We start from the raw sequence: 115,343 nt of genomic DNA on the forward strand, positions 1-115,343 counted from the left end.
TTGGAGGGATGTTTCCGGTAATGAAGTGGACATCCTCATTGAAAGGGGACAGCAACTCTTGGCCATAGAGGTGAAATCAGGTAAAACCATTCATCCCGATTTTTTTAAATCTTTGGATCAATTTAAAAAGATCAAACCGGATGTAAAGGGATTTTTAGTATATGGGGGAAAGGAAAGCCAAACTAGGAGTCAGGCCAAGGTTGTAGGTTTTCATGATTTGACATCGATTTGAACGTAAGCCTCACATTCATTCCTTTTTAACAAAGCCCTCCTCGGGCCTTAAGCTTGGAGAGTCCTTCCTGGGGAAATCTAAAGGGACAGGATAGCTGATATCCCTGGTGGCCAACCATTCGGTAACCCTGATAACAGTGGTTTGATATCCTACACATCTATAGGCCGGGGGATAGGTTTCCCCTTCCCAAAGATGTCCCAAACTGGAGTTGTACACCCTTCCTTTACCGTAAATTACCACCCATTCCACAGGCCAGTTCTTCTGGGTTCCGGTGCTGTCATAGGCATAGGACAGGATTTCTATATTCTTTGCAGGACCACGTGGGTAATAATACACTTCCGTGTTCACGGTTTGCCACTTATCTGGAAAACCATAATTAATAGGGTGCCTATTGTAAAGTTCAACCACTGCGTTAAACCGGTCTCCATGCCCTGTCCCCTTACCTTCCCCAGGTGGATGGACGATGATGCTTTCATCGGACCCGATTTCTAATGCAGTCCCTGCCGAGGAGGACCGCCATCCCAATCCGATCATCTCATCATAGGCCTTCCAATGTGAGAAAGCGTTGTTGGCGGAATGAAGCACGTACAAGCCTCCACCGTCGGCCACATAATTCTCAAGGGCTATCTCTGCCTCCCTTGGCCACTTTAAGCTGAGGTTATTGATATTATTGGTGTTTTGAATGATTACCGGATAGTTGTTAAACTCCGGGAGCCAAGACAATCTTTCCAGGCTGTCGGTAGGTACCGTACTTACTTCTACTTTAAACATCCCACTTTCCTCCAGGATCCATTTGGTCACCTCAGTGGTCTGTTCCCAGTCATGATTGCTGAACCCGTCCACTATCAAAACAGGGATTTTATCCCCGTTTTGTGCAGATGCAGCAAGTGAATAAATTAAAAACATCAGGACTATCAATAACCTCTTCAAGTTACCTGCCCAGTCCAGTTGCTCTTTAAAAATTTTAATTCTTCTACTCATAAGGCCTTTAAGGTTGTTAAAGCTATTATTGGAAAGATAATGAAAACCTTTGTATAATTCAGGATCAATTCTGTTTTGAAAAATGGTTTTTAACAAAAATGGTGCACTACTCGTACCTGGCATACCAATCCTTTTGCTTGGATATGGTTACAAAACTGTCATAATTCCCATTTTTGCTTAGAGCTAATCGGATTTACATCTTTACCTAATGGCTAATGCCGTTTCTTGCTTCACAGAAGATTTGTATAGTCATAACTTTCTCGTTATTTTTTACTTATGAATTGGTTTCCCTAGGTTAAATAAAGGTTTAAAATAATTCTACTATGAAAGTTTCACTGTTATTGGCGTTTCTTCTTGGTACTCAATTGGTGTATGGCCAGCGGCTGATGGAGCGGAATACCATGATTGTGCCCCTGGCGGATTCCACCAACTACGATCCTGGTACGGGCATTTCCTTTGCACACTCCCTAAGCGGATGGGCTGGGTTCGGAAACTACCTGGCCAGTTCGGATGAGAGCCACGAATGGGTTCATGAGTTGGGTGCAACTGTGGAGCTTATGCGATTTAGCAATAGGGCCACTTTGGGGATCACCACATCCATTGAGTTTATAGCTGACCCCTTTAACAATATCAACTTTAACCCAAGGTCGATCTGGTGGAGTGAAGGGCTTTTTTACATGCGAAAGACTGGGAAGGGCTTTTGGAGGGCAGGATATTACCACCGATGCAAGCACGATATCGATAATTTATCCCTGGGTGAGGAGCGAAGGTTGATTTTTGGGAGCCTTCACGGAGAGTATTTTGTGCCGGTAAGAAGTGATGAAGAAAGTGAATTTTGGTATGCAATAGGGACTGAATTATATACCATAAGACAAGATGACCGGGTTCCTTTAAACCCTGCGACGGAAAGTTTGAACCACATGAACCTTCTTGCGTCTTTCTCATTGAAATTTCATTTTTTTAAAAGGTTCTCCAACCCTAAAGTCGGTTGGTTTGCCAACGGTTTTTTGCAACCCAACCTTTACAGCGGAAATGAAGGTTTTGCAGACCGCTTTTCTAATATTGATCGGGTAAATGCCTCCTTTGGGCTGAGTGCAGGACTGGCACTGATGGGGAATGGGCAGATCCGCATTGGGTTTAACTATGAATATCATCCGGACACGACAATCCCCATACAACCGGTAAGCAGCCATTTATTCAGTTTTGGTATCCGGGGATTGAGTATGAGTCAGGTTAAGTAGGGAATGGAGAATGGAGAATGGAAAATGGAAAATTGAAAATGGAAAATTGACCTTTGACACAAAATCATCCATTACTAATTTTTCCAATACACCCCTTGGTTTTTTTCTTTGCTTTCAGGGAGGTGGCAATGGAATAAATATGATAAATGTGTTGCTCAATATCGATTGGAAGTGAACAGAAATTACCTAACAAGCATTTTACTTGTCTATCGGTCATTATTTTAACGATTAAATTACTTTCCTCAAACTTTTAAATTTTCGCTGTTTTTCATAACTTTAGAGATATTGGAGACATAAAAGTGAGCAACCATGCCGGATAACCACAATATCAATCGCAGAAAATTTATTTCAGTAGGTGCAACCTTGGGGTTGGGCATTCCTCTGTTGGGCAAAGCCAATTCAAGTGATGCAATGGCCCCAAAACGTAGAAAAAATGTCAAACTAGAATGGCGAAACAAACAAGCAGGCATGGCCTATCGGCAATTGGGGGATACCGGAATGATGATTTCTGAAATCGTGAACGGAGGAGACCCTGTGAGGTTTAATAACCTACGCGCCACTGAAATAGCGATGGAGCGCGGACTGAACTACCTGGATATGGCGTCCGGCTATGGCAATGGTGAATGCGAGGAAAGCTACGGCCGGATCCTTGACAGCAATGCCAAACGCGAAAAGGTCTTTTTGACCACCAAAGTCAGCGGCTTCGCCAATGTGAGAAACAACCTGTACCGGGAAATCTATGATGGTCTACCCAGCGGCAAACAGGAACATTATCAAAAGAAAGCAAAGGAAATGCGCGAAGCCCGCAAAGTGGATAAACCCGGATATTTTTTTACCTATTGGCCGGGACAGCCCGACTCATTCGACGGCACCTATCTGAGCAACGCTATGGCGAGTGATTATGCACACAAGGTAGATGGAAGCCCAAAGTTTAAGGAATTTATATTAAATAGCATTGAAGGTAGCCTTAGGCGCGTGGGAACCGACTACTTTGATATTTTAATGTGCCCTCACGGTGCCGGCTCATCGGAGGAAGTGGAGATAGAAGATACCTTCACTACTTTCGAGCAACTCAAAAAAGACGGAAAAGTCCGGTTCCTGGGTGTTTCTACACATAACGATCCGGCTGGGGTATTAAGAGCGGCAAGGGAAACCGGCCAATACGAAGTGGCCATGGTAGCCTACAATGTCCTTAATGGCGGATACATGGAAAGAGAGATAGAATTGGCAAGTGAAAGCGGCATGGGAATAATTGCCATGAAGGCCGCCATGGCTGTGGCCACCCATCACGAAGCATTGCAGCCCATACCGGAATGGCGCATTCAGAAAGTGGATAGAATTGTGCCCGGCAACATGAAGCCTGCCCTAAAAGCCTATTTGTGGGCCTTGCAAAACCCAAACATTTCAGCAGTGATTTCCAATCTCTGGGATGAGCAGTATGTGAATGAAAATCTCTCCATAGCTGGCAAAAAGGTGGAATTGCAACCGGGTTGATTGATAAATAGGTGATTAAATTTACACACTGAATTTTTATTAGAATACGTTAGGGCTTAACCAATTTGTATTTCATCAGCTGATATGAATTTTGCCTAGAAAGTGAAAACGTCACCTTTCTATCAGTTCCAACCTGCGTCGTGAAATCTGGACCCTCCCCCAATATGGGGATAAACTCATAGTTCCCCACTTCCAGCCAAGGAAGTGCTATCTCGGCTTCCTCCCTATCGTTTTCTTCCCGGAAGATCAAAATATACCCTTCTTTACTTCCTGGATTCACTGAATGAAACCCTGTCCAGGATCGCCCAGAGGGCTCTTCACCGATAGGGAAAATATAACCTGCATGGAATTCGGCCTGTATGTCCCTATAATTGCTGATTACTTCCCCCACCTGCATGGCCTCCTCCGGCAGGCCTGTTGCCTCAAACCATGCCAAAGGCTGTCCGGCCATGGAAGTGGCAAAAACGTACTCAAAATCATAGTTATGAGGAGCAAATGGGTCACCCATGGGGAACTTATCCTTATTCCTCCATTTGTTTAGGAACTCCACTTGTAGCAGTTCTGGAGGAAAATACCTTGCAAGCATCCAGACGTTACGCAGGGTTCTGTAAGGATAATAATTTCCCCAATCGGTGTAGCGGTTTTCCAAAAACAGGTTTCCCGCATACCTGGTCAGAAAATATCCCCCCCGAATACCTGCAGTCAGGTCAAGGTTGAAAAACACCTTATTATTTGTTTCCTCCAATACCCTGTCAAAAAACCGGTGCAAGTTTTCTTCCGCTTTTTTTGTGGGAATCTGGACTCCGTCGATTTTAAAATATTGAATACCCGTGCTGTTATGCAGGCTGATGATAATTTCCGCATCATCCTCCCAGGCAGCAAAGTCATTGGCCATAGAAGGATTAAACCACAACCCCAACCGTATCCCGTAATCACCTGCCTTTTCAATCACTTTATCCAGGCCGTTTGGAAACCGCACCTCATTGGGTTTCCAGTCTTCCGGAAGCCACCTATCCCATAATACGCCTTCACTGCTGGCGGAATTTTTGGATAAGCCCTGTTGCCACCCATCATCCAACTGGAAATGACTGATGCCCAATTCCCTGGCCCTATCCAGCTCTGCAAGGACAAAATTCTCACTGATTTTCCCGTCCTGCCCCCTATCTCCCCAAGTGTTCATCATTACCATCTCATATTGCTCCGGGTCATAATTAATCGAGTTTTTCAAGTACTCCCTCAAGGTCCATATGACTGGCTGATCTCCCTGGGCAAGGCCTATGGTTAAAGGATATCCCCTCACCCATTCCACTCCCTCCGAGGTGGCGGGAAAACCGGAAAAAGGAATCCCAATCTTGGTTTTGGAAAGGGAATAATCAAATCCAGGGTAGTTGATTTGGCTTTCCCCGTTAGGCCCTTCCTTCAAAAGGAAAAATTCGGACCCATGGATCACATCCCTTGCTAGCAATAGATTCCCCTGAAGTTGTTGTGCAGCCCCATAGGGCAATAGCTGCTGCTCATGGACCAAATTGTCATTTGCATCTGTGACATCCTTAAAACGGACTACCGTGAAGTCCCAGTGTGGATAATTTAATCCGAATTGCTGCAAGTAAGGCTCCTTGCCTGGAGTATTTTGTGTAAAAAAACTTTCTGTGCCATCTAGTTTTTGCTCATTGGGGTCCTTCCCTTTGCCCAAATCCCCATATTTCAAATAAATCTCCATGGTAATGGCCGAAGTCTCCGGGAACACCTTAAAAACACGGAGTACATTTACTCCGGCATCATGCTCATTTTCTACCTCCACCCTAAGATGAGCAGGAGAGTGGATATTTTGCTCCACAGCTGCTATATGAAAGGTCTTGTTGGTATTAAATGGGGCACCTGTCGCCTCAAAGCCAGGTTCATTTGCCTGGAATACCACCCTTTTATCTCCGTTTCTATCGACAATGGAATAAGGGATGAAATCTCCCCCATTCCAAAGCATAGAGTAGCTTATCTTGGAATTCTGAACCACCAAGGTGTCATTGCGGAGCCAGGCACTACAGTCCATATAGGATTGTTGGGAAAACGCAAAAGAAAGAGAAAAAAAAGAAACAATTACAAGAGAACAGGTAAGAGATAGGGGCTTCATATTTCTATCGATTCATTTAACTTATTAAAATGATTCCATCCAAATATACCAAGGGAGGAGGATAGATACCAATCCAATTAAAAAACAACTAAATTTTCCCTTGGGTTGACTTAAAAAAATGCTTCATTTTTTTAAGTCAACCCAAGTTCCAAAAACCATTTCCCGAAACTTTCCCAAAAAGTGAACTGGTGAAATGTAAATACTGAAATATGAAAAAACAGCAGGATTACAAAAACAGTAATGAATACATCTTTTCGCCTATTGGATCTCCAATCCCAAATCACCAAGCCAATCAGCATCAGATCTGCTAGCAAAAACCCATAAAATGGCACAATTGGATCACCTGCTATTTTCGGGGCATATTGCACCAAAGGCCGAAGGTAATTGTAAATGATCCTATCGGTAATCGGTGTAAATAAAGGAAAAATCGTGCAGACCATATAGCGGGCATGCGTAGGTCGGTCTTTCCTGAAATAAATCCCCAATCCGTAAATAAGGATCAAGGCAACCGTGGCATTGGCCATCAAGGCAAGGTTAGTTAAGACAGCAGTATTGAGCTCCCCATTTACACTCAAGCTGGCATGGATCAACAGAAATGTGGAAAGAATCAGAACCGGGAAAATCAGAAAGGAACCTCTGCCCACCCATCTATGGGTTTTGTATTTCCGCAATCTGATCAAAAATGCCTGTGCAATCAGCATTAGGCACCACAGTGTCATACTGATCCCATGGAAATGTTCATAAAAGGTAACGTCCCTCTCAGGAAATGAATAATAGCTTTTCCAAAACCCGAACACAGCCACAGCGAAAAAAAGAATCAACCAGAAAGCGCTTTTATTAAATAGAAATTTATTCATCCCTAAATATACTTTTCCCTATAAAGACAAAAAATGATTTAAAAAATAAAATAAGGCTTTGTTTAAATTTTTGGTCCGGCAAAATTTTAGACATTTTAGGAAGATTTTAACCGTTTGCTTCATCATCAGTACAGCTAAGGAAGTCCGTTTTGCAAATAATACAGTTCGTATATTGACTAAAAATGTTGTATAGCAGTTGATTTAAATTTAGGTATTCCTTCTTATCTTTAGTACCTAAATCCATCTTCCATGAAAAAGTATCTTGGTATAGGTTCAATCATATTGGTAATTGCATTATCCATCTTTTTCTGGTGGAGGTATTATTTTGTTTTTGCTGAAGGGGTAAAGGCAGGGAACCTCAATTATTTCGAGAAAAAAGGGTTTATGTTCAAAACCTGGGAGGGCCGCCTGGTTCAGGATGGGTTCCAAAGCCCCTCCGCAGGAGCACTGCAAAGTAACGAATTTCGCTTTAGTGCTCTAGGTGACTCTGTGGCCCTTATGCTGGAAAGGTCCGGAGGGCAATTTGTTGAGCTAAGATATAAAGAATATCTCAACCCCATCCCATGGAGGGGAGCAAGCAAATATGTGGTGACAGAGGTACTGGAAATCGGAGAAGCTAGGGGCAAATCCATGCCTTTACAATAGCCCCACCAAATAGCTTTGGTGGCTATCGATATGATGACAATAATGCCTTTCAGGAAGGCATTAAGATGGTATGCGCTTTTTAATTGGAAGGAAAGATTTTGTTCAAAATAAGTAAAGTATTTGTAAAAGTTTTATTACATAGTTCAGAGGTATCCGCGGAGAGGTATTTAAACGGGATTTGAAACTAAGGCACTCTTCTGACGAACCCATTAAAATATTGAAGGAATTAGGGGCAGGAATGTTTAATTGCCGATTTTGGATCGATACAATTCCCTATTGGAGGGCAGTAGTTGGTACAGGTCCTTCCGCTTGTGGGACTTGATTCTTCCCTCAATTATTCCACTTTATTTTTTTTCACCATGTTTTGGATGGCCTTCTAGCTTTACTGCGGATTATATAGCCTTAGGTGCATAAAAGTAACCCTCCTGTTCTTTAAGCCAAGAGGGTTTTTTTGTAATGTCCATGAAAGAATTTTTCCCGAGGAGAAAGCAGTTTATCTTAATGCCAACTAGGCCGGACTAATACCTAAAAAACTCCATCTTTTTTTGCATTATTAACCGAGTATTGCCCCACCTTGCTACCTTGCTTGGTTCCTTCCACAGCATCAAAGCGATAATGTATCCCACCATATATCCTTGAGACAGCCGCTTCCTCTGCCCAGGCTTGGAATTGGTGGGCATCTTCAGGAAAGAAATAGGACAATACCTCTGCACCTGCTGCTGAGAAAGTGCTATGGCCAGAAGTATAAGCGGGAAAATTCGGCGTACCCAATATGGTCTTAAAGCCTTGAATAGTCTCCACCGGCCTGGGGTAATGATAATAATATTTAGTGTCCCAACAAGCCACACCTGCGTCCATGATGGCGGTGTTCATGTACGCAAACACCTTGGCAGTCCGGAGGGGGTTCAGCTTGTTTTTTACTATGGACAACTTGGCAAATTTATTCCAGTGGCCCGGTGGGGTATATGACCCAAGCCCATCTTCCCACCAATTTGCAATCCTTCTTTGTTCCCCCGTCATGTTTCTGGCATATTGCCTCAGCTCCCTTGCATCCTCTTCAAATTGTGGTGATCCCGGAGCGGGTGGAGGACTTGCCCTTACCTCTTCCACATTGGGAACATGCCACATTCTCACTTTACCGAATAGCGGGGTCAAACCAACGGGCCTTATTGGACTTTCCATATTATTCCACTTCCATCCAAACCTATCAAAAGCCACATTGGCAATAGAGTCTGATAGGGCCATTGGGGTCTGCGCCCTATTCATTCCGTCAGAGGCCGCTCGTTGTCTGGCTACATCCACCACCTCTTTTGCCACTATGATGCCTGCATCTATGTCACTTCTTACATTTATACCCGCATGTTCCAAGCTTCTAAGGTGCTCAAGGTACCTCTCCTCCAGATAGGCTTGTTCCAATGGAAACATGGTTTTAAGAATTTCTTTGGACACATATGCCACACTTGCACCATCCGAAGGGTAGGATGGCAATTGGCTTTTGGGGTAAGCAGGCTGAATAGAGCTGTCCACTTGGTAAGGAGCAGGCCGGTTAAATTGAAACTTATAATGCCAAACCACCACAAGGGCATCAAACTGAGCAGCGCTCAAGTAAGCCAGCATTCTACTGGTGTAAGGAGGGTGGGCGAAGGGAAACGGGGGAGGCCCTTCCGGGCTTGCAGGGTTTGGCAAAGTGTAGGAGCCATCTGCATTAGGACCTGGGATCAGGTTATATTTTGCCGCAATTTCCAGGGCTAATTCATTCCATCTCAGCACAGGGTTATTCGTCCAATACTCCACCGCATCCTTTTCATCAGCCGAGATAGAAGACATCTTTTCTTTCAATTCCCCTAATTCCGTGACATAGGAACCCGCCGAGATGGGTTCAGGCTCATTGATGCTGATTTGGGTAGGTTCTCCAACCAATAAGGTGTTCCATGACCCACCATCCTCATCTAGACTGGAAAGTTCATATTTCTCAAATTCAAAATAATTGGGTGTGTCTTCCATGCAGGAAACCCCTAAACCCAGAGCCAAAATCACAGAGAGAAGGGAAATATATTGAGATTTCATAGGGAGTTTAGATTAATAAATTTTTAATTGATAAGTAAGACCCATTCCCAAAACAGAAGCCATGCCAACATTTCTGCCGCTCACCACTTGGTTAAAGTAGGCCAGTGCCCCCAACCCCTTATCAGCTTTGATATAGTATTGAGCCCAAACCCCAATTTGGCTGACTTCCATTTTATTGGTGGGCTGTGGCCGGTTATAAGACCTGATGTCATCGCCACTCAGGCAGTTGAGGCTCATGTAGGTGGCCTCAAGCCTAAGCCTATTCTCCAAAGCCCAATAACCTATGGCAGCATGGAAATTAAAGGCGTTGGGAACATTCATAAAGGAAGAATAAACGCTACCGTTCTGATAGTAATAATCCCTTTCAATTTGTGTCTGCCCCCGCCACAGGTAAGCACCTGCAACGCGGAAAATCAAGCCGTTGTCCATTTTATATCCCCCAATGGCCCTTAAGCCTAGTTCCGGTGCGCCTGCACCAATGCTAAATGGCATATAATCGGAAAGATAGCGTCCCACAGGGCGGGCAAAGTGCGCATTGGTCAAAAACAAGACTCTACCTTTTCCTACCTGCCTTTTCAACCAATCCACCTTCACCGACATATTTATATCTTGAAAACCCGATTGCCCAACCTGGGTACCCCCTGATGGTTCAGTACTGATGTAGGGCAAGCTGGTGATTATGTTGATTTTTTCGGTAAGGCCAAATGCAACCATGGGCATTACCATTTGCCTGGTGAGTGTGCCAATGTTCGCATTTCTCCTTAAGTAACCACCTTCCCAATATTGATCCCATTTCCCTACTTCGTAGATACCCGCCATGCATATTTCACCTTTCGGCATCATGATTTCGTCGAAGGGCAACTGTGCATGCGAACAAACTATATTTTGGAAATAAACAAAAGCCAGTAAAAGAACTGACCCGTAAAGCTTTTTCATTTTTCTATTATTTAATGGTCTAAATTTTCCAACACCAAATGGATGGACTTACTACAGGGTTATGAAGACAAACATTACCCTAGGCAGGCAATTCACTGGACACTACCATTGATATATTACTTTTAATCATATAATTTATTGATTATACACTAATTTTTAAACCTACCACGCTGCGTACGTTGCGAGTTCGTTGCGCCCCCCTGAAAAAACTCAGGGCTGGGCTGCGAGAAAACCAATGTCATGAGGAAAATTTTCTCAAGCTCATCATACTAAATTCCTAAATTTATAAATAACTCCGGATTTTCAAATAAATAAAAAAGTATTTTTTTTACTCTAGCTAGTAGGTACACAAAGCTCATCAAGAACAACTTTCCCAAAAAGTGAATTGGTGAAGATTAAATACAGAAATATGGAAAAGAAATTTATTCATCCCTATAAATACCTACCAATGGAACGTCAAAAAATGATTAGAAAACAAAATGGAGGTAGGGTGGCTTATAAGCTATTCTTAGTGGTCTAGTCTTTACATCACTAAAATTTGGGGACCACTTTCCAAACGGATGGGACAATAAGGTTTTACAACTATTCAATTTCCCAAAAAAACTCCTCCAGATCCAGCACAAAGCCCTTGATCACCTTTGATTCCACCACATCCCCGGAGGTGAAAAGTTTGGAGGGATCATATTTACCGTTAATTAGGGTGTAAATAAGCAAATCCTGGGTTTCCGCATGGATAATCCAATACTCCCGGACCCCTTTCGACTCATAAAGCTCGAACTTATGCTTCAATTCGGTTTTACTATTGCCGGGAGAAAGGATTTCCACGATCAAGTCCGGGGCTCCGATACAACCTCGGTCATCCAGTTTTTCCGGATCGCAAATCACGCAGATGTCTGGCTGAACCACATCGTGAATTTTCTTGTCTTCTTTGGATTTTTCAGGTAGTCGGACATCAAACGGTGCGCAATAAACTTCACATTTTTTACCTTTCAGAAACCCTGCCAATCTAAAAGACAATTCAACGGATACTTTCTGGTGAATCCTTTTCGGTGCGGCCGCAGCCTTTTTAAAAACCTTTCCTTTGATCAATTCGACCACTTCCTCCATCTGCCAGGTCAGGTAGTCGGCATAGGAATAGTTGCCATACTCCAAATCCGGCTCATTCACTGTATCGGGTTTTTTAACTTCCATCGTTTAAATATACTGATTTTCAGCGTTTCTAGCATTCTATTTTAAAATAGGACAACTAAGTAAGCTTGAGCTGATTCATTTCAGAAATTTAAGAACAAATAAATAGGTTATGGGATATACAAAATGTAGGTATGTACCAAAAAAATTCGCAAGTGTATTTGAATACCATACCCGCCGGATGTTCCTTAGCTGGCAGAAAACAAGTCTATGCCAGTTGAATAGCATAATCGCGCTTAAAGACTATTCAATATCCCCAAAAAACTCCTCCAAATCCAGCTTAAACCCAGAGATCACCTTCGACTCCACCACATGGCCGGCAGTAAATAAAATGGAAGGGACATATTTACCATTGGTAAGGGTATAGATGAGCAAATCCTGAGTTTCTGCATGGATAATCCAATATTCCCGGACACCGTTCGACTCATAGAGCTCGAACTTATGCTTCAATTCGGTTTTACTATTGCCGGGAGAAAGGATTTCCACGATCAAGTCCGGAGCTCCAATACAGCCTCTGTCATCCAGTTTTTCCGGATCACAAATCACGCAGATATCCGGCTGTACCACGTTGTATATTTTTCTGTCCTCTTTTGAGGTGGTAGGAAAACGTACATCAAAGGGGGCATCGTAAACTTGACAGGGTTTGTTCTCTAAAAAAACATACAGCCTAGTCAGAAGTTTTGCCGAAATACGCTGGTGAATGCGTTTAGGAGCAGCTGCGGCTTTTTTAAAAACCTTCCCTTTGATCAGTTCTACCACTTCCTCCATCTGCCAGGTCAGGTAGTCGGCATAAGAATAATTGCCGAACTCCAAATCCGGTTCGTTAACAGTGTTTTTTTTCCCGGCATCCATGGTTTATGGAAATAAAATTTATTGTTTATCAGCTTTCAACTCAAACTCCCTTCTTGTCGAATTCTCTGCGGTAGGAAAATCATGGGGAATGGGTACGGTAACCTCACCTGTGGCAGCCCATTCTGTCCCTCTTAGAAATGAGGTGATAAACCCGACACTTTCAATGGAGTAATCATCATGTCCCAGCGTGGTGTGGAATACCCGGCCTTTACCATAGTCAACCACCATCAGCATTGGTTCATGACGGTCGGTAGGTGCCTTGCCCGACACATCCTTTCCAGTGGCCAATACGGTCATATTTTCTGCAGGCCCCCGCAACTGGGCGTAGCATTCGTCCTTGGTAGTTAGCCATTCCTCTGGCATCCCTTCTGTAATGGGATGGTCTTTTACGCGCACTGTAATGGGAAAAATGTGTGCCGGCCCATGGGAGCCACAGGTTCCCGGAGAGGGATCACGGACCAGTTCACCTTCATTGGTATAGTATACATAAGGCCCATCTTTTTCATCTCGGTCACCCCAGCCTCCCAGTCCTATCATTTTATTGTATTCCAGCCAATCGGGAAATGAGTTGTTTGCGGCATGCACGGACACGAAGCCTCCACCGGAGTACATATATTCTTCCAATGCCTTTTGGGTTTTTTCCGGCCAATTGGCCGCTTGCCAGCCAAAGTTTGAAATCACCACATCATAATTCTTGAATTCAGGGGTGAAGCCCGGATCATGTTGAGGTTTTTCCAAATCCTCGGTTTCCCCAACCCCAGCCAAAGGAAGATACTCCTTTTCCCGGTCTCCTTTCCAGGTAACCTTGGTTCTGTAAATATCTACCTGAAAAAGCCCTGTTTCATCCAGGTACTGCTTCATCATAATGGTAGATTTGGGCCAAACCTCATGATTGTTTTGCCCGTCCACAATTAAAGCTTTTATAGGGGCATTTCGTTCCGGTTCCTTTTGAGCTTGGGTTTCTTTACCGGTTTCTAGCTTATCCTTCCAACCTGTTTTAGTGCTGGAGGCCATGCTAACAGTTAATGCTAGGAAATAAATTACGATATAGGGAAGAATTTTCATGTGTTTAAATTTTCTTTTCAGCGGCCACATGGATTCTCGCCATGATAATCATCCCTCCGTGCGTCGCTTGCGTCATGCTCGATTTCATATTATTATCTCTTAATTTCTTTGGCAACCAATTTACTATTATTCTGGTAACTTGAAAAGTCAATTCTTCCCATGGGGTCATTTCGCTCACTTTGCTGCTGGAGTAATAGGTCCATCATTTCCTTCTTCACAGGTTCATAAGCAGGATCCTCTGAGCGGTCCCTCAATTCATGTGGATCCTTTTCCATATCAAATAGCAGCAGTTTATTGAGTTTTGGATACACTATCAGTTTGTGTTTATCCGTCCTCACCATACGCTGCAGATCCAGATAACAACTGTAAATCGCCGGATAGGCACTTTCCGCACCCTCCCGTATATAGGGCATCAGGCTGTTGAACACGGTATGATCCGGTTTTTTAACCCCGGCCAGGTCCAACATCGTTGCACTTACATCCTGCAAATACACCTGCTGAGCAAACCTTTTACCTTTGGGGATACCCGGGCCACTTATCAGCAATGGGGGCCGGACACTGTGGTCAAACATATTCTGTTTGCCCATCAACCCGTGATGCCCTACCGCCAGGCCGTGATCGGAGGTGAAAATAATATAGGTGTTGTCCATTTTCCCAGAGGCTTCCAGGGCATCCAGGATTTTTCCAACCTGGTCATCCATGTGGGTGATAATGGCATAATATTCCTGTATGTTCTTCCGAACCGCATAGGCGGTGCGCGGAAAGGGAGCCAGGGCCTCGTCCCTCAGTTTCTCACTCAAGCCAATGCTGTCTTTGTAGGGGTACATGTCCATATGGCTAGGTGGCAAGGCAATGCTTTCCACGGGATACATATCCACAAATTCTTTGGGGGACTGCCTGGGGTCATGGGGGGCATTGAAAGCCAGGTACATCATAAATGGATTACTGCTGTCCTTGGCCTGCTCCATAAAGGCCAGGGCATCATCGGCCAGCACCTCCGACCAGTGCTTCCCCCCTTTCCAGAACCCCTCAAACTTTTTGTCCCAGGGCTGCCAGGTGGTGTCTGACCTACTCTTTGGTCGGTCATAGCCTTCCGGGGTCTGATTGGGCATCCCCGGCCTTACATGTACCACATGTCGGAAGATGCTTTCCGCATCTGCTTTTACATGCCACTTTCCGGTCATGTAGGTATCGTATCCTGCCTTTTCAAGCAACTGGGGCCAAAACTGTTTTTGGTCAGCCCTATTTTGGAAATCGTCTTCTTGTTGGTGGGCATCCCAGACGGACAGCCCGCTGATCATCATGGCACGGCTGGCCACACAGACCGCCCCGTTCCAGGCACCCATATTGTAGGCGTGGGTGAAAGTGGCCCCTTCCTTAACCAATCTGTCTAAATTGGGCGTTTTTACCTCAGGATGGCCTAGTGCCCCGATCAAATCGTAACGCTGGTCGTCAGAAAAGATAAAGAGAAAGTTGGGTTTTTCGGGGTTATTTGTTTGGCTATAAAGACCGGTGGAAGTCAAAAGCAATGTGCCAATCAGTACTACTAGTTTGGAAGTCATGGGATATTGTTTAGATCGAATTTGTTATTTTGGCAATCACTACCGTTGTTGCTTTCCTGTTAGAAAGTTAACCATTTTTTCAATTGCAGGGAAAAATCATTGACTGTTTCGGGGTATTCGGGGGAAATATTGATTTTTCTCCTGGTTCCACCAACCCTGCAATAGCTAGGTATTTGCCTCATCCGGCACCTCATTCACAAAAGGGAGCAGCCTGTTCATTATGGGTCAAAAGGCTAGTTTAATGGGTTTAAACACTATTCGATATCCCCAAAAAATTCCTCCAAATCCAGTTTAAACCCTTTAAGCACATGTGACTCCGCCACATCTCCGGAGGTAAGCAGCAGTGATGGGGCATATTTTCCATGGGTAAGGCGATAGATGAGCAAATCTTGAGTTTCAGCATGAATGATCCAATACTCCTGAACTCCGTTAAATTCATAAAGCTCGAACTTATGCTTCAATTCGGTTTTACTATTCCCTGGAGATAGAATTTCTACAATCAAGTCTGGGGCTCCGATGGAGCCTCGTTCATCCAGTTTTGCTGGGTCGCAAACCACGCAAATATCCGGCTGAACCACGTCATGGATTTTATGATCTGCTTTAGAAGCTTTCGGGAAGCGCACATCAAAAGGGGCAAAATAAACCTGGCATTTTTGACCTTTCAGAAAATTACCCAATCTGAGAAAAATCTCTCCCGATACTTTTTGATGAATCCTTTTGGGTGCAGCCGCAGCTTTTTTAAAAATTTTCCCTTTGATCAATTCGACCACCTCCTCCATCTGCCATTTCAGGTAGTCGGCATAGGAATAATTTCCGTATTCCAAATCCGGTTCATTGACTGTATCTGGCTTTTTGACTTCCACAATTTAAATATACTGATTTTGGGACTTTTAAGATAAAATGAAATTGCTATTTATGTAAAAATGCGGCGTTTTACCAGATAATTGTTAAATTATCAGTCTGGAATTCTGTTGAAATACCATGGCTTCAAGAAGAAAATTCATCAAAAACACCATTACAGGAAGCGGGGCACTGGCTGTTTCCTTGTTTCCCTCATTTTATATTCAGCCTGCAAAACCCAAACTTTCGGAAGAGATCTTGGGCCATGGGGACTTTCGCTACAGGCTGGAACCGGGCTGGGGTGATTTGGATCCCAACAGGTATCCGGTAAACAACTGTCACGAAATGGTCAGTGATAAATTGGGCAGGCTGTTTATGCTTACCGATCATCCCCGCAACAATATCCTTATCTATGATCCTTCCGGCAAACTTATGGATAATTGGACCCTATCCTTGCCGGGGGCGCATGGACTGAGCATTGCCGAAGAGGGCGATACTGAATTCCTGTACATCACCGATCCCGGTCTAGGAAGGGTTATAAAAAGCACATTGAAAGGAAAGATCGTTATGGAATTGAAGCACCCTTCGGAAATAGGTGCCTATGATGAGAAAGCCGCATACAGGCCTACCGAAACTGCCATTGGACCAAACGGGGATATTTATGTGGCAGATGGGTACGGCTCCCAGTTCATCCTGCAATATGATACCCAGGGGAATTTTATCCGGAAATTTGGCGGGGACAGTTTTCTGCAACCGGACAAATTCAAACAGGCGCACGGGGTTGCCCTGGACAATAGGGATCCCCAAAATCCAACGTTGTTATGTTCGGCACGGATTAAAAATTCATTTAAGCGATTCAGTTTGGACGGGACCTATCTAGAAGATTACTATTTGCCCGGTGCATTTATCAGCAGGCCTGTCATGGATGGTGATAATGTATATTCCGGCGTTTGTTTCGGCATGGAGGAAGGGAATTACAACATGCATCTCAACAAAGGTTTCGTCACCATCCTGGACAAAGATCACAAAGTGGTCTCCAACCCGGGAGGCAAAGAACCCATTTATAAGGAGGGGGAATTGCAACTGATGCTACAGGACAAACCGATTTTCAAACATTGCCATGATGTCTGCTTGGACAGGGACAAAAACCTCTATGTCTGCCAATGGAACGCGGGAAATGTTTATCCCTACAAATTGCATAGGGTGTAAATCTGCCCACCCAATACCCAGTAATGTTCGCATTAAATTGGATAAAATGAATAAAACCTCAAGTGAAAATCACCAAATAAAAATGTTGGGAATAAAGGTATTCCGAATCAGTTCCTTACCTCCTTGAGCATTGATGAAATTTTACCCAATTACCAATTGTTGGTCAAACACAGAAAAAATAATAAAGCAGTGTTTGATTCAAAGGAGTATAGTTTCCTTGAATCACATGATTCATCCCATTTTTAAAAAGAGCTAACTTCTATCGCATTGGCGGCAACTCTGTTGGCTTTCCGTTTAAGGTATTAAAGAAATCGGCTTTCATCGCTTCCGCATCGATTTCTCTAATGATGTAAACATCCGTTGACGACTCGACCTTCTGCCAACGATATTCCTGATCAGGACCTTGGACGGAAGAAGGCTCCACCGAGGTAAGCCAGTCTAACCCAAGGTGCTTACCGACAACCATGGAGACCACCGCCACGTCATAAAGTGCCTTTTTGGGTTGAGTGGACCAAATATTCGAAATTGCTACAAGATAATCGCCCAACTTATTTTTGGGATAAAGGCCTAAATCTGTGCGTTTGTCAAGAGCGAGACTGGCACCGGTGGGGTTCTCAAGAAGGATCCAGAACTCGATGCCGCTCTGACCTGTTACATAGACCGACCAGGGGTCGTTCTCCCCATTGAAGCTCCTGACGTTGACCTGTTCCGGCCCACCCCCCAGCCAGATGATTTTGATTCGGCTTTTCAAGTCCAATCCCTCTTCACGCGCAAGAAGAATCGCGTTGGCGATGTTGGTGCAAGGTCCGACAGGGAGTACCCATACAGGATTGTCGGGCGATGCACCACGAGCTGCTGCCAAAATAGCTTCGCTGGCTTCGCTTTTGACCGGACGGGTGTCCTGCCAGTTGCCACTGGAAGGGGCCTGCAATGGCGCTTTTGACCCGTGGAACACCTGAGGCATTAAGTTTTCGGTCCTATGCATCAAGAGATCACTTTGGCGGCTGAGGGCTAGGATATGGATAATCTCGCCATAGTTCATCTGCTCCTGTGCATCTCCACCACGATCAGTGCGGTGGGGACCGTGATGGACGCTGTTGATACCTAGCACATCCATGTTACTGAAAAGGCCGTAGCCAATGTAATGTTGGTCATCGATTTCATTGCGGGCGTCAGTGTCGAGTAGGACCTGTGGCAGGTGCAGTGTTTCCGGCGTGTGTACCCGAACGATGGCCGAGGATAGCTCCTTGAATGTGTCGCCCTCCTTTGATCCCATAACAATGCGGTAAAACCCAGGTTCTTGGTACGTGTGAGAGACCGATTTACCGTAAGCTGTAGTCCCGTCCCCCAGCTCCCAGTGAGGATTGCTTGGATTACCATTGAGTTTGAACGTTACAGGCTTTCCAGTAAGTACTGGACCCTCGAGCGGAACTATCACCTCTACAGGGGCATTGCTCACCCACGACTTTGAAGCATAGCCATTTCCGTGGAGTGCATTAGCATAGACGGAGTCCTGCCCGATCACCAGTGCTGTGAAAGTCTCATTGGTGGTTAGGCCTTGCGCGGCAGCGAAGCCCGCAGGAAGGCCAAAGATGAGGCCGAAAGCCAGCATGACTGTGGCCTTCCGACGAAAAAACCGACCTGGATATTGCAGGGCAATTCTCCTCAAAACACGGCCCACCGTTAAATCGCCAGGATGGGTGGTAAGGATACCCTCGATCATTTCATCTAAGAAAATCTCTGCTTTATTCATTATTTTTTTCATCGCCGTTTAGTTTTGATGAAATTTAATTCTATGTAATTACAAGAGGAGAAAGCACCAAAATAAAGAGGTAAACATAGCGAAAAACAGTTTTTTAACGCTTTTTGGCGCCTTTCTGTATTCTTTCCTTTTAAACTCGAATGGGAAAGGCTATGGCCATTCCTGTAAGGTAAAGGACCAGATCAAGCAGTAACTGCTAAAGTTAAAGCCTACCGCTTGGAGATTTAATTTGTCCTAATCGGAAAACATCATTCCACTAGGGAACGTGTTTGCATCGACTGCCACCAAGAAAAATTAAGTTGTGCTCCGTAAGAAATTTTGAGAGGTTTTCATTTCAATTTATTTTGAGTTTACAATGAGTGGAATGATAATGATCAAGGCCATTCACCAAGGACTTGTTTTTTTATCAGTAAATTAGTGTATTCTGATTAAAATTTAATTGAATATTAAAAAAAATAACCGAGAACTTTTGAAAGTTCCCGGTTTAATTCCAGAGTTAATTATATTAACTATATTAATTTAATAACCCAGATTCTGAGACATGTTTGCATTATCGATAACTTCTCCATCAGGCAGAGGGAAATTGATATTGAATGAACGCCACTCAGCATCATTGCGTTCTGAGCTCCAATCCCAATTGGTAAGGTCTACTTCTCCCGCCATGTGGCGTCTTCTGAGATCATAATAGCGGTGCCCTTCCTCAATTGCTAGTTCAAGCCTTCTTTCTAAAAAAAGCCATTCCAGTACTTGGTTTCTATCTGCACTTATGGGACGATCTGCAGGGATAACAGCAGGAATACCATCCAGGGTGGAATTTCTCGCCCTTTCCCTTATTTGATTAATAATTTCCAAAGCATCACTAAGACTGCCCCCTGACCGGGTAATTGCCTCAGCTTTTATCAAAAGAATATCCGCATATCTGAGGATTCTTGGATTATTTCGGCTTGATCCATTGGCCCCGCCTGGGTCGTTTGTCCAGTTGCCATCCCTGATATATTTGCGTACGTTGAGCCTTAAGCCAGGCGTCGGATCGAAAATATACTCTGTCCTTGGGTCTCCGGATTCGTAGGCGTTTTTTAAGGATTCAGTCGCCGTGTATATTGCGTTTCCTATCCAAGAAGGCCTATTCGCAAACATTCCCCAATAAGCCCCCGTATCACCAACCACGGCAAAACTGTCATTATCAAGAGATGTATTATTAAGGCCAGATTGTTGGTTTGCCTGAAACTCAAATAATGATTCAGCATTGTTTTCCATGGCTGCATCAAAATTATCACCATAATTTGGCATCAATTCCATCCCGCTCATTGCGTCCACATTTTGTATAGCGGCAGTAAAATCCGCTTCGCTTCCGGTGACTGTGCCTCTGAAGACAAGGGCTTTCGCTCTCAAACCTAAGGCGGAATTCCGGGTCACCCTTCCCCGAAATTCAGGATTCCAGCTCGAAGGTAAAAGTTGGGCTGCCTCTTCCAAATCGACAATGACCTGATCAAGGAGTTCAGTGCCTGAAGAATTAGGAGGATAGGCATTTTCCAAAGCCACAATCCGCTCATTCACTAAAGGGGCAGTGCCATATACGTTCCACAATCTAAAATTCATCCAAGCCCTGAGAAACAATGCTTCTCCTTTGTGGAAATCTCTTAATTCAGGTTGACTTTCATATGCGAAATCACCATTCTCCTCGATTTTTTGAAGCACTACATTGGCCCTAGCAATTAGCTGGTAAGCAAATCGATAGAAATTATTGAGTGTAGCCAAGCTGCCTTGGAGACCTTGGAAAAATTCATATTCGTGGCCTTGCCTTGTGGTAAGGTCATCACTCGGAGCGAGCCAAATACTCTGAATCCAGTTGTTTTGTCCGCCTCTAAAGGTATAGAAAAAACCTACCTTCTGATAAATCCCCAAAACCGCCTGATTCATTTGCGTTTCATTGTTAAAGAAACTAGCTTCAGTATCACCTATTGGATCCAGATCGATATTATCTTCATTACATCCTGATGCCGCAAATACCAACAGCAACATCACAGTGAATATTTTCTTTATATTTTTCATTTCTTAAAACGTTGAAAATTAAAAACCAAGATTAACACCGAATATAAAAGAAGTGGGTGTTGTATCATTTTCAGGGTCAAGACCAGGAAATGGTGAGAAAACAAACATATTCTGCCCCATTAGATACGTCCTTAAATTACTCAACCCCAAGCGTTGCAACGCATTCCCCTGGAATGTGTAACCAACCTGAAAATTTTGAAATCTGAAGAAAGACCTGCTAACCACGTGTCTGTCTGACAGCCTGTTATTTCCGGAAGGGTCGTTATGTATGGCTCTAGGAATCGTATTAGACGGATTGGAGGGTGTCCAGCGATCCATAATATCCACCAAAAAGTTACCTCCCCCAGCTCCTACACTATTCCGGTCCGAGGTAAAGAAGCCCTGAACATCTCCGGTACCTCTGAAATCAATGGAGAAATCAAAGTTTCTATAATTAGCTCCTGTATTTATCCCATAAAAATAGCCTGGGATGGTCTTGCCCAAATACGTTTGGTCAAAAGAGTTAATTACACCGTCAGGATTGGGGCTAAACAATGCCTGCTCCCCATCTTCTGCCGTTGGAGGTCCCTGTATGTCCACAAAACGTACATCTCCAGGCGATTTAAGAACCATTCTGCCCGGATCGTCATACTGACTTGTCCAAGCATTTACTTCCTCCTCATTCTGGAATATACCATCTGTCATATAACCCCACAAAAAATTGAGCGGGCGATCGTTTTCAATTCTGTTGCTATTACCCCCCTGAGGTTGGTTTCTATATAAATTGGAAACTCTGTTTCGAACGGTGGTGAGGTTAGCAGCTATATTATAGCCCAATTCCCCGATTCTGTCTTGATAACCTACCTGCATTTCAAAGCCACGGTTACTAATACTAGCAAGATTTACTACAGGTTGGGACAATGCACCTATTACTTGAGGGATATTGATAGCTTGCAAAATTCCATCGGTAAAGCGGTCGTAATATTCTAGTGTAAGTGATAGCTTGTTCTCGAGCATTAACATATCCACACCTAAATTGGTGGTAGTGACGGTTTCCCAGCTCATATCCATTATTGGGAAATCACCCAATGCCATGGCAGGGTACCTTATACCGTCTCCTATTCCTGTGGATCCTTCTCCAAGATGGTATACTGGGTTAAAGTTTACCAAAGAAAGATAGGCAAATGCCCTGGTCTCTTGGTTACCTGCCACACCCCAGCCGGCTCTTATTTTCATGTCATTAATAAAATTTACCCCTTGCATAAAGGGTTCTGCACTGATCCTCCACGCAGCGGCCAAACCTGGGAATGTGCCCCATCTATAGCCTGGAGCGAAATTAGAGCTTCCGTCTCTTCGCAGTGTGGCATCCAAATAATACTTGCTATCATAGTTATAACTCAATCGCCCCATATACCCTTGAAGAGCTACTGGAGTTCTTTCATAGAAAATCTGTTTATCCGTCTGAGCCCATCCCTCATCAATCCTTCTTTGATCATAGTCGGGTAATATGGAGTTGCGGTCAATCGACATCTGGGTATTGTTCCATTGAATTTTTTGATCCATCGCATTGAAGATGAGATCAAAACTATGATTGCCAAAATTTTTGTTGTACCCTATCAAAAACTCCTTAACCACATTGATATTTTCGTTCACTCTACGCCGGTAAGTATTACCTTCCTGATCATAAACTCTACCATAGTTCGCATCAAATAAACCTCGTCTGGCATCATGAAACCTATCTTGTGCGTTCTGAGAGTAATCAAAACTTATAGATCCTCTGAATCTAAGACCTTCAACAGGAGTCGCTTCCGCATAAAAAGACCCTATATTTCTCAATACATTCCTCGTGACGGTATTCAAATCTGCAACTCCCAAAAAGTGGCTTCTTGTACCATTTCCATATCCATTTGACAAAAACTGATCGCCGATCGTTCTTCCTGGTAATGCATAACCCATAAAACCATTCGTGTCATATACTGGCTGCCAAGGCACGTTGAATGCGGTATTCAAATCCCCTCCACCAATATCGTCGGTCTCTGAATAAATGAACCTAAAAGATTCACCTACTTTTAACCAAGGGGTGACTTGGTGGTCGGAGTTAACAAATGCTGAATAACGTTTGAATCGACTGTAGAACATGGCGTTCTCCTGATCGGCATAACCCGCTCCTACAGAATAATTTGACATTTCATTTCCTCCTGAAATGGTGACATTATAATCTTGTATGGGAGCGTTGGGGTTTCTCGCTGCTCTTTGCCAGTCACCCGTAGTAAAAGGTGCATTGCCAAGATAATTAGGGTCATTGTTATCATAAAACCTGAAAAAATTGGGATCTGGAGCCGCATTGGGATTGGCATTCAGTGCCTCATTATAAGTTTGAACATAATCCCTTACTCCCATTACCTCCCAATCAGGCCTTACATTTTGAATTCCAAACCGGGCAGAAACATCAACTTTAGGCTTGCCTTTGGCACCGCGTTTTGTGGTAATTAATACTACCCCATTGGAGGCACGGACTCCGTAAATTGCTGTGGCAGCGGCATCCTTTAAAACCGAAATAGATTCAATATCATTGGGGTTGATCATATTGAAAACATTCAGCCCGCCTCGCAAGTCTTGTACTCTTGAATTGTCGCCTCTTGGAGCCCCTCCTTCATAGATTGGAACCCCATCAATGACAAAAAGTGGATCATTAAATCCTAGGGTACTTACCCCTCTTATACGTACCTGTGGTCTGGCATTGGGGTTACTGCCCGGATTGCTTACAAACACGCCTGCCATTCTGCCCTGCATCGACATTTCAGGTGACATAGCAGCAGTTTTGGTGATTTCCTCTGATGAGATTGTAGATATCGCCCCGGTAAGGTCTTTCTTTTCCCGTGTGCCATATCCTATTACCACTACTTCATCTAACGAGTTAGCATCCTCAACCATTTGGACGTCAATGGTATTGGAGGTACCCACTTCTCTTCGTTGACTCACATAACCCACAAACGAAAAAACCAACACAGAGCCCTCCTCTGCACTGATGGTGTAATTCCCATCAATATCAGTAACTGTTCCCGTCGTAGTGCCTTCAATTATTATGGTCACGCCAGGCATCCGTTCCCCATTCTCATCCGTAATAATGCCTCCTACAGAGACCGGATCGACCGACTGAACCAAAACCGCTTCGTCACCCGCTCTCTTCACCACATCAATGCCATGGTTAACCTGACGAAAGGATAAATCACTCTGCATGGCTGCCTCGCGCAAAAACGTGATCAGCATTCCTGACTTTCTGTTAAAATTCATCACCATTTGCCGATCCACATCCCTATATTCATAGGAAAAATTAAAAGGCGTTTGCTGCTGCACCTCTCTAAAAAACTGTCGCAAACTTAGTTGCTCCGCAGAAAGTGTGACCCTTACTTCCTCTATATTTTTATATTGCCCGTTTGCATTTAAGGCCAAAACAAAGTTTAGTAGGAGGGTCTGAAGTACTAAACCGTATAGAAAGCATTTGGACAACATAAGTATTGTCTTTAGTAATTTATTTTTCATAATTTTACAAAGGTTTGTTGAATGTAAGATTTCGGTAAGCCCTACCTGACATGGTGTCCATTCCCCAATGATTGCCATGCGCAGGTTGACCATGAAGCCGGAGGGGAGACTACTCCTCTCCGGCTTTTTTATGATGTGTCCGCATTTTTCATGATCTTAGAAAGTTAGGTTTACTGATTTGTCGTTTATTTTATAGTTAAACCCCTGGATATAAGACATGCTCTCCAGCACCTCCTCCAGGGTTTGTTGCCGGTATTCGCCCGAAAACTGCCATCTTACTCCCTCTCCATTTTTCAGCAGAATTTCTACCCCATACCACTCTTCAAGTCCTTCCTTTACCTCTCTCAAAGAAGCCTTGTGAAACTGTAGCACACCTTCTTTCCACCCCAGCAACTTGGCAGGATCAAATCCACTAACATCCAGCGTGGCGGTGGCCTCGTCAAAATTCAGCATTTCACCGGGAGCCAAAGCAACCTGTTGGTGAGCTGAGGACACCTTCACCTTTCCGCTCACAAGGGCAACCCTGGTTTTGCCTGCATCTCTTGCGTTCACATTGAAGCTGGTGCCCAGCACAGTGGTCACCAAACCTTCCGTATTTACCTTAAAGGGTCTTAAGCTGTCCCTTTCCACCTCAAAATAGGCCTCCCCCTTTAGGCTGATCAGCCGCTGTTCCTTCCCGAATTTTTCGGGAAACTCCACCTCACTGGAAGAGTTCAGCCATACCCTGCTGCCATCTGCTAAGGTAAATTGCAACTTCTCTCCAGGACCGGTAACCTTTTTTATAAGGTTTTCTTCCAATTGGACAATTTGGGGTTCAATTTCAACCTGAGAAACGGGGGCAAACAACCAAACCAGCCCAATACTGGCCACCAGAATGGCCGCCACCCGACTCATCTGCCCCAAACCATCCCAAAAAAAACTGGTCCAGGAATGTTTTTTCTTAGATGCTATAGTTGATGCCGAAGGAGTAGATTTCTCCCTTTCCCTTAGCACTTGCTGAAGCACCTCTTCCCTCATACCCACCAGTGGTTCCGGCTGATCAAACTTAGTCCTTAGCAGGATCTCCTTTGCCAACCTCATAGAAGGAAGCTGCTCCGGATTGGCTTTCCGCCATTGGTCCCAATAGGCCTCCAGTTCCTTATCCGGTTGCCTTACCCATCGGATAAATTCAGGATGGGTCAAAAAATCTTCTATGTTCTTCATTTCTCTCACAGGTAAGCTAATAATGTTGGTGTAATGAATATTCCCATTTTCTCGATGATTGAATTTTGATTAGCCTATATCACTTTCCGTAAATACCGGATGGCTTTAAACATCAGGTTCCTTGTGGTTTGCTGGTTTTCCAATCCCATGATTTCCTGAATTTGCCGGTAAGACAGTCCTTCGTAGAAACTGTAATAGATGATTTCCCTTTTCCGTGGACTTAATTGGGCAATGGCGGTATTCAGCTTGGCGATTTTTTCCTTCGTGAGTTGTTGGTCTATAAGTTGTGCCTCATGGGACAGGGTGAACTGAAAACCATCAGGAACGGTATCCAAACTTTCCTTTTTCCCCTGCCAGGAAGAAAAGTCCTTGATCAATCGTCGTTTGATACTTTTGAAAAGGTAGAACTTGATGTCATCAGTGCCACCCAGATACTGCCTTCGCTCCCTTAGGTGGATGAACATATCCTGAAGGGCATCTTTGACCACTTCAGGATTGGCAATTATCCTGAACCCATACGCATACAAGGTATGGAAATAGCGTTCATAGATATAGATAAACGCCGATTCGCTTCCTTCCCTAAAGGCATCCCAGGCCTCAGCATCTGACGAAAATGCGCCAGTGCCCTTAACGGGTAACGTTTCCTCAGCATCTGGATAAGACGGTAAAAGTTTCTTTATAGGCATTTTGGGTACTGACTTTCTATCAATTTCTTATTCCGATTATAACTGAAAAGCAATTTTTAATCGTACTTCATGGGATAAAGCAAACACATTGGGAAATGTAACCCATATTTTTAAAAAATCTTAACCCCCCTATTTTAACTTACTAATAATCAAATCATTAAGTTTTTGATTTATTGGTATCCATCCAATTTCCCAGATTTTCTTGTTGTTTGATCCTGTTTCTATACGCTAATCAACTCCAACTCATTCGTGGCCATCCGTGCATCAGTGGCTAGTAAGGTGTTGAACCATATAAGTAATATAAGGACATATGAGTTTTTCTTCCTCTTCTATGCCCTTATATGCCTTATATGGTTAAATTAAAACACGTGTTGTCATTTATTGTGTAGAATATTAATTTAGTGTAAAACTCAGAATTTTTAAATGATAAAAATAACTAAAAGTTTTTTGAAGGACCTCGTCTATAAGGTGAATGGGGCAGCTATAGAAGTTCACAAAGTTTTGGGTCCCGGCTTGTTGGAAAGCGTGTATCATAAATGCATGAAAAAAGAACTCCTCTTAAGAGGCCTGCACTTTCAATCTGAATTATTAGTACCAGTAAACTATAAGGGACTTGAAATTGACACGGATTTGCGCTGTGATTTTTTTGTTGAGAATATTTTGGTAGTGGAGTTAAAGGCAGTAGAATTTATCCTCCCGGTGCATGAAGCCCAGCTTATCACGTATATGAAACTATTGGGTTCACCTGAGGGATTATTGATCAATTTCAACACCACCAATATTTACAAAGAAGGTCAAAAAACCTATGTGAATGAAATTTACAGGCTACTTGAAGATTGATAGGTTTAAACCATATTAGAAAAATAGGGACCTATGAGTTTTACTAGCCTTCTTCTATGCCCTTATATGCCTTATATGGTTCAAAAGCTCCTACGTTTGGACTTTTTCGCAGATTAATGATATGAGCTACGATCAGGTTTGGAACCCAACAAAGCCAAGACGTGATTTTGTAAGCAATTAAAAAGTCACCAAATAGTGTGCTCAATAAGGGTAGCCAAATCCTTAACGTTACCGCGGCAAAGCATAGCGAGTAACTGTAAACCATCCATTTTCTATGACCTTCCATCTTTTTCCTCCGTACAAGAAGATAAGCAACATGCGTAGATAGCAGCCATAGAACGCCCAGGCTGATAAAACCAGTGGAGGGAATAAGTCCTCCCGTAGCGTAAAAACCAATGTAAATGCCACCCAATGCACTTAGCCATACACTAACCAAATAAGCTTTTCCCAGTTGCCTATGTAATACAAGGTTGGCATTCCGCCATTTTTCAGCAAACTGTATCCAACCGGTAAGCAGGGCAATTCCGCCAAAAACAATGTGGGTGTAAAAGCCAATGTTCCAAATAGGGTGCTGCAAAAGCCAGGTTTCTTTGGATTGAAGCAACCCGAAATGCCTATCAATCACAAAATAAAGCATTGGATATATGCCAATAGCTACGGCCGCTATGGCCATTAGATAGTACAGAAACCGACCTTTCATATTCAGTTTATAGAAAATTTAACCTTATACACCCAATTGGGGAAAATTAGATCGCACTCCTGTCGCGCTCGTAATGTCTTGGGATCCTTCCTCCCCGATTAAAGGTTACAGGTATAGCCAAAACTGGCAACATCACGGTAATACCCTTTGAAAAGAACTACACTGAAATACTAACTACTTAAGATTTCACCAGGTACTCTACTTCGGCTTTCCCCTTACCCATGAAAAGGAACCACCCAAAACCACTTTGTATACTACAATTTACTACTTTTTAGTCAATCTCGAAGGAACCACCGCACATTTAGTTCTACGTTTGAATTTCTTCAACTACTTGCACTGATGATCTGAGCGGAAACAAGTATCCAAGCTCTCAATATCAGGTCATTTACTCTTTTCCAACTATTTTCTTTTACGTATCTTAGTATGATGAAATCGAGCCTGCCTGGACGGCAGTCAGGCATGACGAGCACGTCACACACTGGGATGATTATCCTTTGCGAGATTCCCCCGAAACAAGTTCCCCGAATCAAGTTCGGGGCAGGCAGGGGCAGGCTATGTGGCAAATAAAAATCAATTATAAACACATGAAATCGGTTGAAAAGAAATCATCAAATCAAAATAAATTAGAGGAGCCATTTACCGAATACGGGGTGTATTCCTATGCTGATTACCTCACCTGGCAATTGGATGACATGGTCGAATTGATTAAAGGCAAAGTGTTCAAATCCGCGGCAGCTGCACCAAGACGGGTTCATCAAAAAATTTCGGGAAGAATACTAATAAAATTAGGCACCTACTTGAATAATAACGCCTGCGAAGTTTATGCTGCCCCTTTTGACGTAAGACTTCCTGGCAAATCAACCAAAAATGAAGATGTCTTTACAGTAATTCAGCCTGATCTCTGTGTGATCTGCGACAAAAGTAAATTGGATGAATTTGGCTGTATAGGTGCCCCTGATCTGATTATGGAGATCCTTTCTCCGGGAAGCAATAAAAAAGAACTCCAAAACAAATATGAGGTCTATGAGGAAAGCGGAGTGAAGGAGTATTGGGTTATACACCCTAACGAACGGACACTGTTGATCTATACCTTGGGAAATGCTAACTATGTGCCCTCCAAACTTTTTACTTTCGGTGATAGTGTAGCATCCACATGTATCCCCGGTTTCGAGCTTGACCTGGAGGATATTTTTTCAGACCTGGATTAGAACACAACTAGCAGCCGTGTCTCGATTTCCAAAATTAATTGCATAAAATAGGTCATAATATAACTGGAAGAATTCTGGCTTCAATTATCAAAACTACCAACAGAATAAAAAGCTTGTTTTTATGCGTAAAAACCAATTTTTTATCTATTAAAAATTCTAATTTTTAATTTTAACAAAACATTTTTTATACTTACTTATAAAATGTATTTTTGAGTCATTCGCCACCAATGGCGCGATCAACAGAGTTTCAATCACGATGAAATTTAGATTTTTCTTAATTCCAAGGATATTATCAATCCTATTACTTCTCATTATTTTTGCTTTTGAAAACTCATATTGTCAGCAATGGGAACTGATAGAAAAGGAAGCGATTTTTGTAAGAACTGACTGGGACAATTCAAATGGTCTTCCAGTTAACACTGTATTTAGAACTGCCCAAGACAAACACGGTTTTATCTGGATGGCAACAGAAGAAGGGCTAGTCCGGTTTGATGGTAGGACTTTCAAGAATTTTGACCATAGAAACACCCCCAATATCCGAACCCCAACCTTCAATGATTTAACGCTTTCGAAAAAAGGGGGCATCTATGCCGCAAATTCCAACGCATTGGTCTATGCCGAATTCAACAACCTAGAAGTGTTTACTACCCCTACAGATCTTGGTCCTATAAGGTTTACTGCAATTACGGAAACCTCATCAGGCGAACTATTTTTGGGGACACAAAATGGGGATTTAGTATTATTCGACGGGCATGATTTTAAGAAAATCAATTCTCCTGAAAATCTGAAGATCGGATATATTCGAGAATTGATTGCCTTCGAAGAAGAAATTCTGATTGGAGGCCCAAATGGCTTTTTCTCCTTTGATAAAAATTCAGGGAAATTCCAATCTCATGATCTTTTGATAAAAAAAGACGTCAAATCCATCACTGTCTCAACCAATAAAAAAATTTACATTGGTACTAAAGTAAACGGCTTATTTGTTGTGGAACACAAAAAGGTCAAAAAGGTGGACTTGCCATTGGGGTCAGGGTTCGAGAATATCACTGCAATTGAAGCTTCTCCCTCAGATGATGGTATTTGGATTGGTACAAGTTCAAATGGAATATATAAGTTTCTTGATGGCCAAATAATATCATTTGCCAATATCAATTCATCCTTGAATGAGGTATGGGACATTTATGAAGACAATCAAAATGCCATTTGGGTCAGTGGATTGGGAATTGGGATTTCCAGATTTGGAAAGGCTCATTTGGAAATCATAGATGAAAAAGCAGGGCTAAGCCATAGTGTCATCCTTACCACATTCGAGGACAGTGAAAGAGGAATTTGGCTTGGTACCCCCGGAGGTGGTATCAACAGAGTCACTCCCGATGAGGTAAAAAAATTTTCAACGCAGGATGGTTTGAGCCATGATCTTGTTTTAAGCGTTGCTCAAAGAGGTGACTATATTTTTGTGGGAACAGGAAATGGTTTAAATAAAATACACTTGCCCTCTTTAAAGGTTGAAAAGGTGTACAATAGAGAAGATGGAATAGTGGAAGAAGTGGTTTATTGTTTAATGAAGGACTCAAAGGATAATCTTTGGATAGGAACAATAAATGGTATTCTCCAAAAATTAACGCCCAATGATGAATTGAAAACCATCCAACTGGAAGGTGAGCTTATAAATGCTGAGATCATATTCGGAATGGAAGATTCCAAGGGAGTGCTGTGGTTCGGGACATTTGGAAACGGTTTTTTCAGTATAAATGATTATGAGGAAATCAACCATTTCCCCATTCATGAAGTAGCCCCTTCTCAAATGGCAACTTGTATCTGGGAAGACCCTGAAGGAGATTTATGGATAGCTTCACAGGATGGTTTGCTGACTTATGTAAACGGGAATCTTCAACTGTTTGGAAAAAAGGATGGCTTTCAATTTGAAACCATTTATAAATTGATCCCCGATGATGAAGGAATGCTATGGATTAGTGGAAGCCAAGGAATTCAAAGTGTGGCCATAAGCCAATTGATGGCCTTAAAAAAATCATCCGACAACGCGTATAGAATATCCTCCACCTTATTTGATAAATCAGACGGCCTGTTGAATAATGAATTTAACGGAGGTTTCCATCCTTCAGGCTGGAAATTGGCAAACGGAAAGATATTGTTCCCAAGTATGGAGGGGGCTGTTATTGTAGATCCTAAAAATATCAAAGTACGCAGTGAACTTTCACCCCCCTATATTGAGGCCTTAAAATATGGAAACAATGAAATTGATTATAAAAATGGTATCCGAATACCCGCTGGTATAACTTTTTTCAATATTAAATATGGAAATATAGAATTTGAAAAGCCTCTGGCAATTAGGTATTATTACAGGATCAAAGAACTGGGGGAAGATTGGATTGATAACGACAATCGAAACATTGCCTATTTTTCGGGTTTACCACCCGGAAATTATGAGTTTCAGGTTAAATCCGAACAATTTGGAGAGCGTTCTGAAATTGCCTCGGTCAGTTTTTCAGTAGAAGCATTTTTTTATCAAACTCTTTGGTTTAAATTCCTTAGTTTATTTGCTGTCTTTATACTGGGATATTTTGTCAAAACCCTAATCACAAGTGAAAGACTAAAACTTGAACTAGAAAAAAAGATTAAATCACAAACAAAAGATCTTGAACTTAAAAACCAAAGCCTTACCATAGCTTTAGATAATTTGGAAAAGCATAACAAATTATTAGAGGATGTAGCCTGGACTCAATCTCACAAATTTCGAGGACCTCTGTCAAAAATCATGGGCATGATCAAGACATTGAGGAACTATGAAAACTACAAAAATGTCAAACTCAGCAAGCAAGATATAATGGAGGATATAGAGGTGAGCTCTATGGAATTGGACAAAATCCTTCGTGAATTAAACACAAAACTAGAAGAGAAATATGAGAAATAAGGAAAGAAATATACCTGTCATTATTGTAGATGATGAACCAGGAATATTATTTCTTCATGAATTGATGGTTGCAGAAAGTAAGTTGACAGATCAAATCTTTACATTTTCAAACCCAAAAGAGGGTTTAGATTTTATAGTCAAATTATCAAGCACTACCACTCCCCTTTTAATTATTTTGGACATCAATATGCCCGTCTTTGATGGCTGGGATATACTAGATAAACTAGACGAATTAAATATACCTGCTAATGTCGAGGTGATCATGGCTACTTCTTCTATTCATAAATCAGATAAGGAAAAAAGTTTTCTTTACAAGAGGGTCAAAATGTTCTTTGAAAAGCCAATTGAATTAGAAGATTGCAAACGGATAAGAGACGAGCTTATGAATTCGTAAGTATTTTTACCTAAACTACACGATTAACATCCATGTTTCAGTATATCCAACTAGCTTTCTCTCTATCCACAAATTCCTCAAAACTTATAGACTGCCTACCCAGTAATTTTTCTGCCCAATCGGAAGTTGGAAGGGGTTTTTGAAAGCGTGGAAAATAATGCAACATAACCATGACCAGGATAAATGGGGTGGGTACGCCTTCTTTTCTTTTTTGGAGGAAAAAGGCTAATAAGTTGGGTGATACGAAATTAATTTTTCTACCTATACCCTTGCTCAAAACAGCACACATACTTTCAAAATCCATTTGCTCGGCATTGGTCAGGTCATAGGCTTTGTACATGTGTTCCGAAGAGTTAATCAAAACTTTAGTCGCCACCTCCCCCACATCTTTTACATCAATCAGATTGAATTTGGCTTTTCCCGCGGGGAGATAAACCCTATTTCTAGTGAGGATGTCATTTTTTAGGGTGGTGTTGAAGTTCTGCATAAAATAAGCCGGCCGCAAGAAGGTATAAGCAATACCGGATTGTTCGAGGAGCTTTTCTATCTTGTGGTGGGGAATGATGCTGCTCTTTTCCACCCCCTGAACGGAAAGAAAGGTGATGTGTTGTATTCCTATTTTTTTTGCAGCATTAATAAGGGGTTGAAAATGCTTTTCCACATTAGAAATATGGGGAGGTCTCAGCAAAAACAGCAGGTCAATGCCTTCTAAGTAGGCTTGGAATTGATCCGTTTTATCAAAATCAAATTCCCTGCGTTTGACCATCGGAAATTGCTCCAAAGCAGGTTCTCTTTTTTGGACATCCTGAACCCCTGCATAAATCTCATGACGGTGGTTGATAGATGATAGTGTTGAAATCACTTCCCTACCCACGTTTCCGGTGGCTCCTGTTATCAACATTCGCATGGTTCTATTTTTAATAGCTCACAAAAGGCATTTGTTGGTTGTACTGTTCATCCTCCACTTGAGTAAGGATAAAGTGAGCCAAATCGGCCCTGCCAATTTTTGTGCTGGCATTTACACCCACCCATCCAACTCTATATTTCCCCTTTGGAGGATCATTGGTCAGCATGGGGCCTCTCACAATCACCCATTCCATTCCGCTTTCCTTTAGCACCTCATGGTGTCGGATAGCATCGTTTAGGATTTTTGGAACCGTTATTTTCATAATGGTTCGGATTATTTTATCGACAAACTTAGGCTGGTCTTTTTCTGGAAAAGGAAGGCCTCCGCCGGATAAGGAGATGATCCTGACGACACTATGTTCTTTCATAGCCTCAAGAATGTTTAAAGTGCCGTTGGTCTGCAACCATTCCGGAGATCCTTTTACATGTCCGAAGAGACTTACCGCTATATCTGTTCCTTCAACAGTAGCTTTTACATCTGCTTCATTAAGGACATCTCCTTGGATAAGGTCCAGTGAGGGGTGCTCTATGCTTAGTTTCCCAGGATTTCTAACAAGTGCTTTCACTGGGTAGCCCTTTTCTAGGGCTTGTTCCAAAAACAAACGACCGGTCTGCCCCGAGCCTCCAAATAATGCAATTTTTTTCATTTCCACAGTTTTCTTTTCAGCAATAATAACTACTTTTAAGGTACCATAAGAACAGTTATATACTAACCTTTTTGTAAGTATGAGTAGCATTCACATCACAGCACGTTGTCCCATACGAACTACTCTGGAGTTGGTAGGGGGAAAGTGGAAATTATTGATCCTTTTCCAGCTTTTTAATGGTCCATTGAGGCTAACCGGACTAAAAAAATCCATCCCAGACATTAGCGAAAAAATGCTTATTCAAGAGCTAAAAACACTGGCAGACAGTGAATTGGTAAGTAGAAAGAATTTTGGAGAAGTGCCTCCCCGGGTAGAATATACCCTGACAGAAAAAGGAAAGGCAGCCATGCCCTTAATCGAAGCAATGCGGGATTTTGCACTCAGGTATGAAAGGAAAATGGAATGATCCGTTGGTTTTTAACAGCAATTGTATGAAAAGGTGTATTTTTATACTATTCAGCACTGCTTATTTGAGTGGATGTACTTCACCATCTGAAAAATCTAATCTTATGAACAATAGCAATCAACCGGAAAAGCCCGATGTTGCGGCTGACTCAACTCCAAAAGTAACTGGAATCGGAGGGATATTCTTCTTCTCAGATGACCCTTGTTGAAAGACTAAAAGAAAACGGAGTAACTGTTCTTGATAGTATCGAAACTTATGAATACGGGAAATTTGTCCATCTCCTGGACCCAGAAGGGAACAAAATTGAGTTTTGGGAGCCGGTAGATAGTGTCCTCACGGCTATGGGTGGCAAAACCAATAAATAAATGGGCACATTGACGAAGAAGTGAGGATGACGAGGACGGGTCGTAGAAAAAACAATAAGGACTTTGAGGGATTGAGAATATTAAGGCCTTTTTCTAAATGACCTAAATAGCTCAATGTCCTTAATGGTGAAAAAAAACCACCTTCCTCAACGGCGGGCAAATTCCAGAATTGGGGGGGGGCTGGTCAAATCCCTAAGGTTATCAGATGTTTCACTTTATGGTAAGTCAATGATGCTTTAATACAGTCTTTCAATTCCAATACCGGGATTTTTTGGTTTAGCTGAAACACAATCGCCCGGTTACCCTCAAATTGAAATGTATGCTCAAAGACGATTCTAAACGTCTCAACCAAACGACTCGTGCACTGAAAGTACATGGAAACCTGATTTGGTTCCTTTTCCTTCCAATCCATTCGTAAGGTACTTCCGTGTTTGGTTACAAAACTGGGCTCACCCCATTTCAATGTTTCTTCAAGTTGGTCTATGCCCTCAGTTTCTTCTGCTGCTTCTATCACCAATTCCCTCAAAAACTGCATTTTTTTCCGGACAGTAGGGGGATAATTGGCAAATAGTTCATTGACTTTGGTGTTGGATGTATATACTAACTTACCCATTTTCTATTCCATCGGTCAAATAAAAAACAATGCATCGGTTTTGGTGTACATGAAAATGCTTTCTTTACCAAATATGGGAAAAGCTCGCTAGATTGATGTATTTAATGAGTACTTTTTCTTTAACCTATGATAAATTCCGGCTTTAGTGATAGCTGACTTACTGATACATCAATATAGAAATAGTGGTCAACAATTGTCGAGAGAAACGGATTGAGGGGTTTTCCTGTGACAAAGAAATTATCTGAACTCATGTCATTCCTTGAAAATGTCTTGTTATCATGGTCTTCATCAAGATTGTTAGTAAAATGGGGTATGGCACCGATGAAGCCTATTCTATATCGTTAGCGTTATTACATCACCTATTTACCTGTCAACAGATTAATTTTTATTCGAGTTTTTTAATTTCGGTAATCTCACAGTCAATGTTCGGAGGGCAGAACTCATTTAGGCCCACTTCTTTATACTTTACACTTACTCTATCACCTGAAACAAAAGGTAGTATATCATCTATATCCACAATCAATATACTTCCATTGCCAAGACGTATTTGTGCGGCGCAGTTCGCCAAACCACCACTAAGCCAAATATCCCCATTTTCTTGTTTAATAAAATCGTCGTCATCTTCCTTATTACAAGATAAGGCAACTACCAGTGCCAATGCGATTAAAACTATTTTTTTCACTTTAAAAACCGATATTTCCGATAACATGTCATTTGCTTGATTTCATTGCCTTTATTTTCCTAGTATTCTTATCCCCCAAAAAATGCTGGTATTCAGTTGTTTCCATTCCATAAATGGCGACTTTGCCTTCACTGTTGCTATGAACGCCAAAACCGTATGTCTTTGTTAAAGGCGAAGCACGGAAGCAAGGTTGTCCTTTGGAGAAAAATTGCTCTCTGGCTTGTTTGTGTTCTGCCTCGGTCAGGTCATTTCTTTCGGCGAATACCTGGAAAAAAATGTCGTCTGAAGTGTAGGTATAGGGGTTACTAACCATCAACTCGTATTGCATTTCAGCAACTGTTTTTTTGCCTTTTGAGGGTGGTTGGGTCCCACAGCTCGCCTTTGTGTCTTCCGCGACTTCGATAAACGTATCAAAATAGTTGGTTGAATGTAGTTTCATTATATAAGATTATGGATTAGAGATAGATTTTCAAGTATAGTCGAGGTCAATTTGGATTTAGCCTCAGACACTTTTACGGATGCCTGATCCGGTATTAAGAAAATCTGCCTTTACTGTTTCGTACATATGGTGCTGTCAAACACCATACAGTTGCAATAAAGAGAAGGACTACTTTTCGTTTAACAGTGTCTCGACAAACTCCCTTCCTAATGGTGAAAGTTCGTAACCTACATCATGGCTTATGGTCAATCCTAAATTTTTCAGCTTTCGGATGCTGGGTTTCAGCCATTCTTTTTCAAAACCTGTTAGCCTGGCTATACCAATGGCGTGCACGTGGGGATTGTCATTAATCGCATGTAAAATTTTTCCTGTCCAATTTCCCCTTCTACTGTACTTGTCCAAACGTGCCAACTTTTCCTTTAACTCTACCAACTTTTCGTCGGTTAGGGTTTGCTCTCTCAACTCAATGCGGGGATCTGCCGAATGATAACGGACTTGTATCTTAAATATAATTCCCACATGGTTTGGGCCTAAGGATTTCAACAGTGGCTCCTTGCTTTCAAAACCAGCTTTCATGGCATCATCACGCGATAGTTCTTTTTCCTCTATGGTTGTTATGTCCACAATTTCAACCAAACCTAATGATGTTTTCAACAAAGTTCCTTTTTTAATGGATGCTTTCTTCCATTTCCGAAAAGCCAGACTGATACTTCCCGATTTAATTCCTTGAAGATGTGCTTTCTTAAACAACATAGTCCTTATTATTACTTTACGATGTTCAGTTGGGTCGTCATTTTTGCACAATCTTCGCGTAGTTTCCTGTCGGAACTTTCTTGCAGTGCCAATCTTAGTTCTCCTATCAGTTTTTTATTCATTCGGCGGAATGTTAGGGATGGTTTCTTAGTCTATCCATGCTTCAGTAGGAGTATTAACTATTATTCGCCGCCAAATAATCCTTTAAACGCTGTTTTATAAACCATTTCCACCCCTCTTCACAACTTTCTCTGCGGAATTCTGGAATGTCCTGAGGAAAGCTTTCTGTAATTTGATGCGTTAACGTTAATTTAGAGCAATCATCCCCACCTGATAACTCGAAAGTAACAAAGGAATTTCCGGCATATCCTTCATATTTCCAATTGTAGGTAATTCTTTTGCCGGGTTCTACCTCAGTTATTCGCCAAAGGTGTGGAAATACTCTGCTCTCGTTTTCCACAATAAACCTTGTCTCAAATCCTACATTCGGTTCAAATGCTTCGATGTTTTCAAAAAACCATAGTCTCATTTGTTTCAACTCTGTAAGGGCTTTCCATAGTCGGTCTATTGAAACTTCAAACGTTTGTTCTATGACTACAGGCTTATCTTTATCCTTCATTCTAACAACCTCAATATGCGTATGTAGCTGTCATCCAAAATTTGGACAAAAGTACCGAGTCCTCTTCTGTTCAACCCCCCACCACTATAGCCAGATCTGTTTTCAACATTGAAAGTTGGTCAAGATACGATTCTCAATTTTCCCATGTTGATTGCTTTTTATATTCTATCGTTGTCTATGTCATCTCATTTCGAATTACATAACATTGGATTGTCCGGATATGCCGTCGTGCCGCCCAGAAATCAATGACATGTTACTGCCTCTCCGCCTGCCTGCTTACTGGCGGAATACTGCCTGAATGGACGTCGTAGAGTCTTTTGTGGGTCTCCTTGGCGGCCTCCACCAGATCGGAATAAGGAAGGTCGGTCACATCCAGGAATCCTATTAGCCCGTTTTCCCCATCCCCACGGCCGGTGGCTGGCTGATCTATCCACTGGAACCAGTGTGTGCCGATCAGCGCAGGATGAGCAGCGGCATTTTCCACATAATAGCGGTAACCGACTCCACGCTCTTCCAAGCTGCTGACTTGGGCTAGCCACGGTGAAAGTCCCCGGGCTGCCGTACCAAAATGATACTCTCCTATAATTACCGGGAGCCCGGTTAAGTCATATGCATGCTTTACCTTCTCGTTGGCATCATAGCCATAGACATTGATGCTGAACACATCAAACCCCTTGGATGCCTTGGCAATTTCCTCAGGTACCATACCGCCGTAACGGATTCCCAGGTTAAGATGATTGGGGTCATGCCTTTTTATGGCCGAATTTACAATATCCAGAAATTTCGTATAGGTCTCGTAGATAAAGGCTTTACGGCGTTCAGGAGTATCGCCCTCTGCAAGGTATTGTTCAAGCGCAGTCTTCATCGGAATATCCTCACCCTCTAGGATAACTCTGGCAAGTTCCTGTTCCCTGTTAGGCCATGGCTGCTCATTGCCAATAAAATAACCAAGCAGATAAGGATCATCCTTCAGTGGGGCACATTGTCTTGCCGCGGCAGAATCGACCTTGGCCTCATAATCGGCGACATATACATCTGGTAAACCCATAGTATTGGGACCTATCCCCCATCCGCTTATGTTCTCTACATAAGGCATCCTGCTGCTGCGGGCCAGTGCGGCGTCCGACCAGTTGGCTATGGTGTTCAGTCCCCAGCTTTCCATTCGGAGCATAGTGTGATCAATCCATTTTTCGAACCAGTCAGCACCAAAACGCCGGTGCAGGTTCCAAGTATAAAACGAAGGGTTGTCTTGGGTAGAAGTGGCACCTGTGCCGGCCTTCCATGCCGTGGCCATTATTTCACCTGATGGCAATTCCTTATAGATATATTCACGACCCTCCACGCGTGCCAAATCACACCTATTTCTCATGCAGGTAACCCCGGCTGAGAAGAAAAGGTAGCCTTCCGGATCCACAAACCACCATGTGTCGTCAATCTTCTCTACCCTGAAAAATCCGGTCGCAGTTGTCTTTGCGTCCAGAAACCCCCCATATGTTGAAACATTGAACTCATTGTTTACCAATGATGCTTCTTCTTCTCTCCAGGCAGAAGTCAGTTCTTCCAGGGTCCGTGCCTTGCCCGGCCAGTCGGCAGGGATCCACTGCCCAAATTCATCAACCAGAGGCTCCTGAGTGAATATAGTGTCTTCGGCAGCCATGGTAAGCCTTACATTGCTAATTTCCATAGTCTGGGTACCAATGGGTTGCCGCATCATCACTCCAATGGAATCTACCTGTGTAATAGTACCCACCTCACCAGAGAAATGTATCCAGTAGCCCGGCCGGGGAACCTTACCAATCGAGGCCATGTCAAGCCCCTTTGTATTCCTTTCCTGAAAATGAATAAGGGGTATGGATGCACGCATCCTGGCACCCTGCACAGGCCATATCTCTAGTCGGCGCATCCCATTGGCATCGAATAGCTGGAGATCGAACTTCTGGGTAGTCGAGGTCTCCATATCGAAGGTGAGGTATCCGTGAGAGGACCAGTCGGATGGAAGTTCGGGGTTCAGGTCACTCAACGCCCATTTATGTTGAGAATCCACTCCTTCAAATGTCACATTTATAGTTTCATCCAAAGCAGTACCAGCCGATAGGATTAAAAATAGTACAATGATCAGAGACGCAAACGTGATACCATAAAATTTCATGACATGGTTATTTTGGTGAACTTAACTACAATAATATAAAATTAATCCATACAAAAATGCAGATCAGGAAGCAGATGCTGTAGTTGAAAGAACTTTCATATTCTTATTTACTGAGATGGAAACACCTACACCAGAACATTTTGGTGTTGCTCAAGATCTTCCCACCAACACATAGGGGTAAATAATAAAGCATCAATAAATTTAAAGTGCAATAGGTGAGATTTTGAACTCAACCAGCGTGTTAAAAAGCTGAAAGATTAGGTCGTACAGTTCTTTTAGGTGGAAGCTTTATCCGACTTAAATTTTGTCTAGGCTGTTGAATAGAAATTTAGGCATCAATATCAATAATAAAAGGGTCTAAAGGCTACTCCATCCTTTCTGTTAAATTCAATGGCCGATGCAGGGATTTTTACTAGGTTCATGGCGTGAAGAATCCCATAAGGAAATTTATGGCGGGTTTTGACATTCCCATTGAATCTGTTGATCTTATCTCTAAGAAATCTATTTTATTTCGACTTTCTCAAGTTAATAATTATAATGCTCCGTTTATCTTTTATTAGGGTTGCTATTTTAGTGATAATGCGCGCAAATTTAGTAGGAAAGTCTCACTCCTGCCCTTTCCTGCCGGCCGGAATGTGTGAATTTCTCCCTTCCTTTAGCCATTTTAAGTTTTAGGTAAGTAGTTTTCTTATTGAAGTCAGATGTCCAAACAAAACAACCGGGACTACAAACGTAGGCAACCAACTAAACGGAAAACACAAAATTGCAATGTTAGGTTGGTCAAATGCAAATTTTTGGGGGAAGGGAAGTCATGAGCAAGATGAATACATCTTCAAGTGTCAAAACCGCCTGAAAAACCAACCAAATTGTCAGTCCGATTGCAACCTGGGATGAACTTTGACGGGTTTTTTTTGATGTTGAGTATTTTTGAAATCGAGCCTGTCCTGACGGCAGTCAGGGCATGACGCAAGCGACTCACGTAGGGATGATTATCATGGCGAGATTCCCCCGAAGCGAGTCCGGGGCAGGCTATGTGGCCTTTGAAAAGAAAATATAAACACATGAAATGCCCATGAGAAAGAATTCTCACACAGGGGAATGATTAACCTGGGCATTCCATCTGACCACTGAAAAACAATTATAAACAGATGAAATCGAGCATGACGAGCACGTCACACACTGGGATGATTATCGTTGCGAGATTCCCCCGAAGCGAGTCCGGGGCAGGCTATATGACCGCTGAAAAGAAATTATAAACATATGAAAAAAATAAAAGTGGCCATTACTGTTAGCCCAAAAGCGACTGAAATGTATATGGGCAAATTGTGTATCATCCAATTTAATGATTTGATTGCTAGGCCCCACTAAGATAGTAAAATAAAATCCGCCATGGAAAACCGATAGTTATCTCCTTATGATCAGCTTTTAGCCTGCTTCTTTTCAGCGGTCACACCTGACTGCCATCTAGGCAGGTAGCCTGCCCCTGCCTGCCCCGAACTCGATTCGGGGAACTCGTTTCGGGAGCCTGTCCCGAATTTATTTCGGGAGAATCTCGCAATCTTAATCGTCCCCCCGTGTGAGGTTCTCCTCATGCCTGACTGCCGTCCAGGCAGGCTCGATTTTATCTGTAGAGGCACCATTCATTTTTGAAAGGATTCCCTTTTTCTTGTCTTTGGCGCCCTTCTTTTCCTTTTGATCAGGATTTTCATTAGTCTCATTCCTCTTTGAACTCATATTCTTCTTCATCATTTTTTTCATGACACAGGTCTTTAATTTAAGTATATATAATACAAATTTATTGATATGAAAATTATTTAAATTATACTATTTTTATTAAATTTACAAATTAAACAGGTTTTACAAAATAAATAATTTTGACCCTCCACAGAGGTTGACTCCCTGTAATCTCAAGCAGGACAAATAAATTGGACAACTTTTAATTGCCTAAGTCGCCCTTAAGAAGTTTTTGATAAATTCAGGTAAGTAAATCCTATTTTTCCCCATGGCCAAACTGGTAAGATCTTCCTATTATTATCCTTTTCAGGACACCATCGATGAGCGTGAACCGACCGCCCTGGAGGAAGAGTTCACAATGATGGGCAACATGATTATCCTATGAAAGCGGCTTCGGGCAGGTGGGTGAATTCAGGAGCCAGGTTCCGGTATGCCTTATTCACTTTAGATGACCTTAAGGCAGGGGGCCATATGTATATGTACAAAAGCCAATCAGCTTGGAAGTAAAGGAGGGTGAGGCCATGGTGGCCTCCGCACGCAAATACTAAAATATAGTGCAGGTAGGAACCCAACACTAAAGTACTCCACATTGGATTGAGGTTAAAGAGAAATTTGTGGGTTCGGGATTGTTGGGAAAAATCTCCCATGCGGTATGACTTTATCCCCCAGGGGGAAGGAGAACCGATACATAGAGAGGTCTAATAGGAAAAGGTAAAGTATCCGGAAGACCTTACAGAGGACAGCCTTGAGCTGAATGCGGCTCCTGCAATCCTACGTCACATATTGGACTTTATCCTAGCCGTATGGAAGAGGGAAGATCCGTACCAGTGGAGGGGAAAATTTTCAAAGCAAGTTTCATTTTGGAGAATATTTCCATGGCAATGGAACTACCAATGGTGTAAGATCCCAAAAAGAGAGTCGTCGTCGAGGACTTTGAGGCCACTAAAATACTAAAACCCCCATACCCTGAGCCCTGGAAACTCCGGGAACCAGACAATGTGTAAAGGGGAAATTGGCCTTTTGGTAGTATCAATCGAACACTGATCGATATAGCTCTTACCATTAGTTAAGGCTGAAGGGGTATTGGGATTGTGAAAAACCATGAAGCTAACCGAAATTAGACTTAAACTCACTTCCTGATATCGAAATTTACAGTAGGAAAGGACATGTGGATAACCAATAAAGAGGCTATCAATCCAAAAGAAAGTAAGGCTGAAATGCCCAAAAGGGAAAAAGGCAACTGCATGCGATTAGATTTTGCGTAATTACCAAAAAAGCCCGATTGCTGTCGCTCTCGGGCTTTTTCATACTTATCCAAATTTTTACTTTACTTAAATAGCGTGGTCTTTTACCAGGTTAAGTGCTGAGCCAGCCTTGAACCATCCTATCTGCCCTTCATTGTAAGTATGATTTACCTCTATTTCGTCCTTGGAACCATCAGAGTGGTGAAGCACCACGCTCAGCGGCTTGCCAGGAGCAAACTCGTTGAGGCCAATGATATCGATGGAGTCATCCTCCTGAACAAGGTCATAATCTTCCGGATTTGCAAAGGTCAATGCAAGCATGCCTTGCTTTTTCAGGTTGGTTTCGTGAATCCTGGCAAATGACTTTACCAAAATCGCCCTTACCCCCAAAAACCTGGGCTCCATGGCGGCATGTTCCCTAGAAGACCCTTCTCCATAATTTTCGTCTCCCACTACCACAGTTCCCGTATTATGCAACTTGTATTGTCTTTGCACGGCTGGCACTTCTCCATATTCCCCATTCAGTTGGTTTTTCACCTTGTTGGTTTCCTCATTGAAGTAATTTACTGCCCCAATAAGGAGGTTATTGGAGATATTGTCCAGGTGCCCTCTATACCTTAGCCAGGGACCTGCCATGGATATATGGTCGGTAGTGCACTTTCCTTTTGCCTTGATCAATAATTTCATGCCCTTAATGTCGGTTCCCTCCCAAGGAAGGAATGGCTCCAACAGTTGTAGCCTTTCTGACTTTGGATCCACAAGTACCTCCACCTCTGACCCATCTTCGGCTGGAGCCTGGTAACCTGCATCTTCTACAGCAAACCCTTTTGTTGGCAATTCCAATCCCTTAGGCTCATCCAATTTTACCTCTTTGCCTTCTTCATTGACCAAAGAGTCTGTCATGGGGTTGAAAGTAAGGTCACCTGCAATGGCCATGGCAGTTACCACCTCTGGTGAAGCCACGAAAGAGTGGGTATTTGGGTTGCCATCAGCCCTTTTGGCAAAGTTCCTGTTAAATGAAGTTATAATGGAGTTTTTTTCCTGCTTTTCTGCGCCGTGCCTTGCCCATTGTCCTATGCAGGGGCCACAGGCATTTGCGAGTACCACTCCACCCATGTTTTCGAAAATATCCAAAAACCCATCTCTATCCACGGTAAACCTGACCTGCTCTGAACCAGGGGTAATGGTGAATTCAGACTTTGCTTTAAGCTTTTTGTCCACTGCCTGTTGGGCAAGTGATGCCGCCCTGGAAATATCCTCATAAGAAGAATTGGTACAACTGCCGATAAGACCCACTTCCAGTTTGACTGGCCATCCGTTTTCTTTTACAGCATTGCCAAATTTCGACAATGGCCATGCTAAATCGGGGGTAAAAGGCCCGTTTACATGGGGCTCCAGTTCCGACAGGTTAATCTCAATTACCTGATCAAAATACTGCTCGGGGTTTGCATATACCTCTGCATCACCGGTAAGATGTTCTTTTATCCCATTGGCCAATTCGGCCACTTCTGCCCTTCCGGTGCCTGCCAAATAGGCCTCGGATTTATTGTCGTATCCAAATATTGAGGTAGTGGCGCCTATCTCAGCACCCATATTACATATGGTTCCTTTACCGGTAGCGGACAATGACTCGGCTCCTTCTCCAAAGTACTCTACAATATGCCCTGTACCACCTTTTACGGTGAGGATACCAGCCACTTTGAGGATCACATCCTTTGCGGCAGTCCATCCAGAAAGTTTCCCAGTCAATTTAACGCCTATAAGTTTCGGGAATTTGAGTTCCCAGGGCAGGCCAGCCATTACATCGCAGGCATCCGCCCCTCCCACACCAATGGCAACCATGCCTAAGCCCCCGGCATTTGGGGTGTGTGAGTCTGTGCCTATCATCATTCCCCCGGGGAAAGCATAGTTTTCCAACACTACCTGATGTATGATACCAGCACCAGGCTTCCAAAAGCCAAGCCCGTATTTATTGGATACTGAAGACAGGAAATCGTAAACTTCCCTGTTCTTGTCCTTGGCTCTTTCCAAATCAGAAGTCGCTCCTACCTCAGCTTGAATTAGGTGATCACAATGCACCGTCGAGGGAACAGCTACTTTCGACCTTCCCGCCTGCATAAACTGCAACAAGGCCATTTGGGCAGTTGCGTCCTGCATTGCCACCCGGTCTGGCTTGAAGTCCACATAAGAAACACCCCTTTTATGGGCATTTTTCAGGTTTTCATCCGCCAAATGGGCATATAATATTTTTTCAGTTAGGGTAAGCGGTTTTCCCACCACCTTTTTTGCAGCAGCTATGCGCTCAGGGAATTTGGCGTATACCGCCTTGATCATATCTAAGTCGAAAATCATCGAAAATGCATTAAAGATTGAATAATTGAAAATTCCATTAAACCGCAAAGATATAAAATCCACGCATATAAAGCTTTCTCAGCTTATATTTGCCACTTATTTATAAAGAGTTTAAAAAGTGCCATACGGCCTTGGGAAACCTAAAGTTTCAGCAGGAAAGCGAGCGTATCCACATGGTCGGCATAATCCTGAATTCTTGGAAATTGGGCCTGCCCCAAGGGTAAACTTTCCGGGTACCATCCCCCGTCAGATACAATACATTGAATTTTATCCCCTACCCCTGCCAATGAAGCACGTAAACCCACTGTGTCATCATAAGTTTCATAATACAATACCGCAATGGGTGAAACTAAGGCTTTACTTTCTTTTACAAGTAGAAAGCCATTATCCAAATGCGGTTCCTTGTTCACCAAATAAATGGATTTATTGTAATCATAATTATTGATGAATTTATGGTGGTCGGCTACCGCTTTGTTTTCTTCCAGAGCGTCCAGAAGGGTGACTAGTTGTCCGGGGTCATTTATGTACAGCTTAGATACATTTCTACAGCCCAGTCCAAAATATTGGAAAATGTCCCTACCCAAGGCCTTTAGTGCATTCGTATCCTCATCCCCTGTAAGTATGCCTACGGAAGTTCGGTTTTTCCGGATGATATGCGGGTACTTTCCAAAATAATATTCAAAATACCTAGCTGTATTGTCACTTCCCGTTGCGATATAGGCATCCAGTCCTTTCAACTGCTCTGCAAACACAATTTGATCCTGGAGTAGTGGGTAAAAGCCAACCAATTCCTCCACCAGCCAGGGAATAATTACCTGATCTGTAGAGCTAAGTTTAATATGTGCCTTGTGCCCTGCCAGGAGTACGCACATTAAATCATGAAAGCCTACGGCGGGTACATTCCCAGCCATTACCAAACCTACACGTTTTGGCAACGGGGGTTTGGAAATATCATAATCCCCAAGCCAAGCTTCCAAGGCTTTTGCCTCCAAAAACCTCCCTAGGCCTTCCAAAGCCACTTTGGTTTGCCCAGGGGTAAACCATGGGTTGTTGTTCACTACTTTTGCAGCTAAATGCGTAAACTCCTCCTCCCCAAGGTCCTTGAGAAAAGTCCCTAAGTGGTCAAGTGCGGCAATGGTATGGGATTTATCAATTTTGTTCATAGGTTAATTATTTGCTTTTAAGAGGCAATAAAGCCTGTCCTGTACCGGTAATAATCGGGATACCGGGAATTCGACTCAAGTGAATTTCGCTCCCAGATAGCCCCGATAGCTATTTGGGGTATCCCTCTGGATGAGGTTTTGTTCATCGGGCTCGATTTTAAGTAGGGTTTGAAAACGGATGGGCAAATATACCAAAACATCCCTTAAGACCAGAATAGCAGCAATGAAGCTTTAAGGTGGATTCAGGCAAATAGTTAGCACAACAAATAGTGTATGGATATTTTTTTTGCTTGAGGAAACAAATTTGTTTGTGGATTTGTATATAGGTTAGTAGTTTTGTACCACACTAGTAAAGTGACACACTAAAGGAAGAATTCAATGGCGATAATGATAACAGATGAATGCATCAACTGTGGTGCATGCGAACCCGAATGTCCGAATACCGCGATTTACGAAGGTGGCTTAGAGTGGACTTGGGCAGGTGGAACCAACCTTAAGGAGGTTAAGCTGGAAGACGGCACCGTGATTGATGCCAATGAACCCCAGGAACCGGTTTCGGATGAATTCTATTATATAGTAACTCAAAAATGTACTGAGTGTACTGGTTTTCATGAAGAGCCCCAGTGTGCAGCGGTATGTCCAGTGGATTGTTGTGTAGATGACCCTGACCACGAAGAATCAGAGGAGGAATTAATGGCAAAGAAAGAATATATGCATGGTGAATAAAATGATTAGATAGAAAACGGGGATTTACAAATATAAAAATCTGTGTTTTCTATTTTGTATTATGTTGAATATCCCAAATTTTTTAAAAAAAAATCGGCTTTAACTTGATAATAAGGCTCGAAATGGTTTAACTTGCCGCAATAAAGATTTTTGATCAACCTAAAAAGCTTTGACAGTGGAAGATAATAAAGATTACGACAGAGATGAGATTTTCTCTAGGAAGGTAAAAGCAGGCAAGAGGACTTATTTTTTTGACGTTAAGTCAACTCGTTCCAAGGACTACTACCTTACTATTACAGAGAGCAAAAGAAAGATAAGGGATGACAACTTTTTTTATGAAAAACATAAGATTTTCCTGTACAAGGAAGATTTTGCCAAATTCATTGATGCCCTTCAGGAAGTAGTAGATCATGTCAAGAATGATTTGATGGCTGATTTTGATTTCTCCCAGTTTGACGTGGAGACGGAGTCGAACAACCATAATAGCAACAGCAACAGCAATAACAACAAATATGGTGACGACCTGAAGTGGGATTGATACCTTTCACATTCCAAACCTGAAGCGTATAAGCATTGAGAAACGATACCCTATGTTTTGGGTATCGTTTCTATTTATGTCTATTTGCATAGTAAACGTTTCGCCATCAGGGTTAAATTACCTATTTTTGATAGCATGAACAGGGTATTTGTCAAAGCCATTCTGATCTTACTTTTTGTAATCGTTCTAGGATGGTATTTTTCCAACATCAGCCTATATTTTGTGTTTTCCTTGGTGTTGGCTGCTGTATTACGGCCACTAACCAACCGTGTGAATAGCCTCTATATCATGGGTCAGCCTTTTCCGAGGGCACTGGCAATCTTGATTTCCTTCGGCTGTGTGGTTGGGGTGCTTAGCTTGCTGGTATTGCTTTTCATCCCTCTATTCAGGACTCAGTTGGAGTTGCTCAGGGAGTTAAACCTGGATTACCTCTATGCCCAAATCCAAAAACCTGTAGGGTATGTGGAAAACCTCTTGATTCGGTTTAACCTCATAGACAACGAGCCCGGCTACCTCATTGCGAGGATTAGGGAAAATTTACTGGCCAGTTTTTCGGACTTGGATATCCAGGGGTTTATAAACAGTTTCATATCCACTACCAGCACTCTGTTGATAGCCTTGTTGGCTGTGGCCTTTATCACCTTTTTCCTTCTGTTGGAAAACGGGATGATTCGCAGGAATATCATCAATTTTGTGCCCAATGCCTATTTTGAACTATCCATTTCCACCTTTCATAAAGTAGAGCACCTGCTATCCAATTACCTAATCGGTTTGCTCATACAGATGTCCTCCATTTTCTCCATAGCCACTTTGGGCTTGTTGATTGCGGATATAGAGTATGCCATGAGTATCGCGGTGTTTGCTGCAGTGGCCAACCTAATTCCCTACGCAGGCCCGATTTTGGGGGCTACATTTGGAATATTGGTGGGGTTGTCCACAGGCAACTTCTCGGAATCCACAGAAATCTACCTGTTTTTCGCCAAAATCTTCACTGTGTTTGCCATAGTACAGCTATGTGACAACATTTTTTTGCAGCCTTTCATATTTTCAAAATCGGTAAAAGCACACCCACTTGAAATATTTGTTGTTATCTTTGCAGGTGCAAAAATTGCCGGGGTATTGGGAATGATATTCGCCATTCCCGTTTACACCATTTTCAGGGTATCCTTTAAGGAGTTTTACAAGGGATACCGGGAATACAGGATTTTCAAAATAGATTAGAACTAATACAATTCATGGGATTACAATGTGGGATCGTTGGGCTACCCAACGTAGGAAAATCAACCTTATTCAACGCTTTATCCAGTGCAAAGGCAGAAGCTGCCAATTTCCCTTTCTGCACCATTGAACCCAATGTGGGAGTGGTGACCGTGCCTGATAGCCGTCTTCATACACTCGAAAAGTTAGTGACCCCACAAAGGGTACTGCCAACCGTTATTGAATTTGTGGACATTGCAGGATTGGTCAAAGGTGCCAGCAAGGGAGAGGGCCTCGGCAATAAGTTTCTAGCCAATATACGGGAGGTGGATGCGATCATCCATGTGATCCGCTGTTTTGAGGACGAAAACATTGTGCATGTGGCAGGAGGTGTGGATCCGCTTTTCGACAAGGAAGTAATTGATACGGAATTACAACTTAAAGACCTGGAATCCGTAAATAAAAAGATAGCCAAGCACGAGAAAATAGCCAAATCCGGCGATGCCAAGGCAAAAAAGATCATGGCCTCCCTCTCTAAATTCAAGGAGGGGCTTGAAGGAGGTAAAAATGCAAGGGCGATCCCTGCAGAAGATGAAGACCTAGAAGCTGTGGAAGACCTGCACATGCTCACCATCAAGCCAGTACTCTACGTAGCCAACGTGAACGAAAAAGACATTCTTACCGGCAACCAACACGTAGAGCGACTGAAAGAAGAAGTAGGAAACGAAAATGCAGAAGTGATCGTTTTATGTGCTGCTTTGGAGTCACAAATCGCCGAATTGGAGGAGGAAGAGGAGAAACAGCTGTTCCTTTCGGAATACGGTCTGGAAGAAAGCGGATTGAACCGCTTGATTTCGGGAGCATACAAACTACTCAACCTTATCACCTATTTCACGGCCGGGGAGAAAGAAGTCCGGGCATGGACAATCAAGAAGGGGTGGAAAGCTCCTGCTGCCGCCGGGGTGATACATAGTGATTTTGAAAAAGGCTTTATTAAAGCCGAAGTGATCAAACTACCCGACTATGAAAGGCACAAAAGCGAATCAGCATGCAGAGAAAATGGAAAAATTGCCGTTGAAGGTAAAGAATATGTAGTTCAAGACGGGGATATTATGCATTTTCGCTTCAATGTCTAAAAAAAATAAAATATTATTGTTATGTTTGTCTCAACTTAATCACCCAAGAGTAGTTTATTGAAAAATAAAAATTAACTTAAAGATTGTTTAACTTTTCATTTTTAAAGTCGTGAGAATTAGATTAATATTTTCCCTGAAAAACAAAGGTGCTTATTTACCCTTTCACCACCAGTACATTCTTGCCCAATTTCTAAAAGGCTTGATTGTTAAGGGCGGACGAGAAGAGTTTTTTAACTACAATTACTTCAACTTCTCTGGTTTAAAAGGACAGACCAAAGTTAGCAGAAGTGGCTTGCATTACTATTCCAGCCTTGTTACTCTGGTGTTGTCTGCACCCGACCAAGACTTCATGGATTACCTGTTGGAACAAGTATTCAAGACCCCAAAAATTGAGTTAGGAAACCTTATCCTTGGCCCGGAGTACACGGAAAAGGAAACAGAGCCCGAGTTGGAAACTTCAAACAAGTTTGTTTGTATTTCCCCCCTCGTATTGCTTACCCCAACCTTCGATGACGAATCTGGTAAGCGTTTTATCAACCCAGACACGGACGAGTTTTCGGACCTGCTCTATGAATCCACCCTCACCCGTATGGAAAAGTCAGGATGGTATAACCAGGAACAGATGGAATCCTTCTACAAGTTTCAGGTTGTTCCTGACATGAACTATGTTAACAAACTCCGAGAGCAGCAAAAAAAGTTTGCGAGAATCTATTCGGTTTACGACATGGATGTGAAGTATGAGGTCAGGGGTTATACCCTGCCATTTACCCTTTATGCCGCTGCAGAGGTTCAGGATTTTGTGTTTAAATGCGGACTTGGTGCCTTTACTCACAAGGGTTTCGGCATGCTTGACCTCGCAAACAACATGCCTAGCCAGAGGACAGAAGCATATAGGTTTAAAAGAGAAGGTTTCGTGCCCTATAGGGCCCAGCAAGGAGATGGACCTCCAAAAAGGGAAAACCACCACACCGATGGAGAAACCGGTAGTGGAAATGGGGAGGACGAAGAAATATAAAAACCACAAAGGGGCCAAAATTGGCCCCTTTTTTAGTATTGAGAATCTGAGAATCAATATTCGTCATTGATTTCCAACCAGTACCCTGTTGGATCCCTGACATAAATCTGCCTTATCCCGTCCGGCCGGATATTAATTTCCCCCACATTTCCTGGAAAATCCTCATAGGCTATTCCATTTTCATTCAACCTGTCTATAAACCCATCTAAATCAGCAACACTGAAGCATAGGTGGTTGGTTTTGTCTATAGTAGGGTTGGTCCATGGCTCTTCTTTTTCTATGATGTGCATGGAAGTGTTGTTGCCCATGTCCAACCATAGGTGCAGCCCGTCCTTAAAGGGTTCGTCAATTTCTTCCAGTTCGAGGATATTCTTGTAGAAATCCCCGCTTTCCTTAAGGCTTTTGGCATAAACGGCAATATGATCTATTTTGATTTGACTGTAAGCGCTCATAGTGGAAAAGGTAAGCAATAAGAAAGTTATACAAATTGGTAGATACTTCATAATGGGATATTTTGGTTTATTTAAATTACGTTCATCTTACTAAATAACAAATTATTTTCGAAAAGTCCGCCACAAAAAAAGCCAAGGCTTTTCACCTTGGCATTGTTGGCAGGCAACCCTGCATATCTATTCTTCCTGTTCCTCCGAAATTCTCATAGCCAGCCGCTCCGCTTCCTCGAATAATTGGATAGCCTGCTGGTAAATCTCATTGATGTCGTTGATAACCTTGTAGAAGGCATTGTCATCATACAGATTCCTTGCCATATGGGCTTTGATGAGCGTTTTCAAATATTTTTTGGATTTGCTGAAATCCTTTTCTATAAACTTCACTTTGTTTTTCTCTCCCACTTTGATCAGTTCGTCCAACATGTTATCGGAAACCTCGTAATTGTGGTAATAATCCTCAAAACTCATGTTGTCGTACTTCTTTTTGTTTTTGTCAAGGTAATCCAGGATAAACTCCCTCCACGATTCCGAACCGAATAAACGGTTGACATAGGTACTGGTCATGCTGGTGTCTAGTGGCACAAAGAAGTCAGGCATAATTCCTCCACCTCCATATACGGTCCTTCCTGTCACGGTTTCATACTTTAGGCTGTCGTCAAAGGTGATGCTGTCGGCACTGAAAAACTCCCCATGCTCTAGCCTCTTTAAGTAGTCGCGGCTATATTCATCCTCATCCTCGTCTCCATATGGTTTCTGGATGGACCTCCCTGAAGGGGTGAAATAGCGGGCTATGGTAAGCCTTAACTCGGCACCGTCGGAAAGATCTATGGGCATTTGAACCAAGCCCTTGCCAAATGACCTTCTTCCTACAATCAACCCACGGTCATTGTCCTGCAGGGCACCAGCCACAATTTCAGAAGCTGAGGCACTTCCCTCGTTGATGAGCACAATCACTGAGCCATCCTCAAAAGCCCCAGGCCTTACCGCGTAAGCTTTTTGGTTATACCTTTTTAACTTTCCTTCTTGAGAAACGATTAGCGCGTTGTCAGTGAGGATTTCATCGGCAATATTGATTGCAGCACCCATATAGCCACCTGGATTGCCCTGTAAATCCAATACCAGTCTCGACATTCCTTCATTTTTCAGGCTTTGCAGTGCCTTTCTGAATTCATCATGGGTATTGGCAGCAAACCTGGTGATTTTTATATATCCTACTTCATCATTGATCATGTAGGAGGCATTCACACTGTATTGTGGGATTTTATCCCTAGTGATGGAGAAATCCAGCAATTCATCCTCGTTCCTTCTTTTTATGCCTACCTCTACCGTGCTACCCTTAGGCCCCCTTAACAAGTCGAAAACATCCCTGTTGGTGACGCCTTTTCCAGCAACTAAGTCTCCATCTACTTTAATAATTTGGTCTCCAGGTAATATGCCCAGCTTCTCCGAAGGCCCTCCCGTCAAGGGAGAAACCACGTAAATGGTATCCCTGAGAATGCCAAATTCGATGCCTATGCCATCAAATTCACCTTCCAACTGAGATTTAGCCAATTTGGCATCTTTTGCGGTGATGTAACTGGAATGAGGGTCGAGTTTATTCAACATTTTCTCTATCCCATATTCCACCAGCTCGTTAGTGTTTACACTGTCTACATAGTCCCGGTTGATATAAGTAATGATCTCCTGAAGCTTGTAAATGGCGGACTTTAGGTCGTTTCTGTCGTTTTTGGGCTCTGCAAAAGTGGCTCCTATCCATATCCCCGCAGAGATCCCTAAAGCTAATATGATGGGAAGTCTGATTTGGGCTCTAGTGTTTTTTTCCTGACTCACGTTATTTTCTAAGTTATATGATGCGGTAAGAAATACTTTGTTTTATAAATTAAATGGAAATTATCCATTTATACAATTAAACCTTGTTGAAAGGCGTTTCGTTTAAATAAACGCAATTATTTTGAATTCGATGCTTCTTTTAACGCTTTTTTAAATATAAAACTTTTACTTTTGTATAGATGTCTATCCCTCAAAACATATTCCAAAAATCCATTGGCGTCCTTGTGGAGGAAAATCATGTAATGGCAGCAGTCTTGCATTACTTTGGTATTAGCTTCTTCAATTTCGAACAGGAAACCTTGGCAAATGTTTGTGGGAAATTCAAAATCAATCCTAAACAGGTAATGGAGGAACTGGAAGCTTGGGCAATGTCCAAGGAACCCAGCCAGGAGGAACTCTTTCTACACCCCATTGAGGTTTTGGTGGAATACCTGAAAAAAAAGCACCGGGTTTTCGTGAGGCAAGAACTTCCATTTTTATCCAACATGGTTTCCGGAATAAATGCCCCCAGAGACTATAAGTGTCTTTTGGAAGACATGAGGCTGATGTTCCCGCTTTTTGTGGACGACTTTATCCACCATATCCACGAAGAGGAGAATACGCTATTCGAAAGGATACAATTTTTACAAGCTATAGAGAAAGGGGAAGTTTCTTTACAGAAGGCAGTGAAAATTTTCAGCGTCAACTCCATCATGGCTTTGGCAACCGAACATGAGGCACATGACGATGAAATGGAAGGCATTCGGAAGCTTACCAGTAATTACAGCCTTCCTCCGGAGGCTCCTATGGCCATGCGCATCCTGTACCTGGAGCTTCAGAAACTCGAAAAAGAACTGGTTATCCACGCAAAGATTGAAAACGACTTACTTTTTCCTAAAGCCGTGGAACTGGAGAAGGAAGTAAAAAGGGCCATCATTCTCAAAGCACAATCCAACTAATGACAAGGATCCTCGCCATAGATCTTGGAACTAAAAGGACAGGGTTGGCGGTTACAGATCCGTTAAGGATATTGGCCAATCCTTTAACCACCATCCCCACGGCACAATTGAATAAATTTCTGCTGGACTATTTCAAAAAAGAATCCGTGGATACCATTGTAATTGGATATCCAAAAGCCATGGATGGGCAAGCCACCCAAATGACCAAACCTGTTTTGGACTTAAAAAAAAACCTTTCCAGAAAATTTCCGGATAAGGAAATAACACTGGTAGATGAGCGGTTTACCTCAAAGATGGCTATGCGCTCCATGATTGAAATGGGAAGCAAAAAGAAAGACCGGAGAGAAAAGGCCGGGAACCTGGATAAAATCAGTGCTACCATTATCTTACAAACTTATTTAAATCAACCATGATCTATCCTATTGTAGCATACGGAAACCCTATCCTAAAAAAAGAGGCGGAAGAAATCGAAGAAGGAGAAGACATTAAAAACCTGATCGCCGATATGTTCCAAACCATGGAGCATGCCAGTGGGGTAGGACTTGCTGCTCCTCAAATCAACAAGGGCATCCGGCTGTTCGTCATAGACAGCAGCCACATGCTGGATGAGGATTCGGAAGAGAAAGGAATCAGAAAGGCCTTTATCAACCCTATAATTCTAGACGAATACGGTAACCCCTTCGGTTTTGAGGAAGGCTGCCTGAGCATTCCGGAAGTAAGGGCGGAAATCACCAGGCCTGAAAAACTCACCCTGGAGTATTTTGACGAGGATTGGAACCTAAAAGAAGAGGAGTTTTCGGGACTCACTGCCAGGGTGATCCAACACGAGTATGACCACCTTGAAGGAATACTTTTTATTGACTACCTGAAAGGGCTCAAAAAAAGAATGGTCAAAAGCAAGTTGATCGATATCAGTAAAGGAAAAGTGGAAACGGACTACAGAATGGTTTATCCCTAATCCTAATCCCCCCAAATATGCAAGATCTTAAGCTGGCCTTTTTGCAGACCCCTTTATATTGGCATGACAAAGGGGCTAATCTAGCCATGCTGGAAGAGAAAATTTGGAATCTTGACCAGCAAGTTGATATTATCGTGCTTCCAGAAATGTTCACCACCGGCTTTACCATGGATGTGGTATCTATGGCAGAACCCATGAATCTCACTGGAACCAAATGGCTAAAACAAATGGCCTCTCAAACCAAAGCCGTGGTCACCGGAAGTATCATCATATCCGAAAATGGGAATTATTATAACCGCCTAATTTGGGCGCAGCCTGACGGGGAAATCCTCAGCTACGACAAGCGCCATTTGTTCCGAATGGCCAAGGAAGACCATTTTTTCGATATGGGAAAAGACCGGAAGATTTTCAAATGGAAAGGATGGAACATACTTCCCCAGGTTTGTTATGATTTGAGGTTCCCCGTTTGGAACAGAAACAAGGCCAATGAGAAGGGGGAAATGGAATATGACCTTTGCTTCTACATTGCCTCATGGCCAGCCCCTAGGTCTAGGGCCTGGGATATACTCCTACCCGCCAGAGCGGTAGAAAACCTCTGTTATTCCTTGGGAGTAAACCGAATCGGTACCGATGGCAACAATATTGCCTATACCGGCCACTCCGCCTTATATGATTTCAAAGGCAGAAAGCTTGCGGATGCGGAGGAACAGGAAAAACATGTGGTGGCCACCATCTCTTACAGGGAACTACAAGAATACAGGGCGAAATTCCCAGCTTGGAAGGATGCCGACGCTTTTACCCTGGGGAATTAGGGCCTGAGCATTATTCTTTTGGCAGCAGCCCCCTTTTCCTCACTTCTAAGCTGTAGCACATACACACCCGGAGCCAGGCCCAGCAATTGCAAATGCTGCTCCACTCCTTCCCTGATTTCAATATCCTTCAGGATGATTTGGCCATTCATCCCAACCAAGGTTCCAATTGCATCGGAATTACTGATAACAACCACCCTATCTCTGGTAGGATTGGGGAATAGCCTCATGCGTAACCGTTCCCCTTCCGGAGGGAGGGCAGAGGATCCCAAATCCTTGAGGTAATTTACCCCACCTGCTCGGGTACCCACTATTAAATCCACCCTTTCACCAAATGCATCCGGCACTGGGGTAATCCAGGCATTTCTCCCCATACGGGTGGTCGTTGTAGCCAATCCCTCCTCCAATTGCAATTGTAGGGCTTCGTTGGAAGGGTTTTCCATGAAATCCCTCACTACTCTAATGATTCCCCTTTGATCCACGGCATATAAGATTGGGGATTCCCCTGCATGTACAGAAATGCTTAACCCCCTGTTTACAGGGTTATCCGAAAAGCCCAAAAAGTCCCTTTCCAGAACTTCGGTTTGCATACTATCGCCTTGAACCTCCACTGTCATCAATACTAACTCCCCCGTTTGCCTACCCAGCAGTAAATAATCGGCTCCACCAAGGCTGAAAAAATACAGGTGATCCACACCTCTAAGATCGAATCCTGCTATGGCACTGGATTGGTATTCCCCAACCCCTTCTACTGGTCTCCAAAACACCCTTTTCCTTGGGATGTTGTTTTCCACTATATCACCAGTAACAATGTGGTACTCCTGACCTTCCGCGCTTCTCCATTGCTGATAGGTCAGTTCCCGAAGTGACAATTTCGATAAACCCAAATAATCCTCCTCTTGCTCTATTAGACCACCTTCTTCCAAACTGAAAAGGCTTGCTTGTCCCCTTACTCTTCCCTCCACCAAGCGGTTGGAGGCAATAATTAAGTTTCCATTTATAGTGTTCCCACCAAAAAACGGACGGGAATTCTCCCCAAAGTCCAGCATGTCCGATTGGAAAAAACCTTCCGTAAGCTGAGCCTCTTCCGCAGGAAAGGGATATTGATAAACGGATTGGCCAAAATCAATCCCAAATACTCCTGCAGGCTCTGATGTATGGGAACTGATGATTAATTGATCTCTTACCAAATAAGCCGCATGGAAAATGGGGAATTGGGGTAAAGGACCTATTCCTGGCAGACTATTCGTAAAAGACTCAAATACAGGTTGCTCATCCGACCCTTTGTTGGGTAGGAAATAAAGGGTGTTGCACTCGTCCTGTCCCATCAGTAAATCCTTAACCCCGTCTCCATCCAAATCCGCATACAGCATGGAATGCCCCCCCGCATGCTGTATCCTTAATTGTGTGATTGGGTTAGGGGCTGCGGCAATGGGAAGCCCTCCACAGGTAAGGCCAAAACTGATATTGCCACAGCCGCAAAATTCAAATCTCCCCCACCTGATTTGCGCACTGGCAAAGGCATCAATATCCCTTTCGCCTTTCCTTTCCATGCTGGTGTTCTGGTAATATTCCAGGTAATCCCCGGTAGCAAAGTTAAACGTCAAAATATCCAGATCCCCGTCACCGTCTATATCCATCAGCAAAGGGATATCCAGGCTGTTGGCGGTAACGTTACTTCCGTTCTCCAAGCGCAAAAAATCTTGAGCCACCACCCATTCGGGGTGGGATTGGTCAGCTGCAGTAATATTTCGGTATGCCTTTATCCCGAAAGGACTACCTGTGAACAAGTCCTTTCGCCCATCCCCGTCAAAATCGGCCAATACCATAAAACCGCTGATGTCAGAAGGGAAATAATGGCTCTTGTTTGGCAGGTGGACAAAATTACCCGGCTCACCTGTGAACACATTCACCTGCCGGGCATTGATATCCCATACCACAAACTCCTCCACCCCATCCCCGGTTACGTCCATGGTTTGGACTTGGGCGGCATTAATCCCTCCTACCCAAGGCATGGAAAGCTGTATCCCGCCCTGGATTACTGGCAGCTCCGAATCATACCTATATACGTGCTGAGCGAAAATCCCTTGCCACCAGAAAACAAGAAAAATAATAAAGGCAAAGCGCATGTTTTTGGTTTTAAAGTTAAACGATACTTTTGTGATTGGCATACACGATACGAAAAAGAAAAATTGCAAATGCATCTGCACTGCCAGGTTCAGGGAATAAAGTTTATATTTGCAGGGTATTTTCCTGTACTTAGTGGCAGGAAAATTTTAGGTTTCTAACACTTTTTTCAACAATAGTACTTAATGGACATCAAAGAACTTCATCACCATTACTTATCCTCATCCGGTATTTCTACCGATACCAGGAACCTAGAAGCAGGCAACCTTTTTTTTGCGCTCAAAGGGCCCAACTTCAACGCAAACACTTTTGGCAAAAAGGCCTTGGAGAAAGGTGCCAAACTGGCGATAATCGACGATGCCAACTTTCTCGAAAAGGGGGATGAAAGGTATGTGCTCGTGGAAGACGGGTTGAAGACACTGCAGGAACTGGCAAAATACCATAGGGATCAACTGCAAATCCCGGTAATAGGGCTTACAGGAAGCAATGGCAAGACCACCTCTAAGGAACTGATTCATGCCGTTCTTTCCACCACCTTTAAGACCAAAGCAACCAGGGGAAACCTAAATAACCACATTGGCGTTCCCCTTACCCTACTGGCAATTCCTGCTGGGACCGAGATTGCGATAATAGAGATGGGCGCCAATAAACAGGGGGACATAGCCGAACTTTGTGAGATCGCCAAGCCCACCCACGGGTTTATTACCAATATTGGCAAAGCGCACCTGGAGGGCATGGGCGGTCTAGAGGGGGTCCTAAAAACAAAAACCGAGCTATTTCAATACCTCAAGGAAAACGGGGGTCAGGTTTTTATTAATACCCGTCAAGAAGTATTTTCGAATATGATCAAAAGATTCAAACATCCCGTTCTATTTCCGGAACAGGGAAGCTCCTGCGAGGTAAGGTTTGAAAGGGCTGATCCAAATGTTATCTTTAGCATTCTGGGTGTGCCTAAGGAGTTCACCTCCCAGTTGATAGGGGCTTATAATTTCGACAATATCGCAGCAGCTATTGCCATTGGCAACTTCTTTGGAGTTGCACCTGAAACGGCAGCTAGGGCCATTATTCAATACCTTCCTTCCAATATGCGCTCCCAGTTGGTGGAAAAGCGTAGTAACCTGATTCTTTTGGACGCCTACAATGCCAACCCCAGCAGTATGGAAGCCGCCTTAAAGGCTTTTGGACAACTGAGGCAAAGAGGCAACAACATGGTAATTTTGGGTGATATGCTCGAGCTTGGAGAGCATGCCGTAGAAGAGCACGCCCACATCGGAACCCTTTTGGCAACCATGAAAATTGAAAAAATTTGCCTTACGGGAAAGCTCATCCAGGCAGCCTTGAAGAACGTGCCCCACGCATTGTATTTCCCCGACCCCTTTTCCCTTAGAAATTGGTTGCAGGATTCCAAGTTGGAGGATTATCAAATCCTTATCAAGGGAAGTAGGGGAATGAAACTGGAGGGGTTGGTGGATTTTATTTAGTTAACTGCCCAACAACACAGCTTCTAAAAAACTGCCAACATAATAGGCCACCAAAGCAGCAGCTAACCCCAGTCCAAGGGACTCAAGCATACTCTTGAGGATATTGGTCTGGTTTACCAGGCTTTTAAGCCCTCCAATAACTAAAAAAGCAATTGCTGTCAACCCACCTGCAATCCAAAAAAGATTCAAGGAGGTTGGATTAAAGTAATCGTAAACGTACATCAATAAGGGAATAAACCCTACCACGATAAAGGATAGGAAGGTAGCGAGACCGACCAGTTGAGGGTTTTTTTTATCCAGTACCATGTTCAGTTCTTCTTTCATCATTTGTTCCACCCATCTTTCCCTGTCAGAGATGATTACCTCTACAACCTGCTGAAGTAAAGTGCCCTCAAATCCCTTTTTCCTGTAGATGGATTCGATTTCTTTTTTTTCACTTTCGGGAGTATGCTCCACTTCCCAATATTCCTTGTTTTTATATTTAAAGTAGTTTTCTTTGTCGGTCTTTGAAGAAAGGTAGGCTCCTATGGACATGCTAAAACCATCCGCAAACAAGTTGGCAAATCCAAGAATGAGAATAATAGAGCTGTCCAAATTAGCTCCTACAGCCCCGGCAACTACCGCAAAAGTAGTTATGGCTCCATCGACCCCTCCGTATACAAATTCGCGTAGGTATTTTTGAAAATAGTTGAAGTTAGGATTTTCCTGAAAATAAGAGGCTTGATTCATAGGTCATAAAGGATAAAAGGTACAGTGGAGAATGACGAAAATTCATCGCCATAAGGTTCTTAATGTAATTGGCCAGAAAGAACACTCTTTTTCGACAATCCTAGCATCACAACTGAATTAAAAGCAGATTAAATAGTTTTTTAGCAAAAATAGGGGATGGAAACCAGGAACAACTGTAAAGAGCGGGTGATCGGTCTCGAACCGACGGCCTTCAGCTTGGGAAGCTGACGCTCTACCAACTGAGCTACACCCGCTAAACTTATTTCAAATATACGGCAAATTTGAAAATCTTTTTCAGATTGAAAAAAATTCCGTGGAGAACAGGCCCGATTATTTTCTAAATGCCTTAAAAGCTCCGATCAGACCATTGGTAGAAGCATCATGGGAGGTGACCTCATTTTCACTTTCGAGTTCAGAAAGTATGCTTTTTGCCAAAACCTTCCCCAGTTCCACGCCCCACTGGTCAAAACTATAGATATTCCAAATCGCCCCCTGTACAAATATTTTATGTTCGTACATGGCAATCAATGCGCCCAGGGTGAAGGGGTTGATTTTCTTTACCAATATGGAATTGGTGGGACGGTTTCCCTCAAATACCCGATGGGGACTTATCTTCTCAATGATCTCCGGAGACTTACCCTCTTTTTCCATTTCAGCCTTAACTTCTTCCAGAGTCTTGCCGTTCATCAGTGCCTCTGTTTGGGCAAAGAAGTTGGACATAAGCTTCAAATGATGATCCCCCACGGGATTATGGGAAACAGCAGGAGCAATGAAATCGCAAGGGACCAACTGTGTGCCCTGATGGATCAACTGATAAAAGGCGTGTTGCCCATTGGTGCCGGGTTCCCCCCAAATCACAGGGCCGGTGCTGTACTTCACCCTTTTACCCTTCCTATTTACACACTTGCCGTTGCTCTCCATATTTCCTTGCTGAAAATAAGCAGGGAACCGGTGCATATATTGGTCATAGGGTAGTATGGTTTCCGTGGTGGCACCAAGGAAGTTTGTGTTCCAGATGCCTATCAATGCCAGGATTACGGGTAGGTTCTCTTCAAAGGGAGCCTCTTGGAAGTGCCTGTCCATGGCGTGCGCTCCATCCAGCAGTTTCATGAAATTATCAAACCCCAGAGCACAGGCAATGGTAAGCCCAATGGCCGACCACAGGGAATACCTCCCCCCTACCCAGTCCCAAAATTCGAACATATTGTCAATATCGATACCAAACTCCATCACCGCAGTGGAATTGGTGGAAAGAGCCACAAAGTGCTTGGCAACCTCCCCCTCGTCCTTTGCATTTTCCAAAAACCAGTTCCTAGCCGTATGCGCATTGGTCATGGTCTCCTGGGTGGTAAACGTCTTGGAAGCAATAAAAAACAAGGTGGTCTCCGGATTTACCTTTTTCAACACCTCGGTAATATGTGTCCCGTCCACATTCGAAACAAAATACACATCCAGGTTCGGGTTTTGGTAAGGTTTTAGTGCCTCGGTAACCATAACTGGTCCCAAATCCGAACCACCTATTCCTATATTCACCAAGGAGCGGATGGGTTTGCCTGTGTACCCCTTCCATACCCCCTTGGAAACTTTATCTGCAAACACCCTCATTTTTTCCAAGACCTCGTTGACATCAGTCATGACATCCTTCCCTTCCACATAGACAGAGGCTCCACTTTTATTTCGCAAAGCAGTGTGCAGTACTGCTCGGTTTTCCGTACCATTGATGGGTTTTCCCGAAAACATGCTTCCAATGGCTTCTTTTAGGGAAGTTTCCTCTGCTAACTGAAGTAAGTGTTGCCAAACCTTTTTGGTAATCCTATTTTTGGAAAAATCCAATAAGATGTCCCTGAACTGGACGTGGTACTTGTCAAATCTATTGGTTTCTTTTTCAAAAAGTGCCTTTATTTGGATATCTTCTTTTGAAAGTTGCTCCAGTTTTTTCCAGGCTGAGGTTTGGGTGGGGTCGATATTTTTCATTTGCTTAGGTTTGGTATGCAATGGGTATGTAAAACTATGAAAAAAATCCCACCACAAAAATCCATTTTCATGTATCTACATGAATTTATTTAGGGTTCTGGAGCTGGAAGTATCCAAGGATGGGATTTGAAGGGTCTCCATGGCTCATTGGCCAAGTCCACACCCGGGTCGATAAAAGGATGCAATGGCCTCCCGTTGAGACTTACCTTTACGTCCGCATATACCTCCTTTGCTGCATACTCGGTTTTCAGGTATTGTGCATATTGCCAAATCATATCCGGACGTGTTGGCAAAACAAGAGCCTGCTTTCCACTTAGGTCCATACTTGGCAGATGGGAGGAACGGTTTCCCTCCCCATCCACCAAGGTAAACCTTGCCGTTCCATATTTGCTTCTCAACATCATCCGCCAGGACATCCTATGCCCCTCTTCCGTCCAGTTCACGTCTCCCGTATATGCCCAATGCCTTATGGGGAGTATGAGCATAAACAAGAAGAAAACACACCAGCAGAACATAATTCCCTTTTTCTGGAAAGAGGTATAGAAATAGGCTTCCGGCGGTTCAGGAGCAATATCCCTGGCAAAAAAGAACTTCCTGACGCTTAAAGGCGGGAAGAACAAAACTGACATAAAAAGCATCAGATACGGAAATATCCCGATCTGAAAAACCAGGCTATTGAACAGGTGAAAGAACAAGGCTATTCCCAGCGCATATATCCGGGTGGGTCTGAACCAAATGGCCGGAATGATCAATGCGTCAAATACGATCCCCCCATAGGCCACCAGGTACTGAAACCACTCCTTTGCCAATAATGGCCCCACCAGAAAGGTGTTTTCCTTAGCCCCAAACCAAATCGCAATGGGCTTTGCCGCCAACCAGTCGGATTGGACCTTGGCCAAGGCAGCATAGGTATACACCACCCAGAGCAGGAGCATAAAGACCGTTCTGGTCCAGTTTGGCACATAATAGGCTTTTGCTACCGAACCCCTCCTCACATCCATGGAAAAATAGCGATGGGCAGGCAGCATTGTTGCCAGGCCGGTCAATAAAACCAAGAGGTAATAGTGGTTGTTGTAGTTCGTTTTTTGCATCCAATAGGCCAGCGTCCACATTAGGAAGTAGCCCGTGATTGCCACCCTGTACTGCCAGCCCAGCATTACCAAGGCTCCCAGAACACCCATCAGGATATAATAATAGACCATACCCTGTCCCGGAAGTGGTTGTAGCCATGGGAAAAAGGGGATAAAGGAAAAGGTGAAATCGGGGTCTATAAATGCCCTTTGCACCCAGCCAGTCATCACTGCCCCCACCCCTTCCAGAAACAGTAGCAGACCAAAACCCACTCTAAAGATGGCCAGAGGGGCAATGTCTACAGGTTTAAAGAGCAAGTTATTTAGGGACATGGGCGGCCAAAACAGTTGAAAGGGTAAAATTAGCAAACCCTGCAAAAGCACAGCATTGCCAAGCTGCTTTTTTTGGAAGGAATCAAAAAAGAAAAAGACCCCCCAAAAGCGCCTTTTGCGCATTCGGGGAGTCTAACCCAACTAAACCATATTAAAAAATTTACCCTTTTAGATAAAAAAATCAACCAACCTAACCTTTATGATTTTCAACCTTTATTTCCCTTTTTGAACTGTTCAAATGTACTTATAAGTCCCTTACGTCCAACAACAAAGTAAATCAAGTCCCACAATTCCGTAATGAAGTGTATTATGTTAATCGATTGCCCCTGTTTTTTACAATAAAAGTTGACTATCAAGGTCTTTACTACCTATGGGTTTGCCGAAAAACCCCTGAAGGCATATCTATTTATTGCATGTGGCGGGCCACAAGCTTTTTCCAAAGGAGGAGGTTCATCCAATGGTATTTAAATTTTTCGGCAAGGGTAGTTGTCAAATAATAGAATTAGGCGTACATTTGCCATCCGAAAAGTCGGGAAGAAAGGTAAAGAAAAACCTGAAGTAAGGCAGAGAGGTCTTAGGGTTCCTTTTTGAAAATTACGATGTAGAGGACAAGGTTCCTTTCAATAGGAATTAGAAACCATTAAGAGGAGTGGCAGAGTGGTCGATTGCGGCGGTCTTGAAAACCGTTGTACCGCGAGGTACCGGGGGTTCGAATCCCTCCTCCTCTGCATTCAAAAGCCAGGCAAACTGCCTGGCTTTTTTCATTTCGAGTCGTCGGGACCTGCCCTACAGTCCGGCCCCTCGCTAAAAAGCTCCACCGGAGCTTTTTTTAACGCTCGGTCCTCTCCTCCTCTGCTAAATAAAACCATACCCAATTGTAATTCATTTGGTTATGGTTTTTAAAAAAAGGGGGGCTATTTGGGGGGCTGTTTTGAGTTGATTTTGACTCTTCCAGAACTGTCAACTTCCAGGATCCCTTCCAGCCCAGGTCACATTTTTAATTCAATCCATTTTATGCTAATGGTAATGCCCTCAATGCTGAGCCACCTTTCCATGTCCCATTTGGCGAGTTTGGACAGCCTGAAATCGGCCTTGGCAAGGATCCCCATGGCATTGTCCACGGTAATGTTGGCGACGGCGGCGATCAGGTGGTAAACTCTCATGGCGGACTTCCCCTGGTTGTAACGCATCTCTGTGGGTTCGGATAATTGATTGAAACGTTTCATCTGTTTATAATTTCTTTTCAGCGGTCACATAGCCTGCCCCGAACTTGTTTCGGGGGAATCTCGCAGTGATATTCATACCGGTGTGTGACATTTTCGTCATGCCCTGACTGCCGTCAGGACAGGCTCGATTTCATGATGTGCTTACCGACTTTAAATCTCCTGGTGCTGGAGGGCTAAATGAATGATAAGCCCATCCCATGGGGAGTTTTTCACTTAGCACAAGGAGGAACGGAATAAAACATCTCAGTCATTCACCTCCTATTATGCCGTAGTTCCTTGGCACATTTCAGACAGACAATCCGGATGCATGTGAAAAAATAGCCCATAACTTTGGTGAGTCATTGGTTTGGCTGGTTTTATTCTTGTTTCAATTCATAGTTAGTTTTAAGTATTGTCTCTAGTCTTTTATAATTGACCTAGTTGAATCAAAATTATTTAAAAAGCAAAACCCCATTGGATGCTAAGGGGGTTTTTAGGTGGAGATAAAACTACCTTTCTCAGTTCTTCTACCTTATCTAATAGCTTTGGCCAAACCTTCACCCTCTCACTCATCGGCCCCGATACCACCCCCGCTGGGTACTGGTAGGTTTGGAATTCCGTATAGTTTTCAAATACCCTGATCGTGGACTTAAATCAAATCGGGAATATCCCTGGTGTGGACGGCATTGAAGATAGAACCGAATATCTGCATCGGCTTCAGAGGTTTTTCTACAGGCTCTCCGAACTCACTTAGGCTTTGTAAGGGTCACTTTCCAATATCCCCGTGTCCCTCCTACTCTCTCCAACACACCTTTTTCTTTAAGGGTATTTACCTGCTCTTTGGCGGTATAGTAGTTTATCTCCAACTGTTCGGAAATTGTCTTTACTGAGACTTTTGGATCTTTTGCAATCAGTTGAACGATTTCTTTTTGCTTCTCCGGAAGACCGATCGTGACTAGTTCATCCTCGGATTGGGGGGGGATTAGGGGGGGTATATAGGGGGGTATTTGGGGGGGTATCTCCTCCTTTTCAATCTTTTCCAAAAACCAAGGGTGAACGGGAACATTTACCTGAAAGAAACTTCTTTCCTTATTTGTAATGAATTCTGGCATAGGAGAGCCATTGGCTTTCATCACCTTTCGAATGGTGGGAATTCCTGTTGCCTTGCCTTCTGTTAAATCCAGTTCTTTCAGGAAATCCCCTAAGCGTCTGTTTCGGTATCTTCGTGGAAAAACGCTCCCTTTTTGAAATTCAGTCAACTTTATGCTCCTGTCTGGTCCTCCATAGTTGATCACCATCACCTTGTCAGGATAAATGCGGATTTCCACAGGTTCCCGGGTTTGATATTCTCTATGATAAAGCGAATTGGCCACGATTTCCTCAAACGCCTCATATGGGTAGTTCCAAACGCGCACCGATTCCGATTGCCCCCTAATTTTGCGGGTCATTTGTTTCAGCACATTAATCCTGAGGTAATCCATGGTACGTTTGATCATGTAATCCACCGGGCCGGAAATATAAGGTGCCTCGAAAAACTCCGGATCGACTTCGCCCTTGGGAAAATGTACGATTTCCACCCTAGAATAAGGAAAGTACTTCTCAGGGTTTTCGGTAAACATCATCAAAGCCACATTCCTGGGATGCCGTCTTTCGGTAGGCCCGTAAAGCAATTGCATCTGGGAAAGCAGTTGTTCCTTGGATTGCGTTTCAATCGATTCCAACAGCTTGCTTTCCACCTTTCTCAGGTAATCCCGCACCAAGCTCAGGGAGATTTCATCAAAGCTAAACAGCATATTGGGTCGATCGTCAAAGGGCGTCTTTCCACTTAGGGAAATCAGTTCTTCCCTTTGACTGTTGTTTACCCTGACCGAGTTGGACCCATAGCGGATGTAGTAGTAATACCTTTTCTCCTTAGCCTTGATTTCATTTGGTACTTCGTAAGGTCTATTGTCTCCCGCAAAGGCCCAGATGACCAAAATCATCTTGCCCTGAACTTCTTCCACGCTGATTTTGGGATGGTAGGCAGGATTGATCAGGTTGTTCATCTGAATCATATCCCTTTGAATGCCATCGAGCTTTTCTTCATTCAAACCGGTCGGAGGCAAAATAGGTCTGCCATTCTCTTCTTCAATTCCAACAATGATGTAGCCACCTCCGATATCGTCGAAGTCATTGGCAAAAGCACAGATGGATCGGTAGATGGGACCAGGGTTCCAGCCTTTCTTATACTCGATCCGTTCGGATTCCACCGCACGCCCATTGATCAGATCCACTATGTTAATTGGTAATGCCATATCTATTTTCTATTGAAACAAGACCCTTTCGTTTTGGAGTACATCCTGCTGTATTTCTATACTTAGGTTTTGATTACTCCCATTTTTAAAAATAAGCTTTTTGTGGAATTAATATTCCAGCATATTTCCATAATAGGCATTTCCTTCATATCCTAAGGAGGTAAAATTAAAGATTTAAATCGATTCTTTTAAACCTCACCGTCTCCGAGACCTCGCCAGGTTGCGTACTGGTAGGTTTGGAATTCCGCATTGTTTCCAAATATCCTGGTAGTGGACTTAAATCAAATCGGGAATATCCACGGTGTGGACGGCATTGAAGATAAAACCGAATATCTGCATCGACTCCAGAGGTCTTTCTACAGGCTCTCCGAACTTCTCTCCGAACTTTTTAAATTTTCTCCGAACTCACTTAGGCTTTGTAAGGGTCACTTTCCAATATCCCCCTTAAAGGGGATTGACATTTAAAGAATTTTTTCTCATCACTCCAAGTCAAATATCCCCCAAAAAGGGGATTTACATCGAAAGAATTATTATATAAATTTATAATAGTGTCTGTCTGTTAATTTATTACGAGGATTAATTACCTCTACGGAGTCCTTTTGGCCATTGGAATTGACTGTGCTATTTGACCATAAACCAACTGGTTCCACATCACTTTTGTGGATTTTCTTGACTATTCTTTGAAGGGTGCAAAAATAAGTTCATTTCTACCCTACCATTCGTTTGTACCTCCTTGGATGTTTTCAAAGAATACAATGATGATTATGTGGTCCTATCTTATGAGGAGAATGACGTCATGAGTAAACTTATTTTCAATTATGGAAATTTTTGGTTCCTTATTCAGGAAAAAATCTACAGCAATTGATCACGTACGATCGGTTAATTTCCCAAAGCGACAAAAAAGAAATTAAACGGTGGAGTCCAGAACCCACTCGAAAAAACGGGGCGTATTCCGAAAAGCCTAACGAGTAGGAAAATTTCAATAATATGCGATATGAAAAATTATTGTTTTATCAAACTGAAAGCCTGCATGATGTTGCTTGCGGCCGCGGGTGTCATGTATTCATGTAGTCTGGAAACTGATGATTTTCCTGACACAGATTTGCAATTCGCACAATTGCGGATAGCTCAGGATGTGGCCGGATCCTGTGACGGTGATTGTATCGAACCGGGAACTGAAATTTACTATCCTTTTTCCGACATGGCTACGGGAAGTGCTGGCCCAAACACAAAATCAGTAAGCTATACTGCTTACAACACTGAAACAGATTTTGTAGTGGAAGTGACGTATGTCACTTCCGGACGATCAAACGCAGAAGCCACCATTAGCATTGATATTGATGGCGATGAAGTGGAATACACAGGCGTGATCTCAGGCAGCAAGGTCAGCCATACGGTGCCACTTGCTGAGGACTGGGCCGGATGCGATGAGGTTGCGTTTAGCATTTTACAGGAGGGATTAGGCCAGCCAATCACATTTAGCGAAAGGTATGCCTTAATTCCTGTTTGCTTAGGGCTAGGTTTTGAGGATGTAACGAGTATTACGGGTAAAACATGGATGGACCGTAACCTGGGTGCAAGCAGGGTAGCAGAGTCCAGTACAGACTCAGAAGCTTACGGCGACCTCTATCAATGGGGTAGAGCTGCTGATGGTCACCAGACTATACACCGCTTTGATGGGGATGGGAAAACCACCTCCGGCACAACGACTACTTTAAGCAGCACCGACCAGCCTGGCCATGGTGATTTTATAATAGGAAGTACGGATTGGCGCGCCACCCAAAACGACAACTTATGGCAGGGCGTAGATGGAGTCAACAATCCGTGCCCAAGTGGTTATCGCCTGCCAACACAGGCAGAATGGGGTGAAGAAAGAGCAACCTGGAGCAGCAACAATGCAGCAGGTGCTTTTGAATCACCGCTGAAATTGACCGTGGCTGGCGTCCGCACTAGCTCTGGTTTGTTCCAAGAAGGTGGTAACATCGGGTACTATTGGAGCAGTACGGTTTTTGGCGCCGGTAACTTATTGCGCGATATGCGCATCCTTAGCAGCAGTGCCACCGAGGGGTTTAACTTCCCAGCGAGCGGACTTTCTGTGCGTTGCATAAAGGATTGATAATGAGTTGAAAATGGAAAGTTTATAAAGTTAAAAAGTTGAAAATTTTTTTTACTTTATAAACTTTCCACATTAAAAACTAAACAATATGCTGATAAAACGTTTTCAGGATATTATTGCTTGGAAAAAAGCAAAATTACCTACCATTCAGATATATGAATTATTTGAAGAAAGTATGGATTTTGGATTCAAAGACCAACTGCAAAGGGTTTCAGTATCTTAAGTGAATAATCTTGCTGAAAGTTTGAAGGTAAAGGGAATAAGGAATTCTCTTATTTTCTTTTTATTGCTAAAGGTTCAAGTGGCGAGGTTCGCTCTTTGGTATTTTAGCCTTAGCGCTGAATAAAATATCAGAAAAGGAATTCGAAAAACATTTTCGATTTTCAGAAGAAATTTTCAAAATTCCCTTAGGCCTAATCAAAGCTTTATAAAATTTAAAATTTATGAAATTTAAAAACCTTATAGCGCTCAACTTTCTACTTTCTACTTTCTACTTTCTACTTTCTACTGGCTTCGGGCAAACCATTTCAGGAAACCTGTCTCTACTCGCCCATCAAAACATCAAACTCGAAGGTTTTAACGGCTTAAAAACCTATCCGATTTCTAGCATTACTGTTGATGCCAATTGCAATTTCAAACTCAATTACGCCAAATCAGATTACGGAGTTGGCTATCTCATTTCAGCAGATGAAAAACCGCTTTTCGTAATACTGAATGGAGAAGATATAGAAATTGAGGGAGCAGCTTTGGGTTCTACGGAAACAATTCGGGTGATAAAAGGACAAGAAAACCAATGGTTTGAACAGTATGCCAAGGAACATCCCAAGCGTGAGCAAGCACTCAGTGCTTGGCGCTACCTGGAGAAGACCTACACGCAAGATCCTTTGTTTTCAATTCAAAATGCCCCTACCAAAGCTATTCAAACAGAGAAACAACGCATCAACGCCGAAGACGCTGCATTTTTAGCTAATTTACCCCAGGACTGTTATGCAAGATGGTTTTTGCCTACCCGTAAATTGGTTAGTTCCGTATCTACCATTGCCCAATACCGCACCGAGGAACTGCCTGAAACGATTAAAGCGTTTCGTGATTTGGATTACACCGATCCACGTCTTTATAAAAGCGGTTTGTTCAAAGATGCCATTGAAAGTCATTTTTGGCTGTTGGAAAATAGTGGAAAATCATTGGATTCGGTGTTTATTGAAATGCAACGCTCCATTGATGCGATGATGGTACACCTGATAAACGACGAGAAGAAACTGAATGAAGTGACTGATTATCTGTTCAATTTATTGGAGCGGCATAGCTTGTTTCAAGCTTCCGAATACCTGGCCATAAAAGTACTCAATGAGACGAGCTGTACCATCGATAGTGATCTGGCAAAACAACTCGAAAGCTACCGTGCCATGAAAAAAGGAAACGTTGCACCCGATATTATTTTTGCCGGAGACCATTTTGCCCCGGGAATCGCTTCTAATCTACCTAAAAAACTATCCGACGTAAAGAGTAACTACACGGTAGTGGTTTTTGGAGCCAGTGGGTGCCCTAAGTGCACGGAAGAACTTCCGGAAATAGCGAAACTCTATACAAAATGGAAAACTCAAGGCGTTGAAGTTGTATTTGTTTCCCTGGATGAGGACAAAAAATTGTTTCGCACATTTGTAAAAGACTTCCCGTTTATCTCGACCTGTGACTATAAAAAATGGAAGAGTAACATCGTCAAAGATTATTATGTTTTCGCCACTCCGACCATGTATTTGTTGGATGCTGAGCGCAAGATTTTATTACGACCAAACTCGGTTAAGCAGATGGATGCTTGGGTAGACTGGTATTTGGTGCAGGGGAATAAATGAAAAAAAATAACCAACGAAAGGCTAACAGCACCTACAAGAAATTGACGAGATAGTGCTTTGTATGACAGTTTTGTGGTTAAACAAACTTTCGTTCTTCATATCAATCCCATATAACATTTAACTGATCGCCAACGAAAGACTTTCCCTCCAGAAAAATTTCCTTTTGGGCATTAAGCAAGGTCGAAAGCTGAACACCCTGATTTGTTCTATTTTTGGGTTGCAGTCTAATCATAATGTATTTAAAAAAGTACACCGAAATACCAACATTGACTAAGAGCAATCATGCAAAAAATGCTAAATTGAAAAAAGAATACATTTAGTCATTTAAACGGACATACAATGGGTAAAAATCCTAAGAGAAATAGAGAAACGTTGGAAAGTACCCAGGAAATGTCAAAATGCATTTTAAAGAACAAGCAATTTAACTCGGAGGAAGCAGAGGAAATCATTCAAGCCATAAGGATTGAAAATCACCCCAAAGGGAGCATCTTGCTTAAGGAAGGTGAGGTGGCAAAAGATTGTTATTTATTAATGAAAGGATGCGTAAGGCAATATTTTTTGGTTGATGGAGTTGAGAAAACCACATTTTTCTTTGTAGAAGAGCAAGGCTTCTCATCCTTCAAGAGTGCAGCGAAAGGCATTCCTTCTGACCATTTTTTGGAGTGCATAGAAGACTGTACTTTAGCTGTTTTGTCAGTGCAAAAGGAGTTGGAACTTTATCAAAAATATCCAAATTTTGAATCTTTAAGTCGTTCAGGGTTGGAAGATCAATTGGGCGATTATCAAGAAATGCTGGCGAAATTTATCACATCAAAACCTGAAGACCGGTATTTGGATTTACTTGAAAACAGACCGGAATTAATCAACAGAATACCTCAATACCAACTGGCCAGTTACCTGGGAGTCAGTCCCGAAACCTTAAGCAGAATCCGAAAACGTATATTTTTAAAAAAGTGATTCACTCTTTCTTTCTTTCTTGACAAACGTCAATGAAAGTCAACACCCTTCTAATATAATTTTGCTTCTAAAATCATGTGAGCAGAATTATGAAATTGAAATTATTAATATCCTTAGCGCTTCTATTTATTTCCTTTTGTACGCATTCGCAAGTAGTCACACAAACTGTAAGGGGGTCAGTGAGAGACGCGGACAGTAAAAGCCCGCTTGTAGGGGTGCAGATAGTGCTTGTTGGCTCCGATCCATTAATCGGTACTGTAACAGATTCCAATGGAAACTTCCGGTTACCAGATGTAGCTATAGGCAGAATTTCTCTGAGAATTTCTTATGTCGGCTATGAGTCCCAGCATATACCTGATATTTCGGTCATGTCTGGCAAAGAAACCATAATAGATTTGTCTTTGACCGAATCCATCTCGACCATGGATGAAGTGGTGGTATCAGCAAATTCAAACAAAGGGGAGTCGCAAAATGAAATGGCCCTGATAAGCTCTCGTTCCATTACGTCAAATGAAACCAATCGCTATGCGGGAGGATTTAATGACCCAGCCCGTATCCTATCCAATTTTGCAGGTGTAAACAATTCCCAGGATGGCAGTGCGGATATCATTGTTAGAGGCAATTCGCCCAAATACGTTCAAAGGCGATTGGAAGGAGTCCAAATCTCAAACCCAAGCCACTTTGGTGATCCGATTGGTTTGGGTACCGGTGCACCAAGTGCATTAAACAACCATATATTAGGTACTTCTGATTTTCATACCGGAGCTTTCACTGCTGAGTTTGGCGATGTGTTGTCAGGGGTGTATGATATACAACTGCGAAACGGAAACAATGAACAGTTTGAGGGAATGCTAGGATTAGGGATTCTGGGAACAGACCTGACGCTGGAAGGTCCACTCAAAAAAGGTTATGGTGGCTCATACTTGGTAAACTATAGGTATTCTACTGTATCGCTAATTGAACAGTTCGGATTGGTAGACATAGGGGGAATACCCACATTTCAAGATGGAGCATTTAAAGTAATGTTGCCAACTAAAAAATTTGGTAACTTCTCACTATTCGGACTTTCGGGTTACAGCACGTTGGATTTTGAGGATGTGGATCCAACCATTTTTATTACTCCCGGTGACAATGGTTTGAAAGAAAACATAAAAGAAGATTTTACCAAAAGAGCACATTTGTTTAATTCAGGTATCAACCATTTGTTTTCTATCGATAAGAACAGTTATCTCAGAACCACATTGGCCTATTCAAATGAAGGGATAAGGGATCAGATTTCCGAACGATCAGTACTGAATGATTCTGTGGCTGCCGTCAAAGACAACTTTAGAAGCCGAATCCAAACCGCAACCTATAGGCTGAACATGACTTATAATAACAAATTAAATGCTAAAAACACGTTACAGATGGGGTCCAGATTCGCCCTTTTCCATCATCATTTCACTATCAGTCGCTTGGAAGACAATTCCTTGCATAGGAATTTTTTGGTTGAAATGGATGAGAATATCAGCACCCTGAGAAATTTCATAAGCTGGAAGTACAGGATGAATGAGGACATCACCATAGTATCTGGCCTACATAACATGAATGTTCTTTTTAATAATAAAAGTATCCTTGAACCAAGAATTGCTGCTAACTGGCAAGCAAACCCATCCAATACGTTTAGCATGGGTTATGGAATGCACAGCACGATGGAAGGAATCCACCATTATTTCACCCAAGTGGAAAAGCCTGATGGTAGCATAGCAATACCAAATCAGGACTTGGACTTGCTGAAAGCGCATCACTTTGTCCTAGGGTATGAAAAACGATTTTCAAGGAATTTAAGGACAAAAGTAGAATTGTATTATCAGGATCTATATAATTTGCCTGTTGAAAACGATGTCAACAGTTCATTTTCTACCATAAATGAGACGTTGGATTTGCAATTTGTTGATTTGGTAAACGAGGGAAGTGGAACCAATTACGGTATTGAACTTACATTGGAGCGCTTTTTTGAAAACAGTTATTACTTTCTGGTCAATGCATCCTTTTTTAATTCAACCTATATTGCTCTTGATGGGGTGGAGCGCAACACGGCATTTAACAGTAACTATCTGGTAAATGGATTGGTCGGGAAAGAGTTTTATCAACTGGGTAGAAAAAACAACCAGGTATTGAGTATAAATGCAAAAGTCTTTTTTGGTGGGGGTAGGAGAATAATACCGCTATTAAGGGATTTTGATGGTACCCTAGCGGTAGACCCGTTGAACAATAGATTCTGGGACTTTAACAGGGCTTATGAAAGTAGCTTGAGTGCTATTTATTCGATATCACTTGCGTTCAGCTACAAATGGAATAAAACAAATACTACTCAGGAGGTATTTTTAAATCTGGATAACCTGACCAATAATCAGGTGCGATTAACTGAATTTTATGCTCCAAATGAACCTGGCCAAGTAGGTTTCCGGACTACTTTCGGACTTTTTCCAAATATGATGTACCGATTTTATTTTTAAATTGAATTTTGTATGACTATGAAAGCTGCATTAACAAGAAAATATGGTCCACCGGATGTAGTCCGGCTAATGGAGGTGGAAATTCCCATCCCAAAGGATAACGAGGTGAGGGTGAAAATTCATACTGCCACCGTCAATAGAACAGACTGCGGGTTACGGGCAGCCCACCCATTTATCACCCGCTTTTTCACGGGTTTGTTCAAGCCAAAAAATACCATCCTTGGAAGTGAATTTTCAGGAGATATTGATGCCATTGGTAAGGATGTGAAATCTTTTACAGTTGGAGAAAAAGTATTTGGTCTTAGTGAATCAAACTTCGGGGCTCATGCCGAATATTTATGTATAGCAGAAAATGCTAGCATAAGCACATTGCCCGAAACACTTACCGCAGAGAATGCTTTGGCAATATGTGAAGGGCCATGGTATGCCTGGAACAACTTGAAAAAAGCAAACCTAGAGCCAGGAAAAAAAATACTAATTAATGGGGGCAGCGGTTCCATTGGAAGTTCTGCTATTCAAATTGCTGCCTACTTTGGCGTTGAAATTACTGCGGTGACCAACACAAAAAATCTAAATTTGGTTAAAAACCTTGGAGCCACACATGCAATCGACTATTCCAGCGAAGATTTTACCAAACTCAACAGGCAATTTGACGTTGTTTTTGATGCTGTTGGCAAGAGCAGCTATTTTAATTGCAAAAAATTACTTAAGCCTAATGGCATTTATTTCTCAACAGAATTAGGCCCATTTATGCAAAACCCACTTTTGGCCTTATGGACTTCAGCTTTTGGTACTAAGAAGGTGCTATTCCCAATTCCGGTGGATAAAAGAGAAAACATACTCTTCTTTAAGGAATTAGCTGAAAAGGGATTTTTGATACCGGTAATTGACAAAGTATATCCTTTAGACCAAATTGTAGAGGCATATAAGTATGTGGAAAGTGAGCAAAAGACGGGAAGTGTTTTGTTAAAAATAAGAGACTAGTTCCTTGCCTAATACCTATTGTAAAATGAATTTATCCAGATCCCTGTATTGATCAGCCTGCTGAGGTAAAAAGGCTACTGCTGCAGGCCATATTCCATGAATAAATGGAAGAATATGGACGGGACAGCAGCTAAGCGAATTGACATTAGAATAGAGTTAAAATATCAATAAATTTAATGAAAGAAAAATGATTATTGTATAAAACTAAAACTCGATGAACCCTAGAATCCACCCCATCCAAAAACCCACCAACATCCTAAGTTGGCTGGGTTTCCAATTTATCAAAAAAGAACTTGGCAAGATCACGATGGTCGCCAAGGTAATTTATGTACGTTTTCCAAAGATTATGATGCTGGTTAAGAAAATGCTGGATATTAAGGCCTCCCATTCTCTTCCGGAGCAACTGATCCTACTGATCCAGACCTACGTGGCCACTTTGAACGGCTGTCAATTTTGTATGGATGTAGCTAAACTCAGAGCGGATCGTAAAAAGTTGGACCAGGAGAAATTTCGACAATTAATGGTTTTTGAAAACAGTTCTCATTACAGCCATGGGGAAAAAGCCGCCCTTGCTTACGTGGAAGAGGTCACCAAGCAGGTAAGCGTCAACGATGAGACCTTTGGCAGGCTTAAAAAATACTGGAATGACCGTCAGATCATCGAAATCACCTACGCGACCTCCGTGGAAAACTTTCTGAACAGAATGGTTAAACCCTTGGGCATAGGATCGGATAATCTCTGCGAAATCCACAACGTATCCTAACCTTAATAGCGGGCATTGATCACTTTGTACCCCACATTTTTACCCTTTGCCCAGTATGGCACCAAACCAAAATGAAAGACATTTATCTGATCAGGCTCAACCGAGTTGACCACCGGAGCCATTTGGGAAGGTGCAATGTTGGTGGAAGGCTTCCAGTTTTTGGCCTTTTCGGGCAACCTCAACTTCAGTTGGTCCTCCTCTTTTTTGAGGTTTTTTTTTCCAATTGAGCTGCGAGCCGCTAGACACGAGAGTTAAACATTTGCTCTTTTAGCAATAAGCTTGCAGCTCCGTGAATTTCGAAGGTTATTTTTACCCTTGTAGAATGGACGAGGGTAAAAAATTGATAGATTTACCCTCGTTCGTTTCTCAATTGAAATCTTTACCCTCGTTCCCAAGTATGTTCAATCGAAAAATCCCATAGCCATGATCAATGCTATGGATTGGGTGATAGAACTAAAAAAGTAAAATTGGTTTTCTTTGTATTAATTCTGAAATCTCTTTTTGCTTATCCGGAAGGTCGATTGTGACGGGTTCATCCTTGGATTGGGGGGGTATAGGGAGGTGTTTGGGGGGGGTATCTCCTCCCTTTCAATCTCTTCCAAAAACCAAGAATGATCAACCTGAAAGAAACTCCTTTCCTCATCTGTAATGAATTCTAGCATGGGAGAACCATTGGTTGATTATTACAGCCATTGGATTACCACTATTTTCTAACGTTCAATTTTTACTTTAATAAGTGTCTCTCATAAACCGATGGTTTCGATCTAAACTGCTATGTTTTCGGGCCTGTACCTATAGATCCACTCCATTTTTTTCTTTTCCATGTTTATGAAATAGTGGAGGAATAGGTCACGGAAGAAAGTGGAGAGGGGATTGGGTTTTGACTTGCTGTCCCCTACCTTTCTTGCTTGGGCAATGATTTTTTTGACACGTTCTTCCCTTACGACCTGAAAGCGGGTGAAAGCTGTTTCTAGCGAATCGTATGTTGAAAGGCAACGGGATAGCACTACGCTGTCTTCCAAGGCAAGGGATGCCCCCTGACCAGTATGTGGGGTGACGGCATGGGCTGCATCGCCTATTAATACCACTTGTTCCCTGAACCAACAGGGAAGTGGTGGGATTTCATAAATAGGATAGGCAAACAGGTTTTTGCTTTTGGATATTGTTTCAACGATGATCGGATGATCATCCCTATGCAGTGCTATTAACCGGGCTTTTAAGTCGTCTTGACCAAGGTTGATCTTTTCCCCCCCGACCGGGGTTTCCTTATGATAGAAGTTGTTAAACCACCAGACTTCCCCTTGATTGGATTGCATAAGCCCAAAAAAAGCACGATTTCCAAATGTCATTTGAACCTTCTTGGGCATCGAATTCACCACTTGTATTTTTTCTGCCGCCCCGGTGGAATAGTGATTGGTGAAAATAGGATCCGGGCCGTTGGGGAAAATTAACTTTCTTGTTTTGGAGTGGACGCCATCTGCTCCCACTACGCAATGAAAGGGGCCTAAAGTACGCCCTCCTGTTTTGGCAAAGATTAACTCCCCATCCTTTTCAAAGCCATTTAGCTTGCAGCCGTAACGAATACTAACACCATGCTTGGCAAGTTCCTTACGCAGCAGGTGGCTTATAAGTGAGCGCTTTACCTGAATGGATTGAGTTCCAAATTTTTTGGATTGATCATCGGTGTCTAGCGCTGCGATTTTTTTGCCTTTGGCATTCAGAAACTCAATGGCGCCAGGGGCGAACTCCTGATAAAGTTTTTCCTCCTCTATAAGCCCTTTGAGTATATTGATGCCATTGGGGGATAACCCCAAAAACAACCCTTCCTCCATGTCTTTTTCTTCTCGGGATTCTATCACATCCACTTCAAAGCCCATTTTGATTAATTGAATGGCCAAGGCAGGGCCTGCTATCCCTGATCCTACAATTAAGATTTTCTTGTTCTTCATTCTTCTTTTTTATTTAAAATTCCAAACTCCAAAAAGCGTATAATGACTACTATTTATAATAGCTGAGAGGTATCCTTTTGGATTTTTTCCCAGTTAATTATGCACCTTGACTACTTGTATTTCTTGGATAAAACAAGACTCGCACAAAGGCAAGGTTGACCAGAAAGTATACGGCAACCCTTAGGTAATTCAAATTTCTCCAGTCCTTCGCCTTTTGAATGATATCCTGATGGGCAACCCCACCTATTGCTGTGTTTTGGAACTCTAGAATGACAGGGGCAAAGTAGATCAATGTCCAAACCCTAAGACTGATATGGACACAAAAAAGAAATAGCATCCAATTCCTTCTTTTTGGAAAGGCCCAATTGTAGATTAGGGCAACTACCATGGAAACCTCATGTACAGCATGGAGAATTATCCAAAATTTACTCAGTTCAATACCCGAAGGACCATTGAAAAAGTGAAGGGTCTCCGGAGGGTTTGCAGACCACGCGGGGACAAACAGCACTGTTTCCCATAGCTGTGCGCCGTTCATGGTAAAATACAAAAAGATGGACCACATTAACCACCTGTCTGCTTTGTGGATTCTCATTGTGTTTACTTCCAAAAGTTCGGAGGTACGCATAGTAATTTTCATTTAATCAATATCTTTGTTGTAAAGCATTTTATTTAGATTACTAATTATCTTAGTTACAAAGATAAATACGATTATAATATGACCAAAAAAAGCATGGATAAAATTGATGCGGGACTTGAACAAACCATCAGTAGCCTAAGCCGGGAGTTTTCTACCCTTACCATTTTACTACATCAAGCAATCGCTCAAAAGGCAGGTTTAACAGGAACTGACCACAAATATGTAGACCTGCTAATGCAGCATGGCCCCATGACCGCGGGCAAGCTTTCAGCGCTTTCTGGATTGACCACGGGAGCGGTAACCGGATTGATAGACCGCTTGGAAAAATCAAATCTTGTAACCAGGGAACGGGATCCACAGGACAGACGTAAGGTTCTTGTGGTCCTTAACCAGGAGGTTGCCTTTCAAAAAATCGGTCCGGCATTTCAGGCCATGCAGTCCAGCCTTGAAAAGTTTTACCAAAAATTTGAGCAGGAAGAATTACTGGCAGTAAAAAAGTATTTGGAAGCTGTCAATGCCTTTACCAAAGAACAAATAGCGCTATTGAATGGAAAAAGCTAGGGTAATATTTTTGTTGAAAAGGGCATTGGCTTTTTCAATAGATTTCCTGTTGATTGGTTTATGGATAGGTTTCCTGCTATTAATTGGGCTCTCATTGACTGGTGCCCGGGTGGGTTGGGAAAGCCTGTTTGAAAGACCTGCCCTTGCCCACCTGATTTCCTTTGTTAGTGTTACCCTGCCCGTTATACTGTATTTTTCACTTTTTGAATCCGGCAAAAGGAAAGGGAGCCTGGGGAAGTGGTTATTACATCTTGCTGTCGTGAAATTCCCGGATTCCGACAGGAAAATAACTTTTCAGGCAGCCTTGTTGAGGAACTTTTTGAAATTTACACCCTGGGAACTGTCCCATGTCCTTATTCATTATGGGAACCTTGAAACACCAAACAATGCTGGCTCCATGTTTACCCTAATTGGACTCAGCTTGCTAAGTTTGGCCCCGTTCTTCTTTTTATCGGAAATTTTGTTTCAGAAAAATCAACGAACGCTTTACGATAGATTAGCAGGGGTCTGTGTGGTTGAAAAAGGCACCAAGTGCTACTAGAAAAACCTGGACGACTAAGTGGACGGAATTAAAGATAAAACCGAATGCATAGTCATGCTCTTATGATTCCACAATGAGTTTTGAAATCGAGCTTGAAGCAAACCACACACTCCGAATAGATTTTATATCCCAAAAGATAGCCCTATTTTTAACCCATGGTAAAGAAGCCTGAAATGGGCTGTTGTGCCCATTTGATGGGCCTACTTCCCTTTAAACGCACGTCCCTATCACTTTGAACATTCCCCTTGTATCGGTCAGACGGTTTGAAACCGTCAGACCGATACCAAATCAATACAACTTTTTTGCCACGCCAGGAGGCACTGCCTGATACGATTCCTGATAGAGAGTTTCCGTTGATATATCCAGAAGGTCGGTAGCAGCTTGTTGGTGACACAGCAAACCATTTCTTAATCCCACATAGTCCGAAAAAGAACTGAATTTTGCAAGAAAGTACAGGTAGTTTTCCCTTGAAAAGAAAATCCTTCCCCGATTGTTACCCTGGATGTAAAAATGGTACTGTTGGTTTTCTGGCAGGCTCATGGTTTTACTTTTTTATAGCTGTATACCTATCTGACGGTTTATAGCTATATACCTATCTGACGATTTGAAACCGTCTGATAGGTTTTTACAATCGGTTCAACATCCGCGGACTTTAAGTTGGCTTTGTGAAAATTGGTTCCTGCCTTTTACTATATTTACTTAGATTTTATACCCTCTCCTTCCATCAATTCAAGTCCATAATTACGGATAGTTTCAATAATGGGTATCGCTGTTCTGCCTTTGTCTGTTATGGAATATTCCACTTTTGGAGGTACGATTGCATACACCTTCCGATGGATAAACCCATCAGCTTCCAACTGCCGCAATTGAGAAGTCAACATCTTGTCAGTAATATGAGGGATATCCTTTTTAAGTTCTCCAAACCGAAACACCCTTTCCTTCAACCTCCAAAGAATGGGCATTTTCCAGGTACCCCCTATTCTGTCCATGGCAAACTCCACGGGGTTATAATAAACTTTGTTGTTATAAATAAAATCTGGCATAATTTATTGATTTATTGGATACTTTCCTAAAAGTTAGTACCATTCCCTTTCGTAAGTATATTGACAAAGGTAAGTAAATGGAATACTTTGCAGTCAAATTACGAAGACAAATTATTTACCACAACCAGCGCAGAGCAACTGTTTCTTCAGCCAATCATAAACATCACTAGGATTTAAAAAGAATTGTATGGAATCTAAAGTAAAAGAAACAAATAACTACGTGCATACCCACGGTATGCCACACAAAGGAAAAATTTTAATGGTGGCCAGTAGTCCTGCCTTATCTAAGCAGACAGGTTGGCCCATTGGTTTTTGGGCTTCTGAATTAACCCACCCCCTATATGTTTTTCAAGAATCAGGTTTTGAAGTTGCGTTAGCTTCTACCGAAGGCGGTAAAATTGCAATGGATGGATATTCAGACCCCACAGATGCCAGTGGTTATTCGGCAAACGATGTGATATCTCTGGGATATATGCAATTGGATTGGTTCAATCAGATGTTGGAAAACACTATTAAAATTACAGATATCAGTGCGGATGATTTTGACGCCATTTTCTTGGTGGGTGGTCAGGGGCCGATGTACACATTTAAGGGAAACCACGATTTGGAAAAACTATTTGTCGATTTCTATGAATCCGGCAAGCCAAGTGCGGCAGTATGTCACTCGGTTGCTTTACTTTTGGAAGCTAAAAAATCGAATGGACAACTCCTAGTTGACGGGAAAACCTGGACGGGTTTTGCCAATGTTGAAGAAGAATATGTGGACAAAGCAGTGGGTCAAAAAATACAGCCCTATTGGATAGAAGAGGAAGCCGGCAAACTATCAACAACGAACTTCAAAGTAGCTGCTCCTTTTAGTTCCTATGCCATACAAGACGGAAACCTAATAACCGGACAGCAGCAAAATTCGGGGGCGGCAGCGGCAAGATTTGTTGTTCAACAATTAACAAAATAAATGGATCAGGTGGCGGTAGGGTTACCGCATCTCTTTGACATGAAGAAAATTTAAACCTAACAAAAATGAAATTAGCATTTATAGGAATTGGCAATGTAGGGTTTGCATTGGCCAACAATCTTCAAAAAAAAGGACACGAAATTACCATAGCCCATAATAATGTAAAAAGTGAAAGTGTCGTCAATGCACAATCCAAGAACCCAGCATTTGCTGCTTTGGGACTTCAGGAAGCCATAGCTATTGCAGATGTGGTTTTCCTCGCAACGCCCTTTAGAGCCAACGAAGAAACCCTTAAGCCCTTGCAGTTCAAAGGAAAAATAGTAATAGATTGCACAAATCCTGTGGGGCCAGGTATTTCACATGGCTTGGGAAGTAAAATTTCCGGTGCTGAAAAGGTTCAAGAATGGGCAAAAGATGCCAGTGTGGTAAAATCTTACTCCATCTACGGTTTTGAAAACCTCGAAAACCCCGTATTTCCGAATTATGGGGTAAACCCTGTAATGCTTATAGCTGGAAATAATAGCGAAAGCAAGCAAGTGGTCAGTTTGCTTAATGCTGACCTGGGATTCGAAACCGTAGATGTTGGACTTTTAGCTCAATCCCTCCACCTGGAGCATATGACATTGCTTTGGGTGAATATGGTTCGTGCAAACAGCCATCATCCCAATTTTACCTGGGCTTATTTGGAACGATCGGGCTTTTATTGATATGACATAGAACCGTCAAGTATAAAACAGTAAGCTTATATTTTTGATGAATTTTGGTATTAGTTTTGTGATCACAAGAATACGTTCTTCACCATAAAATGACATTACTTTTAAGACAATTGTTTGGGGTTTCTATGGGGCTATATTTTATAGTCTTGGGATTGGCTTTTCCCCCCATAAATCAACCAATAGAATTTTCCGGTATTGAAAGTAAAGAAACGATTTCCCCTGTTTCTTTTTGGGAGAATTTTGATGCCGAAAATGCAGTTGCCAGTGCAGATCTGACTTCTGTCCCTTCCAAGAAGGAGTATTCAGGTGAAAACCCCTACTTTGATGCTTATACAGCACATGCCTATTATTTGGCTTCATTTATTAAATGCCAAATAGAAATCACAGAGCGTGTCTTTGTAATTTTTGATATAAAAGAACTCAAATTTCCAAGCCATTACTTTTGGTAGAATAGAAATTCCTTTTACACGGGGATAATTTTTGAAGTCAGAAACACGCATTCTGACTGAATTTTAAATTTCTATACGCTAACCTGACAGCCATTTATGGCTGTCCAATGACTACAATATCATGTTTGAAATCGATATTCCTTCCTTGCTGATTGCCGTTGTAGCAATCTCGGCATTTATTGCCCCTCTTTATATCCAATATTTGAGGGTAAAAAAAACGAGGCTTAGAAAAGAATCTGAGCTCAATAGATTTCTAGAGGAAAACAGTCTCCGGATCAACAATTTTGACTTTTGGAGAAGCTTCTATTATGTGGGCATAGACTCCTCCCAGATGAAATTGGTATATGCAAAGGGCTCTGAGCAGTTCAGTACTGATATCATTGACCTGAAAGATATCAGCTATGCGAAAATCAGAGAATCGTCCAGGACGCTTGGTGAAAAAGAATCAAAGCGAAAGGTCATTGACCACCTGACTTTGGAGCTTGTAGATGCCTCCGGAAATGTCAGCCATATGCTTGAGTTTTATGATGGAGAGAAGTACTCTGATCTTTTGGGCGAGACAGTCTTGATCAAAAAATGGCAAGACCAAGTCAATGTTGTCTTGAAGAAAAGTAGAGGGAGCAATAGCACCCCTTTGTTGGCAGTAGCTTAAATTTTGTGTCCTTTTCACTCGGATGGATTTTTGGAATCCAATATCGGAATGGATACAGTTCTTAACATTCGACAGGGGGATAGCTGGCATCCCCCTGCCTTTGAACCTCTTTATAAAAAATTACATTTTGTCAGGTATTTTAGTGGTGGGAATGGCTATTTGAAAAGGGTGAACATGGTACTATTGAGATTTAATGGGATAAAAAAATATTTTAAAAAATATTTAACCTAAAACACTATTAGACAAAAAATTAGCACACATATTGAAGTATATATTTTGTCCGGAATGGACATTAAACAAATTGAAAATGAAAAAAATGCTTGTCTTAATGCTGGTTGCCGGAATGGCAGTATTGGCATCATGTGGAAACAAAACCGCAGAAGATACTCTGGTTGAGCCAGAGCAAACCGAACAGGTTCCTTTACCTGAAGAGACTTCAGTAGAGGTAGAAGTTCAGCCAACGGAATTGGATTCTATCGATTAAAATGAGTGAAATTTCAGGCCTGCTGGGAAGCAGGCCTTTTTTATTTTTTCAAAGTATGAAACACAACAGACTTTGATTTTTAAGATTTTAATAAAAATACTTTCTTGTCATCACCAAGGGCAGTTCTATAAGAATCAGTGCAAAAACATTGCTTGTTACGAACTGAAAAAGTATATATACAATCAACGCCTAGAGCAAATTCCAGGCACCCCGTACTGGGTATATGGTTATTCGCCCTTTTTTCTTCTTTCAGAATAGCTGGAATCCAAGTAAGTATAAATCTGTTCAAAACTTTCTCTGTTGTACCGAGTGTTCACATGGTGCCACTTACCACTTTCAAGCTCAATATTGATAGAAAAAACCTTACCTATCCAAAGGAACTTTGCTTCTTGGATGTTCCAACTCTTAAGTTCTTGATTTAAGTTGAATTCCTTTTTCCTCATCGGATAATGAAGTTCAATTTTATCTCCCAACAGCCTAATATCTGAACTTCTCCTTGTGAAATATACCAAAGGAAAAAAAACCAAAGCAATCAAAAAACCCACAATGATAACTCCTATAAAAAATTCCATATTTTTTTGTTTTATTCCAGTAAGGATAATGAGAAAAAATGGTGCCAAAGGTTATAAATCGATGGATTAGTTTCTATTATTTGGATGAACATATTTTCAATGCTTTATTAATCGAATGGATTGCTGCGTCCTGTACCTTTCTGGAGGAGATATCATTCAATACCCATTCCAGCTGCTTATCCTGACTTTCTTTATAATCAGACCAAAGGGTTTCTACATGTCTGTCTGGGACTAAGCCCATTGTCTGTTTGTCCTTCCTAGATTTGGGGATAAATTTTTCTAAAGTCAATTAGTCATCTAACATTTTTATTTAGTCACAGTTTCCCAAAATCTGCGCAATGGATATTTTTAAAGCGGGTTATTTTGCGTACTGATCGAGGGAAAAGATCCATTCCCTTTGGTGTATTTTCTGATTTTACCTTTTAGGTTTTCTATCAGGTTTGTTGTATAAAAATGTTATCTTATCGTGAAGTTTGGGAAATAGCTGTCCACAATCCCACTACTGTGAAATCCCAATAAAAAAGCGATAAAAATCAACAATTCCAAAAGGGAGAAATGCTTTCTATTCTATTTCCGGTCAGGAACTTTCACCCTATTTAAAGACAGCATAACCATAAAAAACCTTACGCATGGATAAGCATAATCACGAACACACACCCCACAATGGTGAACATCAAAAGAGCCATTCACCAGATCACCAAACTAACAACAAAACCAACCATCAGCACGACCACCACGACCATCATGCCATGATGGTTGAAGATTTCAAAAAGCGATTTTGGATTTCATTGGTACTCACCGTACCAATCCTTGCTTTGTCGCAGATGATACAGCAATGGCTTGGATTTGAGTTTACTTTTTTCGGTGATCAGTATGTACTCTTTGGGCTTTCCACGGTCATTTTCCTTTACGGAGGCTGGCCTTTTCTCAAAGGACTATGGGACGAGCTGAAAGACAAAAACCCGGGTATGATGACCCTGATCGCATTGGCCATTACCGTGGCATACGTGTACAGTTCGGCAGTGGTGTTTGGCTTAGAGGGGATGGACTTTTTCTGGGAGCTCGCTACCCTGATTGTCGTCATGTTGCTTGGGCACTGGATAGAAATGAAATCCGTAATGGGAGCTTCGAATGCACTCGAACTCCTTGTGCAGATGATGCCTGCTGAAGCTCATTTGGTAAAAGGAGACGAAATCAAGGACATCAAAGTGGATGAACTGAAAAAGGAAGACATCATCCTGATTAAAGCCAATGAGAAAATACCTGCCGATGGCACCGTGGTGGAGGGCGAAAGCCACCTAGACGAAAGTATGCTTACCGGTGAGAGCAGGCCAGTAAAGAAAGCCAAGGGAGACCAGGTGATTGGCGGTGCAGTTAATGGCAGCCAATCCATCAAGGTGAAGGTGTCCAAAACCGGAAAGGAAAGCTATCTCAACAAAGTGATCACCCTGGTAGAAGAGGCTCAGAAAACCAAATCCAAAACCCAGAACCTGGCAAACATTGCCGCCCGGTGGCTCACCTTCATTGCCTTATTTGCAGGAACAATAACACTGGTGACTTGGATCAGCCTAGGTGAACCCTTGGATTTTGCCTTGGAGCGTATGGTGACCGTTATGGTCATTTCCTGTCCCCACGCACTGGGTTTGGCCATTCCGCTGGTGGTGGCAATTTCCACTGCGGTTTCCGCAGGCAATGGCTTGCTCATCCGGAACCGTACCGCTTTTGAAAATGCCCGGAAGATCTCCGCACTGGTGTTCGATAAAACCGGTACATTAACCGAAGGGAAATTTGGCGTTTCACGCTATGAAAGTCTCACTGAGGATATGGAAAAAGAAGACCTTTTGACCTTTGCAGCTTCGCTGGAACAGCAGTCTGAACATCCCATTGCTCAGGGAATTGTAAAAGCAGCGAAAGAGGAAGAACTTACCTTGAAAAAGGTAGAAAACTTTGAATCGCTTACGGCAAAAGGCATTCAAGCCAAAATCGACGGAAAAAACTGGAAGGTGGTTAGCCCAGGATACCTGAAAGAAAACAAGCTCGAAATTCCTGAGCAAGCTGATTCAGATGCTGCGGAAACTATCGTATTCGTGCTTAGGGAAGAAAAGCTCGTCGGGTTCGTTGCCTTGGCGGACAAGATCAGGGAAGAAAGCCACAAGGCCATCGAAACACTCAGGAAAAAGGGCATGAAGCTTTACATGGCCACAGGTGACAATGAGAAAACGGCTAAAGCAGTAAGTGACAAACTTGGCCTGGATGGCTACTATAGTGAAGTACTGCCTCATGAAAAAGTAGAGATCATCGAGAAGCTTCAGAAGGATGGCCAATTTGTGGCTATGACAGGAGATGGCGTGAATGATGCCCCGGCACTGGCACAGGCCAATGTGGGTATTGCCGTAGGTTCCGGGACAGATGTAGCTGCGGAGACAGCTGACATCATCCTTGTGAACAGCAACCCTATGGACATTGCCAACCTGGTACTCTTTGGACGGGCAACTTACAACAAAATGATCCAGAACCTCGCTTGGGCTACTGGTTACAATGCCGTTGCATTACCATTGGCCACCGGTTTTATTCCTGGCCTGATAATAAGCCCGGCTGTTGGTGCCGTATTTATGAGCTTAAGCACGATCATAGTGGCAATCAACGCGCAATTACTGAAAGGAAAAATGAAAAGCTGAAATCGAGCCTGTCCTGACGGCAGTCAGGGCATGAGGAGTACGTCATACACTGGGATGCGCCCCCCGATAGAATATGGGGCTATCGGGGAAATGCGAGGCTAGCTAAAAACTTTGGACGAACCGCTAATCCAACAGATTTGCCCCAGGTTTTAACCTGCGTCCCGGTGGTACGTAAATATGAGAAAGTGCTTTGGATAGTTTATCGGTATTCTTCAACGATAAGGAAAGTATAATTGCGTATCAAAAACAGTGAAATATGAAAACAAATGCTTTAGGACTCATGGCATTTTTACTAATATTGACAGGAAGTTTAATTTCTTGCCAAGACGATATTTCAAAAGAGATACTAGTAGATGACAACCAAGAAAATAGTTCACTTGAAGTTTTTTCGTTGTATGGGACGATGTGTAATTGGGTCAATCGTGAAAACGATGGCAAAGTAGTAATTATTAACAGCCTCGAAGAATTGGAGCAATATGTCTCATGCTCCATGAACAGCAGTTTTCATTCTTTGGATTTTTCTAAACAATCGTTGTTGTTGGTGGGCAGTGTTGCTTCATCTGGAATTTACGATATATATAAAACAAGTATTCAACAGTCATCTATAGATGACTATGAATTGAAAGTGAAAATAAGATTAAACGAGATACCCTTACCTCTCGAATGGGATATTGCGGTTAGAGTAGATAAATTGAGAGACGATGCCCAAGTTTTATTAAGAGTAGATGAGTTGCCTGGAACTATTACAAGTGTTATCGGCAAATGGAGACTAATAAAAGAATATACATCGGGTTTTGGTTCTCCTCAAGAGGAAATAGACTATTCTAAACGAAATATAGTATATGACTTTAAAAACGATGGAGTTTTGATGGTTTCGGGAGACGGCCATACCGGTTGGGTAAAAAATGGAAATCATTCTTATTCAATTGGTAATTTCCGAAGGATTAAAGTTGGTTATAGGAGTTCTTGGTACAGTGTTTCTCCCAATGAATTAATAATTGATAGCAGGCCTGCCGATGGTTCGGCTTTTTATTTTGCAAAGGTTAAATGAAATCAAGTATGAAGAATACGAAACACAGTGGCCCCGACGGATGGCTATAAGGGCTATCGGGGTTGCGAGATTCCTCCCGTAAATCATCGGGATGAACGTTAAATAACAAATAAACATATGAAATCGAGCCTGCCTGGACGGCAGTCAGGCATGACGAGCACGTCACACACTGGGATGCCCCGTATTCTATCGGGGAGATGCGAGATTCCCCCGAAGCAAGTTCGGGGCAGGCTATATGACCGCTGAAAAGACAATTATAAACATATGAAATCGAGCTTGCTTACCGGACAGACAGGCATGAGGAGTATGTCACACGGAAGCATGATTATGGTGGCGAGATTACCCCGAAGCGAGTCCCCCGAAACAAGTTCGGGGCAGGCTGGGGCAAGCTACCTGCCTGACGGTTTACCTGCCGAAGGCATGGCAGTCAGGTGTGACCATTGAAAAACAATTATAAACACATAAATTTAATTCATCTGCACAGAACAACAAGCTACAAGCTGCTCCGGGTTTGTGGAAAATAAATGAAATACTAGAATTTCGTATTTGTACCTGCCATTTCTTGGCCATTTTATCTTTTGGCAACTAAGTTATCGGTTAAAAAGGGCATTGCCTTTTTCCATAGTTTTCCCGTTGATTGCTTTAAGGATAAGGTTCGTGTTACTAATTGGGCTATCATTGACTAGTGCCCGGGTGGGTTGGGAAAGGCTGTTGGAAAGACCTGCCCTTGCCTACCTGATTTCCTTTGTTAGTGTTACCCTTCCCGTTATATTGCATTTTTCACTTCTTGAATCGAATTATTTTAAATTATGTTGGGTTTTTATTACTATTAACCTGTCGATAAAAATCAAATTCTATTTGGAAATATCTCATTAAATCCTTATTATTTACCTCCTCCTTCTCGAAAGGCATAATTGATAACAAATTAAAAGGAAATGGGAAATCGCAGGAAATTTATCAAAGATACAGCCTCCATCGCGGCATTTAGTTTAATTGCTGACTGGGCTTCAGCAGTTCCGGCAACTGACAAGTTGGGTGAAATTTTACCCCAACGGCAATTGATAAGGGATGGTCAAAAAGTGACAGCTTTTTGTCTTGGCGGCTATCATTTGGGATTCATAGATAACTCGGCAGATGCTGAAAAAATGGTGGAAAGATCCATGGAGCTGGGCGTGCGGTTTTTCGATAATGCACGAGGATATATCAATGGCCGTGCGGAAGAGTACATGGGTAAATTTCTAACTCCAAAATATAGGGACCAGATTTTCCTGATGACCAAGGCACATGGTAAAACGGGAAAAGAAGTTCGGCAGATGCTCGACGAATCCTTAAAAGCGTTAAAAACCGATTATCTAGATTTGTGGCAGATCCATAACCTAACATCTCCGGAAGAGGTAGATCGAAGAGTAGAAGCGGGTGTTGTGGATGCTTTCCTTGAGGCCAAAGAAAAGGGAAAGACACGTTATATCGGCTTTACCGGACACCAAAGCCCCAAAACTTTTTTACATTTTTTGAAAAAGCTGGATGAATTGGGAGTTGAAATGGATACTTGTCAAATGCCACAAAATGTTTGCGACCCAACCTTTGAATCCTTTCAAAAGCATGTGTTGCCGGTCATGCTGGAAAGAGAATACGGCATTATTGCCATGAAAACCATGGCCGGAGGCAGTATGATGGGACAACGGATAGACACCACGCCAAAGCATATAGAAACGAAAGATATTCCTGATGTAGTAGGTAAAACGCAACTTACTTATGCCAATCTGCACCAGTATGTATATTCGTTGCCGGTTTCTAGTTTGTGCAGTGGGTGCCTGACCATCCCACAACTAGAAGCCAATGTAAACGTGTTGCGAGACATGAAAAAACTTTCAGAAGCGGACATGAATAAATTGGAGGAATATGCAGCTCCATATGCAGGCATGATGGTTGAGAATTATAAGAGGATATTTTAATGATACACCGATGAAGGTATAACCAACCTTTTAGGGCAAACCGGCCGGGTTTTGTAAATCATGTGCTACTTCCTATTACGAGGAAGGAAAGGAATTTGAGAAACCCTCAAAAATGTGCGGTGAAAATATCCCATGCCATGCCCCATTGGCAAGTCAACACCATTATAAATCAAAAAGCCCTTTAAAAATTTTTCTGATGCCTGTGCATACAGGGTCTTTGTAGGAATAAACCGCACCGCTCTTAAAGATGCTTTTCTGCTCTTGCCACTAGTGGCCTTACCTTAGGGGGTTATTTTTATCCCTTCCGTGATCACAAACTGAAATCGAGTCTGTCCTGACGACAGTCAGGGCATGACGAGCACGTCACACACTGGGATGCCCCGATAGCTATCGGGGAGATGCGAGATTCCCCCGAATCGAGTTCCCCGAAACGAGTTCGGGGCAGGCAGGGGCAAGCTATATGACCGCTAAAAAGAAATTATAAACATATGAATTAAGTATACCAATTCACCCTCCCACTTTGCTAAAAATTTGACTTCCCCCTCTTTTCGCCAAATGGCTAGCATACAAAAATTCCATACTCATTAGCAATGGGCCAAAAGCAAAACCGATCTTTGGCCGGTCTTCCGGATGAATTAGAGCAAGGCTCCCTCCTTATAATTTTTAGTTGCGAAGCTCTTTAGATTGGGGATCCACCCTTTACCTTTTGCGTATATGCCTACAGAAAAATATTTCCTAACATATAAAATAAAATTCTGCAATCTAAATCTTTTTACTATTTTCCGTTTCAAACATCAATTAAACCCAAATCCTTATTTACAATTATGAAAAATATCTTCTTCTTATTGGTAATTTGTGTATTGTCACTCCCTCTTCAGGCCCAGCAAATCGGATCTCCTTCAGAACAGATCATTGCCCTTACTTCCCTATGGGAAGGGGAGCGCTTCGACGACGGAAGACCCAAGGTACCCGACGTCATGCTTCAAAAACTTGAAAAGGCCACCTTGGAACAAATCTGGGGATTCCTCTTACGTAAGGGGTACCGAAATCAAGTAGAAAAAGACTGGATCATTCTTAAGCCGGGAAGCACCATGGTCGGCAGGGCAATGACGGCCCAGTTTATGCCCTCTCGCCCTGACCTGGACAGCCTGGTTCGTGCGACTGGAAAAAAAGAAGGGCGTTCACAACGGGGAGGTATTAATATCTGGCCGATTGACATCTTGACGGAAGGGGATATTTATGTGGCAGACGGCTATGGAAAAGTGAAGGACGGTACACTTATAGGTTCGAGTCTTGGCAATGCCATTTATGGAAAAACAGGGAAAGGGGTGGTTTTCTATGGTTCCATCCGGGACATGCAGGAACTCAAAGATACAGAGGGCTTTAACGCTTGGATCAAAGGGCAGGACCCCTCTTTTATCAAAGACATGACACCTACTTCCATCAATGCGCCTGTCCGTATCGGGGAAGTAACGGTGTTTCCGGGAGACGTGGTCTTTGCCAATGATTATGGGACAGCCTTTATCCCTGCCCATCTGGTAGAGGACCTGGTGGTGACATCCGAATTGGTGGGGCTCCGGGATGAGTTTGAGCGTTTACTACTGCAGGAAGGAAAATACCCTTCCGGGGAAATTCATGGTCAGTGGAACGAGGACATCAAAAACGAATTTCGTGCCTGGGTAAAGAAATACCCCGAGGACCTTGCCGTCAGTATGGAACAAATTGAAGAATACCTGGAAAAATCCAACCGATAGGCTCTCCCTTTTGACCAATTTTATCCCCTTGGAGAATTCCATTTCTCTAAGGGGGTTTTGATAAAGGGCAGAAAAAAGAAAATGTGAGAATATCCGGTGTCTATGTGAAGGAAGCACTATTTAGATAATCATGGGCAGCCAAAACAGGGGAAATAAACAAATGGCCCATTTTAAAAATAATTCACCTGGTATCCTGTAGGGTTGATAAATATCAAATGGACTGGGTTGTATTTCTCTCCTACCGTGGTTTTCGGATATTCAATTTTTCCCCTTGGCCAATAGCCATGATTGTGCATATTGGATTTATTTCCTTTTTTGTGCCCCACTAATAACCATGCGGTTGGAACACTGAATTTCATTGCCCCATTTATAATGAGCCAAACAAAAAACCAATTGTATCCGATCCTCTTAGCAAATAAAAACAAAACGTACTACTTTGAACTATTTTTGGTAGATTCACAAAACAATGTATTCATTTAAAATATGCTCAAAAAATATTATTGCCCCCAGGGGTGTATTCTAATATTCCTATTATTGGTAGGCACTTTGAAAGCAGTAGGCCAGAACAATACCCTCATTTCTCCTGAAGTCGAAACAGCACGCACAGACGCCTATGAGAAACAACTGGAAAATTATCTCAGGCATTATCTTGTAGAAGAATATGAGGCACGTTCGGAAAAAGCATGGAACCGTGATTACAGTAGCTCTGATGCATTGGAACGTAGCGTGAAACCAAACCGAAGAAGATGGGAAGAGGTGTTGAGCCCCCCGGTACTTTCCAAGAGTGGGCCACTTGAGCGAAACCCCTATACTTTAGGAGAGACCCATGCGGAATGGGTCAACCTTCCACTTGGCAAGCTAATGGCAGAAGCCGTTTTGGCATTCCCTGAAGGAGCAAGTGAGGAAAAACAGGTAGGTATTGTCATTGTTCAGCATGGCATCGGAAGTACGCCCGAAACCCCCTTTTCTCCCGGAGCTTATCATGAATACGCCAAAGCATTGCTGGAAGCTGGATTTGCTGTATTGGTGCCAATGAACCTGAAATCTGTAGAAAGGCGTAACAATGTGGAACGATATGCTCGCCTCGCAGGTACAAGCTTGCCCGGAATAGAATTGGTTCGTTTGCAGCACCTCCTGGATATTGTACTTGCGGATCCACGGATTGATGCGGACAAGGTGGGCATGTGGGGGGTTTCCTTGGGCGGTATGGCGACCATGTTCTGGATGCCACTAGAACGCCGAATAAAAGCGGGTGTGGTTTCAGCCTGGTTTAATGAGCGAAGAAACAAAATGGCTGTGCCGGATGAGCGGTACTCCAGCTTTTCACCAAGGGAAGACCATGCATTTTTTAATGGATGGTTGACGGAATTTTCAGATTACGATCTCGTTTCCCTGATTGCTCCCCGACCCTTGATGATTCAGCATGGGAAAAAGGACAATATAGCTTATTGGCCTCAGGTGGTGGATGAATATGAAAAATCAACAATCCATTATCAGCAACTTAACATTCCCGAAAGGATGGAACTCATTTTACATGAAGGAGGGCATGAGGCAATTGTGGATGAGGGAGTAAGGTTTATGAACACATGGCTAAATGGAACCGAAAAGGTTAAGTAGATGCTCAAATCCCTTTTCCCTCACCCATAAGCAAATTCTATAAGGAATATATAATAGTAAGTTAGTCACCCATCGGATGGTGTAGTAGGAGTAGTTGGTTTAGAATGCCACAATCTCCACATGCCCCACCAGGCCACAGGGGCCAATGGAACCACAGTGATCATCCCTGGAAAATACCCATATGGGCCAGGTGTGAATAAAGGAAATACAAAATGGGCCAGTTCACTCACACCCATTGCCGCAAAAACAGTCCAGGCACCCAAATAACCGTACCACTTTTTCTTGATTATAAACAGGGGACTCAGCAACCAAAACAGCGAAAAAAGTGTAATAAGAACACCTTCAACGGTTACTGTATCCGGATATGGAACTCCTGTCAATTTTTCCATTTCATCAAAAAAACCAGAGACCTGCTCATCCACCCTATGAATGGCAAACATGGCCATTGTCAAGAAATAGGGCCACTTTATTGATTCCCAAGCTGTTTCAGAAGTACTTGACAGCCACAAAATAAACCCGCCAAAAAATCCAACAAGAAAGATATAAGCAGGGATCAAACCAATATTTAAATACCCCAATACCGGGATTACCAAAATCAACACAAAGGCAACAACTATTTTATCAGGAGATTTTTTCATTAGCTTAATTATTTGATTTCAACAAAAATCAGGAGGATTAAAAAAAATAAATTGTAAAAATCAGCCGAATTTGACTTTTTACTTGATTTTAAAACCAACTAGGCATGAATAAGGTCAGCGTTCTTCATTTTATGGGTTAATTCTTTAATCAATTCTTCCTTTGGCTCGAATGCTGAGCTATTCTTGAACCTCAAAGGGGTGGTTCCTGACAGTTTTGAAAAATCCCTGATAAAATGACTTTGGTCCACATAGCCAAACTCATAGGCCAAAGAGGTAAGATTAGGGCAGTCCCTTTCTGAGTTAAAATAATTTATGATTTTTTGAAAACGAATAATCCTATTATATTTTTTAGGATTTATGCCCATCCTATCCAAAAAGGTCCTGTTAAAATTACGGATGGACATACTACACATTTTGGATATCTCGTCCACATTTTTCAAGTACAGATGAGAATGGATGTCCCTCATTAAAAACCCAAACTTTTCATCAGGTGATTTTTGTCTTAACAGAAAGTGATTTTCCAAATACCTTGAGGCAACTGCAGTTTTCTCCATAAACGTTTCACCAAAATACAGCTCTTCTTCAAACTGGGAGCTGTTTTTTTCAAAAATGTTGGATAGTGCTATTTTATTGTCTACCAATTCCTTTGCAGAAGTCAGGTGCAGGCTGTGGTAAATCTCTGGATGAAAAATAATGCCAAACAACTCATAATCCCCGAAAATGCTCACCTCGTAATCCATAGACCTAACCCCTACCAAAAAACTTCTAGGGTAATTCTTCAGGATGCCTTCTTGACCTGAATAAAAGAATTCCCCCTTTAACGTACTGATGATTCCAAAACCCGAACAAGGTAGGATTTTAACCCTATTGAAACCATTAGCCCCCTCTTTTCCGGAAATCATCCAAAAACCTTTTACTACTCGGCTTAAAGACTTGGGAGGTTTGCAATAATAGAATTTGTAGTTGTTCATAACCCTTTTTTTACTACTAAATCAAGACGTCTACTATTATGCGTATAGAGTTCCAGTAATGTTTCATATAATTAGGTAAATTTAAATACAACTCACTAGTGTTACGTTAGGAATAAATTGACGGTCGGATTCCTGCAGAGTAAATTGTGTATGCGGAGGTCCTCTGCGAATAGCTGAGAAATCTGCGGAAGAAATTTGTCCATAGTTTGGATAACATAGCGCTAGCTAATCCAGAGGGTTTCCTGTTGCTGGAAAATGATAAAATGGTTGATTATTCTATTATTTTTATACTTTATAGGGTAATAAACCGATAAAAGGAGTACATCTGAAGGAGTTTGTCCAAAATCACAATTGGCTGAAAATTACAATGATTGCATTGCATTAATGCAGAAATTTGAACCTCCTAAATTTCCGCAAATATGAATAAATTAACCCTCTTTCTTTTGTTTGCATTCTTGTTACTACTACCCTCCTGTTTTCTAGAGCCCCAAAAGCCCGCTACCAAAGAATTTGCGATCCAAACCAATTTTCTGGGGCATAAGCATGAAGTCAGTGTTTTTGAACCTGACCAAATGGATACTACGGGCAAAATCAACATGATTTTCGTCATTGATGGACAATGGCATGCCGACCATGCCATCAGGTATTTTAACGCTCAAAGCCCTAGTCGGCATCACAGCAACTTCCCCTCTATTATAGTTTCCATGAATACAGAAAACATAAGGAATGAAGCCTTGGATATTTCCCTTTGGCAAAATGAAAATGGGGCAATTCACCCCTATCTAATGTATCTAAAAAAACTTATTCGTGAAGTAGAAGCATCCTATCCCGGCGTGAACCACGAAAATAGTAACAGGGTATTGCTAGGACACTCTCTCGGTGGCCTTTTTGCACTATCAGTCTACTTGAAAGAAACAGCATTATTTGATTCCTATATTTTACTTAGCCCATCACTTTGGGTGGAACAGGGGTACGTATTCGAAATGGAACAGCAGAGGAGGGAGCATCTTGAAGATACGCCCGCAAGGGTTATAATGACAGTGGCTTCCCTGGAACCAACCGGGAGCCTAGTGTTTGAATTGGCCAAAATTCTTGAAAATCACCATCCCCAAATAAGCCTTGCTTTCCGGGAAATAAAAAATGAAAACCACTCAAGTTCGGTCAAAAAAGCGATAAAACTGGCCGCAGAATTAATGGAATAAATCAATGAAGAATTTATACCTTATAACGGCATTCCTGATCCTATTGGCCAATACTTGCTACTCACAGTCTAGCCAACCTCCAGACAGTAGGGACAGCAGCGATTGGACAAAAGGAATAAATCTTGGAATAGACCCTTTCTTGAGAGGTCATGCCAATTTTGAACTTTATAAACCTTTAAGAAAAAAAATTCTTTTTAGTTTGAGGTTTTCCACCATCCATTCCATTTTATCCATGGGCAAGTTGGTGGGAATTGAAGAAGACCTATTGAACTCCAGGTGGCGTTCCATCCAAGCCATGGGAGGACTGGGCTACAGGTTTACGGGTTGTAAGATAAACCATGCCCTAGGAGCTGAGGTAGGGCCTAAAAGGTTTTGGCTCAAAGAATCGGGTAATTACCCGTATTTGGCTCCTTATACTAATACAAGAAGCGGAACCTATTTAGCATACGGGTTGTACTACAGCCTGGAATTTCCTGGTTCGCAGCACTCCAAATACATAAGGATGAATATCCCCCTCTCCCACCTTCAAGACAACCTCACTGATATTTCCCTTAATGTAGGGATGAAATTCTAAAAAGTTTTTCTTACCATAGTAACCAAATCGCACTTACAGTAATCTAAAAAAATTATTCCCCAAAGACTATGATCAAAATTTTTTATATTTTTTTATAAAATATTTATACTTTTACGAAAAATAAGAACCAATATTAAAACACTTTATGGTAAAATAAAGAATTATGGTAACTTTGAGATTTAATTTATAATAGTACATAAAACACTAAAATTCCGAAAATGCGCTATACTTATCTATTTTCTCTTTTATTCCTTCTGTTGACTATTCTCTTTTCAGGCTGCGCATCTTCAGGTATGCACTTGTCCTCCACCCTTACCAATGTGGAGTTATCAGAAGCCAATTACAAAATTGTGGCAAGATCGGTGCATGGAGAGGCCAAAGCCGGATATATTTTAGGTGCATCCATAGGCATCGGCGTTTATGCCCAAGTAATCGGAGTGGCAAGAGTAAGTGGGGACAGGGCATTATATGGAACGGCAATGCGTAACCTATGGGAGAATTTTGAGGCCAACCATGGTTCGGTGGACGGCCGAAACCTGGCACTCGTAAATATCAACTATGATGTGGAAAACCTAAACCTACTGGTGTATACCCGGCCCAGGCTGACCATTCAGGCGGATATCATCGAATTTATGGATTAGGTCAAGCTTTTTAAAATCCGGGGGTTTCACCCTGAAAACAATTGTGGTTATTGCTGTTCAGGCCATTAAGGACTGGGATGGACAAAGTTTCCACCAACAGCCGAGAAAGGCCTCCGCGGAAATTATATTCCTCGGATACAAATACTTCTAAAAACACCTGGGTACCTCTAACCGAGGTTCAATCAGATTTAAAACGAATTGACCTGTAATTCAATCTCATTCTTCCCTGGGGAAAGCCGAATGGAACCGAACTGGGTATTGACTTTTTTACCGTTTAAGGAAACAGCATCGCTTGGGCTCAGCTCCAAATGCAGTTCCGCAGAAACATTGGCAGGCAATTCAAATTCATAGCGTTGCAAGCGATTATTCACCCTCTGGTAAGAGGCGTTTACATTTCCTGCGAGAAAGGGGACCGTAATTTCTGTTTCTGTAAGGTTACTTAATTTGGGTTTAATTTCCAACAAGCCACCTCCTGGGGTTTTGGGGACAATTCCCCACATTTTTCGGGCCACGATATTTCCTGGCACCGCACCCCAAGCATGGTTCCAGTCCGCATTTGGCTTGTACTTCATGTCCCAAGCCTCTAAGGTAATGGTGGATCCTATTGCTATCATATTCCACCAGCTTCTGTCATGGGTGGCGGTCATCAGCTCCAAGGCATAATCCGCCTCCCCTGCATTATAAAGCCCATCCATCAAAAACTGCGAGCCATAAACGCTACACGCCATACCCCTGGATTTAACAAATTCCACAACGGAAGGAATATATTCGTCCGGAACCAAATTAAAGGCAAGGGGCATCATATTGGCATGCAGGGAGGAATGTCCAGCACCTTCTCCATCCACATAGATCCCCTTTTCCGGGTCCATTAACTTCTCTGTAATTGCCTTTTTTACCTTTATGGCCATCCACTCGTACTCCATTGCCTCATCGTTTTTTCCCAACAACCTGGCAAATTCCTCCATAATTTGGAGGTTACGATAGTAAAGTGCATTAATCACCGTGTTGATGGGGGTAAAGACAAAACCGTCTCGCTCCCCTTCCTCTGTGGCCAATTCCCATCCAGTGTCCTTTTGTGCCGGGGGCCAGTCCACAATGTCCGCCAGTTTGACATCGGGATCCTTAAATCCGAGTTTTTTCATGAATTCCGGTGTAGCTTTCTCTGAACTGATCAGCCCATCTTCCCGGGCAAGCTCCATGAGGGTTTTGTGTTTGAGCTCATCGTAATACTTCTTGACCAATCTGGTACTCCCGGTGTAAAGATAATCCTCGTAAAACATCAGGGCCACGTGCAACTGCCATTCCGTGGGCCATGTTGGGTTTTCCATAAAGTATTCAATACTTCTGCGGGCGATGGGATATTCCCAGTCCACCGCATAATGGCTGAGTTGGTTGATGTAGGCATCGGCTTCGTAAGGAATACGCTCCCTATCACCGTCCACATACACCCCGGCAAAGGAAGTAGCTTTTATACTGTATTTACACAAGTCCCAAACCTGATTCAGGGTGGTGTCGGAACTGCTGAAGTGGCTCTGGTCCTCATCAAAATAACCAAAATATGCCTGCTGGGTCACGGATTCGGGCTGCTTTTTGGCCACAATTTCCGCATAGCGAAAGGGAAGTAGTACCGGAAAAGAATCGGGCAAAGCCACTGCGGCGGGTCCTGTATTTCGTTCATCAGCGGGCAATTGCAATACATACCTATCCCTATCAGGACTGACCGCTACCTCTACTTCCTGAAAACGAATATGATCTTGAGGATCCTGGTTGATCCTACCCTCTTTGAGTTGCTCCCCAAGGCGGACCGTCAAGGTTTCTGCTTCATCAGGCTGGTAACTAAAAGCCAAGTTGGCGAAAGCGGCTTTGCCAAAATCCATAAACCAAGTTGCGTCTTCTACTTTTTTTAGATCGAGAGGGGCTATGTCTTCCTGCTGGAAATGGTTTGCCGTTGTCAGGTATTCTCCACCTCCACCTACTTTATAGGCCTGGCTTTCCGCATATCGCCCTGTGCGGTTGTCTCCGTCCCACAGCCTTACTTTCCAGTAGTAGGTCTTGTTTTCTTCCAATGTAGCACCTTGATACGAAACGTTAAATGATTGTTGATCAGTTACTTTGCCACTATCCCACATATCTCCGATATTTTGGTCAATCTTTTCCTGAGAGCTACTTACCAGCACCTGATACGCCGTTTGAAAAACCAATCCCTTCGGCACTTGCCATCCAAATTCGGGCTTTTTATCCTTCAATGTCAGCCCTGAGGGATTCCGGATAAACTCCACATGCAGGTTTTCCGGAGCGGCAGTAGTTTCATCGGCCAGTTCGGCAGTCAAGGCATCTAGTTTTCTTTGGAACGCCTGCAACGTGGATGCGTGCTGTGGGTCTTTTGCCAGGTTATTGATTTCTTTTGGATCATCCGTCAGGTGATACAATTCTTCAAAGGATTTATCATTGATGTAGCGGAAATACTTCCATTCTGCCGAGCGTAGGCCCTCACTGGGTGGGATGTTTTCAAAATCCCAAAGGTGTTCTATCAACACCGTATCTCTGCTCAGCCTTTCTCCCTTTACCACAGGCAACAGGCTTTTACCCTGGTAATTTGCCGGAATTTCTACACCTGCAAGGTCCAAAATGGTAGCAGGAACATCCACGTTGGCAGCCATTTCCTCGGAATCAACATGTTGCTTTATTCTTGGATCGTAAACCATCAAAGGAACCCGGATGGAATTGTCATAGAGGAGCCATTTGCCTGCCATTTGCCTTTCACCTGTAAAATATCCGTTGTCTCCCATTAAGATGATCACGGTGTTTTTGTCCAGGCCTTTGGCCTTGAGTAGCTCGCGGATTTTTGCTATTTCCAAGTCGATACCCGAGATCATCCTGTAATACCCTTTCATGCTGTGTTGGTACTTCTCTGGGGTATCGTAGCGCCAGGTCCATCGCAGGCGATTAAATCCGGATTTTACAAATTCCGGCTGGGCATCGAAGTACTTGTCCTCAGCAAGATCAGGACCCGGAATCGTCACTCCTTGCAGTAGCGGGTCCACTTCCTTTTGCCAGAAATACTGTAGTTCGGCCGGGTCATGGGCGTGGGGGGCACTAAAGGACAGGGAAAGGCAAAAGGGTTCCTCCGGATTGGCCTTGTCGATAAATTCCATTGCCTGATGTCCGGTGTAGCGGGTCAAATGAACCGTATCTTCATTTATGGTTTTATAAAAATACCCTCGATGGTCCTTGAACTGGCCATCGCGATCATAGGAATCGTATTCATCAAATTGCCCCGCTAAATCTTTATGGACAACACCAAATTTCCCATAAAACCCAACGCGGTAACCAGCTTCTTTGAGCAGTTTGGGGTAAGCAGTTTCCATGAACTCATTTTTGATAGCTCCAGTCTGAAAGGTATATGCGTGGGTGCGTTCGTACAGCCCTGTAAAAATAGTAGCCCTACTGGCTGCACAGATGGGGGTAGTTACCAGTGCATTTTTGAAATAGGAACCCTCCCTTGCCAAACGGTCCATTTCGGGAGTATGGATAATGTCGTTGCCTGCATGCCCCAGCGCATCCCAGCGCTGGTCATCGGTGAGGATAAAAATGATATTGGGTTTGTTAGATGAACTTGTCCTTGATTGAGCTTGGCAAAATAGCTGGGTAATGGCCATCAATACCAAAAGGGTGTTAAACGTTTTAAGCATGTATTAGATTATTTTGAGATACTTAGTTAGCAAAACCAAAAGGAACACTAAAAGTACCCCTTTTCCATAAATTATCTATCCCCAACCTGGATTTTGTACCTTTCCCGCCCCTATTTGCTACTTCCTTAATTCTGGTACATGGCACCACCTATAGTTAAAAAGTTTATTGTTTCCCTGAAAAAAGGATAACCTTAAATTCGGTACCTTCTCCCACAACACTTTTCGCGGTGATGGTACCTCCTTTGGATTCTACCTGGGTTTTGATAAGGTAAAGCCCAACCCCTTTTCCTTCGTCATGCCCATGAAAAGTTTTATTCAAACCAAATAACTGGTCTCCGTATTTCTTCAAATCTATCCCTTGTCCATTATCGGTGACCCTTAAACCAACACTGCTACCCGTGAGGAAACTTTCAAAATGGATTTGAGGTTTTCGGTTGTGGGCTTTGTATTTTAATGCGTTGGAAAGTAGGTTCAACATAATACTTTCCAGATTGGACCGGTTATAGGTCACTTTTTTTACTTCGGAGAAATCATGGGTTACTAGTGCATCACTTCTAAGAATATCGGCCGAAAATATTTGCACAGTTTTTTTGAATATTTCATCAAAATCCAACCTTTCCCGATCTAAATGGCTGTCTTCCTGCAATTTTAATGCTTCCATAAGGTCATTTAAGGTGCTGGTCAAATTCTGAGTCACCGTTTCAATATGGTTGAAAAGCATTTCCCTTTCTGATGGCTTTTGGCTTTCTTTATATAGTTGCAATAAAGAATTGAGGTTGTTTACTGGGGATCTAAGATTATGGGAGGTGATGTGCGAGAAATTCAAAAGTTTTGCATTGTGGTTCTGCAATTGATTGGCTAGCAATTGTAATTCGGTTTTTTTTTCCTCTATTTCAATCAACTGTAGATTAATTTGTTTTTGATCCTTTAAAAAAATATAAATAACAAAAAAGACAAGGCCTAGAGAAATGAGGGTCCCAAAAACTATGACATAAACCGTTTCTTTGGCACTTTTTTCCGAAGTGTGGATCCTTTCACGCAGTAATTGCGCCAGTCTCCCCTTAATTTTTAAAGTGAGTTCGGGAATATCCTGGGTGACAAGGGCTTGATCATCATGTTCAGAAAAAAACTTTTGGGACTCCTCAAAACCTCTTTCCTTTCTCAAGTTTATAACCACCTCACCGAAAGTTTCATTCCTTTTTTTGTATGCGTGTGTTAGCTCATCAAGATAAGCCTTAGCAAGGCTGTCTATTATAGTGGCTTGAAGAAACGCCATATTGGCCTCAATTCGGGACTTGGTGGACTCTCTGTGCATCACATCCACCGAATCCCCTGTTATGACAAAGGATCTTACCGAGATTGACAATTCCTTGTAGTTTGAATTGATCTGTTCCAATTCATATAAAACCCTGTTAGTATTACTGATGGCGTTTTGGGTGGCCTTCATGTTCTTTACATTCCATATGGAAAGAATACCCACAGCAGTGACTAAAAGGAAAAACAAAACGAAGAAGGCAATCGCATTACGTAAGGGCATTGTGGGTCATTTACTATTTACTAATGGGTGATGCTAAAAAAATTTATAATAAAATTATTCCAATTCAAAAAGCGTGCTATTATCAAGCCTTTTTAAACTGAATTTTATCTCCCCACTGAAAAAAATATCCTTGGGTACTGTGCATTCTCGGGTTGTGATGATTTTGTCGTATGTGTTGGTCCCCGACGTGGTGATCACTTTTTGAGTGTTCCCGAATCTTACTATTTCGGCCCAGCAGCTTTTTACCCAATTTTGTTTTAACTGATACCTTACCGTATTCCCCAGCCAATAAGCCAATATCCCCACATGGAGGTTTGCCATAGCGGCATCGTCGTTTTTGTGATAGATAGGCCTTAGGTCAAGGTCGGTTTTCAGGGAGGGGAATAGGTTTTCTATCTCTCTGATGGTATTATAAATATTCCAGACCACATACTCTTCCCCTACATTCAGGTTGATCCGGTAGTAAAGGATGATTTTATCCTCCAGGTCAAACAGCTCGTTGGTACGCTGGGACAAGTGCTTTTCGATTGCATCCTTGGCCTTGTACAAGTCCAGCGCACTTTTATATAGCCTGTCTTTGGTCACTTTGTCGCCCTACTACCCGGTGAGTTCGCACACGGCCGAGTTTTCCTTTATCCAGCGTACGGTCTTCAGCTCGGAGGCCGATACCGCACGGCATATAACCTGTGGGGCCGCAAGCTTGGCCTGTTCGGGACTGAAGCCGACTGAAAGCAGCAACGGATTGAGGTTCAGCTTCTCCCATTTCCGGTAGGCTATGTTCTCCGCTCCGATCTCCCTTGCATTGCTCAGCTTCAAGGACAATGCGGAATTCTTTTCCCATGAGAAAAGGGTGGTATGGTCACAGAGGACGGCACTGGGTGACGGCCTGTTCCTTTACCTCTATCTTGATGAGGCACTCAGGAACAAAGAAGAAAGCGACTATGTCCTCAGGATCACGACACATCCGGAAAGCCACAGCAGGGAAAACTACCTGAAAAAAAAAAGAAACCGTTTCAGTACCCTCGCCCTGTTGACTGGCCTTGACCGGCCAGAAAGCACGGTTTACCAGACATACAAAAACAGGATGGCGATAGAGGTGATGTTCGACGGGATAAAGAATGTCCTCAACGCAGACCACACCTACACGCAGAACGAACAGACCTTACAGGGATGGATGTTCATCAACCATATAACCCTACAGTGGTACCAGCATCTCTATATTGAACTCAAGGAGAAAGAACTGCTGAAAATCTTTTCGGTCAATGATTATGTCAAACTGCTGTGCGGGGTGAAGAAAATCAAAATCAACGACGCCTGACACCTCAATGAATTCCCAAACCAGACCAAAAAATTCATAGAGAAAATGGAATTGGAAATAACATAATATGTAAAAAAATCCAAGTTAGTGATTAACTATGATGTGGAAAACCTAAACCTACTGGTGTATACCAGCTCAGGCTGACCATTCAGGCAGATATCATCGAATTTATGGTTTAGAGCATTTATCCATTAATTTAATTCTTCTACATACTATCGTAAATCATATTTAAAGGTAAATTGGATCAGTTTACCCTGCAATTCAGGGATTTCCAATTTTGGAAGCGATTCAATTACCCTTTTGCTCTCAATTAATAGGACTTCATGGCGATAGGATTTCGTTTTTTTGATTTTTTCAGTGTCCTCACTCGTATATCCAATTATGACGATTTCATCATACTCCACAAATTCCTCATCAGGCTCCCCGTCTAAAACTTCACCTATGCTGCCGTCAGGGTTGACCCTGGCATAAAGTCTTGCGGTTCCTATCAGGCCTGCTGACCTAGCTTCAGCGGGATATTTTAAGTTTTTTTGAAGATGCTTATTTATACCTTCATGGGATTTTATTGGGTCGGGTGTGTTTTCCTGCAGGCCGGAAGACTGGGAGTTCGATTGCTCCAGGTCAGCGTCGCCATTGTTTATCAGCACTGTTTTTTTCCCGGAAAGGGATACTAGAAGTAGAGAAAATACGGGTATTATGGCCAATCTGGCCAGCCCGGCAAACTGGCCTTTGCTTTTCGAGTTCATCATGATGATTCGTTTTTTGAGGTTACTTGAATTGATTGCAGCAAATAATGGGGAGTCAATGCAATTAAGGGCTATGGACAACATGGTAAACTGATATTCCTGTTTATCCGATTCCTCTGTCGCCCTGTCATCCGCTTGGAATTCAAGGTTGTTTCTGATGGCCTGGGCATGAAACCTAGCGAAGGGATTGAACCATTGTAGGGTCGATAGCAGCTCGGCAAGGAAAATATCATAAAAGTGTTGCTCCCGGCTATGTACAGCCTCATGGTTCAATACCATTTCCAAGGATGGGTGATTCACCAAATTTTTCCCAATAATAATCTTATCAAGAAAGGTGAATGCCAAGTCATTTTCTTCAGACACCCAAACATTCATTCCACCTATGATTTTTTCCGTACACTCTTTTCTTATCCGTGCAGCCACCATATACCCATAGATCAACTTGACGAGACAGAAAACCAGCCCGAACAGGTACAGGTATACTAAAATCTCCGCTAAACCATAGATGGGTTCGATTGCAGTCCCAGTTGTTTCTGAGGGTAAAAGACTTGACTCAACTTTCCCCGAAAAATAAACGGTGACCTGAGACACATAGGAGCCAGTTGTGAACGTGATCAGCGGAATGATAAAAGCGGCTATAAATGATCCGGCCAAATAGATTCGGTTAAATACAAATTGTTTACTTTTCCTGAAGAGAATGTGATAGGTGGCATAGAAAGCAGTTGTGCCGATTGAAACTTTTAGGAGGTAATACAGAATCGCATCCATGGTTTATTTGGATTTTATCAGGTTAATGATGGCTTCAACTTCCTCCTGATCGAGTTTCTCCTCCTCCATAAATGATGCCACCACTTTTGAAAACGAGTTGTCAAAGTAATCATTGATAATCTCTTTTATGTATCGCTTCCGGTATGCCTCCTTGGAAAGCAGGGGGAAATATTCATAAGTGTTGCCATATTGCTTAAACCCCACAACTCCTTTATCTTGTAAAATCCTCACCAAAGATGAAATAGTATTATAAGGTGGTTTAGGATCAGGAAGTTCTGCTATAATATCCTTCACAAAACCCTTTTTAAGCCTCCAAAGGATCTGCATTACCTCTTCTTCCTTCTTTGTAAGTTTGTCCATGCTGCTTTCACTTTTAACTGATAAAACAAATATACAACTGATAAATAAGGTAAGCAACTGATTAATCAGTTTTTTAATAACTTTTTAATAGTTACACGCTATACAAAGTTTAAATAGTTGATTTTTTTAGGATTAATAGATGTCTCAATGAAGATATTTAGTTGATACCAACTAGGCACATTTAACAGTGAAAGAGCGATCACCATCAATTTCTGTTTTTTTCTCAACTTCTATAAGGTTGCTCAATTGAGATGAATGGTAGGCAAAAATTAAATATGACAACAATACCACTTTAATAAGCGTACTAATGAAAAATTATGGAATCCAGCTAATTATTAAATGATAAACTACGATCATTAAATTCATTAATTATGGATACCCACAGGACAAAAAGCCAAGTTACAACGTCCTAATAAAAAAGAAAATCTAAAACTATGACAAAGACCTACCTTTATTCCGTCATTTTTGTGATGGCCACAATCGCTTTTTCCACTGCCTGTACGGATTCCGGAGAAGATTTTGACCACAACAGCCTTTATAGTTCCTGGGAAAGGGTTCAATATCATGAGGACCACGAGTTAAATTATGTCGCTACTTTGGAATTTAAAAGAGACGGCACTTATGAAAGATCCACCAAATTTCGTAATCCGGATACCGATGCGTTGGTCGGTTATATTCATTTCGAGGAAGGCACTATTAGCCTTGATGGGGAAAATATTGATTTTATTCCAACCAGGTACCTCTTTATAGGACATGAAGCCTTCTGGGGGCCGTTTGAAGAACTGCAAGAATGGGAAATCAATACTGTCTCTCAACCTGCTACTTCTACACTTGAATACAGAGAGGGAGGTTCAAATTTGGCCATCTTTACACCATGCAATGATATTTTATCCTCCTTTTGTGTCCCCACTCAGGTTTATACTCGAGTGAATAGGTAAAGAAATAGTCTTCAAGATTATAGTATCTCGATTATCTTAAGGTAAGTCAGAGATGACTATCACTAAGATTTTAGAGCTTTTTAAATTGGTAAAAACAATCTTTATTATTATACAATTTCTTTGATTAAATTAGGGTAATTTTCTTTTAAACCCATGAAAACCCAGGCTATCTCCTATTTTTTTGCAGTCTGCTTCAGCATGATCCTGTTCTCCTGTGAAAGAGATGAGGAGTCAATTAAGGTATTCCCTGCGGTAGATGGGGGTGCATGGGAAATATTCAAATTAGCCAAAATTCACGTGGATGATATACCCGTGGAAGAGGATAGTTTTTTCGGTTCAATAGGGAATTTAAATATCACCTTAGGAAGGATTCCCGGCGATACCTTGATCTTTATAATTCCCAATATGGGAGAAGGGCCTACACAGCTAAAAGTCACTTTAGGCAGGCAAATCAGGATTTGGGATTTGGTGCTGGAAAAAGGAGGTGTTTACGAGGAGCAGAAACTGTTTTTTGAAGAGTTCCTCAAACGCAATCGGGAACTGCAAATGAAAATCAAAGACATTCAGGGTTTAAGTGAATTGGCCGAACATTTTGGTCAGTGGATAGATTTTTTCAGCCAAAGGAAAGAGCTTTTAAATGATTTTGATAAAGAACACCTATCAGGAGCAATGCAGTTTAGATCAAATAATAGGTTCCTTCCGGTTAGGGAGATATTGGAACTGCAATGCATAAATGGACCTCCTGCTGAATTATCTGCCCTTACCTATTGGTTTGTTAATTATGACAATTCCTATTTACAGCATTATAAACATCTTCCGAGTAGTGACTTTCATGAAGCTGTTGCAGCAGGCTTGGGCCTATCTTTTTGGTATCAAAAATTGCTACACGAGTACTTTTCCTACCAAATTCTTAAATGTCCACAACTCAGAAGTATTGAATTGATAGATGTAAAAAGTGGACAAATTATTTCCCCTGAACAAACTTTGCATTTGGAATCCAATGTGCCAGCAACCTTTGGATATAGTGGTGTTTTTAAACCATTTACCAAAACAGATTTGGAAGCGGAAAATGGCCACTTTTCCCAACATTCAGGTGGATTTGCCGATAAGCAAGTTGCAGCCAGATTATTTGCTGATTTAGTGCATGCTTACAAATCTGCCTTTCAATGGAATTTGCCGTCATTAAATGCACCCCCCCTAATCCAACCACCGAATGATGCTCCGATTAGTAAAGGCCCAATTCAGGGCTTCCAATGGTTTGCTCCTTATATTGCAAATCCGGACATCCGCTTAGAAGTTTTTATAGCTGATGAGGAGACTATGACGCTCAAATTGCAAAGTAGAAATGGCAAACCACAACCTTTTACATTAGACATCCCCCTGAATGCCAATTCAGCATATCTGGAAATAATCTTCCCGGCCCTACTGGAGGTTTCCTGCCCAATGTTAGCGGATGTTGTGCTTAATGAAAAAACACATGCTTTATCCATCGAATTTGGAGAGTTACCTTATGAGATTGTTTGGTCCAATGGGGCATTAGAGGAACATTCGCAAAACTTTCCTCCTGGTGATTATGAAGTAAAGGTAACAGATGCCAAGGGTTGCGAAAGTATCGTCCAATTCACAGCACACGAATTTGGAACAGTAGAAGATATAGATGGGAATAGCTATGAGACTATCAAAATAGGCAATACCTGGTGGATGACAGAGAACCTTAGAACGAGCAGAAGAAATGATGGGACGCCCATTGTACACCTACCTGTGAATGCCTATTGGATAACTACTCATGAGGCTGCATATTCTTGGTTTCAAAATGATTCAGGAAGGGATCAAACTGATGGAAAGCTATACAATTATGCTGCGGCTTGTTGTGACATCTGCCCTGAGGGTTGGAAGCTGCCGTCGGTAGATGACTTTTACGCAGTAGAACATAAATACGGCGTTCAGACTGCGAGGCACTTCCGTGCGCTTAACAAATGGTCACCAAAGGTAGTCAGCCCAACCAATTTGACGGGGTTAAGGATGCTACCTTCTGGATCCCGGTCAGGTTATGATGGGCACTTCGGGGAAAGCCTACAAGAAACTTCCTTTTGGACAGACGAAAGAGAGGATCATGCGGGTTTCCCTATTATTCTTTTTATGACCGAAGAAGGGGAAAACACCGTATTGAGTTTGGCTTTTACTATGCGTGAGGGATTAAGCATAAGGTGTGTTCGCAATGAATAGGCAAAATGGACAAAGAACTCTGAATATTAATGTATGGGTTAAGAAATATAAGAATCGGACAAAAATTCATTTTGGGGCATTACTGTTTTTATATAGTTCTTTTCCTTCTTTTGCAGCTGTCTTCACGCTCATGAACCAAGAACGCATCAAATAAAAACGCATTAATGTTCTTAATTTGGGTTTTCGTCCACCAGCGGCCATTTTTGTCCGCCAAAAACCCTCCAAAATAAAGCAAGTACCTATTGAAAAACAGACAAGGACATTTTGGGCTGGCATGGTAATAGAAATAAAAAGTTAAATTTATAGGCTTGCCTATCATGGAAATTTCCAAGTTAAATGCGCCTATGCAAAATAATCCCAGCCTCTTCTTTTTTCCGCCATGCTCAGAAATTATTTGAAAATCCTCTTCCGCCAACTTATAAAAAACAAAGCGTATTCCTTTATCAACATTGGCGGATTGGCCATAGGAATAAGTGCGGTATTGCTGATTTTGATTTATGTGCAGTTCGAAAAAAGCTATGATGCGGATTTAAAACTTGCAGACCGACTCTATCGTGTCAATCTCACATCATTTTCAGACGGAAATCTGGTAGAAAGCAGCAGTAGAACTTCTCCTGCCATGGGCAGTGTTTTTAAAGAAGAGGTTCCCGCTGTATCGGAATTTAGCAGGGTGGTGATTTTGGGGGAGGTCATCGCAGGTCATGAGGAAGAATTTGTCCGGGAAGAAAACATCTTTTTGGCTGATGCCCACTTTGTGGACTTTTTTGACCTAAACCTCCTACGAGGAAGTGATGAACGTATGCAGGAACCCCTCAAGGCCATGATTTCGGATCAAATCTCCAGTAAACTATTTAAAGAGACAGATCCCATCGGGAAAATGCTGGAAATCAACAGCACCAATTTTGACGGAACCGTAGCGTTTGAAATCATTGGGCTGTATGAATCCCCCCCAGCAAACAGGCATCTCAAACCCGAAATAGTAATTTCATACGCTTCTTTATATCACTTTGTAGGCAAGGAAATAGACCAATCCTTTGACTGGCTGAATCTGTATACCTTTTTGAAATTGGAAGGACAACAGGACATTTCATCACTTGATGAGCAACTAAATGCAATCCTACAGAAAAATCAGGGAGATAAATTAAAAAGTACCCAAACTGACTGGCAGGTCAATCTCCAACCTGTCAACCAAATCCATAACAGCACAGTCTATATAGGAGAATACGAGCAGGGCGTGGATGGAAAGAAGCTACACTATTTTATTTGGATAGCCGCTTTTATCTTGTTGATGGTATACCTGAACAGTATCAACATCGCCAATGCCAAAGCGATGAATAGGACCAAGGAAATAGGTGTCCGAAAGGTGTCTGGAGGGAGCAAATATCAGTTGTTTTTCCAGTTTATGATGGAATCATTGATAGTGAATTTTATGGCTGTTATACTAGCTGGATTGATTATCGGAACAATAGGTAGTCAACTGGTAGAACGTTTGAACCTTGATTTACCAAACGCAACGTTTTCTATTCAGGCTTATCACCCTTTACTATGGTCTTTATGGATTTTTGGTACACTTGTTTCAGGGATTTACCCGGCGGTGATACTCACTTCTTTCTCTCCTGCAAACGCTCTCAAAGGAACGCTAAAATTCAAATTGAAAACAGCCTTTGCCAGACCCCTACTAATTTCCCAACTGGTGTTTTGTCTGATTATTCTTTCAGGAATACTGACCGTCTATTTTCAGTTAAACCATATGCGGGCGCAGAATTTAGGTATTTCCCTTACAGATAAAATTGTCGTTCGGTCGCCTATGTTATTTATTGAGGGCAGTGGCAATTACCAGGAACAGATCCAACAGCATTTTGGACAGCTACCGGGGGTTAAAAATGTGGCAGCAAGCAATGAGGTTCCGGGGAATGAAGTGTATTGGCGTTCGGACCAGTTCTTCAGGGAAGGTGGCACCAAGAATGGAACCATGTATACCATGCTGAATGTGGGAAATCACTATTTTGATGTTTTTGGAATCGGTTTCAAAGCAGGACGAGATTTCAACACGGCTCTGGAACAAGGCCAGGAAGCGGTCATCAATGAAAAAGCCCGTGAAGCGTTGGGTTTCCAGACCAATGCGGATGCTGTTGGCCAAAAATTAATGTTTACTGGTTTTGGAGAACCACGCGGAGTTGAAATCGTGGGAGTAATTGATGACTATCGCCAACAGGGTGTCAATGTCGCTGTAAATCCTATGGTGTTGAATTACTCTTCAGGGGACCTAAATTATTATATTGTGGAAGTAGAAAGGGGTCAAATGGCACAGGTATTACCGCAGCTTGAAACCCTCTTTCAGACGCATTTTCCTAGTTCCCCTTTTGAATATTATTTTCTAGATGAGCACTTTGAAAAGCAATACAAAAGCGAACAGCAATTTGTGCAGATATTCGGCATGGCGGCATTGGTGGCTATAATCATTGCCGTTATGGGCATTTTCGGTGTCTCAACCCAACTGATCATCCAGCGAAATAAGGAAGTCAGTATCCGCAAGATTTTAGGGGCCTCATTTGGGAATGTTTTTTATCTCATTTCGAAAGAGTACCTGACATGGTTGGGGATTTGTTTTGCTATGGGCATACCGCTTTCCTACCATCTTTTTTCAGGTTGGTTGGATAATATCATCACCAAAATACCTTTGGACTGGTGGTTTTTCACCCTTCCCCCTTTGGCGGTTTTGGTGATCTTTATATGTGCCACGATTTTCCAGACTGTAAAAGTCTCATTGGTCAGTCCCGTGGAAACCCTCAAAAATGAATGACATTGGCAACTGGATTTAGTATCCACTGCACCACTATATTCGCCTTTTACTTAAAAAACGAAATCTCATCCTGCACACAGGCCATCCCACATCAAAACTTCCTAACCTCCCCTCACTTCAAACTTCCCAACCCCCTAACTTCCATTCTTCCCAACCTCCTTCCCCCTAACTTCCATACTTCCTAACCTCCTTCCCTCTAACTTCCATACTTCCTCCCCAATTAAAACTCCCTATCCCCAAATTCGCTTTCCGTAAAGTTGATCTTTTTGTTTAGCTGATTGATCCTAAAAGTAGCGGTCAACAAGATAACATCCCTCTCATAGATATAATGAGTGGAGGTGAAAAACCCGTCACCCTGCCCGCTGATCCGTTGGCGGTTGGAGTCCAGAAATCCCAAACCCATGTTTCGCCATTGCAAGGCAAAAGATAGACGGTTGTCCATCAATGACTTTTTTACTGTGGTATTTGGGGAGAAAAAGCGGCTGTCCTCCCCCTGAACAGTAATGATCCGGGATAAGTAATTAAGGTTAAAAACCAGGTCCCAATTACTTCCCAAATCCAAACTGGTGTTCACGTTAAAGGAGTAATTCCAACTGTTCCGCTGCACTTGTTGCCCCAACGAAGATCCCTGCAGATCAAAATAGTACAAGGTCCCTCCCATATACATCTTCCAGCGGTCCGTGGGCTCCAAATCCGCACCCAACTCGGCACCATACACCTGGGAAACACCGGCGTTGGTATACACCCGCATCAGTATGGAGTCGTTATAAACGGTATTTACACGGTTGATTTCATCTCTTACCCGTCTGTAGTAAGCATTGGCAAAAAATGAATGGCGTTCAAAGTCCTTGACTAGCCCCACCTCCACGGCATCTACCAGCTCAGGAAGTAAATTGGGGTCTCCCACCTCCAGCACTTCCGAGTGGCGACGGGACAAGAAGGGGTTCATCATGGAAGTAGTAGTCCGCTCAATGCGCCTACTGTAGCTGCCTTTCCAAGTAAAGCCTTTTTCTGTGTTGTAGTTGACACTTAGACTGGGGAAAAGGTTGAGCAATTCAAGTTCATAGGACCTTTGCTCCCCATAATCATCCAGTCTTCTGTCCGTATCTTCCACCCTAAGCCCCGCGGTGAGGGATAGGTTTTCGGACTGATATTGGTATTCGCCATAGAGGGAATGGATAGTCCGGAATAAATCAACATCACTCCCAAATGCTTCCAACTCCTCAAATTCTCCTGTTCCCAAGACTTTTTGCCGAAAAGCAAACTCACCCACATGCCTCAGATGCCTGTACTGATATCCGGCACTTAAAGATGAGGATTCCCCAAGGGGTAGGAAATAATCCAGTTTGACACGAACACCTTCCAAAGGGTTTAACTCGTCCATGGCCAGGTAATCCAAGGTATCGGCATAATTTAGTGGATTCAAGTTTAGGTTTCGGGTAGGGCCGGTAAGGTTGGTATGCTCATACAGGCCTGATATGCTAAGGGAAGATTCATTTTCAAAGACTGCCTTATAATCCAAACTTCCAATCAAAAATCTGCTTTTGCGCTCCCTTGCATTCATGTTAAAATAGTTAAGGGCATCAAAAGGCTCCTCTTCCCCCAATACAGTCCGGGTTTGCCTGTAAAGGATATCGGCATAGCGGGTTTCCAAGCGGCTGCCACCGTAAACGGACGCATTGAAAGAATGGCGGGGATTCACTGTGTAGGCCACTACTGCTCGACCGGAGTAATTCTCCTTCTTGTGGCTCCGCTCCCCTTCTGAGGGAAGAGAGGTAACCGTATTGCCCAAGAAAGTCTGTACCTGTCCATCCCTGAAACCGGCCTCATCGTTGCGGTTGTAATCTGCGCCCAGGGAAATGTCCCAACGGTTTTTGCGCATACTAAGGGTAAAATCCCCTCCATACCGCTGCGGAGACCTTTCATTTCCATTGGTGTCCAAGCTTGGGGCACCCGCTAGGCCATTCACCAATAGGTAAGTACCGTCCGTACTTCCTTTTTTCGTCACAATATTGATGATGCCAGCCTTTCCCTCCGGGTCAAACCGGGCAGAAGGGGTGGTGATGATTTCAATATCCTCTATGGCATTTGCAGGCAGCTGGTTTAGGATGGATGTAGCATCAGCTTGCACGGGTTTGCCGTCGATCAAGATCACAAACCCAGCACTCCCTCTAACGGAAATCTCCCCCTCGCCATTCATGGAAATAGAAGGAAGGTTTTTAATCAAGTCGGAAGCAGTGCCTCCCACACTGGCTTCAAAATCCTCAGCACCATATACCTGTCGGTCAATTTTATGCCTTATGGCGAGCTTGTCCGCGGACACCACGACCTCCGAAAGTGCCTCTTCCCCCGGATTCAAGGATATCGTTCCCAGTGACAAAGAAGTTTGGTTAACGGTTACGTCCTCCAGGACCATTTCTTCATAGCCAATAAATCGAAGACGAATAAAATAAGTACCTTTTTTTAATTCCAATGTAAAATCTCCGTTGACATCGGTGATGCCAGCAGACACCATGCTGGAATCGGAGGGGGCATATGCAGCCACGGATACGTACTCCAAAGGTTCTTTGGTATCAGGGTCATTTACCTTCCCGGAAATTATACTGTTTTGCTGTGCATACAAGGGGAGCGTGAAAAAATACAAAAACGAAAGACCCACTAAGGTCT

At 42.6% G+C, this 115,343-nt stretch carries 97 protein-coding genes, 2 tRNA genes and 2 pseudogenes (2 of these 101 running past the window's edge); 50 read left to right on the top strand and 51 right to left on the bottom strand.

The window, feature by feature from the left end:
* Together DB520_RS10595 and DB520_RS27635 are read left to right on the top strand one after the other, a co-directional pair.
* A protein-coding gene (locus DB520_RS10595; protein ID WP_157972022.1) for an AAA family ATPase crosses the window boundary here: on the top strand, positions 1 to 68 show its final stretch. It extends 214 nt beyond the left edge of the window; the window shows 68 of its 282 coding nt (coding positions 215-282); the start codon falls outside the window, past its left edge; its stop codon occupies positions 66 to 68.
* Entirely contained in the window at positions 26 to 232 is a 207-nt protein-coding gene (locus DB520_RS27635) for a hypothetical protein (protein WP_394340934.1), read from the top strand. The genes DB520_RS10595 and DB520_RS27635 overlap by 43 nt, the downstream gene beginning before the upstream one ends.
* 15 nt (positions 233 to 247) lie before the next feature.
* Here DB520_RS27635 and DB520_RS10600 read toward each other — a convergent pair whose 3' ends face one another.
* Positions 248 to 1,213 carry a ThuA domain-containing protein gene (locus DB520_RS10600; RefSeq protein WP_157972023.1) on the bottom strand — a complete coding sequence of 322 codons (966 nt, stop codon included), beginning with the start codon at positions 1,211 to 1,213 and terminating at the stop codon, positions 248 to 250.
* Positions 1,214 to 1,536: 323 nt separating this feature from the next.
* Here DB520_RS10600 and DB520_RS10605 point away from each other — a divergent pair, with 323 nt between their 5' ends.
* Both DB520_RS10605 and DB520_RS10610 read left to right on the top strand, forming a co-directional pair.
* Positions 1,537 to 2,454: a hypothetical protein gene (locus DB520_RS10605; RefSeq protein WP_157972024.1), complete on the top strand. Its 918-nt coding sequence runs from the start codon at positions 1,537 to 1,539 to the stop codon at positions 2,452 to 2,454.
* Positions 2,455 to 2,763: 309 nt separating this feature from the next.
* Positions 2,764 to 3,948 (top strand): aldo/keto reductase, encoded by a 1,185-nt coding sequence (locus DB520_RS10610; protein WP_114749691.1) that lies wholly within the window; start codon positions 2,764 to 2,766, stop codon positions 3,946 to 3,948.
* A 49-nt stretch (positions 3,949 to 3,997) separates the two neighbouring features.
* Here the strand turns inward: DB520_RS10610 and DB520_RS10615 are convergent, their stop codons facing one another.
* Together DB520_RS10615 and DB520_RS10620 are read right to left on the bottom strand one after the other, a co-directional pair.
* Positions 3,998 to 6,076 carry an alpha-galactosidase gene (locus DB520_RS10615; RefSeq protein WP_114749692.1) on the bottom strand — a complete coding sequence of 693 codons (2,079 nt, stop codon included), beginning with the start codon at positions 6,074 to 6,076 and terminating at the stop codon, positions 3,998 to 4,000.
* A 131-nt stretch (positions 6,077 to 6,207) separates the two neighbouring features.
* Positions 6,208 to 6,933 carry a hypothetical protein gene (locus tag DB520_RS10620; RefSeq protein ID WP_114749693.1) on the bottom strand — a complete coding sequence of 242 codons (726 nt, stop codon included), beginning with the start codon at positions 6,931 to 6,933 and terminating at the stop codon, positions 6,208 to 6,210.
* A 249-nt stretch (positions 6,934 to 7,182) separates the two neighbouring features.
* Here DB520_RS10620 and DB520_RS10625 point away from each other — a divergent pair, with 249 nt between their 5' ends.
* Positions 7,183 to 7,578 (top strand): hypothetical protein, encoded by a 396-nt coding sequence (locus tag DB520_RS10625; RefSeq protein ID WP_114749694.1) that lies wholly within the window; start codon positions 7,183 to 7,185, stop codon positions 7,576 to 7,578.
* A gap of 525 nt (positions 7,579 to 8,103) precedes the next feature.
* On the opposite strand, the gene DB520_RS10630 is transcribed toward DB520_RS10625, so the two are convergent.
* The 7 genes from DB520_RS10630 to DB520_RS10660 form a co-directional block, all read right to left on the bottom strand.
* A complete protein-coding gene (locus tag DB520_RS10630) occupies positions 8,104 to 9,645 on the bottom strand; it encodes a phosphatase PAP2 family protein (RefSeq protein WP_114749695.1) in 1,542 nt (513 codons plus the stop codon).
* Between the two features lie 12 nt (positions 9,646 to 9,657).
* Complete coding sequence (locus DB520_RS10635; protein ID WP_114749696.1) at positions 9,658 to 10,581, bottom strand: transporter; 924 nt, start codon at positions 10,579 to 10,581, stop codon at positions 9,658 to 9,660.
* Positions 10,582 to 11,163: 582 nt separating this feature from the next.
* Entirely contained in the window at positions 11,164 to 11,772 is a 609-nt protein-coding gene (locus DB520_RS10640) for a Uma2 family endonuclease (RefSeq protein WP_114749697.1), read from the bottom strand.
* A 240-nt stretch (positions 11,773 to 12,012) separates the two neighbouring features.
* On the bottom strand, positions 12,013 to 12,621 hold the full coding sequence (locus DB520_RS10645) for a Uma2 family endonuclease (RefSeq protein WP_114749698.1): 609 nt from the start codon (positions 12,619 to 12,621) through the stop codon (positions 12,013 to 12,015).
* Between the two features lie 18 nt (positions 12,622 to 12,639).
* Positions 12,640 to 13,686, bottom strand: a complete 1,047-nt coding sequence (locus DB520_RS10650) for a ThuA domain-containing protein (protein ID WP_114749699.1) — start codon at positions 13,684 to 13,686, stop codon at positions 12,640 to 12,642.
* Positions 13,687 to 13,778: 92 nt separating this feature from the next.
* Positions 13,779 to 15,248 carry a sulfatase-like hydrolase/transferase gene (locus DB520_RS10655; protein WP_114749700.1) on the bottom strand — a complete coding sequence of 490 codons (1,470 nt, stop codon included), beginning with the start codon at positions 15,246 to 15,248 and terminating at the stop codon, positions 13,779 to 13,781.
* Positions 15,249 to 15,502: 254 nt separating this feature from the next.
* Positions 15,503 to 16,111: a Uma2 family endonuclease gene (locus DB520_RS10660; protein WP_114749701.1), complete on the bottom strand. Its 609-nt coding sequence runs from the start codon at positions 16,109 to 16,111 to the stop codon at positions 15,503 to 15,505.
* 118 nt (positions 16,112 to 16,229) lie between these two features.
* On the opposite strand from DB520_RS10660, the gene DB520_RS10665 reads away from it, so the two are divergent.
* Positions 16,230 to 17,297 carry an NHL repeat-containing protein gene (locus DB520_RS10665; RefSeq protein ID WP_114749702.1) on the top strand — a complete coding sequence of 356 codons (1,068 nt, stop codon included), beginning with the start codon at positions 16,230 to 16,232 and terminating at the stop codon, positions 17,295 to 17,297.
* A 259-nt stretch (positions 17,298 to 17,556) separates the two neighbouring features.
* On the opposite strand, the gene DB520_RS10670 is transcribed toward DB520_RS10665, so the two are convergent.
* From DB520_RS10670 to DB520_RS10690, 5 genes are all read right to left on the bottom strand, one after another.
* Positions 17,557 to 19,062 (bottom strand): nucleoside hydrolase, encoded by a 1,506-nt coding sequence (locus DB520_RS10670; protein ID WP_114749703.1) that lies wholly within the window; start codon positions 19,060 to 19,062, stop codon positions 17,557 to 17,559.
* Positions 19,063 to 19,578: 516 nt separating this feature from the next.
* Positions 19,579 to 21,111 carry a RagB/SusD family nutrient uptake outer membrane protein gene (locus DB520_RS10675; RefSeq protein ID WP_114749704.1) on the bottom strand — a complete coding sequence of 511 codons (1,533 nt, stop codon included), beginning with the start codon at positions 21,109 to 21,111 and terminating at the stop codon, positions 19,579 to 19,581.
* 18 nt (positions 21,112 to 21,129) lie between these two features.
* A complete protein-coding gene (locus DB520_RS10680) occupies positions 21,130 to 24,633 on the bottom strand; it encodes a SusC/RagA family TonB-linked outer membrane protein (RefSeq protein WP_157972025.1) in 3,504 nt (1,167 codons plus the stop codon).
* 156 nt (positions 24,634 to 24,789) lie between these two features.
* Positions 24,790 to 25,836 (bottom strand): FecR family protein, encoded by a 1,047-nt coding sequence (locus DB520_RS10685; RefSeq protein ID WP_232834916.1) that lies wholly within the window; start codon positions 25,834 to 25,836, stop codon positions 24,790 to 24,792.
* 74 nt (positions 25,837 to 25,910) lie between these two features.
* Positions 25,911 to 26,522, bottom strand: coding sequence for an RNA polymerase sigma factor (locus DB520_RS10690; RefSeq protein ID WP_114749707.1), 612 nt, complete (start codon positions 26,520 to 26,522; stop codon positions 25,911 to 25,913).
* 423 nt (positions 26,523 to 26,945) lie between these two features.
* Here DB520_RS10690 and DB520_RS10695 point away from each other — a divergent pair, with 423 nt between their 5' ends.
* Positions 26,946 to 27,362: a GxxExxY protein gene (locus tag DB520_RS10695; RefSeq protein ID WP_198675294.1), complete on the top strand. Its 417-nt coding sequence runs from the start codon at positions 26,946 to 26,948 to the stop codon at positions 27,360 to 27,362.
* 43 nt (positions 27,363 to 27,405) lie between these two features.
* On the opposite strand, the gene DB520_RS10700 is transcribed toward DB520_RS10695, so the two are convergent.
* Positions 27,406 to 28,062 (bottom strand): DUF2306 domain-containing protein, encoded by a 657-nt coding sequence (locus DB520_RS10700; protein ID WP_114749708.1) that lies wholly within the window; start codon positions 28,060 to 28,062, stop codon positions 27,406 to 27,408.
* Positions 28,063 to 28,646: 584 nt separating this feature from the next.
* On the opposite strand from DB520_RS10700, the gene DB520_RS10705 reads away from it, so the two are divergent.
* The 3 genes from DB520_RS10705 to DB520_RS10715 all read left to right on the top strand — a co-directional run bounded on the left by DB520_RS10705 (position 28,647) and on the right by DB520_RS10715 (position 32,596).
* On the top strand, positions 28,647 to 29,270 hold the full coding sequence (locus tag DB520_RS10705) for a Uma2 family endonuclease (RefSeq protein WP_114749709.1): 624 nt from the start codon (positions 28,647 to 28,649) through the stop codon (positions 29,268 to 29,270).
* A 460-nt stretch (positions 29,271 to 29,730) separates the two neighbouring features.
* Positions 29,731 to 32,202 carry a ligand-binding sensor domain-containing protein gene (locus tag DB520_RS10710; RefSeq protein ID WP_198675295.1) on the top strand — a complete coding sequence of 824 codons (2,472 nt, stop codon included), beginning with the start codon at positions 29,731 to 29,733 and terminating at the stop codon, positions 32,200 to 32,202.
* A complete protein-coding gene (locus DB520_RS10715) occupies positions 32,192 to 32,596 on the top strand; it encodes a response regulator (RefSeq protein ID WP_114749711.1) in 405 nt (134 codons plus the stop codon). The genes DB520_RS10710 and DB520_RS10715 overlap by 11 nt, the downstream gene beginning before the upstream one ends.
* Before the next feature lie 37 nt (positions 32,597 to 32,633).
* Here the strand turns inward: DB520_RS10715 and DB520_RS10720 are convergent, their stop codons facing one another.
* Both DB520_RS10720 and DB520_RS10725 read right to left on the bottom strand, forming a co-directional pair.
* Positions 32,634 to 33,503, bottom strand: a complete 870-nt coding sequence (locus DB520_RS10720; RefSeq protein WP_114749712.1) for an NmrA family NAD(P)-binding protein — start codon at positions 33,501 to 33,503, stop codon at positions 32,634 to 32,636.
* Positions 33,504 to 33,513: 10 nt separating this feature from the next.
* Positions 33,514 to 34,149 (bottom strand): NAD(P)-dependent oxidoreductase, encoded by a 636-nt coding sequence (locus DB520_RS10725; protein WP_114749880.1) that lies wholly within the window; start codon positions 34,147 to 34,149, stop codon positions 33,514 to 33,516.
* 79 nt (positions 34,150 to 34,228) lie between these two features.
* On the opposite strand from DB520_RS10725, the gene DB520_RS10730 reads away from it, so the two are divergent.
* Complete coding sequence (locus tag DB520_RS10730; protein WP_114749713.1) at positions 34,229 to 34,555, top strand: winged helix-turn-helix transcriptional regulator; 327 nt, start codon at positions 34,229 to 34,231, stop codon at positions 34,553 to 34,555.
* A 194-nt stretch (positions 34,556 to 34,749) separates the two neighbouring features.
* Positions 34,750 to 34,920 carry a VOC family protein gene (locus tag DB520_RS26985; protein WP_317047757.1) on the top strand — a complete coding sequence of 57 codons (171 nt, stop codon included), beginning with the start codon at positions 34,750 to 34,752 and terminating at the stop codon, positions 34,918 to 34,920.
* Between the two features lie 184 nt (positions 34,921 to 35,104).
* Here DB520_RS26985 and DB520_RS10740 read toward each other — a convergent pair whose 3' ends face one another.
* The 7 genes from DB520_RS10740 to DB520_RS10770 all read right to left on the bottom strand — a co-directional run bounded on the left by DB520_RS10740 (position 35,105) and on the right by DB520_RS10770 (position 41,933).
* Positions 35,105 to 35,533, bottom strand: a complete 429-nt coding sequence (locus tag DB520_RS10740) for a DUF1801 domain-containing protein (RefSeq protein ID WP_114749714.1) — start codon at positions 35,531 to 35,533, stop codon at positions 35,105 to 35,107.
* A 385-nt stretch (positions 35,534 to 35,918) separates the two neighbouring features.
* Positions 35,919 to 36,242: a hypothetical protein gene (locus DB520_RS10745; RefSeq protein WP_114749715.1), complete on the bottom strand. Its 324-nt coding sequence runs from the start codon at positions 36,240 to 36,242 to the stop codon at positions 35,919 to 35,921.
* A gap of 1 nt (position 36,243) precedes the next feature.
* Positions 36,244 to 36,654 (bottom strand): DUF6157 family protein, encoded by a 411-nt coding sequence (locus DB520_RS10750; protein ID WP_114749716.1) that lies wholly within the window; start codon positions 36,652 to 36,654, stop codon positions 36,244 to 36,246.
* Positions 36,655 to 36,822: 168 nt separating this feature from the next.
* Positions 36,823 to 37,407 (bottom strand): ASCH domain-containing protein, encoded by a 585-nt coding sequence (locus tag DB520_RS10755; RefSeq protein ID WP_114749717.1) that lies wholly within the window; start codon positions 37,405 to 37,407, stop codon positions 36,823 to 36,825.
* 175 nt (positions 37,408 to 37,582) lie between these two features.
* Positions 37,583 to 38,026 carry an SRPBCC family protein gene (locus DB520_RS10760; RefSeq protein WP_114749718.1) on the bottom strand — a complete coding sequence of 148 codons (444 nt, stop codon included), beginning with the start codon at positions 38,024 to 38,026 and terminating at the stop codon, positions 37,583 to 37,585.
* 253 nt (positions 38,027 to 38,279) lie between these two features.
* Positions 38,280 to 40,175, bottom strand: a complete 1,896-nt coding sequence (locus DB520_RS10765; RefSeq protein WP_114749719.1) for a hypothetical protein — start codon at positions 40,173 to 40,175, stop codon at positions 38,280 to 38,282.
* Positions 40,176 to 41,735: 1,560 nt separating this feature from the next.
* Complete coding sequence (locus DB520_RS10770; protein ID WP_114749720.1) at positions 41,736 to 41,933, bottom strand: hypothetical protein; 198 nt, start codon at positions 41,931 to 41,933, stop codon at positions 41,736 to 41,738.
* Positions 41,934 to 42,338: 405 nt separating this feature from the next.
* Between DB520_RS10770 and DB520_RS27745 the strand changes: the two are divergent.
* A pseudogene (locus DB520_RS27745) lies at positions 42,339 to 42,556 on the top strand (Gfo/Idh/MocA family oxidoreductase); the annotation flags it as partial.
* Positions 42,557 to 43,240: 684 nt separating this feature from the next.
* Here DB520_RS27745 and DB520_RS10780 read toward each other — a convergent pair.
* From DB520_RS10780 to DB520_RS27470, 3 genes are all read right to left on the bottom strand, one after another.
* Positions 43,241 to 45,505, bottom strand: a complete 2,265-nt coding sequence (locus DB520_RS10780; RefSeq protein ID WP_114749722.1) for an aconitate hydratase — start codon at positions 45,503 to 45,505, stop codon at positions 43,241 to 43,243.
* A 140-nt stretch (positions 45,506 to 45,645) separates the two neighbouring features.
* Entirely contained in the window at positions 45,646 to 46,668 is a 1,023-nt protein-coding gene (locus DB520_RS10785) for an aldehyde dehydrogenase family protein (RefSeq protein WP_114749723.1), read from the bottom strand.
* A 17-nt stretch (positions 46,669 to 46,685) separates the two neighbouring features.
* Positions 46,686 to 46,814 carry a hypothetical protein gene (locus DB520_RS27470; protein ID WP_262511314.1) on the bottom strand — a complete coding sequence of 43 codons (129 nt, stop codon included), beginning with the start codon at positions 46,812 to 46,814 and terminating at the stop codon, positions 46,686 to 46,688.
* A 232-nt stretch (positions 46,815 to 47,046) separates the two neighbouring features.
* On the opposite strand from DB520_RS27470, the gene DB520_RS10790 reads away from it, so the two are divergent.
* The 5 genes from DB520_RS10790 to cas6 all read left to right on the top strand — a co-directional run bounded on the left by DB520_RS10790 (position 47,047) and on the right by cas6 (position 51,280).
* A complete protein-coding gene (locus DB520_RS10790; protein ID WP_114749724.1) occupies positions 47,047 to 47,394 on the top strand; it encodes a 4Fe-4S binding protein in 348 nt (115 codons plus the stop codon).
* Between the two features lie 175 nt (positions 47,395 to 47,569).
* On the top strand, positions 47,570 to 47,932 hold the full coding sequence (locus tag DB520_RS10795) for a DUF3276 family protein (protein WP_114749881.1): 363 nt from the start codon (positions 47,570 to 47,572) through the stop codon (positions 47,930 to 47,932).
* Positions 47,933 to 48,067: 135 nt separating this feature from the next.
* The gene (locus tag DB520_RS10800; protein WP_114749725.1) at positions 48,068 to 49,153 is read left to right on the top strand and encodes an AI-2E family transporter; all 1,086 of its coding nucleotides are present in this window, start codon (positions 48,068 to 48,070) and stop codon (positions 49,151 to 49,153) included.
* Positions 49,154 to 49,167: 14 nt separating this feature from the next.
* Complete coding sequence (gene ychF / locus DB520_RS10805) at positions 49,168 to 50,265, top strand: redox-regulated ATPase YchF (protein WP_114749726.1); 1,098 nt, start codon at positions 49,168 to 49,170, stop codon at positions 50,263 to 50,265.
* Positions 50,266 to 50,374: 109 nt separating this feature from the next.
* On the top strand, positions 50,375 to 51,280 hold the full coding sequence (gene cas6, locus DB520_RS10810; RefSeq protein ID WP_114749727.1) for a CRISPR-associated endoribonuclease Cas6: 906 nt from the start codon (positions 50,375 to 50,377) through the stop codon (positions 51,278 to 51,280).
* A 53-nt stretch (positions 51,281 to 51,333) separates the two neighbouring features.
* Here cas6 and DB520_RS10815 read toward each other — a convergent pair whose 3' ends face one another.
* Complete coding sequence (locus DB520_RS10815; RefSeq protein ID WP_114749728.1) at positions 51,334 to 51,783, bottom strand: VOC family protein; 450 nt, start codon at positions 51,781 to 51,783, stop codon at positions 51,334 to 51,336.
* Positions 51,784 to 51,909: 126 nt separating this feature from the next.
* Entirely contained in the window at positions 51,910 to 53,559 is a 1,650-nt protein-coding gene (locus tag DB520_RS10820) for a S41 family peptidase (RefSeq protein WP_114749729.1), read from the bottom strand.
* Between the two features lie 179 nt (positions 53,560 to 53,738).
* Here DB520_RS10820 and DB520_RS10825 point away from each other — a divergent pair, with 179 nt between their 5' ends.
* Genes DB520_RS10825 through DB520_RS10840 form a run of 4 tightly spaced genes read left to right on the top strand, consistent with a single transcriptional unit; the run spans position 53,739 to position 56,267 of the window.
* On the top strand, positions 53,739 to 54,497 hold the full coding sequence (locus tag DB520_RS10825; protein ID WP_114749730.1) for a hemerythrin domain-containing protein: 759 nt from the start codon (positions 53,739 to 53,741) through the stop codon (positions 54,495 to 54,497).
* Entirely contained in the window at positions 54,497 to 54,910 is a 414-nt protein-coding gene (ruvX, locus tag DB520_RS10830; RefSeq protein ID WP_114749731.1) for a Holliday junction resolvase RuvX, read from the top strand. Before DB520_RS10825 ends, ruvX begins: the two co-directional genes overlap by 1 nt.
* Positions 54,907 to 55,455: a peptide deformylase gene (gene def, locus DB520_RS10835; protein ID WP_114749732.1), complete on the top strand. Its 549-nt coding sequence runs from the start codon at positions 54,907 to 54,909 to the stop codon at positions 55,453 to 55,455. The genes ruvX and def overlap by 4 nt, the downstream gene beginning before the upstream one ends.
* Positions 55,456 to 55,472: 17 nt before the next feature.
* The gene (locus DB520_RS10840) at positions 55,473 to 56,267 is read left to right on the top strand and encodes an amidohydrolase (RefSeq protein ID WP_114749733.1); all 795 of its coding nucleotides are present in this window, start codon (positions 55,473 to 55,475) and stop codon (positions 56,265 to 56,267) included.
* Here DB520_RS10840 and DB520_RS10845 read toward each other — a convergent pair.
* Positions 56,264 to 58,393: a T9SS type A sorting domain-containing protein gene (locus DB520_RS10845; RefSeq protein ID WP_114749882.1), complete on the bottom strand. Its 2,130-nt coding sequence runs from the start codon at positions 58,391 to 58,393 to the stop codon at positions 56,264 to 56,266. The genes DB520_RS10840 and DB520_RS10845 overlap by 4 nt on opposite strands.
* Before the next feature lie 183 nt (positions 58,394 to 58,576).
* Here DB520_RS10845 and DB520_RS10850 point away from each other — a divergent pair, with 183 nt between their 5' ends.
* Positions 58,577 to 59,872 (top strand): UDP-N-acetylmuramoyl-tripeptide--D-alanyl-D-alanine ligase, encoded by a 1,296-nt coding sequence (locus DB520_RS10850; protein ID WP_114749734.1) that lies wholly within the window; start codon positions 58,577 to 58,579, stop codon positions 59,870 to 59,872.
* Here the strand turns inward: DB520_RS10850 and DB520_RS10855 are convergent, their stop codons facing one another.
* The 4 genes from DB520_RS10855 to DB520_RS10870 form a co-directional block, all read right to left on the bottom strand.
* Positions 59,873 to 60,601, bottom strand: a complete 729-nt coding sequence (locus tag DB520_RS10855) for a VIT1/CCC1 transporter family protein (protein WP_114749735.1) — start codon at positions 60,599 to 60,601, stop codon at positions 59,873 to 59,875. It abuts the gene before it with no gap.
* 181 nt (positions 60,602 to 60,782) lie between these two features.
* Positions 60,783 to 60,855, bottom strand: a tRNA-Gly gene (locus DB520_RS10860).
* 76 nt (positions 60,856 to 60,931) lie between these two features.
* Positions 60,932 to 62,575 (bottom strand): glucose-6-phosphate isomerase, encoded by a 1,644-nt coding sequence (pgi, locus tag DB520_RS10865; RefSeq protein ID WP_114749736.1) that lies wholly within the window; start codon positions 62,573 to 62,575, stop codon positions 60,932 to 60,934.
* A gap of 89 nt (positions 62,576 to 62,664) precedes the next feature.
* Complete coding sequence (locus tag DB520_RS10870; protein WP_232834917.1) at positions 62,665 to 63,978, bottom strand: HTTM domain-containing protein; 1,314 nt, start codon at positions 63,976 to 63,978, stop codon at positions 62,665 to 62,667.
* A gap of 643 nt (positions 63,979 to 64,621) precedes the next feature.
* On the opposite strand from DB520_RS10870, the gene DB520_RS10875 reads away from it, so the two are divergent.
* Positions 64,622 to 64,706, top strand: a tRNA-Ser gene (locus DB520_RS10875).
* Between the two features lie 261 nt (positions 64,707 to 64,967).
* On the opposite strand, the gene DB520_RS10880 is transcribed toward DB520_RS10875, so the two are convergent.
* Entirely contained in the window at positions 64,968 to 65,204 is a 237-nt protein-coding gene (locus DB520_RS10880) for a hypothetical protein (RefSeq protein WP_114749737.1), read from the bottom strand.
* Between the two features lie 725 nt (positions 65,205 to 65,929).
* A complete protein-coding gene (locus DB520_RS10885) occupies positions 65,930 to 67,477 on the bottom strand; it encodes an RNA-binding domain-containing protein (protein WP_114749738.1) in 1,548 nt (515 codons plus the stop codon).
* Between the two features lie 1,030 nt (positions 67,478 to 68,507).
* Here DB520_RS10885 and DB520_RS10890 point away from each other — a divergent pair.
* The 6 genes from DB520_RS10890 (at position 68,508) to DB520_RS10915 (ending at position 76,648) form a co-directional block, all read left to right on the top strand.
* On the top strand, positions 68,508 to 69,593 hold the full coding sequence (locus DB520_RS10890) for a fibrobacter succinogenes major paralogous domain-containing protein (protein WP_157972028.1): 1,086 nt from the start codon (positions 68,508 to 68,510) through the stop codon (positions 69,591 to 69,593).
* Positions 69,594 to 70,036: 443 nt separating this feature from the next.
* Entirely contained in the window at positions 70,037 to 71,446 is a 1,410-nt protein-coding gene (locus DB520_RS10895) for a peroxiredoxin family protein (protein WP_114749740.1), read from the top strand.
* Positions 71,447 to 71,785: 339 nt separating this feature from the next.
* Positions 71,786 to 72,403, top strand: coding sequence for a Crp/Fnr family transcriptional regulator (locus DB520_RS10900; protein ID WP_198675297.1), 618 nt, complete (start codon positions 71,786 to 71,788; stop codon positions 72,401 to 72,403).
* A gap of 89 nt (positions 72,404 to 72,492) precedes the next feature.
* Positions 72,493 to 74,901: a TonB-dependent receptor gene (locus DB520_RS10905; RefSeq protein WP_114749741.1), complete on the top strand. Its 2,409-nt coding sequence runs from the start codon at positions 72,493 to 72,495 to the stop codon at positions 74,899 to 74,901.
* Positions 74,902 to 74,970: 69 nt separating this feature from the next.
* The gene (locus tag DB520_RS10910; protein WP_232834929.1) at positions 74,971 to 75,885 is read left to right on the top strand and encodes an NAD(P)-dependent alcohol dehydrogenase; all 915 of its coding nucleotides are present in this window, start codon (positions 74,971 to 74,973) and stop codon (positions 75,883 to 75,885) included.
* A 214-nt stretch (positions 75,886 to 76,099) separates the two neighbouring features.
* The gene (locus DB520_RS10915) at positions 76,100 to 76,648 is read left to right on the top strand and encodes a carboxymuconolactone decarboxylase family protein (protein ID WP_114749743.1); all 549 of its coding nucleotides are present in this window, start codon (positions 76,100 to 76,102) and stop codon (positions 76,646 to 76,648) included.
* A gap of 2 nt (positions 76,649 to 76,650) precedes the next feature.
* Here DB520_RS10915 and DB520_RS10920 read toward each other — a convergent pair whose 3' ends face one another.
* The 3 genes from DB520_RS10920 to DB520_RS10935 form a co-directional block, all read right to left on the bottom strand.
* The gene (locus DB520_RS10920) at positions 76,651 to 76,872 is read right to left on the bottom strand and encodes an SOS response-associated peptidase family protein (protein ID WP_114749744.1); all 222 of its coding nucleotides are present in this window, start codon (positions 76,870 to 76,872) and stop codon (positions 76,651 to 76,653) included.
* A 540-nt stretch (positions 76,873 to 77,412) separates the two neighbouring features.
* Positions 77,413 to 78,597: an FAD-dependent oxidoreductase gene (locus DB520_RS10930; RefSeq protein ID WP_114749746.1), complete on the bottom strand. Its 1,185-nt coding sequence runs from the start codon at positions 78,595 to 78,597 to the stop codon at positions 77,413 to 77,415.
* A gap of 97 nt (positions 78,598 to 78,694) precedes the next feature.
* Entirely contained in the window at positions 78,695 to 79,234 is a 540-nt protein-coding gene (locus DB520_RS10935) for a transposase (RefSeq protein WP_114749747.1), read from the bottom strand.
* Between the two features lie 78 nt (positions 79,235 to 79,312).
* On the opposite strand from DB520_RS10935, the gene DB520_RS10940 reads away from it, so the two are divergent.
* Both DB520_RS10940 and DB520_RS10945 read left to right on the top strand, forming a co-directional pair.
* A complete protein-coding gene (locus DB520_RS10940; protein ID WP_232834919.1) occupies positions 79,313 to 79,795 on the top strand; it encodes a MarR family winged helix-turn-helix transcriptional regulator in 483 nt (160 codons plus the stop codon).
* A complete protein-coding gene (locus DB520_RS10945; protein ID WP_114749748.1) occupies positions 79,782 to 80,336 on the top strand; it encodes an RDD family protein in 555 nt (184 codons plus the stop codon). Before DB520_RS10940 ends, DB520_RS10945 begins: the two co-directional genes overlap by 14 nt.
* A 288-nt stretch (positions 80,337 to 80,624) precedes the next feature.
* Here DB520_RS10945 and DB520_RS10950 read toward each other — a convergent pair whose 3' ends face one another.
* Together DB520_RS10950 and DB520_RS10955 are read right to left on the bottom strand one after the other, a co-directional pair.
* On the bottom strand, positions 80,625 to 80,876 hold the full coding sequence (locus DB520_RS10950) for a hypothetical protein (RefSeq protein ID WP_114749749.1): 252 nt from the start codon (positions 80,874 to 80,876) through the stop codon (positions 80,625 to 80,627).
* Positions 80,877 to 81,031: 155 nt separating this feature from the next.
* Complete coding sequence (locus DB520_RS10955; RefSeq protein WP_114749750.1) at positions 81,032 to 81,379, bottom strand: winged helix-turn-helix transcriptional regulator; 348 nt, start codon at positions 81,377 to 81,379, stop codon at positions 81,032 to 81,034.
* Between the two features lie 187 nt (positions 81,380 to 81,566).
* Between DB520_RS10955 and DB520_RS10960 the strand changes: the two genes are divergently transcribed.
* The 5 genes from DB520_RS10960 (at position 81,567) to DB520_RS26620 (ending at position 84,635) form a co-directional block, all read left to right on the top strand.
* On the top strand, positions 81,567 to 82,334 hold the full coding sequence (locus DB520_RS10960) for a type 1 glutamine amidotransferase domain-containing protein (RefSeq protein ID WP_114749751.1): 768 nt from the start codon (positions 81,567 to 81,569) through the stop codon (positions 82,332 to 82,334).
* Between the two features lie 65 nt (positions 82,335 to 82,399).
* Positions 82,400 to 83,041 carry an NADPH-dependent F420 reductase gene (locus DB520_RS10965; RefSeq protein WP_114749752.1) on the top strand — a complete coding sequence of 214 codons (642 nt, stop codon included), beginning with the start codon at positions 82,400 to 82,402 and terminating at the stop codon, positions 83,039 to 83,041.
* Between the two features lie 98 nt (positions 83,042 to 83,139).
* Positions 83,140 to 83,499 (top strand): hypothetical protein, encoded by a 360-nt coding sequence (locus DB520_RS10970; protein ID WP_157972029.1) that lies wholly within the window; start codon positions 83,140 to 83,142, stop codon positions 83,497 to 83,499.
* Positions 83,500 to 83,620: 121 nt separating this feature from the next.
* Positions 83,621 to 84,151 carry a hypothetical protein gene (locus DB520_RS10975; RefSeq protein WP_114749754.1) on the top strand — a complete coding sequence of 177 codons (531 nt, stop codon included), beginning with the start codon at positions 83,621 to 83,623 and terminating at the stop codon, positions 84,149 to 84,151.
* Positions 84,152 to 84,458: 307 nt separating this feature from the next.
* A complete protein-coding gene (locus tag DB520_RS26620) occupies positions 84,459 to 84,635 on the top strand; it encodes a hypothetical protein (RefSeq protein ID WP_198675298.1) in 177 nt (58 codons plus the stop codon).
* A 227-nt stretch (positions 84,636 to 84,862) separates the two neighbouring features.
* On the opposite strand, the gene DB520_RS10985 is transcribed toward DB520_RS26620, so the two are convergent.
* Positions 84,863 to 85,207, bottom strand: coding sequence for a hypothetical protein (locus tag DB520_RS10985; RefSeq protein ID WP_157972031.1), 345 nt, complete (start codon positions 85,205 to 85,207; stop codon positions 84,863 to 84,865).
* 629 nt (positions 85,208 to 85,836) lie between these two features.
* On the opposite strand from DB520_RS10985, the gene DB520_RS10990 reads away from it, so the two are divergent.
* The 6 genes from DB520_RS10990 (at position 85,837) to DB520_RS11020 (ending at position 94,262) form a co-directional block, all read left to right on the top strand.
* The gene (locus tag DB520_RS10990; RefSeq protein ID WP_114749757.1) at positions 85,837 to 87,885 is read left to right on the top strand and encodes a copper-translocating P-type ATPase; all 2,049 of its coding nucleotides are present in this window, start codon (positions 85,837 to 85,839) and stop codon (positions 87,883 to 87,885) included.
* Positions 87,886 to 88,141: 256 nt separating this feature from the next.
* Entirely contained in the window at positions 88,142 to 88,936 is a 795-nt protein-coding gene (locus DB520_RS10995) for a hypothetical protein (RefSeq protein WP_114749758.1), read from the top strand.
* A 264-nt stretch (positions 88,937 to 89,200) separates the two neighbouring features.
* Positions 89,201 to 89,380, top strand: a complete 180-nt coding sequence (locus DB520_RS26630; protein WP_157972033.1) for a hypothetical protein — start codon at positions 89,201 to 89,203, stop codon at positions 89,378 to 89,380.
* Between the two features lie 491 nt (positions 89,381 to 89,871).
* Complete coding sequence (locus DB520_RS11005) at positions 89,872 to 90,891, top strand: aldo/keto reductase (RefSeq protein WP_114749760.1); 1,020 nt, start codon at positions 89,872 to 89,874, stop codon at positions 90,889 to 90,891.
* 824 nt (positions 90,892 to 91,715) lie between these two features.
* Complete coding sequence (locus tag DB520_RS11010; RefSeq protein ID WP_114749761.1) at positions 91,716 to 92,645, top strand: RraA family protein; 930 nt, start codon at positions 91,716 to 91,718, stop codon at positions 92,643 to 92,645.
* A 483-nt stretch (positions 92,646 to 93,128) separates the two neighbouring features.
* A complete protein-coding gene (locus DB520_RS11020; protein WP_114749763.1) occupies positions 93,129 to 94,262 on the top strand; it encodes a dienelactone hydrolase family protein in 1,134 nt (377 codons plus the stop codon).
* A gap of 65 nt (positions 94,263 to 94,327) precedes the next feature.
* On the opposite strand, the gene DB520_RS11025 is transcribed toward DB520_RS11020, so the two are convergent.
* Entirely contained in the window at positions 94,328 to 94,900 is a 573-nt protein-coding gene (locus tag DB520_RS11025) for a hypothetical protein (RefSeq protein ID WP_198675299.1), read from the bottom strand.
* Between the two features lie 98 nt (positions 94,901 to 94,998).
* Entirely contained in the window at positions 94,999 to 95,871 is an 873-nt protein-coding gene (locus DB520_RS11030) for a helix-turn-helix domain-containing protein (protein ID WP_114749764.1), read from the bottom strand.
* Between the two features lie 419 nt (positions 95,872 to 96,290).
* On the opposite strand from DB520_RS11030, the gene DB520_RS11035 reads away from it, so the two are divergent.
* From DB520_RS11035 to DB520_RS11045, 3 genes are all read left to right on the top strand, one after another.
* Positions 96,291 to 97,073: an alpha/beta hydrolase gene (locus DB520_RS11035; protein WP_114749765.1), complete on the top strand. Its 783-nt coding sequence runs from the start codon at positions 96,291 to 96,293 to the stop codon at positions 97,071 to 97,073.
* A 4-nt stretch (positions 97,074 to 97,077) separates the two neighbouring features.
* On the top strand, positions 97,078 to 97,647 hold the full coding sequence (locus DB520_RS11040; protein ID WP_114749766.1) for a hypothetical protein: 570 nt from the start codon (positions 97,078 to 97,080) through the stop codon (positions 97,645 to 97,647).
* Between the two features lie 218 nt (positions 97,648 to 97,865).
* The gene (locus DB520_RS11045; RefSeq protein ID WP_114749767.1) at positions 97,866 to 98,288 is read left to right on the top strand and encodes a DUF6567 family protein; all 423 of its coding nucleotides are present in this window, start codon (positions 97,866 to 97,868) and stop codon (positions 98,286 to 98,288) included.
* Positions 98,289 to 98,476: 188 nt separating this feature from the next.
* Here the strand turns inward: DB520_RS11045 and DB520_RS11050 are convergent, their stop codons facing one another.
* The 3 genes and pseudogenes from DB520_RS11050 to DB520_RS11060 all read right to left on the bottom strand — a co-directional run.
* Complete coding sequence (locus DB520_RS11050; protein ID WP_114749768.1) at positions 98,477 to 101,980, bottom strand: sulfatase-like hydrolase/transferase; 3,504 nt, start codon at positions 101,978 to 101,980, stop codon at positions 98,477 to 98,479.
* 163 nt (positions 101,981 to 102,143) lie between these two features.
* The gene (locus DB520_RS11055; protein ID WP_114749769.1) at positions 102,144 to 103,517 is read right to left on the bottom strand and encodes a sensor histidine kinase; all 1,374 of its coding nucleotides are present in this window, start codon (positions 103,515 to 103,517) and stop codon (positions 102,144 to 102,146) included.
* 54 nt (positions 103,518 to 103,571) lie between these two features.
* Positions 103,572 to 104,336, bottom strand: a pseudogene (locus DB520_RS11060) (IS1634 family transposase); the annotation flags it as partial.
* Between DB520_RS11060 and DB520_RS11065 the strand changes: the two are divergent.
* Positions 104,293 to 104,835, top strand: a complete 543-nt coding sequence (locus tag DB520_RS11065) for a transposase (RefSeq protein WP_114749771.1) — start codon at positions 104,293 to 104,295, stop codon at positions 104,833 to 104,835. The pseudogene DB520_RS11060 and the gene DB520_RS11065 sit on opposite strands and share 44 nt — an antisense overlap.
* 212 nt (positions 104,836 to 105,047) lie before the next feature.
* Here the strand turns inward: DB520_RS11065 and DB520_RS11070 are convergent, their stop codons facing one another.
* Positions 105,048 to 106,349 (bottom strand): M56 family metallopeptidase, encoded by a 1,302-nt coding sequence (locus tag DB520_RS11070; protein WP_114749772.1) that lies wholly within the window; start codon positions 106,347 to 106,349, stop codon positions 105,048 to 105,050.
* A gap of 3 nt (positions 106,350 to 106,352) precedes the next feature.
* A complete protein-coding gene (locus DB520_RS11075; RefSeq protein WP_114749773.1) occupies positions 106,353 to 106,709 on the bottom strand; it encodes a BlaI/MecI/CopY family transcriptional regulator in 357 nt (118 codons plus the stop codon).
* Positions 106,710 to 107,143: 434 nt separating this feature from the next.
* On the opposite strand from DB520_RS11075, the gene DB520_RS11080 reads away from it, so the two are divergent.
* The 3 genes from DB520_RS11080 to DB520_RS11095 all read left to right on the top strand — a co-directional run bounded on the left by DB520_RS11080 (position 107,144) and on the right by DB520_RS11095 (position 112,676).
* Complete coding sequence (locus tag DB520_RS11080) at positions 107,144 to 107,647, top strand: hypothetical protein (protein ID WP_114749774.1); 504 nt, start codon at positions 107,144 to 107,146, stop codon at positions 107,645 to 107,647.
* A 153-nt stretch (positions 107,648 to 107,800) separates the two neighbouring features.
* Entirely contained in the window at positions 107,801 to 109,873 is a 2,073-nt protein-coding gene (locus DB520_RS11085; protein ID WP_114749775.1) for a fibrobacter succinogenes major paralogous domain-containing protein, read from the top strand.
* 379 nt (positions 109,874 to 110,252) lie between these two features.
* On the top strand, positions 110,253 to 112,676 hold the full coding sequence (locus DB520_RS11095; RefSeq protein ID WP_114749777.1) for an ABC transporter permease: 2,424 nt from the start codon (positions 110,253 to 110,255) through the stop codon (positions 112,674 to 112,676).
* 220 nt (positions 112,677 to 112,896) lie between these two features.
* Here DB520_RS11095 and DB520_RS11105 read toward each other — a convergent pair whose 3' ends face one another.
* Positions 112,897 to 115,343, bottom strand: partial view of an outer membrane beta-barrel family protein gene (locus tag DB520_RS11105; RefSeq protein WP_157972034.1) — the 3' portion only. Its footprint extends 91 nt past the window's final position; 2,447 of the gene's 2,538 nt are visible here — the last part of the coding sequence; its start codon lies beyond the right edge, outside the window — the gene reads right to left on this strand; its stop codon occupies positions 112,897 to 112,899.

Origin of the sequence: Pleomorphovibrio marinus (assembly GCF_003347495.1) — a bacterium.
In the GTDB taxonomy this organism is placed as follows: domain Bacteria; phylum Bacteroidota; class Bacteroidia; order Cytophagales; family Cyclobacteriaceae; genus Pleomorphovibrio; species Pleomorphovibrio marinus.

Excerpts from the sequence above, each read along its gene's own strand:
- DB520_RS10600 (WP_157972023.1), bottom strand. The coding sequence starts at position 1,213 with ATGAGTAGAAGAATTAAAATTTTTAAAGAGCAACTGGACTGGGCAGGT.
- DB520_RS10605 (WP_157972024.1), top strand. The coding sequence starts at position 1,537 with ATGAAAGTTTCACTGTTATTGGCGTTTCTTCTTGGTACTCAATTGGTG.
- DB520_RS10610 (WP_114749691.1), top strand. The coding sequence starts at position 2,764 with ATGCCGGATAACCACAATATCAATCGCAGAAAATTTATTTCAGTAGGT.
- DB520_RS10615 (WP_114749692.1), bottom strand. The coding sequence starts at position 6,076 with ATGAAGCCCCTATCTCTTACCTGTTCTCTTGTAATTGTTTCTTTTTTT.
- DB520_RS10620 (WP_114749693.1), bottom strand. The coding sequence starts at position 6,933 with ATGAATAAATTTCTATTTAATAAAAGCGCTTTCTGGTTGATTCTTTTT.
- DB520_RS10625 (WP_114749694.1), top strand. The coding sequence starts at position 7,183 with ATGAAAAAGTATCTTGGTATAGGTTCAATCATATTGGTAATTGCATTA.
- DB520_RS10630 (WP_114749695.1), bottom strand. The coding sequence starts at position 9,645 with ATGAAATCTCAATATATTTCCCTTCTCTCTGTGATTTTGGCTCTGGGT.
- DB520_RS10635 (WP_114749696.1), bottom strand. The coding sequence starts at position 10,581 with ATGAAAAAGCTTTACGGGTCAGTTCTTTTACTGGCTTTTGTTTATTTC.
- DB520_RS10640 (WP_114749697.1), bottom strand. The coding sequence starts at position 11,772 with ATGGAAGTTAAAAAACCCGATACAGTGAATGAGCCGGATTTGGAGTAT.
- DB520_RS10645 (WP_114749698.1), bottom strand. The coding sequence starts at position 12,621 with ATGGATGCCGGGAAAAAAAACACTGTTAACGAACCGGATTTGGAGTTC.
- DB520_RS10650 (WP_114749699.1), bottom strand. The coding sequence starts at position 13,686 with ATGAAAATTCTTCCCTATATCGTAATTTATTTCCTAGCATTAACTGTT.
- DB520_RS10655 (WP_114749700.1), bottom strand. The coding sequence starts at position 15,248 with ATGACTTCCAAACTAGTAGTACTGATTGGCACATTGCTTTTGACTTCC.
- DB520_RS10665 (WP_114749702.1), top strand. The coding sequence starts at position 16,230 with ATGGCTTCAAGAAGAAAATTCATCAAAAACACCATTACAGGAAGCGGG.
- DB520_RS10670 (WP_114749703.1), bottom strand. The coding sequence starts at position 19,062 with ATGAAAAAAATAATGAATAAAGCAGAGATTTTCTTAGATGAAATGATC.
- DB520_RS10675 (WP_114749704.1), bottom strand. The coding sequence starts at position 21,111 with ATGAAAAATATAAAGAAAATATTCACTGTGATGTTGCTGTTGGTATTT.
- DB520_RS10680 (WP_157972025.1), bottom strand. The coding sequence starts at position 24,633 with ATGAAAAATAAATTACTAAAGACAATACTTATGTTGTCCAAATGCTTT.
- DB520_RS10685 (WP_232834916.1), bottom strand. The coding sequence starts at position 25,836 with ATGAAGAACATAGAAGATTTTTTGACCCATCCTGAATTTATCCGATGG.
- DB520_RS10690 (WP_114749707.1), bottom strand. The coding sequence starts at position 26,522 with ATGCCTATAAAGAAACTTTTACCGTCTTATCCAGATGCTGAGGAAACG.
- DB520_RS10695 (WP_198675294.1), top strand. The coding sequence starts at position 26,946 with ATGATAAAAATAACTAAAAGTTTTTTGAAGGACCTCGTCTATAAGGTG.
- DB520_RS10700 (WP_114749708.1), bottom strand. The coding sequence starts at position 28,062 with ATGAAAGGTCGGTTTCTGTACTATCTAATGGCCATAGCGGCCGTAGCT.
- DB520_RS10705 (WP_114749709.1), top strand. The coding sequence starts at position 28,647 with ATGAAATCGGTTGAAAAGAAATCATCAAATCAAAATAAATTAGAGGAG.
- DB520_RS10710 (WP_198675295.1), top strand. The coding sequence starts at position 29,731 with ATGGCAACAGAAGAAGGGCTAGTCCGGTTTGATGGTAGGACTTTCAAG.
- DB520_RS10715 (WP_114749711.1), top strand. The coding sequence starts at position 32,192 with ATGAGAAATAAGGAAAGAAATATACCTGTCATTATTGTAGATGATGAA.
- DB520_RS10720 (WP_114749712.1), bottom strand. The coding sequence starts at position 33,503 with ATGCGAATGTTGATAACAGGAGCCACCGGAAACGTGGGTAGGGAAGTG.
- DB520_RS10725 (WP_114749880.1), bottom strand. The coding sequence starts at position 34,149 with ATGAAAAAAATTGCATTATTTGGAGGCTCGGGGCAGACCGGTCGTTTG.
- DB520_RS10730 (WP_114749713.1), top strand. The coding sequence starts at position 34,229 with ATGAGTAGCATTCACATCACAGCACGTTGTCCCATACGAACTACTCTG.
- DB520_RS26985 (WP_317047757.1), top strand. The coding sequence starts at position 34,750 with ATGACCCTTGTTGAAAGACTAAAAGAAAACGGAGTAACTGTTCTTGAT.
- DB520_RS10740 (WP_114749714.1), bottom strand. The coding sequence starts at position 35,533 with ATGGGTAAGTTAGTATATACATCCAACACCAAAGTCAATGAACTATTT.
- DB520_RS10745 (WP_114749715.1), bottom strand. The coding sequence starts at position 36,242 with ATGTTATCGGAAATATCGGTTTTTAAAGTGAAAAAAATAGTTTTAATC.
- DB520_RS10750 (WP_114749716.1), bottom strand. The coding sequence starts at position 36,654 with ATGAAACTACATTCAACCAACTATTTTGATACGTTTATCGAAGTCGCG.
- DB520_RS10755 (WP_114749717.1), bottom strand. The coding sequence starts at position 37,407 with ATGTTGTTTAAGAAAGCACATCTTCAAGGAATTAAATCGGGAAGTATC.
- DB520_RS10760 (WP_114749718.1), bottom strand. The coding sequence starts at position 38,026 with ATGAAGGATAAAGATAAGCCTGTAGTCATAGAACAAACGTTTGAAGTT.
- DB520_RS10765 (WP_114749719.1), bottom strand. The coding sequence starts at position 40,175 with ATGAAATTTTATGGTATCACGTTTGCGTCTCTGATCATTGTACTATTT.
- DB520_RS10770 (WP_114749720.1), bottom strand. The coding sequence starts at position 41,933 with ATGAAAAAAATGATGAAGAAGAATATGAGTTCAAAGAGGAATGAGACT.
- DB520_RS10780 (WP_114749722.1), bottom strand. The coding sequence starts at position 45,505 with ATGATTTTCGACTTAGATATGATCAAGGCGGTATACGCCAAATTCCCT.
- DB520_RS10785 (WP_114749723.1), bottom strand. The coding sequence starts at position 46,668 with ATGAACAAAATTGATAAATCCCATACCATTGCCGCACTTGACCACTTA.
- DB520_RS27470 (WP_262511314.1), bottom strand. The coding sequence starts at position 46,814 with ATGAACAAAACCTCATCCAGAGGGATACCCCAAATAGCTATCGGGGCT.
- DB520_RS10790 (WP_114749724.1), top strand. The coding sequence starts at position 47,047 with ATGGCGATAATGATAACAGATGAATGCATCAACTGTGGTGCATGCGAA.
- DB520_RS10800 (WP_114749725.1), top strand. The coding sequence starts at position 48,068 with ATGAACAGGGTATTTGTCAAAGCCATTCTGATCTTACTTTTTGTAATC.
- ychF (WP_114749726.1), top strand. The coding sequence starts at position 49,168 with ATGGGATTACAATGTGGGATCGTTGGGCTACCCAACGTAGGAAAATCA.
- DB520_RS10815 (WP_114749728.1), bottom strand. The coding sequence starts at position 51,783 with ATGAAGTATCTACCAATTTGTATAACTTTCTTATTGCTTACCTTTTCC.
- DB520_RS10825 (WP_114749730.1), top strand. The coding sequence starts at position 53,739 with ATGTCTATCCCTCAAAACATATTCCAAAAATCCATTGGCGTCCTTGTG.
- ruvX (WP_114749731.1), top strand. The coding sequence starts at position 54,497 with ATGACAAGGATCCTCGCCATAGATCTTGGAACTAAAAGGACAGGGTTG.
- def (WP_114749732.1), top strand. The coding sequence starts at position 54,907 with ATGATCTATCCTATTGTAGCATACGGAAACCCTATCCTAAAAAAAGAG.
- DB520_RS10840 (WP_114749733.1), top strand. The coding sequence starts at position 55,473 with ATGCAAGATCTTAAGCTGGCCTTTTTGCAGACCCCTTTATATTGGCAT.
- DB520_RS10845 (WP_114749882.1), bottom strand. The coding sequence starts at position 58,393 with ATGCGCTTTGCCTTTATTATTTTTCTTGTTTTCTGGTGGCAAGGGATT.
- DB520_RS10850 (WP_114749734.1), top strand. The coding sequence starts at position 58,577 with ATGGACATCAAAGAACTTCATCACCATTACTTATCCTCATCCGGTATT.
- DB520_RS10855 (WP_114749735.1), bottom strand. The coding sequence starts at position 60,601 with ATGAATCAAGCCTCTTATTTTCAGGAAAATCCTAACTTCAACTATTTT.
- pgi (WP_114749736.1), bottom strand. The coding sequence starts at position 62,575 with ATGAAAAATATCGACCCCACCCAAACCTCAGCCTGGAAAAAACTGGAG.
- DB520_RS10870 (WP_232834917.1), bottom strand. The coding sequence starts at position 63,978 with ATGTCCCTAAATAACTTGCTCTTTAAACCTGTAGACATTGCCCCTCTG.
- DB520_RS10880 (WP_114749737.1), bottom strand. The coding sequence starts at position 65,204 with ATGAAACGTTTCAATCAATTATCCGAACCCACAGAGATGCGTTACAAC.
- DB520_RS10885 (WP_114749738.1), bottom strand. The coding sequence starts at position 67,477 with ATGGCATTACCAATTAACATAGTGGATCTGATCAATGGGCGTGCGGTG.
- DB520_RS10890 (WP_157972028.1), top strand. The coding sequence starts at position 68,508 with ATGATGTTGCTTGCGGCCGCGGGTGTCATGTATTCATGTAGTCTGGAA.
- DB520_RS10895 (WP_114749740.1), top strand. The coding sequence starts at position 70,037 with ATGAAATTTAAAAACCTTATAGCGCTCAACTTTCTACTTTCTACTTTC.
- DB520_RS10900 (WP_198675297.1), top strand. The coding sequence starts at position 71,786 with ATGGGTAAAAATCCTAAGAGAAATAGAGAAACGTTGGAAAGTACCCAG.
- DB520_RS10905 (WP_114749741.1), top strand. The coding sequence starts at position 72,493 with ATGAAATTGAAATTATTAATATCCTTAGCGCTTCTATTTATTTCCTTT.
- DB520_RS10910 (WP_232834929.1), top strand. The coding sequence starts at position 74,971 with ATGGAGGTGGAAATTCCCATCCCAAAGGATAACGAGGTGAGGGTGAAA.
- DB520_RS10915 (WP_114749743.1), top strand. The coding sequence starts at position 76,100 with ATGAACCCTAGAATCCACCCCATCCAAAAACCCACCAACATCCTAAGT.
- DB520_RS10930 (WP_114749746.1), bottom strand. The coding sequence starts at position 78,597 with ATGAAGAACAAGAAAATCTTAATTGTAGGATCAGGGATAGCAGGCCCT.
- DB520_RS10935 (WP_114749747.1), bottom strand. The coding sequence starts at position 79,234 with ATGAAAATTACTATGCGTACCTCCGAACTTTTGGAAGTAAACACAATG.
- DB520_RS10940 (WP_232834919.1), top strand. The coding sequence starts at position 79,313 with ATGACCAAAAAAAGCATGGATAAAATTGATGCGGGACTTGAACAAACC.
- DB520_RS10945 (WP_114749748.1), top strand. The coding sequence starts at position 79,782 with ATGGAAAAAGCTAGGGTAATATTTTTGTTGAAAAGGGCATTGGCTTTT.
- DB520_RS10950 (WP_114749749.1), bottom strand. The coding sequence starts at position 80,876 with ATGAGCCTGCCAGAAAACCAACAGTACCATTTTTACATCCAGGGTAAC.
- DB520_RS10955 (WP_114749750.1), bottom strand. The coding sequence starts at position 81,379 with ATGCCAGATTTTATTTATAACAACAAAGTTTATTATAACCCCGTGGAG.
- DB520_RS10960 (WP_114749751.1), top strand. The coding sequence starts at position 81,567 with ATGGAATCTAAAGTAAAAGAAACAAATAACTACGTGCATACCCACGGT.
- DB520_RS10965 (WP_114749752.1), top strand. The coding sequence starts at position 82,400 with ATGAAATTAGCATTTATAGGAATTGGCAATGTAGGGTTTGCATTGGCC.
- DB520_RS10970 (WP_157972029.1), top strand. The coding sequence starts at position 83,140 with ATGACATTACTTTTAAGACAATTGTTTGGGGTTTCTATGGGGCTATAT.
- DB520_RS10975 (WP_114749754.1), top strand. The coding sequence starts at position 83,621 with ATGTTTGAAATCGATATTCCTTCCTTGCTGATTGCCGTTGTAGCAATC.
- DB520_RS26620 (WP_198675298.1), top strand. The coding sequence starts at position 84,459 with ATGAAAAAAATGCTTGTCTTAATGCTGGTTGCCGGAATGGCAGTATTG.
- DB520_RS10985 (WP_157972031.1), bottom strand. The coding sequence starts at position 85,207 with ATGGAATTTTTTATAGGAGTTATCATTGTGGGTTTTTTGATTGCTTTG.
- DB520_RS10990 (WP_114749757.1), top strand. The coding sequence starts at position 85,837 with ATGGATAAGCATAATCACGAACACACACCCCACAATGGTGAACATCAA.
- DB520_RS10995 (WP_114749758.1), top strand. The coding sequence starts at position 88,142 with ATGAAAACAAATGCTTTAGGACTCATGGCATTTTTACTAATATTGACA.
- DB520_RS26630 (WP_157972033.1), top strand. The coding sequence starts at position 89,201 with ATGAAATCGAGCTTGCTTACCGGACAGACAGGCATGAGGAGTATGTCA.
- DB520_RS11005 (WP_114749760.1), top strand. The coding sequence starts at position 89,872 with ATGGGAAATCGCAGGAAATTTATCAAAGATACAGCCTCCATCGCGGCA.
- DB520_RS11010 (WP_114749761.1), top strand. The coding sequence starts at position 91,716 with ATGAAAAATATCTTCTTCTTATTGGTAATTTGTGTATTGTCACTCCCT.
- DB520_RS11020 (WP_114749763.1), top strand. The coding sequence starts at position 93,129 with ATGCTCAAAAAATATTATTGCCCCCAGGGGTGTATTCTAATATTCCTA.
- DB520_RS11025 (WP_198675299.1), bottom strand. The coding sequence starts at position 94,900 with ATGAAAAAATCTCCTGATAAAATAGTTGTTGCCTTTGTGTTGATTTTG.
- DB520_RS11030 (WP_114749764.1), bottom strand. The coding sequence starts at position 95,871 with ATGAACAACTACAAATTCTATTATTGCAAACCTCCCAAGTCTTTAAGC.
- DB520_RS11035 (WP_114749765.1), top strand. The coding sequence starts at position 96,291 with ATGAATAAATTAACCCTCTTTCTTTTGTTTGCATTCTTGTTACTACTA.
- DB520_RS11040 (WP_114749766.1), top strand. The coding sequence starts at position 97,078 with ATGAAGAATTTATACCTTATAACGGCATTCCTGATCCTATTGGCCAAT.
- DB520_RS11045 (WP_114749767.1), top strand. The coding sequence starts at position 97,866 with ATGCGCTATACTTATCTATTTTCTCTTTTATTCCTTCTGTTGACTATT.
- DB520_RS11050 (WP_114749768.1), bottom strand. The coding sequence starts at position 101,980 with ATGCTTAAAACGTTTAACACCCTTTTGGTATTGATGGCCATTACCCAG.
- DB520_RS11055 (WP_114749769.1), bottom strand. The coding sequence starts at position 103,517 with ATGCCCTTACGTAATGCGATTGCCTTCTTCGTTTTGTTTTTCCTTTTA.
- DB520_RS11065 (WP_114749771.1), top strand. The coding sequence starts at position 104,293 with ATGTTCTCCGCTCCGATCTCCCTTGCATTGCTCAGCTTCAAGGACAAT.
- DB520_RS11070 (WP_114749772.1), bottom strand. The coding sequence starts at position 106,349 with ATGGATGCGATTCTGTATTACCTCCTAAAAGTTTCAATCGGCACAACT.
- DB520_RS11075 (WP_114749773.1), bottom strand. The coding sequence starts at position 106,709 with ATGGACAAACTTACAAAGAAGGAAGAAGAGGTAATGCAGATCCTTTGG.
- DB520_RS11080 (WP_114749774.1), top strand. The coding sequence starts at position 107,144 with ATGACAAAGACCTACCTTTATTCCGTCATTTTTGTGATGGCCACAATC.
- DB520_RS11085 (WP_114749775.1), top strand. The coding sequence starts at position 107,801 with ATGAAAACCCAGGCTATCTCCTATTTTTTTGCAGTCTGCTTCAGCATG.
- DB520_RS11095 (WP_114749777.1), top strand. The coding sequence starts at position 110,253 with ATGCTCAGAAATTATTTGAAAATCCTCTTCCGCCAACTTATAAAAAAC.